Source organism: Chryseobacterium oryctis, assembly GCF_025971925.1.
GTDB classification, from domain to species: domain Bacteria; phylum Bacteroidota; class Bacteroidia; order Flavobacteriales; family Weeksellaceae; genus Chryseobacterium; species Chryseobacterium oryctis.
Window position 1 is genome coordinate 115,343 of record NZ_JAPDHV010000005.1, and the last position, 115,343, is coordinate 230,685.

At 32.4% G+C, this 115,343-nt stretch carries 124 protein-coding genes, 3 tRNA genes, 1 pseudogene and 1 riboswitch (2 of these 129 running past the window's edge); of the genes and pseudogenes, 31 read left to right on the forward strand and 97 right to left on the reverse strand.

What is annotated here, in order from left to right; genetic code table 11:
* A protein-coding gene (locus tag OH806_RS12155) for an alpha/beta fold hydrolase (protein ID WP_264743958.1) crosses the window boundary here: on the reverse strand, positions 1 to 659 show its 5' portion. The gene continues 286 nt to the left of window position 1, outside the view; 659 of the gene's 945 nt are visible here — the first part of the coding sequence; the start codon lies at positions 657 to 659; the stop codon falls past the left edge of the window.
* Between the two features lie 59 nt (positions 660 to 718).
* A riboswitch (SAM riboswitch) is annotated at positions 719 to 825 on the reverse strand.
* A 187-nt stretch (positions 826 to 1,012) separates the two neighbouring features.
* On the opposite strand from OH806_RS12155, the gene OH806_RS12160 reads away from it, so the two are divergent.
* Positions 1,013 to 3,631: an MGH1-like glycoside hydrolase domain-containing protein gene (locus OH806_RS12160; RefSeq protein ID WP_264743959.1), complete on the forward strand. Its 2,619-nt coding sequence runs from the start codon at positions 1,013 to 1,015 to the stop codon at positions 3,629 to 3,631.
* 63 nt (positions 3,632 to 3,694) lie between these two features.
* Here the strand turns inward: OH806_RS12160 and OH806_RS12165 are convergent, their stop codons facing one another.
* The 9 genes from OH806_RS12165 to OH806_RS12205 form a co-directional block, all read right to left on the reverse strand.
* Positions 3,695 to 4,114: an OsmC family protein gene (locus OH806_RS12165; protein WP_264743960.1), complete on the reverse strand. Its 420-nt coding sequence runs from the start codon at positions 4,112 to 4,114 to the stop codon at positions 3,695 to 3,697.
* Positions 4,115 to 4,133: 19 nt separating this feature from the next.
* Positions 4,134 to 4,634, reverse strand: a complete 501-nt coding sequence (locus OH806_RS12170) for a YegJ family protein (RefSeq protein WP_264743961.1) — start codon at positions 4,632 to 4,634, stop codon at positions 4,134 to 4,136.
* Positions 4,635 to 4,642: 8 nt separating this feature from the next.
* Positions 4,643 to 5,965, reverse strand: a complete 1,323-nt coding sequence (locus tag OH806_RS12175) for a DUF58 domain-containing protein (RefSeq protein ID WP_264743962.1) — start codon at positions 5,963 to 5,965, stop codon at positions 4,643 to 4,645.
* Positions 5,966 to 5,998: 33 nt separating this feature from the next.
* The gene (locus OH806_RS12180; protein ID WP_264743963.1) at positions 5,999 to 6,433 is read right to left on the reverse strand and encodes a hypothetical protein; all 435 of its coding nucleotides are present in this window, start codon (positions 6,431 to 6,433) and stop codon (positions 5,999 to 6,001) included.
* Between the two features lie 21 nt (positions 6,434 to 6,454).
* Complete coding sequence (locus OH806_RS12185) at positions 6,455 to 7,486, reverse strand: AAA family ATPase (protein WP_264743964.1); 1,032 nt, start codon at positions 7,484 to 7,486, stop codon at positions 6,455 to 6,457.
* Positions 7,487 to 7,548: 62 nt separating this feature from the next.
* A complete protein-coding gene (locus OH806_RS12190; protein ID WP_264743965.1) occupies positions 7,549 to 8,706 on the reverse strand; it encodes a hypothetical protein in 1,158 nt (385 codons plus the stop codon).
* A 15-nt stretch (positions 8,707 to 8,721) separates the two neighbouring features.
* The gene (locus OH806_RS12195; RefSeq protein ID WP_264743966.1) at positions 8,722 to 9,516 is read right to left on the reverse strand and encodes a DUF4129 domain-containing protein; all 795 of its coding nucleotides are present in this window, start codon (positions 9,514 to 9,516) and stop codon (positions 8,722 to 8,724) included.
* The gene (locus tag OH806_RS12200) at positions 9,509 to 10,345 is read right to left on the reverse strand and encodes a DUF4013 domain-containing protein (protein ID WP_264743967.1); all 837 of its coding nucleotides are present in this window, start codon (positions 10,343 to 10,345) and stop codon (positions 9,509 to 9,511) included. Before OH806_RS12200 ends, OH806_RS12195 begins: the two co-directional genes overlap by 8 nt.
* 109 nt (positions 10,346 to 10,454) lie before the next feature.
* Entirely contained in the window at positions 10,455 to 11,444 is a 990-nt protein-coding gene (locus tag OH806_RS12205; RefSeq protein ID WP_264743968.1) for a stage II sporulation protein M, read from the reverse strand.
* A gap of 27 nt (positions 11,445 to 11,471) precedes the next feature.
* On the opposite strand from OH806_RS12205, the gene OH806_RS12210 reads away from it, so the two are divergent.
* Positions 11,472 to 12,224, forward strand: coding sequence for an RDD family protein (locus tag OH806_RS12210; RefSeq protein WP_264743969.1), 753 nt, complete (start codon positions 11,472 to 11,474; stop codon positions 12,222 to 12,224).
* Positions 12,225 to 12,302: 78 nt separating this feature from the next.
* A complete protein-coding gene (locus OH806_RS12215) occupies positions 12,303 to 12,593 on the forward strand; it encodes a GNAT family N-acetyltransferase (protein ID WP_264743970.1) in 291 nt (96 codons plus the stop codon).
* Here OH806_RS12215 and OH806_RS12220 read toward each other — a convergent pair.
* The 5 genes from OH806_RS12220 to smpB all read right to left on the reverse strand — a co-directional run bounded on the left by OH806_RS12220 (position 12,582) and on the right by smpB (position 17,288).
* The gene (locus OH806_RS12220) at positions 12,582 to 13,553 is read right to left on the reverse strand and encodes a glycosyltransferase family protein (protein WP_264743971.1); all 972 of its coding nucleotides are present in this window, start codon (positions 13,551 to 13,553) and stop codon (positions 12,582 to 12,584) included. The two genes, OH806_RS12215 and OH806_RS12220, sit on opposite strands and share 12 nt — an antisense overlap.
* A complete protein-coding gene (locus OH806_RS12225) occupies positions 13,550 to 14,377 on the reverse strand; it encodes a UDP-2,3-diacylglucosamine diphosphatase (protein ID WP_264743972.1) in 828 nt (275 codons plus the stop codon). The genes OH806_RS12220 and OH806_RS12225 overlap by 4 nt, the downstream gene beginning before the upstream one ends.
* A gap of 56 nt (positions 14,378 to 14,433) precedes the next feature.
* Positions 14,434 to 15,174, reverse strand: coding sequence for a YebC/PmpR family DNA-binding transcriptional regulator (locus OH806_RS12230; protein ID WP_264743973.1), 741 nt, complete (start codon positions 15,172 to 15,174; stop codon positions 14,434 to 14,436).
* A 93-nt stretch (positions 15,175 to 15,267) separates the two neighbouring features.
* Positions 15,268 to 16,752 (reverse strand): OmpA family protein, encoded by a 1,485-nt coding sequence (locus tag OH806_RS12235; protein ID WP_264743974.1) that lies wholly within the window; start codon positions 16,750 to 16,752, stop codon positions 15,268 to 15,270.
* 77 nt (positions 16,753 to 16,829) lie between these two features.
* Positions 16,830 to 17,288: an SsrA-binding protein SmpB gene (smpB, locus tag OH806_RS12240; RefSeq protein WP_264743975.1), complete on the reverse strand. Its 459-nt coding sequence runs from the start codon at positions 17,286 to 17,288 to the stop codon at positions 16,830 to 16,832.
* Between the two features lie 121 nt (positions 17,289 to 17,409).
* Between smpB and OH806_RS12245 the strand changes: the two genes are divergently transcribed.
* The 5 genes from OH806_RS12245 (at position 17,410) to OH806_RS12265 (ending at position 24,416) form a co-directional block, all read left to right on the forward strand.
* Positions 17,410 to 19,032 (forward strand): ABC-F family ATP-binding cassette domain-containing protein, encoded by a 1,623-nt coding sequence (locus OH806_RS12245; protein WP_264743976.1) that lies wholly within the window; start codon positions 17,410 to 17,412, stop codon positions 19,030 to 19,032.
* A 195-nt stretch (positions 19,033 to 19,227) separates the two neighbouring features.
* Positions 19,228 to 20,940, forward strand: a complete 1,713-nt coding sequence (gene recJ, locus OH806_RS12250) for a single-stranded-DNA-specific exonuclease RecJ (protein WP_264743977.1) — start codon at positions 19,228 to 19,230, stop codon at positions 20,938 to 20,940.
* Between the two features lie 3 nt (positions 20,941 to 20,943).
* Positions 20,944 to 21,528, forward strand: coding sequence for a nicotinate (nicotinamide) nucleotide adenylyltransferase (gene nadD / locus OH806_RS12255; protein ID WP_264743978.1), 585 nt, complete (start codon positions 20,944 to 20,946; stop codon positions 21,526 to 21,528).
* A 26-nt stretch (positions 21,529 to 21,554) separates the two neighbouring features.
* Entirely contained in the window at positions 21,555 to 21,893 is a 339-nt protein-coding gene (locus tag OH806_RS12260; RefSeq protein ID WP_264743979.1) for a DUF3817 domain-containing protein, read from the forward strand.
* A gap of 249 nt (positions 21,894 to 22,142) precedes the next feature.
* Positions 22,143 to 24,416: a TonB-dependent receptor domain-containing protein gene (locus tag OH806_RS12265; RefSeq protein WP_264743980.1), complete on the forward strand. Its 2,274-nt coding sequence runs from the start codon at positions 22,143 to 22,145 to the stop codon at positions 24,414 to 24,416.
* A 66-nt stretch (positions 24,417 to 24,482) separates the two neighbouring features.
* Here the strand turns inward: OH806_RS12265 and OH806_RS12270 are convergent, their stop codons facing one another.
* Genes OH806_RS12270 through OH806_RS12320 form a run of 11 tightly spaced genes read right to left on the reverse strand, consistent with a single transcriptional unit; the run spans position 24,483 to position 35,776 of the window.
* On the reverse strand, positions 24,483 to 25,697 hold the full coding sequence (locus tag OH806_RS12270; protein WP_264743981.1) for a serine hydrolase domain-containing protein: 1,215 nt from the start codon (positions 25,695 to 25,697) through the stop codon (positions 24,483 to 24,485).
* A gap of 18 nt (positions 25,698 to 25,715) precedes the next feature.
* A complete protein-coding gene (locus tag OH806_RS12275; protein ID WP_264743982.1) occupies positions 25,716 to 27,470 on the reverse strand; it encodes a discoidin domain-containing protein in 1,755 nt (584 codons plus the stop codon).
* A 27-nt stretch (positions 27,471 to 27,497) separates the two neighbouring features.
* Positions 27,498 to 28,523, reverse strand: a complete 1,026-nt coding sequence (locus OH806_RS12280) for a hypothetical protein (protein WP_264743983.1) — start codon at positions 28,521 to 28,523, stop codon at positions 27,498 to 27,500.
* A gap of 28 nt (positions 28,524 to 28,551) precedes the next feature.
* A complete protein-coding gene (locus OH806_RS12285) occupies positions 28,552 to 30,147 on the reverse strand; it encodes an NAD(P)/FAD-dependent oxidoreductase (protein ID WP_264744078.1) in 1,596 nt (531 codons plus the stop codon).
* Positions 30,122 to 31,636: a polyamine aminopropyltransferase gene (locus OH806_RS12290; protein ID WP_264743984.1), complete on the reverse strand. Its 1,515-nt coding sequence runs from the start codon at positions 31,634 to 31,636 to the stop codon at positions 30,122 to 30,124. The genes OH806_RS12285 and OH806_RS12290 overlap by 26 nt, the downstream gene beginning before the upstream one ends.
* The gene (locus OH806_RS12295; RefSeq protein ID WP_264743985.1) at positions 31,629 to 31,844 is read right to left on the reverse strand and encodes a DUF350 domain-containing protein; all 216 of its coding nucleotides are present in this window, start codon (positions 31,842 to 31,844) and stop codon (positions 31,629 to 31,631) included. Before OH806_RS12295 ends, OH806_RS12290 begins: the two co-directional genes overlap by 8 nt.
* 12 nt (positions 31,845 to 31,856) lie before the next feature.
* Positions 31,857 to 32,054: a hypothetical protein gene (locus OH806_RS12300; RefSeq protein ID WP_264743986.1), complete on the reverse strand. Its 198-nt coding sequence runs from the start codon at positions 32,052 to 32,054 to the stop codon at positions 31,857 to 31,859.
* Entirely contained in the window at positions 32,054 to 33,517 is a 1,464-nt protein-coding gene (locus OH806_RS12305) for a DUF4178 domain-containing protein (protein WP_264743987.1), read from the reverse strand. The genes OH806_RS12300 and OH806_RS12305 overlap by 1 nt, the downstream gene beginning before the upstream one ends.
* Positions 33,518 to 33,519: 2 nt before the next feature.
* A complete protein-coding gene (locus OH806_RS12310) occupies positions 33,520 to 33,879 on the reverse strand; it encodes an S-adenosylmethionine decarboxylase family protein (protein WP_264743988.1) in 360 nt (119 codons plus the stop codon).
* Positions 33,880 to 33,907: 28 nt separating this feature from the next.
* Entirely contained in the window at positions 33,908 to 34,831 is a 924-nt protein-coding gene (gene ctlX / locus OH806_RS12315) for a citrulline utilization hydrolase CtlX (protein WP_264743989.1), read from the reverse strand.
* Positions 34,832 to 34,861: 30 nt separating this feature from the next.
* On the reverse strand, positions 34,862 to 35,776 hold the full coding sequence (locus OH806_RS12320) for a dimethylarginine dimethylaminohydrolase family protein (protein WP_264743990.1): 915 nt from the start codon (positions 35,774 to 35,776) through the stop codon (positions 34,862 to 34,864).
* A 309-nt stretch (positions 35,777 to 36,085) separates the two neighbouring features.
* Here OH806_RS12320 and OH806_RS12325 point away from each other — a divergent pair, with 309 nt between their 5' ends.
* Positions 36,086 to 36,247: a hypothetical protein gene (locus OH806_RS12325; protein WP_264743991.1), complete on the forward strand. Its 162-nt coding sequence runs from the start codon at positions 36,086 to 36,088 to the stop codon at positions 36,245 to 36,247.
* Positions 36,248 to 36,357: 110 nt separating this feature from the next.
* On the opposite strand, the gene OH806_RS12330 is transcribed toward OH806_RS12325, so the two are convergent.
* The 8 genes from OH806_RS12330 to OH806_RS12365 all read right to left on the reverse strand — a co-directional run bounded on the left by OH806_RS12330 (position 36,358) and on the right by OH806_RS12365 (position 45,740).
* Positions 36,358 to 37,644: a citrate synthase gene (locus tag OH806_RS12330; RefSeq protein WP_264743992.1), complete on the reverse strand. Its 1,287-nt coding sequence runs from the start codon at positions 37,642 to 37,644 to the stop codon at positions 36,358 to 36,360.
* Positions 37,645 to 37,745: 101 nt separating this feature from the next.
* A complete protein-coding gene (gene eno, locus OH806_RS12335) occupies positions 37,746 to 39,038 on the reverse strand; it encodes a phosphopyruvate hydratase (RefSeq protein ID WP_264743993.1) in 1,293 nt (430 codons plus the stop codon).
* Between the two features lie 63 nt (positions 39,039 to 39,101).
* Positions 39,102 to 41,018: a SulP family inorganic anion transporter gene (locus tag OH806_RS12340; RefSeq protein ID WP_264743994.1), complete on the reverse strand. Its 1,917-nt coding sequence runs from the start codon at positions 41,016 to 41,018 to the stop codon at positions 39,102 to 39,104.
* Between the two features lie 173 nt (positions 41,019 to 41,191).
* Positions 41,192 to 42,379, reverse strand: coding sequence for a hypothetical protein (locus tag OH806_RS12345; RefSeq protein WP_264743995.1), 1,188 nt, complete (start codon positions 42,377 to 42,379; stop codon positions 41,192 to 41,194).
* Between the two features lie 8 nt (positions 42,380 to 42,387).
* The gene (locus OH806_RS12350; protein WP_264743996.1) at positions 42,388 to 42,762 is read right to left on the reverse strand and encodes a hypothetical protein; all 375 of its coding nucleotides are present in this window, start codon (positions 42,760 to 42,762) and stop codon (positions 42,388 to 42,390) included.
* Between the two features lie 132 nt (positions 42,763 to 42,894).
* A complete protein-coding gene (locus OH806_RS12355; protein ID WP_264743997.1) occupies positions 42,895 to 43,683 on the reverse strand; it encodes a sensor histidine kinase in 789 nt (262 codons plus the stop codon).
* A gap of 641 nt (positions 43,684 to 44,324) precedes the next feature.
* Positions 44,325 to 45,101, reverse strand: a complete 777-nt coding sequence (locus OH806_RS12360) for a hypothetical protein (protein WP_264743998.1) — start codon at positions 45,099 to 45,101, stop codon at positions 44,325 to 44,327.
* A 6-nt stretch (positions 45,102 to 45,107) separates the two neighbouring features.
* Positions 45,108 to 45,740, reverse strand: a complete 633-nt coding sequence (locus OH806_RS12365; protein ID WP_264743999.1) for a response regulator — start codon at positions 45,738 to 45,740, stop codon at positions 45,108 to 45,110.
* Between the two features lie 180 nt (positions 45,741 to 45,920).
* On the opposite strand from OH806_RS12365, the gene OH806_RS12370 reads away from it, so the two are divergent.
* Positions 45,921 to 46,340: a hypothetical protein gene (locus tag OH806_RS12370; protein WP_264744000.1), complete on the forward strand. Its 420-nt coding sequence runs from the start codon at positions 45,921 to 45,923 to the stop codon at positions 46,338 to 46,340.
* Between the two features lie 54 nt (positions 46,341 to 46,394).
* Here OH806_RS12370 and rplQ read toward each other — a convergent pair whose 3' ends face one another.
* From rplQ to OH806_RS12515, 29 genes are all read right to left on the reverse strand, one after another.
* A complete protein-coding gene (gene rplQ / locus OH806_RS12375; RefSeq protein WP_264744001.1) occupies positions 46,395 to 46,919 on the reverse strand; it encodes a 50S ribosomal protein L17 in 525 nt (174 codons plus the stop codon).
* Between the two features lie 6 nt (positions 46,920 to 46,925).
* The gene (locus OH806_RS12380; protein ID WP_076444020.1) at positions 46,926 to 47,921 is read right to left on the reverse strand and encodes a DNA-directed RNA polymerase subunit alpha; all 996 of its coding nucleotides are present in this window, start codon (positions 47,919 to 47,921) and stop codon (positions 46,926 to 46,928) included.
* Positions 47,922 to 47,954: 33 nt separating this feature from the next.
* Positions 47,955 to 48,563, reverse strand: coding sequence for a 30S ribosomal protein S4 (gene rpsD, locus OH806_RS12385; RefSeq protein ID WP_264744002.1), 609 nt, complete (start codon positions 48,561 to 48,563; stop codon positions 47,955 to 47,957).
* Between the two features lie 19 nt (positions 48,564 to 48,582).
* Positions 48,583 to 48,972 carry a 30S ribosomal protein S11 gene (gene rpsK / locus OH806_RS12390; protein WP_002983263.1) on the reverse strand — a complete coding sequence of 130 codons (390 nt, stop codon included), beginning with the start codon at positions 48,970 to 48,972 and terminating at the stop codon, positions 48,583 to 48,585.
* Positions 48,973 to 48,984: 12 nt separating this feature from the next.
* On the reverse strand, positions 48,985 to 49,362 hold the full coding sequence (gene rpsM / locus OH806_RS12395; protein WP_100377192.1) for a 30S ribosomal protein S13: 378 nt from the start codon (positions 49,360 to 49,362) through the stop codon (positions 48,985 to 48,987).
* Between the two features lie 9 nt (positions 49,363 to 49,371).
* Positions 49,372 to 49,488, reverse strand: coding sequence for a 50S ribosomal protein L36 (rpmJ, locus tag OH806_RS12400; protein WP_007839480.1), 117 nt, complete (start codon positions 49,486 to 49,488; stop codon positions 49,372 to 49,374).
* Positions 49,489 to 49,597: 109 nt separating this feature from the next.
* On the reverse strand, positions 49,598 to 49,813 hold the full coding sequence (gene infA, locus OH806_RS12405; RefSeq protein WP_055861802.1) for a translation initiation factor IF-1: 216 nt from the start codon (positions 49,811 to 49,813) through the stop codon (positions 49,598 to 49,600).
* 3 nt (positions 49,814 to 49,816) lie between these two features.
* Positions 49,817 to 51,196, reverse strand: a complete 1,380-nt coding sequence (gene secY, locus OH806_RS12410) for a preprotein translocase subunit SecY (protein WP_264744003.1) — start codon at positions 51,194 to 51,196, stop codon at positions 49,817 to 49,819.
* 9 nt (positions 51,197 to 51,205) lie between these two features.
* A complete protein-coding gene (rplO, locus tag OH806_RS12415) occupies positions 51,206 to 51,655 on the reverse strand; it encodes a 50S ribosomal protein L15 (RefSeq protein WP_264744004.1) in 450 nt (149 codons plus the stop codon).
* Between the two features lie 19 nt (positions 51,656 to 51,674).
* Complete coding sequence (gene rpmD / locus OH806_RS12420; RefSeq protein ID WP_029297759.1) at positions 51,675 to 51,851, reverse strand: 50S ribosomal protein L30; 177 nt, start codon at positions 51,849 to 51,851, stop codon at positions 51,675 to 51,677.
* Positions 51,852 to 51,861: 10 nt separating this feature from the next.
* Entirely contained in the window at positions 51,862 to 52,383 is a 522-nt protein-coding gene (gene rpsE / locus OH806_RS12425; RefSeq protein WP_264744005.1) for a 30S ribosomal protein S5, read from the reverse strand.
* Between the two features lie 19 nt (positions 52,384 to 52,402).
* Positions 52,403 to 52,756, reverse strand: a complete 354-nt coding sequence (gene rplR, locus OH806_RS12430) for a 50S ribosomal protein L18 (protein ID WP_264744006.1) — start codon at positions 52,754 to 52,756, stop codon at positions 52,403 to 52,405.
* Between the two features lie 15 nt (positions 52,757 to 52,771).
* Positions 52,772 to 53,317, reverse strand: a complete 546-nt coding sequence (gene rplF, locus OH806_RS12435) for a 50S ribosomal protein L6 (protein WP_264744007.1) — start codon at positions 53,315 to 53,317, stop codon at positions 52,772 to 52,774.
* Between the two features lie 17 nt (positions 53,318 to 53,334).
* On the reverse strand, positions 53,335 to 53,733 hold the full coding sequence (gene rpsH / locus OH806_RS12440; protein ID WP_089745113.1) for a 30S ribosomal protein S8: 399 nt from the start codon (positions 53,731 to 53,733) through the stop codon (positions 53,335 to 53,337).
* A 146-nt stretch (positions 53,734 to 53,879) separates the two neighbouring features.
* Entirely contained in the window at positions 53,880 to 54,149 is a 270-nt protein-coding gene (gene rpsN, locus OH806_RS12445) for a 30S ribosomal protein S14 (protein ID WP_029297771.1), read from the reverse strand.
* Between the two features lie 3 nt (positions 54,150 to 54,152).
* Positions 54,153 to 54,704 carry a 50S ribosomal protein L5 gene (rplE, locus tag OH806_RS12450; protein ID WP_100377196.1) on the reverse strand — a complete coding sequence of 184 codons (552 nt, stop codon included), beginning with the start codon at positions 54,702 to 54,704 and terminating at the stop codon, positions 54,153 to 54,155.
* A gap of 13 nt (positions 54,705 to 54,717) precedes the next feature.
* Positions 54,718 to 55,044 (reverse strand): 50S ribosomal protein L24, encoded by a 327-nt coding sequence (gene rplX / locus OH806_RS12455; protein ID WP_002983229.1) that lies wholly within the window; start codon positions 55,042 to 55,044, stop codon positions 54,718 to 54,720.
* A gap of 21 nt (positions 55,045 to 55,065) precedes the next feature.
* Entirely contained in the window at positions 55,066 to 55,434 is a 369-nt protein-coding gene (gene rplN / locus OH806_RS12460) for a 50S ribosomal protein L14 (RefSeq protein WP_007839504.1), read from the reverse strand.
* 2 nt (positions 55,435 to 55,436) lie between these two features.
* Positions 55,437 to 55,691, reverse strand: a complete 255-nt coding sequence (gene rpsQ, locus OH806_RS12465; protein ID WP_029297775.1) for a 30S ribosomal protein S17 — start codon at positions 55,689 to 55,691, stop codon at positions 55,437 to 55,439.
* A gap of 12 nt (positions 55,692 to 55,703) precedes the next feature.
* A complete protein-coding gene (gene rpmC / locus OH806_RS12470) occupies positions 55,704 to 55,889 on the reverse strand; it encodes a 50S ribosomal protein L29 (protein ID WP_264744008.1) in 186 nt (61 codons plus the stop codon).
* Between the two features lie 12 nt (positions 55,890 to 55,901).
* Entirely contained in the window at positions 55,902 to 56,327 is a 426-nt protein-coding gene (rplP, locus tag OH806_RS12475) for a 50S ribosomal protein L16 (RefSeq protein ID WP_034713010.1), read from the reverse strand.
* Between the two features lie 91 nt (positions 56,328 to 56,418).
* Positions 56,419 to 57,168 carry a 30S ribosomal protein S3 gene (rpsC, locus tag OH806_RS12480; protein ID WP_264744009.1) on the reverse strand — a complete coding sequence of 250 codons (750 nt, stop codon included), beginning with the start codon at positions 57,166 to 57,168 and terminating at the stop codon, positions 56,419 to 56,421.
* Between the two features lie 7 nt (positions 57,169 to 57,175).
* Positions 57,176 to 57,574, reverse strand: coding sequence for a 50S ribosomal protein L22 (gene rplV, locus OH806_RS12485; RefSeq protein ID WP_089745120.1), 399 nt, complete (start codon positions 57,572 to 57,574; stop codon positions 57,176 to 57,178).
* A gap of 2 nt (positions 57,575 to 57,576) precedes the next feature.
* Positions 57,577 to 57,855, reverse strand: coding sequence for a 30S ribosomal protein S19 (rpsS, locus tag OH806_RS12490; protein WP_002983209.1), 279 nt, complete (start codon positions 57,853 to 57,855; stop codon positions 57,577 to 57,579).
* A 2-nt stretch (positions 57,856 to 57,857) separates the two neighbouring features.
* Positions 57,858 to 58,679 (reverse strand): 50S ribosomal protein L2, encoded by an 822-nt coding sequence (rplB, locus tag OH806_RS12495; protein WP_264744010.1) that lies wholly within the window; start codon positions 58,677 to 58,679, stop codon positions 57,858 to 57,860.
* 22 nt (positions 58,680 to 58,701) lie between these two features.
* Entirely contained in the window at positions 58,702 to 58,992 is a 291-nt protein-coding gene (gene rplW, locus OH806_RS12500) for a 50S ribosomal protein L23 (RefSeq protein ID WP_233112245.1), read from the reverse strand.
* Between the two features lie 3 nt (positions 58,993 to 58,995).
* Complete coding sequence (gene rplD / locus OH806_RS12505) at positions 58,996 to 59,625, reverse strand: 50S ribosomal protein L4 (RefSeq protein WP_264744011.1); 630 nt, start codon at positions 59,623 to 59,625, stop codon at positions 58,996 to 58,998.
* On the reverse strand, positions 59,616 to 60,242 hold the full coding sequence (gene rplC / locus OH806_RS12510) for a 50S ribosomal protein L3 (RefSeq protein WP_264744012.1): 627 nt from the start codon (positions 60,240 to 60,242) through the stop codon (positions 59,616 to 59,618). Before rplC ends, rplD begins: the two co-directional genes overlap by 10 nt.
* Before the next feature lie 251 nt (positions 60,243 to 60,493).
* Entirely contained in the window at positions 60,494 to 61,258 is a 765-nt protein-coding gene (locus OH806_RS12515; RefSeq protein ID WP_264744013.1) for a DeoR/GlpR family DNA-binding transcription regulator, read from the reverse strand.
* Positions 61,259 to 61,372: 114 nt separating this feature from the next.
* Between OH806_RS12515 and OH806_RS12520 the strand changes: the two genes are divergently transcribed.
* The 6 genes and pseudogenes from OH806_RS12520 to OH806_RS12545 all read left to right on the forward strand — a co-directional run bounded on the left by OH806_RS12520 (position 61,373) and on the right by OH806_RS12545 (position 69,950).
* A complete protein-coding gene (locus OH806_RS12520; RefSeq protein WP_264744014.1) occupies positions 61,373 to 62,962 on the forward strand; it encodes a glycerol-3-phosphate dehydrogenase/oxidase in 1,590 nt (529 codons plus the stop codon).
* 15 nt (positions 62,963 to 62,977) lie between these two features.
* Positions 62,978 to 64,474 carry a glycerol kinase GlpK gene (glpK, locus tag OH806_RS12525; RefSeq protein ID WP_264744015.1) on the forward strand — a complete coding sequence of 499 codons (1,497 nt, stop codon included), beginning with the start codon at positions 62,978 to 62,980 and terminating at the stop codon, positions 64,472 to 64,474.
* A gap of 21 nt (positions 64,475 to 64,495) precedes the next feature.
* Positions 64,496 to 65,230: pseudogene (locus OH806_RS12530) on the forward strand (MIP/aquaporin family protein); the annotation flags it as partial.
* Positions 65,231 to 65,244: 14 nt separating this feature from the next.
* Entirely contained in the window at positions 65,245 to 66,045 is an 801-nt protein-coding gene (locus OH806_RS12535; RefSeq protein WP_264744016.1) for a hypothetical protein, read from the forward strand.
* A 177-nt stretch (positions 66,046 to 66,222) separates the two neighbouring features.
* Positions 66,223 to 67,200: a hypothetical protein gene (locus OH806_RS12540; RefSeq protein WP_264744017.1), complete on the forward strand. Its 978-nt coding sequence runs from the start codon at positions 66,223 to 66,225 to the stop codon at positions 67,198 to 67,200.
* A gap of 35 nt (positions 67,201 to 67,235) precedes the next feature.
* Entirely contained in the window at positions 67,236 to 69,950 is a 2,715-nt protein-coding gene (locus OH806_RS12545; protein ID WP_264744018.1) for a hypothetical protein, read from the forward strand.
* Between the two features lie 86 nt (positions 69,951 to 70,036).
* Here OH806_RS12545 and OH806_RS12550 read toward each other — a convergent pair whose 3' ends face one another.
* From OH806_RS12550 to OH806_RS12590, 9 genes are all read right to left on the reverse strand, one after another.
* Positions 70,037 to 71,260, reverse strand: a complete 1,224-nt coding sequence (locus tag OH806_RS12550; protein WP_264744019.1) for a PepSY-associated TM helix domain-containing protein — start codon at positions 71,258 to 71,260, stop codon at positions 70,037 to 70,039.
* Between the two features lie 56 nt (positions 71,261 to 71,316).
* Entirely contained in the window at positions 71,317 to 71,940 is a 624-nt protein-coding gene (locus tag OH806_RS12555; RefSeq protein WP_264744020.1) for a hypothetical protein, read from the reverse strand.
* Positions 71,941 to 71,950: 10 nt separating this feature from the next.
* The gene (locus tag OH806_RS12560) at positions 71,951 to 74,194 is read right to left on the reverse strand and encodes a TonB-dependent siderophore receptor (RefSeq protein WP_264744021.1); all 2,244 of its coding nucleotides are present in this window, start codon (positions 74,192 to 74,194) and stop codon (positions 71,951 to 71,953) included.
* 229 nt (positions 74,195 to 74,423) lie between these two features.
* A complete protein-coding gene (locus OH806_RS12565) occupies positions 74,424 to 75,248 on the reverse strand; it encodes a GLPGLI family protein (RefSeq protein ID WP_264744022.1) in 825 nt (274 codons plus the stop codon).
* Positions 75,249 to 75,390: 142 nt separating this feature from the next.
* On the reverse strand, positions 75,391 to 75,696 hold the full coding sequence (gene rpsJ, locus OH806_RS12570) for a 30S ribosomal protein S10 (protein ID WP_002661363.1): 306 nt from the start codon (positions 75,694 to 75,696) through the stop codon (positions 75,391 to 75,393).
* A 12-nt stretch (positions 75,697 to 75,708) separates the two neighbouring features.
* Entirely contained in the window at positions 75,709 to 77,832 is a 2,124-nt protein-coding gene (gene fusA / locus OH806_RS12575) for an elongation factor G (protein WP_264744023.1), read from the reverse strand.
* A gap of 6 nt (positions 77,833 to 77,838) precedes the next feature.
* Positions 77,839 to 78,315 (reverse strand): 30S ribosomal protein S7, encoded by a 477-nt coding sequence (rpsG, locus tag OH806_RS12580; RefSeq protein WP_002983149.1) that lies wholly within the window; start codon positions 78,313 to 78,315, stop codon positions 77,839 to 77,841.
* Between the two features lie 22 nt (positions 78,316 to 78,337).
* Positions 78,338 to 78,751: a 30S ribosomal protein S12 gene (gene rpsL, locus OH806_RS12585; protein ID WP_002983146.1), complete on the reverse strand. Its 414-nt coding sequence runs from the start codon at positions 78,749 to 78,751 to the stop codon at positions 78,338 to 78,340.
* A 111-nt stretch (positions 78,752 to 78,862) separates the two neighbouring features.
* On the reverse strand, positions 78,863 to 80,443 hold the full coding sequence (locus tag OH806_RS12590) for a hypothetical protein (RefSeq protein ID WP_264744024.1): 1,581 nt from the start codon (positions 80,441 to 80,443) through the stop codon (positions 78,863 to 78,865).
* 127 nt (positions 80,444 to 80,570) lie between these two features.
* Between OH806_RS12590 and OH806_RS12595 the strand changes: the two genes are divergently transcribed.
* The 6 genes from OH806_RS12595 to OH806_RS12620 all read left to right on the forward strand — a co-directional run bounded on the left by OH806_RS12595 (position 80,571) and on the right by OH806_RS12620 (position 86,044).
* On the forward strand, positions 80,571 to 81,047 hold the full coding sequence (locus OH806_RS12595; RefSeq protein WP_264744025.1) for a Dps family protein: 477 nt from the start codon (positions 80,571 to 80,573) through the stop codon (positions 81,045 to 81,047).
* A gap of 92 nt (positions 81,048 to 81,139) precedes the next feature.
* Positions 81,140 to 82,318: a nicotinate phosphoribosyltransferase gene (gene pncB / locus OH806_RS12600; protein WP_264744026.1), complete on the forward strand. Its 1,179-nt coding sequence runs from the start codon at positions 81,140 to 81,142 to the stop codon at positions 82,316 to 82,318.
* A gap of 4 nt (positions 82,319 to 82,322) precedes the next feature.
* Positions 82,323 to 82,790: a YciI family protein gene (locus OH806_RS12605; RefSeq protein WP_264744027.1), complete on the forward strand. Its 468-nt coding sequence runs from the start codon at positions 82,323 to 82,325 to the stop codon at positions 82,788 to 82,790.
* A gap of 55 nt (positions 82,791 to 82,845) precedes the next feature.
* Positions 82,846 to 83,601: a DUF5995 family protein gene (locus tag OH806_RS12610; protein ID WP_264744028.1), complete on the forward strand. Its 756-nt coding sequence runs from the start codon at positions 82,846 to 82,848 to the stop codon at positions 83,599 to 83,601.
* 74 nt (positions 83,602 to 83,675) lie between these two features.
* Positions 83,676 to 85,199: a DNA recombination protein RmuC gene (locus OH806_RS12615; RefSeq protein WP_264744029.1), complete on the forward strand. Its 1,524-nt coding sequence runs from the start codon at positions 83,676 to 83,678 to the stop codon at positions 85,197 to 85,199.
* A gap of 80 nt (positions 85,200 to 85,279) precedes the next feature.
* On the forward strand, positions 85,280 to 86,044 hold the full coding sequence (locus OH806_RS12620) for a TrmH family RNA methyltransferase (RefSeq protein ID WP_264744030.1): 765 nt from the start codon (positions 85,280 to 85,282) through the stop codon (positions 86,042 to 86,044).
* A 77-nt stretch (positions 86,045 to 86,121) separates the two neighbouring features.
* Here OH806_RS12620 and OH806_RS12625 read toward each other — a convergent pair whose 3' ends face one another.
* Positions 86,122 to 86,412 (reverse strand): hypothetical protein, encoded by a 291-nt coding sequence (locus tag OH806_RS12625; protein WP_264744031.1) that lies wholly within the window; start codon positions 86,410 to 86,412, stop codon positions 86,122 to 86,124.
* 182 nt (positions 86,413 to 86,594) lie between these two features.
* Between OH806_RS12625 and OH806_RS12630 the strand changes: the two genes are divergently transcribed.
* Both OH806_RS12630 and OH806_RS12635 read left to right on the forward strand, forming a co-directional pair.
* On the forward strand, positions 86,595 to 87,773 hold the full coding sequence (locus OH806_RS12630) for a hypothetical protein (RefSeq protein ID WP_264744032.1): 1,179 nt from the start codon (positions 86,595 to 86,597) through the stop codon (positions 87,771 to 87,773).
* The gene (locus tag OH806_RS12635; RefSeq protein ID WP_264744033.1) at positions 87,757 to 88,338 is read left to right on the forward strand and encodes a hypothetical protein; all 582 of its coding nucleotides are present in this window, start codon (positions 87,757 to 87,759) and stop codon (positions 88,336 to 88,338) included. Before OH806_RS12630 ends, OH806_RS12635 begins: the two co-directional genes overlap by 17 nt.
* On the opposite strand, the gene OH806_RS12640 is transcribed toward OH806_RS12635, so the two are convergent.
* Genes OH806_RS12640 through OH806_RS12650 form a run of 3 tightly spaced genes read right to left on the reverse strand, consistent with a single transcriptional unit; the run spans position 88,287 to position 90,413 of the window.
* Positions 88,287 to 88,862, reverse strand: a complete 576-nt coding sequence (locus tag OH806_RS12640; RefSeq protein ID WP_264744034.1) for a 5-formyltetrahydrofolate cyclo-ligase — start codon at positions 88,860 to 88,862, stop codon at positions 88,287 to 88,289. The two genes, OH806_RS12635 and OH806_RS12640, sit on opposite strands and share 52 nt — an antisense overlap.
* A gap of 2 nt (positions 88,863 to 88,864) precedes the next feature.
* Entirely contained in the window at positions 88,865 to 89,095 is a 231-nt protein-coding gene (locus tag OH806_RS12645; RefSeq protein WP_264744035.1) for a ferredoxin, read from the reverse strand.
* Positions 89,096 to 89,117: 22 nt separating this feature from the next.
* Positions 89,118 to 90,413, reverse strand: a complete 1,296-nt coding sequence (locus OH806_RS12650) for a peptidase U32 family protein (RefSeq protein WP_264744036.1) — start codon at positions 90,411 to 90,413, stop codon at positions 89,118 to 89,120.
* A gap of 357 nt (positions 90,414 to 90,770) precedes the next feature.
* Between OH806_RS12650 and OH806_RS12655 the strand changes: the two genes are divergently transcribed.
* Entirely contained in the window at positions 90,771 to 92,300 is a 1,530-nt protein-coding gene (locus OH806_RS12655; RefSeq protein WP_264744037.1) for a trypsin-like peptidase domain-containing protein, read from the forward strand.
* A gap of 81 nt (positions 92,301 to 92,381) precedes the next feature.
* Here the strand turns inward: OH806_RS12655 and OH806_RS12660 are convergent, their stop codons facing one another.
* The 3 genes from OH806_RS12660 to OH806_RS12670 form a co-directional block, all read right to left on the reverse strand.
* The gene (locus OH806_RS12660; protein WP_264744038.1) at positions 92,382 to 92,837 is read right to left on the reverse strand and encodes a hypothetical protein; all 456 of its coding nucleotides are present in this window, start codon (positions 92,835 to 92,837) and stop codon (positions 92,382 to 92,384) included.
* Positions 92,837 to 93,217, reverse strand: coding sequence for a RidA family protein (locus OH806_RS12665; protein ID WP_264744039.1), 381 nt, complete (start codon positions 93,215 to 93,217; stop codon positions 92,837 to 92,839). Before OH806_RS12665 ends, OH806_RS12660 begins: the two co-directional genes overlap by 1 nt.
* Positions 93,218 to 93,285: 68 nt before the next feature.
* A complete protein-coding gene (locus tag OH806_RS12670) occupies positions 93,286 to 95,874 on the reverse strand; it encodes a putative LPS assembly protein LptD (RefSeq protein WP_264744040.1) in 2,589 nt (862 codons plus the stop codon).
* A gap of 64 nt (positions 95,875 to 95,938) precedes the next feature.
* Between OH806_RS12670 and OH806_RS12675 the strand changes: the two genes are divergently transcribed.
* On the forward strand, positions 95,939 to 97,228 hold the full coding sequence (locus tag OH806_RS12675; RefSeq protein WP_264744041.1) for an N-acetylmuramoyl-L-alanine amidase family protein: 1,290 nt from the start codon (positions 95,939 to 95,941) through the stop codon (positions 97,226 to 97,228).
* A gap of 59 nt (positions 97,229 to 97,287) precedes the next feature.
* Positions 97,288 to 97,359: transfer RNA gene (locus tag OH806_RS12680), tRNA-Glu, on the forward strand.
* A gap of 150 nt (positions 97,360 to 97,509) precedes the next feature.
* Here OH806_RS12680 and OH806_RS12685 read toward each other — a convergent pair.
* The 3 genes from OH806_RS12685 to OH806_RS12695 all read right to left on the reverse strand — a co-directional run bounded on the left by OH806_RS12685 (position 97,510) and on the right by OH806_RS12695 (position 102,116).
* Positions 97,510 to 100,599, reverse strand: a complete 3,090-nt coding sequence (locus OH806_RS12685) for a lantibiotic dehydratase (RefSeq protein ID WP_264744042.1) — start codon at positions 100,597 to 100,599, stop codon at positions 97,510 to 97,512.
* Positions 100,592 to 101,797, reverse strand: coding sequence for a lanthionine synthetase LanC family protein (locus OH806_RS12690; protein ID WP_264744043.1), 1,206 nt, complete (start codon positions 101,795 to 101,797; stop codon positions 100,592 to 100,594). Before OH806_RS12690 ends, OH806_RS12685 begins: the two co-directional genes overlap by 8 nt.
* Positions 101,798 to 101,864: 67 nt before the next feature.
* Positions 101,865 to 102,116: a class I lanthipeptide gene (locus OH806_RS12695; protein WP_264744044.1), complete on the reverse strand. Its 252-nt coding sequence runs from the start codon at positions 102,114 to 102,116 to the stop codon at positions 101,865 to 101,867.
* 557 nt (positions 102,117 to 102,673) lie between these two features.
* Between OH806_RS12695 and OH806_RS12700 the strand changes: the two genes are divergently transcribed.
* The 4 genes from OH806_RS12700 (at position 102,674) to OH806_RS12715 (ending at position 103,536) form a co-directional block, all read left to right on the forward strand.
* Complete coding sequence (locus tag OH806_RS12700) at positions 102,674 to 102,994, forward strand: hypothetical protein (RefSeq protein WP_264744045.1); 321 nt, start codon at positions 102,674 to 102,676, stop codon at positions 102,992 to 102,994.
* A gap of 67 nt (positions 102,995 to 103,061) precedes the next feature.
* Positions 103,062 to 103,316: a 30S ribosomal protein S20 gene (gene rpsT, locus OH806_RS12705; protein WP_264744046.1), complete on the forward strand. Its 255-nt coding sequence runs from the start codon at positions 103,062 to 103,064 to the stop codon at positions 103,314 to 103,316.
* An 11-nt stretch (positions 103,317 to 103,327) separates the two neighbouring features.
* A tRNA-Glu gene (locus OH806_RS12710) sits at positions 103,328 to 103,399 on the forward strand.
* 65 nt (positions 103,400 to 103,464) lie between these two features.
* Positions 103,465 to 103,536, forward strand: a tRNA-Glu gene (locus OH806_RS12715).
* Here the strand turns inward: OH806_RS12715 and OH806_RS12720 are convergent.
* The 15 genes from OH806_RS12720 to OH806_RS12790 form a co-directional block, all read right to left on the reverse strand.
* Positions 103,534 to 103,737 (reverse strand): hypothetical protein, encoded by a 204-nt coding sequence (locus tag OH806_RS12720; RefSeq protein ID WP_264744047.1) that lies wholly within the window; start codon positions 103,735 to 103,737, stop codon positions 103,534 to 103,536. The two genes, OH806_RS12715 and OH806_RS12720, sit on opposite strands and share 3 nt — an antisense overlap.
* 142 nt (positions 103,738 to 103,879) lie before the next feature.
* Positions 103,880 to 104,713: a hypothetical protein gene (locus tag OH806_RS12725; protein ID WP_264744048.1), complete on the reverse strand. Its 834-nt coding sequence runs from the start codon at positions 104,711 to 104,713 to the stop codon at positions 103,880 to 103,882.
* A gap of 5 nt (positions 104,714 to 104,718) precedes the next feature.
* Positions 104,719 to 105,603 (reverse strand): DUF488 domain-containing protein, encoded by an 885-nt coding sequence (locus OH806_RS12730; protein WP_264744049.1) that lies wholly within the window; start codon positions 105,601 to 105,603, stop codon positions 104,719 to 104,721.
* 161 nt (positions 105,604 to 105,764) lie between these two features.
* Complete coding sequence (locus OH806_RS12735) at positions 105,765 to 106,109, reverse strand: hypothetical protein (RefSeq protein ID WP_264744050.1); 345 nt, start codon at positions 106,107 to 106,109, stop codon at positions 105,765 to 105,767.
* Positions 106,106 to 107,350 (reverse strand): hypothetical protein, encoded by a 1,245-nt coding sequence (locus OH806_RS12740; protein WP_264744051.1) that lies wholly within the window; start codon positions 107,348 to 107,350, stop codon positions 106,106 to 106,108. Before OH806_RS12740 ends, OH806_RS12735 begins: the two co-directional genes overlap by 4 nt.
* A 415-nt stretch (positions 107,351 to 107,765) precedes the next feature.
* Positions 107,766 to 108,752, reverse strand: a complete 987-nt coding sequence (locus OH806_RS12745; protein ID WP_264744052.1) for a phage/plasmid replication domain-containing protein — start codon at positions 108,750 to 108,752, stop codon at positions 107,766 to 107,768.
* Positions 108,753 to 108,934: 182 nt separating this feature from the next.
* Positions 108,935 to 109,219 (reverse strand): helix-turn-helix transcriptional regulator, encoded by a 285-nt coding sequence (locus OH806_RS12750; protein WP_264744053.1) that lies wholly within the window; start codon positions 109,217 to 109,219, stop codon positions 108,935 to 108,937.
* Between the two features lie 3 nt (positions 109,220 to 109,222).
* The gene (locus OH806_RS12755) at positions 109,223 to 110,281 is read right to left on the reverse strand and encodes a site-specific integrase (protein ID WP_264744054.1); all 1,059 of its coding nucleotides are present in this window, start codon (positions 110,279 to 110,281) and stop codon (positions 109,223 to 109,225) included.
* A 340-nt stretch (positions 110,282 to 110,621) separates the two neighbouring features.
* Entirely contained in the window at positions 110,622 to 111,563 is a 942-nt protein-coding gene (locus OH806_RS12760) for a transporter (RefSeq protein WP_264744055.1), read from the reverse strand.
* 12 nt (positions 111,564 to 111,575) lie between these two features.
* Complete coding sequence (locus OH806_RS12765; RefSeq protein ID WP_264744056.1) at positions 111,576 to 112,622, reverse strand: cytochrome-c peroxidase; 1,047 nt, start codon at positions 112,620 to 112,622, stop codon at positions 111,576 to 111,578.
* Positions 112,615 to 113,442 carry an MbnP family protein gene (locus OH806_RS12770; RefSeq protein ID WP_264744057.1) on the reverse strand — a complete coding sequence of 276 codons (828 nt, stop codon included), beginning with the start codon at positions 113,440 to 113,442 and terminating at the stop codon, positions 112,615 to 112,617. Before OH806_RS12770 ends, OH806_RS12765 begins: the two co-directional genes overlap by 8 nt.
* A gap of 116 nt (positions 113,443 to 113,558) precedes the next feature.
* Positions 113,559 to 113,927 (reverse strand): hypothetical protein, encoded by a 369-nt coding sequence (locus OH806_RS12775; RefSeq protein ID WP_264744058.1) that lies wholly within the window; start codon positions 113,925 to 113,927, stop codon positions 113,559 to 113,561.
* A 7-nt stretch (positions 113,928 to 113,934) separates the two neighbouring features.
* Positions 113,935 to 114,609, reverse strand: a complete 675-nt coding sequence (locus OH806_RS12780) for a superoxide dismutase (protein WP_264744059.1) — start codon at positions 114,607 to 114,609, stop codon at positions 113,935 to 113,937.
* Between the two features lie 26 nt (positions 114,610 to 114,635).
* Positions 114,636 to 115,313 (reverse strand): SCO family protein, encoded by a 678-nt coding sequence (locus OH806_RS12785; RefSeq protein WP_406567633.1) that lies wholly within the window; start codon positions 115,311 to 115,313, stop codon positions 114,636 to 114,638.
* Positions 115,300 to 115,343: the end of a YHS domain-containing protein gene (locus tag OH806_RS12790; RefSeq protein ID WP_264744060.1), read on the reverse strand. 232 nt of this gene lie beyond the right edge of the window; 44 of the gene's 276 nt are visible here — the last part of the coding sequence; the start codon falls outside the window, past its right edge — the gene reads right to left on this strand; it ends in the stop codon at positions 115,300 to 115,302. The genes OH806_RS12785 and OH806_RS12790 overlap by 14 nt, the downstream gene beginning before the upstream one ends.

Consider the following 115,343-nt stretch of genomic DNA (forward strand, 5'->3'; position numbering starts at 1 on the left):
AAAGCATTTCCGTGATAAATCAACCAGTCTTCCGATTCTAATCTCTGTTTTTGCTGATTATATTTATTTTGAAATCTATCATTTAATGACTCAGGTGTTCTATAACACAACATTGCATGAATTCGGGCTTTTTGTAGAGGCTCATCATTTTGGTTTAATAAAAATTTCTGAACCAGACATTGTGCATGAAGCCAATCGTGTGTTTTGAAATCACACGCAATAGGAATAAAAACTTCGGCAAGCTGTTGATTTTTCACCAACATTTCCCAAGCGATTCCGCCCCCTAAAGAACCTCCGATAATGGCATATAAATTTTTAATATTTAAAAATTCAAGACCTTTCAGAAATATATTGGCTACATCCGAAGCTGTGAAATCTTCATATTCGTCAATTAAAAAACCATCATAACCGTTTCCGGGAATATTGAAACACAGAACTGTATATTTATCTGTACCAATCACCTGATTTTCTCCGATTAGTTTTTTCCACCAGCCTTTTTCGCCTGAAACATCTGAGTTTCCGGTTAAGGCATGATTAACCAAAATAATAGGAGCAGAAAACAAGTCTTTCCCGAAAAGCTGATAGCTCAACGAGATATGATATTCCTTTTGGGAATGAGTTTGATACGAAAAATTAATATAGTTTAGTTCTGTTTTCAATTCTATTTGCTTTAAATATAATTGAAAATGCCACGAGAAATGGCTGAAAGAACTTCAGTAAGTTATCTGTCCAAAATAAATTGGTAGAACGTAGCACCTTCTTTGTCTGAGCAAAGGGTTGCTAAGGTTTCACAGGGTCTAATCCCTCAACCTTTCTTGATAACATTTTCAATATGTGAATGATCGAATGGTGCAAATATAGAACTTTTCTTTTAAATATTTATAAAAATTTAATTTAATCTCTAAAAGCCTATAAACAGAAAGTTTTCAAAGGATTAATAAAAGCTATCGAGGTGATAAGAATTGGTTTATTTTCCCAAAAAAACTACCTTCGTCATGAAAAATGGTGAAATATGAATGTTGAAAAACAAAGATTACAAGATAATAATTGGAAAAACTGGGGACCCTATGTAAGTAACAGACAATGGGGAAATGTACGTGAAGATTACAGCTCAAATGGAGATGCATGGCAGTTTACCAATCATAATATTGCGGAAAGCTACACCTATCGTTGGGGAGAAGAAGGAATTGCAGGTATTTCCGATTTTAAACAACTTCTCTGTTTTGCTCTTTCTTTTTGGAATAAGAAAGATAAAATGGTAAAAGAGCGTTTTTTCGGGCTGAGTAACCCTCAAGGAAACCACGGAGAAGATATAAAAGAAATTTTTTATTATCTGGATAATACACCAACTCATAGCTATATGAAGATGGTTTATAAATATCCCATCAATGCATTTCCATACGACAATATTCTTGAAGAAAACGGAAAACGCGGCAAAAAAGACCCAGAATACGAAATTATTGATACCGGAATTTTTGGCAATGATGAATACTTCGACATCTTTATCGAATATGCCAAAGCCGACCATAATGATATTTTAGTCAGAGTTACAGTATGCAACAGAAGTGAGACTGACGCTCCAATTGTGGTTGCTCCAACAATTTGGTTCAGAAATAACTGGAAATGGGGCTACAATACCTATAAAGGACAAATAAATGCATCTTCTCACGAAAACTGCATAGATATTAATCACGACAGTATTTCCATTAAAAAACTTTACTCCAGAAATCTTAATGTGGAGAGTGTTTTCTGTGAAAATGAAACCAACATTTCTAAATTATATGGAGCTCCTCACTCTGAAAACACCTACTTTAAAGACGGAATCAATGATTATATCATCCATAAAAGTAACACCGTTAATCCTGAAAAAAGAGGGACAAAAGCCTCTTTCTTAATTGATGAAACTATTGGAGCTAAACAATCAAAAGTTTTTGATTTCAGGTTATCGCCTAATGATTTAGATGAACCCTTCAATCAATTTGACGAAATTTTCAATTCCAGAATTAATGAAGCTAATGAATTTTATAATGAAATTCAAAATGATGTAACAAATGATGATGAAAGAAATGTACAAAGACAGGCTTTTGCAGGACTTCTTTGGAATAAACAATTCTATCATTACAACATCGGAAAATGGCTGAAAGGTGATCCTAATTTTAAAGCTCCACGAGATTTTAACCATTATGTAAGAAATACCGAATGGAATCACCTTCACAATAAAGATATCATTTCAATGCCCGATAAATGGGAATATCCTTGGTATGCGACTTGGGATTTGGCATTTCATTGTGTTCCGTTTGCCATCATTGATGCCGATTTCGCTAAAAACCAGCTTCTTTTATTGACAAAAGAATGGTATATGCATCCTAACGGACAACTTCCTGCGTATGAATGGAATATGAGTGATGTAAATCCACCGGTTCACGCATGGTCTTGTTTCAGGGTTTTTAAAATTGATGAAAAGCAAAACGGAAAACCCGACCTTTTATTTTTAGAAAAAGTTTTCCAAAAGCTGCTTCTCAACTTCACTTGGTGGGTTAACAGAAAAGACAAAAACGGTAATAATATTTTTGGAGGAGGTTTCCTTGGACTAGACAATATCGGAGCATTTGACCGAAATATGGTCTTGAAAGACGGACAATATCTTGAACAAGCAGATGGAACAAGTTGGATGGCAATGTATGCATTAAATATGATGCGAATTGCTATGGAATTAGCTCAATATTATCAGGTTTATGAAGATATGGCCATCAAATTTTTTGAACACTATCTTTATATTGCTGAAGCAATGGAAAATCTGGGAGGAGGGACAAACGGACTTTGGAACGAAGAAGACGGATTCTTCTATGATGTGCTTCAGCTTGGAAATGGAGAAAGTGTTTCATTAAAACTTAGAAGCATTGTGGGACTGATTCCGATGTTTGCAGTGGAAATTATTGACCACCATCTTCTCGATAAAATGCCCAATTTTAAAACAAGAATGGAATGGGTTTTAAAAAACAAACCAGAACTTACCAAACTTGTGTCTCATTGGGAAGAAGAAGGACACAGAAGAAAACATTTGATGAGCATACTTCGTAAAACCAGATTAACGAAAGTCTTGACAAGAATGCTTGATGAAAAGGAGTTTTTAAGCTCTTACGGAATTCGGGCAATGTCTAAAGTCTATGAAGAAAATCCGTTTATATTTTCAGTTCATGGTAATGAGAATGTGGTTCATTATACCCCTGCAGAAAGTGACAGCAGAATGTTTGGAGGCAACAGTAACTGGAGAGGTCCGATTTGGTTTCCTATCAATTTTTTGATTGTTGAAAGTCTGCAACGGTTTCATTTTTATTATGGAAATAGCCTAAAAGTCGAATTACCTACAGGAAGCGGAGACAAAAAAAACCTTGATGAAGTTGCCCAAAATATAAGCAACAGACTTTGTTCGATATTTTTAAAAAATGAAAAAGGTGAAAGAGCCTTTAACGGCGGAAATCACAAATTCAATTTTGATGAAAATTTCAAGGATTATATAACATTCTATGAATATTTTCATGGAGATAACGGACGTGGAGTCGGAGCTTCCCATCAAACCGGCTGGACTGCAACCGTCGCCAAACTGATGAAACCAAGATTGACATTATAATTAAAAAAATCCGTCTCAAAAATTTGAAACGGATTTTTTTTATCATTTAATTAACCGATAAGTTTATATTTTCTCTCCATTTACATAAACTTCATATCCTATTTCTACATTCGGTTCTAATGTTTTAGAAACAGAACAATATTTTTCGAAAGATAGTTGAGCTGCTTTTTGCGCTTTTTTAAGGTCTATATTTCCTTCTAAAAGAAATTTTACATTAATTGTTTTAAAAGGTTTTGCATCATCTACAGGAACTCTTTCACCTTCTACTTCCGCTTTGAAATCGGTAATTTCCTGTCTTTGTTTTTTCAGAATAGAAACCACATCTATCCCGCTGCATCCTGCAACTGCCATCAAAACACTTTCCATCGGAGAAACCCCTTTTGCTCCCGGTTGCGAAGTATTATCTAAAAGAATTGAATTTCCCTGAGCATTGGTACATTCAAACAAAAAATCATCGTTAATTCTATTAAGTGTTATTTTCATTTCTTATTAATATTTTTCTTTATTCATAAATTAATCCTTCTGCATCCATTTCTTTCTTTTCCTCTGGACTCATAAATTTCCTCATTACTTTAATAGTATAAGCTCCCTTTACAACATTTTTATCATAATACATCCAGTCACTAATCCTTTCGACAGGTACTTCAACAGAATCACCTAATTTAATTGTTTTCACATCTACAGGCTCATTTTGAACAATTCCAAAATATTTTCCGTTTTTCAATTGTACTTCTCCGATCCAAATATGCTCTCCCCCACCGTCAGATGTATCAAATCTTTGTTTTAAAGTAAAATTGGAATGATTCGGATTATTGTCTTCCAATGCTTTTTGAAATTCAGACAAAGTCTTCTGTGCTTGTTGTACAGCCGAATTCATTTCAGCATCTGAGTTCTCAAAATATACAACATCTGGTTCGCCCTCTCTCTCAAGTTTTTCATGTTCTTTTTTTTCTTGACAATTTACTAGAAAAGTCAAAAGAAAAATCACTAATATTTTTCTCATTGGTAAAATTATAAAATTCCTCTCGCTTTTATCTCCAAATATTTGTTGATAACATCAATATTTAAGTTTTCAGGAAGTGTATACACCGTATAAATGCCATATTTCCGTAATTCCTGAATGATTAATTTTTTCTCAAATTCAAATTTCTCAGCGATAATTTCATCATAAATTTCCTGCATATTTTCGGGATTTTTATGAATGAGAGTCTGAAGCTCTGAATTTTTAAAGAAAACAACCACCAACAAATGGTTTTTTGCAATTCCTCGGAGGTATTTCAATTGACGATTTAGCGCATCTAAGGTTTCAAAATTAGTAAAAAGTAAAATTAAACTCCTTTGATTAATCGAATATTTTACATCTTGATACAACCTGTTGAAATCGCTCTCAAAAAAATTGGTATTAATATTATAGAGTGCCTCTGAAATTTTTTTCAATTGTCCAGATTTGTTGTCAGCAGCAATTTTATTTTCGGTTTTCTTTGAGAAAGTCATCATTCCTGCCCTATCTCCTTTCTTCAAAATAATATGAGAAAGAGCCATCGTCGCATTAATCGAATAATCTAAGAGACTTAACCCATTGAAAGGCATTTTCATGGTTCGTCCGGTATCTATCAGCATAAAAATACGTTGAGATTTTTCATCCTGAAACTGGTTTACCATCAATCGGTTTGTTTTTGAAGTAGCCTTCCAATTGATTGTTCTGATATCATCACCCGGAACATATTCTTTGATTTGCTCAAATTCCATGGTGTGACCAAGTTTCCTGATTTTCTTGATTCCACCCAACATAAATTCACTCTGAATTGCCATTAGTTCATATTTTCTCAAATGAATAAATGACGGATAAGACGGTAAATTAGCATCTTTCTGAAATTGAAATCTCTTGCTTACAAACCCGATTGGTGATTCTACATAAATATTTAAGTTTCCAAAATAATACTCACCTCTTTCTTTGGGTTCTAAAATGTATTGAAAAAAACTATTTTTCCCTGGCTCAATCTGCTTCTGAATTAAAAAATCCCTTTTTTGAAACTGAAACGGAATCTCATCAATAATTTTAGCGTTAATTTTAAAACTATAATTGTTTTTAATATCAATTTTCACAGGATTTTCATCACCATTTGATAATTTTTCGGGCAAAATTCTTTGAGCCAGAATTCCGTTTTTTTGATTAAAAAGCAGTAAATAATCAACTATCGCCGTAAGAGCACACAACAATAAAACAACGTGTGCAATCACCATAAAGAATGGGAAGAAAAATGCAAAAACATAAAGCACTCCCACGCAAATGAGTGTATAAAAAAAACGATTATTGAGATATAAGTTTTTCATTCTAATTGCTTTTATAACCCTACCTTTTTCAAATTAATTTGATAGAATAAAATATACATTTTTGTCTACTTTATCTCTCAGTATATAAAATCCTTCTTTTTTAATAATCTCAACATTTGATTTGTTAATTTTTCTTAAATCTAAAAACCAATCAGGTCTTAGATTTAAATTTCGCTCAACTTTATCATTCAACAAATCAAAACTTATTTTCTGATTTATTGAGAAAATGGAATCATAAGTTTCCGAATTTGTGTAAGTAAATTTTCCAAATGCACATAAGGGGTCTAAATATGAAATATTCCTCAATTTAGTTGCGTCAGTATCAATAATTTTAGGAAACCATCCTTTATTTCGTTCATTTTCTTCACTGAATTCATTAAATGTATTATACTTTTGCTCATACCCTTTTTGACAACTAAAAATTAAAATTGTCTGGATAAATAATATTAAAACTTTAATTTTATTCATTGAATTTATAGCTGTATTACCTTACCTTGGAATCTCTATTCCTTCCAAAATTTGTCTGATGATTTCATCTGCTGTTAAACCTTCCATTTCTCTTTCAGGCGAAACAATTACTCTATGTCTCAACACTGCATAGCTTGCTTCTTTTATGTCTTCTGGTGTTACAAAATCTCTTCCTCTTAGTGCAGCAAATGCTTTTGAAGCTGTTAACAGTGCTAAACTTGCTCGTGGTGACGCTCCCAGATATAAGAACTGATTTTCCCTTGTATTGATAATGATTTTAGCTATATATTCCATCAATTGAGCTTCAACAATGATTTCTTTTACCAAATTTTGGTAGTTTTTCAGTTGTTGAGCCGTAATTACACGATTTACGACTTCAGTTTTATCTTCTTTTTTACTTTCGTGCTGATTTTTGATGATGGTAATTTCCTGTTCAAGATTAGGATATCCTACATTTATTTTGAATAAAAAACGGTCTAATTGAGCTTCCGGAAGTCTATAAGTTCCTTCATGTTCAATAGGATTTTGCGTTGCGACAACTAAAAATGGTTCTTCCATTGTATAGCGAGTCCCATCCATTGTAATTTGCCTTTCCTCCATCACTTCAAACAATGCAGCTTGTGTTTTGGCAGGCGACCTGTTAATTTCATCAATTAAAATAAAATTAGAGAAAATAGGTCCTTTTTTAAACTCAAACTCAGAGTTTTTCATACTGAAAATCGATGTTCCTAAAATATCGGAAGGCATCAAATCCGGTGTAAACTGAATCCTACTAAACCCAACATCAATTGTTTTTGCCAGTAACTTTGCTGTAATTGTTTTTGCCACTCCTGGAACACCCTCAATCAAAACATGACCGTTTGATAAAAGTGCAGCCAAAAGATGCTCAACCATACTTTCCTGACCTACAATCACTTTTGCAATTTCAGTTTTTACCTTATCTAAACTTGCTCGAAGCTCAATCATATCAATTCTGGATTGAAATTCGTCTTCTCTTTTATTAAGATTTATAGGAGTTTGATTTTCTACGTTTTGATTATCAAAATTTTCCATATGATTTAGTTTATCTGTATGAATGCAGTTTTTAGCTACATTTTTAATTTATTAGGTTTAATTTATTTTAAAATTTCGTCCAAAAGTTTGTTCATTTTCTCCAAATCTTCCTTCATCACACTTGCATAAGGATCTTGTCCTTTTTTAATTAAAGCAATGGCTTCGTGAATCATTTCAATAGGCTTTCCTGTTTTTAGTTGCAGTTTTTTCGAAAATTCTTCATCCAAGTGCTGAGTATCAATTAAAAGATCCATTCTCACTTTATTCAGAAAATATTGGGCTTTTTTCGCCATCATATCATGAAAATCACCTTCTTGAAGATAAAGATTCCCGATACTTTTCACAAAATCTACTGAAGTATTCTTCAATGGTTCTATGACGGGAACAATACGCTGTTTTCTTTTTGCATTGAAGAAAATAAAAAGTAAAAGTCCTCCCAAAAAAACCCACCAAGCATACTTCAGGGCTGGTTTTGAAAGAATAAATCTCATAAAAAACTGTGACTCACTCGTTTTTCCTTCTACAAACCAAAGTGTTTCCTTGTCATCTAGATACGAAAAAACATCTTGTACATATTTTATGTTTCCTGGTTTCAGCAAGTAATAATTTGTAATAAAAAGAGGTTCGCTATGAACATAAAAATTACCTTTCCCGAATTTAGCTTTAATGAAATTAGCCTGTTCAGGATTATTTTTTTCGACTGTTTTCCCAAGAACTTCAACATTAGGTTTAATATAAGTAAAACCTCTTCCTGACGGAAATTTATCTAATTTGATAAAATCATTTTGAAATTTTTTATCTGTAAGTTTCAAAACATTTTGCTCTTCAAAAGAAACCGTAGAATCATAATAACCAATACTATCTGAAATTTCTTTTGGAATATTTGAAACAATCAACATTGCGTCTGAGCCTTTTGAAACCTCATCCATAATTCTATACCAAGATTCGGTGTCGATTTCACTTTCAACAACTAAAATGTTATGTTTTTCTTTTTTATGTTGATTATAAAACTCAAAAGGAGATTGCTCTATTTTTTTTAGATTATTTTTAAAAAGATGCTTTGCTTCTCCATTAAAAATAAACAATCCGAAAGGGGATTTTTGATTAACATCAAAATTTTTACGCCAATCCGTAACTTCTTTTTTGTTAACCTCAAGCAATGCCAATATCACCAAGATAATGATGAAGATTAAAGCATATATTTTGAAAGTTTTGTTCATGATAAAAAAGTATAATTACGGTTTAAATGATTGGAATTGATTTCTAAATTTCAGATAACTTTCTTCATCTATACTAAATTCACCATACCAAACATAATCGAAGATATAAGAAAGGTTATAAAATTCGTTTCTCAGATGAGTTGCCTTTAATTCCGCAACATAATCTTTGTTGGTTTTTTCAGGATTCCAGTTGATGATTTTTTTATCGCTTAATTTTTTAAGTACAAACAAAAACTGATAACGAACTGCCGAACGATAATCTCCCGAACGTTCAAATTGGGAAATACTTTCAGGGAAATTAATTTCGTGTATATTTTCGTGAAGTTCTTCATCATTGATATCGACTTTCTTATTTCTTTTACCGAAAATAAAATTCCCATTTTTTCCTAATAAAGTTTTAATAATAAAATATAGTAAAAAACCAACTAAAAGAATGGCAAAAAGACGTACAATAACCCAAGTTGCTTTGGCAGAAGTATCAAAACTTGTTTCACCAAAAATACTTTGCAAAATCTTTGCTATTTTTCTCTGGAACTTTTCCCAGAAAGATTCTCTTGGTTTTGAAGTGGAATAATCAAACTCCTTGTCTTTATATTTTGAGCTAAAATTTTCTTCAAACTTCTTAGGATAGGTTGAATTATCTGTAACAGGATTTTTAATCAAAACAGAATCTGCACGAAACATATTTCTATAATGTCCCGTACTCAAAGAATCTACATATTCCTCAACCACAGGTTCATCATAATCATCCTGCGCAAATGTAAATTCGAAGGAGAAAAAAATCAGTAAAAAAACAAGGATTTTATTCATTGCTTCCGATTGTATCGATTTCCGCTAATTCTACTTCTTGATGAAGGTCTGTTCTGCTGTCATAATACATCAACCCAATATTTACGTAAAGTACATTGAAAAGTATGAATGACAAAAGCAACGAAACTCCATACATGACAGAAATGAATATTCCCATACTTCCTGCAAACGGATTTTCTTCAAAACCCGCTGAAGACGGGTTTGTAAGCAAAGAGCCATACAAAAACATCATCGGTATGAACGAGAAAATAGTAGTAATTACATAAATCAGTAAAAATATGATTAAAGTTGCTCCCCAATATTTCCAAAAAGGAGATTTTTCTCTTCCGTTAGGATAAGAAAACTGCGCTCTCATCGCATAACTTAAACTTTCAAAAAAACCTCTTTTGGTATTGAAATAATCAAACATTAAAAATGTAGTCACATTAAAAATTGTCGGATAAACAAGCAATATCAACAATAAACCTATAATAATGAGAATCAAAGCATAACAAATCCCTAAAACAATAATCACTAAAGGTGTTACGATAAACATCATTCCCAAGCAAAGAATCCCGATTCTACCTGCATTATTTTTAAAATCTCCTAAAATATCATCTGGTCTTATTTTATTTTCACCACTGGCAAGCCTTCTCATATAAAAAACAGGATAGAGATAGTTCACAATCATTAAAATAAAAAACAAGAAGAATGTGATGACTCCAACCGTAATTAACATTCCTAAATTATCTTCAAAATAGCTTTCAAGATAAGTACTTTGTCCGCTCAGATTTGAGCCGAAAATCTGCATAAAAAGTTCTTTATATCCGAAAACGAATATTGTTACCATTAAAATTAACAGTAACCCGTTTAGAAGAAGAAAATTTTTGAAATAATTTTTACCATATAATTTGAAAAAAGCAAAAGTGTCACTAATGAAAGTTCCAAAATCTCTTTTTTTATAAAACTGCATCATTGATTTGGTTATTTATTTTTTTATTTACGATATATGGATAGACGAAGTAATAAAATCCTATAATTGCCAAGCATCCGAAAATAATAATAAGATTCAGGGCTAACGGCATTTTCAAGGCATATCTTGTAACATATCCTTCGATAATTCCGGCACAAATCGTAAATGGAATTGTACTTAAAAATATTTTAAACGAGTCTCTGAATCCATTTTTAAAAGATTCAAATCTTGAGAAGGTTTTAGGAAATAAAATTGATGCTCCTAAAATTAATCCGCACATCGCTTCCACAACCATTGCAAAAATTTCAAAAACACCGTGAAGCCAAATTCCTCTTGCACTTTCTTTCAAAGCTCCATAATCATAAAAAAAATACTGAAAAGAGCCCAACATTACACTATTTGAAAGTAATGCATAGAGCGTTCCTACTCCTCCGAAAATTCCGTAAGTATAAAGTTTTGCACCTACACCTATATTATTAAAAATAATCCCGATTGCACTTCCCCAAGTTGAACCACTTTGATAAACTCCAACAGCATTTCCTTTTTTTATATTTTCAATGGTTTCATTTACGTATGATTCTCCATTAGGAATTGTTACTGCTAAAAAATCCTTCTCATAAATCGCAGAAAGTACTCCAATACAAATAAAAAGAGTGAAAAACAAAAATGAATACAACAAATACATTCTATACTGAAAAACCAGCATCGGAACTTCTGTAGAAAAAAAATGGAAAAGTCTATTCTGTTCTAGCCTTTTCGTTTTATATATTTTTTGAAAAATTTGGGCAGACAAATGATTTAAGTAAACCGTAGTGTTACTTTTTGGATAATAAGTCTGTGCAAAAGCCAAATCATTGGTAAGGTTGATGTACAATGATGACAGGTCATCTGGATTTTTTTTTATTTTTCCTTGAATAACCTGCTCTATTCCCAACCATTTTTCTTTATTTTGTTTAATGAAATAAACCTCTCTCATAATTGTTAGGCTAAAGTTATAAAAAATATGTCTCAAATTGCGATTAATACCTCACAAAATGTAAACATTAATTTCAATATTTCAAGTGTTGGGGAAAGAATGCTTGCATTCATTATAGACATGCTTATAAAGATTGCTTATGTAATAATCACTCTTTACTTATTTTTCAAATTTTTCAACCTCAGTTATCTGCTTCACGATCTAGATCCTTGGTCCCAGACTGCAATTTATATCGCAATTACCTTACCTGTTCATATTTATACTTTAGTTTTGGAAAGCCTCATGGAAGGGCAAACTCCAGGCAAAAAAGTAATGAAAATACGAGTAGTAAAAATTGATGGCTATCAAGCAAGTTTCGGAGATTATTTGATTCGCTGGGTTGCCAGACTTGTGGATGTATTTGTTTTGAGTGGAGTTGTTGGGCTTATTTCTATGATTGTTTCTAAAAATAATCAACGTTTAGGTGATATCGCTTCAGGAACAGCAGTAATTTCTTTAAAAAACAGCATTAATATTTCTCATACAATTTTGGAAAACATTCGTGAAGATTACGCACCTTCTTTCCCACAGGTTATTGCATTGAGTGATAATGATATGAGAATCATTAAAGACAATTACACCAAGGCTTTAAAAGTCGACGACCGACAAATCATCACCAAACTTTCAGATAAAATTAAAAATATTTTAAAACTGGAAGTTGACCCTACAAAAATGACCGAAAGACAATTCATCGGTATCGTTATCAAAGATTACAATTATTATACAGGAAAAGACAATTAACCCAACAAGATTTCTTGATGTAGGTCAAATCTACACAGATTAGTTTTTTGTAACTTTATTAATACAAAAACATTGTTTATGAGATTTGAAAATAATAAATCAGGAAACGGAGGTGTAATCACTCTTAACAACGAAGTAAAAGAAATAGGAAGGCTTACCTATACTATTTTCCCTGAAGATAATAAATTTATAATTTCCTTTGTTCTGGTTCATACTGAATTTGAAGGAAAGGGAATGGGAAAATTTTTGGTTGAAGAAGCCATCAAATTTGCTCGAGAAAACAATTGGAAAGTATATCCGCATTGTTCTTATGCTCGTTCGGTAATGATGAGAATGAATGATGTTGAAGATGTTTTTTTAAAGAATTAATACCTCGTTCAACAAAATATCTTCAATATCATCAGGGTAGTTTACCTGAATATGTTTTTCAGAAGCTACCCAATTTTGAATTTCGTTTACATCCAGAATTTTAGAATTTGGAATTCCCATTTTATTCAACGCACAAGCATTACATTCTTGTTCATACTGATTATGAATAGGAATCACGAATAATTTTTTATCCATAAAAAGAGCTTCTGCAGGCGTTTCAAAACCAGCACTACATAAAATACCTTCACAATTTTCAAACGATTGTAAATACTGAATTTCATCGATGGGGAAAATTTCAATATTACCTTCTCTAAACTGAAGTTTAGTATATTTTGAAAACACCTTCCATTCAACAGGTATTTGCTTTAAAACTTTAATTATATTTTCATCAGAAAAACTCGGAAGATAAACTACATAAAACCCTTTTTTATCCGGACTCAAGTCTCTTATTTTTCTTCTGATAACGGGCTTTTTGATTTGTGGATGATAATTTTCGAAATGAAATCCTATCTTTCGTTTACTGGGAACATAATATTTTAAAATCAATTCACCAAAAAAGTCTTTTTTTTCGGGTTTAGGTGTTTCTTTAAAACTCATTGAAGCCTGATGACTCAGCTCAATCATTGGTAAGTTTTTCAATTTAGAAGCCCAACCTGTCAATGGTTCATAATCATTAATAATCAAATCATATTTTGACAAGTCTAAATTTTTAATAATTTTAACAGCTTCTAAAAATTTATTTTCGAAAAATGTTTTTCGGTAAGATAAACCACCTGTTTTATCATAAAGTAAAGAAATACCTTTAAATTGATAATCGAGCTCAAAAGTAGCCTTTAATTGTGATTGATGTCCACTAATTAAAGTATCAACAGAGACGTGTTTTTTAAGAATGGGAACAATTTCCTGAGCTCTGGCAATATGACCATTACCTGTCCCCTGAAATGCATATAAAATTTTCATTTAGTAAAGTTAGTTACTATTTTCAAAAGCTCGTAACTATTGATTTCCTGAATTTCTTCTGCATCGTCGTCTTTCAGCAAATGTTTGTGTTCTTCATAATAAAAAATTTTCCATTCTTTATCGTTGTATTCCAAAGCAGAAAGATTTTCAATCCAATCTCCGGAATTCATATAAACGCAAGAACCTTTTTTATTGACTACTTCACGAATTTGGGGTTGATGAATGTGTCCACAAACTACATAGTCATAATGATTATCAATGGCCAGTTCAGAAGCAGTGAGTTCAAAATCACCAATATATTTTACCGCTTTTTTTACGTTGTTCTTAATTTTTTTTGAAAACGAATATTTCTCTCTACCCATTTTCTCCAAAAACCAATTTACAACATTATTGATTACAATTAATAAATCGTAACCTTTTCCTCCCAATTTTGCAATCCATTTCGAATGCTGAACTGAGGCATCAAAAACGTCACCGTGAAAAATCCAGGTTTTTTTGTGATTGATATCTAGACAAATCTTATTACAGACTTTGAGTTTACCCAATTCGAAATCAGTAAACTTTCGGAACATCTCATCATGATTCCCTGTAATATAATAAACATCTGTGTTTTTGGTCGCGAACGAAAGAATTTTTCTAATGACCTTCAAATGAGGTTTAGGGAAGTAAGACTTTTTGAATTGCCAGATATCGATAATATCTCCATTCAAAACCAAAGTTTTAGGCTGAATAGAATTCAGGTATCTTAATAATTCTTTAGCCTTACATCCATAAGTTCCCAAATGAACATCCGAAATTACAACTAACTCAACGTTTCTTTTCATATTTACTGCAAAGAAACTAATTGAAAGTTAATTGTATATGAATGTTATATTATTTTTTATAGAGAGTTCATCATCTCTTCTGAGATTTCCATATTGTGATATACGTTTTGTACATCATCATCTTCCTCAAAACGCTCAAGCATCTTCATATTAGCTTTGAATTGCTCTTCACTTACTTCTTTTGTATTATTTGGAATTCTTTGAAGTTCTGCACTTTTTGCTTCAATACCAAGTTCATCTAATTTATGAGACAAAGAACCAAAGTCTTCAAAAGCAGTTGTAATCATTACTTCTTCATCATCTTTTTCTACATCTTCTGCTCCTCCGTCAATCATTTCCATTTCGAAATCATCCCACTCCATTTTAATTTGAGCTAAATCGATGGTGAAAATCCCTTTTCTATCAAAAATGAAAGCTAACTCTCCATTTTTACCAAGATTCCCATCAAACTTATTAAAAACGGCTCTTACATTAGCTACAGTTCTAGTTGAGTTATTTGTTGTACATTCTACAAAAAATGCAACTCCTCCCTGTCCGTATCCTTCATAAGTAATTTCTTCATAGTTTTCTGCGTCAGCTCCACTTGCCTTTTTGATTGCTCTTTCGACATTATCTTTTGGCATATTTGCCCCTTTCGCATTTTGGATACATCTTCTCAATGCAGGATTAGATTCCGGGTCTGGCCCTCCAGCTTTCACAGCCAATGCAATATCTTTACCTATTTTAGAAAATGTTTTAGCCATTTTATCCCATCTGGCCATTTTAGAAGCTTTTCTATATTCAAACGCTCTTCCCATTTTATTTTTAAATTTTCAACAAAATTAATTAAAAGTCAACGAAAAAAAAATACCTCCAAAAAATTGGAGGTATTTATTATTTAGAAAAATTAATTATTTTTTCTTTTTAACTACTTTTTTCTTAGCTGGAGCTTTTTTAGTAGCTTTTTTTACTGGAGCATCTTCATAATCTCTTTTCTTGATTGCGTTCCACTCAGCATCATTTTCGATAGCAGTTACAACTACTTTTCTGTCAACTTGTCTTTCAGCATCAGAAGCTTTTTCAGAAACTGTAGCTTTAGACTCACCAACACCGATTGATTTAAGAGCGTTAGCATCTACACCTCTTGCATCTAAAGCAGCAACTACAGCAGCAGCTCTTTCTCTAGATAATTTCAAGTTGTAAGCTTCAGCACCTTTAGCATCAGTTCTACCTTCTAATAGATACTTACCTCCTTCTCTCTTAATAAGATCCGCAGCTTTATCTAATGCTGAAGTAGACTCAGCCTTAATTGTAGCTTTATTAAAGTCGAAGTAAATACTATTAACTTGCTCTTGAAGTTCTTTCTCTTTAACTTTAGTTGGCTTAGGACATCCGTTATATTCTGGAAGACCTGGAACAGTAGGACAAGCATCGTCTTTATCTAAGATACCGTCATTATCTGTATCTGGCCAAGGACAACCGTTGTTTTCAGCAGGACCTGCAACTGTAGGACAAGCATCATCTTTATCGATAACACCATCACCATCTGTATCTGGCCAAGGGCAACCGTTGTTTTCAACTGGACCAGCTACGTCTGGACATTGATCGTCTTTATCTGGAACTCCGTCTCCGTCAGTATCAGGACATCCTTGGAATTCTGGTAAACCTGGTGTATCTGGACATAAATCGTCTTTATCTAAGATACCATCTTTATCTCTATCTCTGTTTCCGAATCTAAAGTTCAAAGAAGCAGAAGCTTGCCAGAAGTTAGCAACTGTAGATTTATCACCTGGAGTTGAAACATAATCACCTTGGATACCAAGACCAAAGTTTTTAGTTAACCAGAAGTTAGCACCAGCACCAGTAGCAACAGTAAAGAAGTTAGCTTTACCATTTTCGTTACCATTTTCTCCATTAGCAACAACTGTACCATTAACATCTGTTCTTGGGAAAGTCATTCCTGTATAGTCGTGTCTTAAATAGTTAGCACCAACTCTTAAATATGGGTCGAACCAAGATTCTTCATTCCATAAAAGACCAGCAGCTTTAACTTGTAAACCAAGACCTGTCATTAAGAAGAATTCTTTCCCCATATCAAATCTCTTGTTAGCAACATTACCAACAGTCGTTTGCCAATCTACTACAAAACCTTTAGCTACGTTTCTAGCTACTGTAAGTTTAGATAGTGGAGGTGTAATAGAGAAGTTGTTCGTATTGAACATTGTCTTCGTCAAATTTTTAGCAGAGAACGTATTACTAAAGTTGTTTCTAATAGCTGTATGGTTTTCCGCATGAGCACCAACTCCGATTAACCACGGATTGTTGGTAGTCTGAGCGAATACAGTAGAAGCAACAGTAAGTGCCAATGCTGAAATTCCTAATTTTAGATTTTTCATAGAATTAAATGATTAAATAATTGATAATGCAAAATAAATATAATTTTTCTTTATACACAAAGTTTTTCAGATGATTTTTAACTTTTCTTTAATATTCTATCCAAGTTTCGTTTATTTTCTCTATCTTTTATGCTCTCTCTTTTATCAAAAAGTTTTTTACCTCTTCCTAATGCTATTAAAACTTTAGCTTTACCTCTATCATTGATATATAACTTTAAAGGTATAATAGTATTCCCTGCATCTTTGAGCTTTTTTTCAAACTTGTGCAATTCTTTTTTGTGCAACAGCAATTTCCGTTCCCTTTTTGTCTTATGATTGTAAAAAGTTCCTAATTTATACTCATCAATCATCATATTAATTATATATAATTCCCCATCAATAAACTGACAGAACGACTCTGCAATTGAAGCCTTAGAAGAACGCAAAGATTTTATTTCAGTTCCTGTTAAAACCATTCCAGCTTCAATTTCCTCAAGAATTTCATATTCAAATCGAGCTCTTCTATTTAATATGTTAACTGTTTTTTCGATTTTCATAACTCTACTTAAATTCATTAATGAAAAGTACAAAATACCTTTCATTTAAAAACTTGAATATTACATTATTATAAAATACCCAAATTCTTTTCGTATTTTTGCGCCAAATTTACAAAACTATATGTTAACAGTATCTAACTTATCTTTACAATTCGGGAAAAGAGTTCTTTTTGACGAGGTAAACATTATGTTTACAAAAGGAAACTGCTACGGAATTATCGGAGCAAATGGAGCAGGAAAGTCTACATTCCTTAAAATATTGACAGGAAAACAAGACCCAACAACAGGACATGTATCTCTAGAGCCAGGAAAAAGAATGTCAGTTCTTGAGCAGGATCACTTTGCTTATGATCAATATACTGTTCTTGAGGCTGTTTTAAGAGGAAACAAAAAATTATTCGATATAAAAGAGGAAATGGATGCGCTTTATGCGAAAGAAGATTTCTCTGATGAAGACGGAATCAAAGCTGGAGAACTAAGTGTAATCTATGATGAAATGGGAGGTTGGACAGCTGAATCTGACGCTCAGACAATGCTTTCAAACGTTGGTATTACAGAAGATATGCACTGGCAAATGATGAGTGAACTAGAGAACAAAGATAAAGTAAAAGTTCTTTTAGCTCAGGCACTTTTCGGAAACCCAGATGTACTAATCTTAGACGAACCTACAAACGACCTTGATATTGATACTATTTCTTGGTTGGAAGATTTCCTTGCGGATTATGAAAATACTGTAATCGTTGTATCTCACGACCGTCACTTCTTAGACACGGTTTGTACGCATATTGGTGACTTAGACTACGCCAAACTTAACCTTTATACAGGTAACTACTCTTTCTGGTATCAAGCGTCTCAATTAGCAACAAGACAAAGAGCTCAAGCCAATAAAAAAGCGGAAGAAAAGAAGAAAGAACTTCAAGATTTCATCGCGAGATTCAGCTCAAACGTTGCAAAAGCGAAACAAGCTACTGCAAGAAAGAAAATGATCGATAAATTGAACATCGACGATATTAAACCATCTTCAAGAAGATATCCTGCCATCATTTTCGAAATGGAAAGAGAAGCCGGAGATCAAATTTTAGATGTAAAAGGTTTAGAAAAAACAAAAGATGGAGAATTATTGTTCTCAAATATTGATTTAAACCTTAAAAAAGGAGATAAAGTTGCTGTGCTTTCTAAAAACTCATTGGCAATTACAGAGTTTTTTGAAATTTTAGCTGGAAACACTGAGGCAGACAAAGGAACTTATGCTTGGGGAGTTACTACAACTCAATCTCACATGCCTTTAGACAATACAAATTTCTTCCAAGAAGATGTAAACCTTGTTGATTGGTTGAGACAGTTCACAAAAAATGACGAAGAGCGTCACGAAGAATTTGTAAGAGGATTCTTAGGAAGAATGCTTTTCTCAGGAGATGAAGCTTTAAAATCTTGTAAAGTACTTTCCGGAGGTGAAAAAATGAGATGTATGTTCAGTAGAATGATGCTTCAAAAAGCCAACGTTCTTTTATTGGATGAACCTACAAACCACTTAGACCTTGAAAGTATCACGACTCTGAACAACTCATTATCAAATTTCAAAGGAAACATTTTATTGGCTTCTCATGACCACGAAATGCTTCAAACGGTTTGTAACAGAATCATCGAGTTAACTCCAACAGGAATCATCGACAGAGAAATGACTTATGATGAGTATCTTGCCGATAAAAAAGTTAAGGAATTAAGAGAAAAAATGTATTCTTAATCTTAAACAAAATTTATTATAAAAAAGCCTCAATTAATTTTGAGGCTTTTTTTATTTGATACTCTATTTTGTAAGCTTTGTTTTTGGTAAAAACATGGTTTTAGGATCTTTCCATATCAATTTTCGAATAGTTTTCAAACTGAAACTTCATGATAATTGATCTTTAAATACTATTTTTTTCACTATTTTTGTAAAATGAGTCAAAAATGGATTTACAAGCCCGAACCCGATGAGGAAGTCGTGGATGGACTAAGTTCGTCACTTGGTTTTGGAACTTTTGAATCTAAACTTCTCGTTCTTAGAGGAATTGACAATTATCAAAAGGCTCGAGAGTTCTTCAAACCCAATATTACAGATATACATAGTCCTTTTTTAATGGCAGATATGCAAAAAGCCGTAGAGCGTATCGCCACTGCTATTGAAAATGGTGAAAAAATATTAGTTTATGGTGATTATGATGTAGATGGAACCACGGCTGTTGCCTTAATGTACCTTTACCTCAGCAAAATTGTTGAAAAAAAATATCTAGACTATTACATTCCAGATCGAAATTCTGAAGGATACGGAATTTCTACAGAAGGTATTGATTTTGCTAAAGAAAATGGTTTCTCATTAATTATTGCATTAGATTGTGGAATTAAAGCTACCGATATGATCAATTATGCCCGAAATTTGGGAGTTGATTTTATCATTTGTGATCACCACCTTCCAGGAGATGAAATTCCAAATGCTGTTGCAGTACTAGATCCTAAAAGATCTGATTGTAGATATCCTTTCAAGGAACTTTCAGGATGTGGTGTTGGCTTCAAACTTTGTCAAGGCTTAAATACAATTTATAAAATTCCGGAAGCAGAATTATTTGAACTCACTGATCTTCTGGCGATCTCTATTGCTGCCGATATAGTTTCTATGACCGGAGAAAATCGAGTTTTGGCTAAAATGGGACTTAAAGTTTTAAGAAAAACTAGAAATTTAGGTTTGCGTCTTCTTATCCCGGAAGATAAGCTTTCTCATTTCGAAATTTCAAATATTGTTTTTGAAATTGCTCCCAAAATAAATGCCGCAGGAAGAATTTCTCACGGTAAAGCGGCTGTTGAATTAATGGTTTCTGACAATTTGAAACATGCTCATCAGATTGTAAGTGATATTATGGATCTTAATGATGAAAGACGTGAGCTTGACATGAACTCTACTCTTTCAGCGTTGAATCAAATTATAGAATCTCAGCAAGAAACCAAGTTTACAACAATTGTATACCATCCTGAATGGAACAAAGGAGTAATCGGGATTGTTGCATCAAGACTTATTGAAAAATATTATAAACCTACCCTCGTTTTTACTGACGGAAACAATGGGGAAATGGTAGCTTCTGCAAGATCGGTTTCTGATTTTGATGTACATGAAGCCCTCGACCTTTGTTCAGAATATTTCTTAAAATTTGGAGGACATCATGCAGCGGCAGGACTTTCGATGGAGAAAGATAAATTCCAGGCATTCAAAGAAAAGTTTGAAAAAGTAGTTTCCGAAAAAATTCAGGATCATCAGAAAGAACCTTCCATTACAATAGATTCAGATATTCAGATTGATGAAATAAACCGTGAGTTTATCAATTTCCATAGAAAATTGGCTCCTTTTGGTCCTCATAATATGAAACCTATTTTTGTTTTGAAAGATCAAAAACTTTCGGGATATGTTAAAACAATGGGAAAAGATAATAACCACATTAAATTTTACATCAAACAAGAATCTACCGGAAGAAATATTGAATGTGTCGGTTTTAAACTAGGTCAATTTTCTGAAGATTTTAAAAATAAAAACTTTGATTTGGCTTTCACTTTGGAGGAAAATCACTGGAAAGGAAATGTAACTCATTATCTTAATATTAAAGACGTAAAATTTAGAGATTAGAAATTGAAAAAGGTTGGTTTATTCTTCGGTTCTTTTAATCCGATTCATATCGGACATTTGATTTTGGCAAATTATATCCTTGAAAATTCGGACATGGATGAATTGTGGTTTGTGGTAAGCCCTCAAAACCCTTTCAAGGACAAAAAATCATTATTGAAGGATAGCAACCGTTTGGATATGGTACAACTTGCCATAAAAAACTATCCCAAAATGAGAGCTTCTAATGTAGAATTTTCACTTCCAAAACCTAGTTATACAATTGATACACTTACTTATCTTCACGAAAAACATCCAAACTACTCTTTTAGTTTAATTATGGGTGAGGATAATTTAGAAGGTTTGCATAAATGGAAAAATTATGAGACTTTAATTAAAAACCATCATATCATTGTTTATCCAAGAATGTTTGATGGTGAGAAAAAAGATTCTGAATATTTGCAACATGAAAATATTTCTTTGGTAAAAGCTCCTGTAATAGAACTTTCTGCAACGGAAATCCGCAGTATGATAAAAGAAGGTAAAAATGTACGTCCAATGCTTCCGCCAGAAGTTTTTGATTATTTGGATGGTAGTAGTTTTTACAAATAATATTTCAAAAAATTAGCTCAGTAATTATGAATTTCATCGAAAAATTCTTTTCAAAATATCCTCAGGAAAAAGTCATCAAATGGTTTAAGCAAACTTGTTTAGCAGAAGCACTTTCCTGTATGCTATTATATGGGATTGCAATGATATGGATTCGTTATGATGAAAATTTGTACTCTATCATTTTCATAAGTGTTATTGGTAGTTTGCATGGGCTTTTCTTTACACTTTATCTTTTTCTTTGCCTTCCTGCAAGAAAAATTTATAATTGGGATGATGAAGATTTCGTTTTTGCACTTTTAGCTGCTTTTTTCCCTTTTGCAACCATCTGGGTCGACAAAAAACTGGCTCGTTTCGACAGAGAATAATTACAATTTTCAAAAAAATTTACAACTTGCTGTAACAAAACTAATGTTACAGTTGTCTTATTGTATAGAAAATCAAATTACTTTAAAGTTCCAAAATGATTTTTAACTACTGAAATTCAATTAGTTAAAAACCTAATAAAAATATTTTTAGTACTTTGTATTGCAAGATACTTAAATTATTATATATCTTTGCAATGTTAAATAATAATAAATACAAGCTATTTAATTAAACACTCTAAAAATAAAGTCATGAAAACGCCAATTCTTATTGCAGCCATATTTTTCAGCGGATTAGCTTTCGCGCAAAAAAAATCAGATTCAACACAAACTAAGAATATTGAAGCTGTTACTTTAACAAAAAAAGTTTTTAAAAAACAAAGTGACCGTTTTGTTTATGACGTTGCAGCTTCTCCTGTTGCAAAAGGAAATACCACTTTTGACCTTTTGAAACAAACTCCACTTCTATCAACGACAGATGATAAAACGTTAAAAATTGCAGGAAAAAATAATGCATTAATCTACATCAATGGTAGAAAAACCAATATGGATGCAGAATCTTTAGCTCAATTTTTAAAAAATACACCCGCAGAAAATATTCAAAAAATTGAAGTAATAACAGTTCCGGGAAGTGAATATCAGGTAGAATCATCTGACGGAATCATTAATATTGTTTTGAAGAAAAAAATGAGTGATGGCACTAGTGGAAACATGAGAATGTCTAATACTCAAAACAAATATAACTCTAGTAATGCAAGTTTCTCAGTAAATTACAGAAAAGATAAATTAGGAATCAGTGCTAATCTTAACGGTGGTGAAAATATTCAGCCTCAAACTTACATTCTGAGAAACGGAACCGATTTAGTAAAAAATGAATCTACAGGAGATATCGACGACCCAAATAAAAATATCGGAGGATATCTGAATATTGATTATCAGTTAAATGAGAAAAGCAATCTGGCTCTATCATGGAATTCCTGGGCAAATAAAAGTTACAATTCAACAATTGATTTATTTAATACATTAACAGTATATAATGCGGATGGAACATTAAATACAATTTCTCATACTAAAACAAAAAATAGAGAGGACGCTCGTAATTATAATAATTCGGTTAACCTAAACTATGAAATAAAACTAGATTCATTAGGAAGTAAATTGAATGCCAATGCTGCGTATCTTAACTATAAAAGATTTCAATACTCAGATAACAACACAATGGTTCCTGGGAAACTTCAGGATTACTTGACTCCGGGAAAAAAAATCATCCAGAATATTCCTCAAATAATCAACAACTTCTCCGGAACAGTAGATTATATTCAGAAGTTTAACAATGATTTAACGATATCTGTCGGAGGAAATTACAATAAAACAAAAACCGACAATGATACCAAGAACTTCACCTACTTATATGATGAAGATGGAAATGTAGAAAAAACTGAACAAGATTTCAATCATTTCATTTATGACGAGAATATTTATGGTGCTTATTTAACCGTGGAAAAGAAATTCTCAGATAAATTCTCAGGAAAATTAGGAGCTAGATATGAAATTACCAATAGCTTGGGAACTTCTGACAATGCTTCTCCTGAATATAGAAGAATTGAGAGAAATTATAACAACCTTTTACCTTATTTAAGCGTAAATTATGCTATCAATGACAAAAATAATATATCGTATTCATTTTCAAGCAGAATGAGAAGACCAAGCTTTTGGGAATTAAATCCTGTAAGAAATTATATTTCAGAATTTAATTATACACAAAACAACCCTTTTGTAAAAGCATCATCTACATACAATCAGGAATTGACCTATATGTATAAAAATTCTTATTTCTTGATTTTGAATCATTCATACTTTAAAGACCAAATCACACAGGTTCCTTTACAAGGATATGTAAAATCTCCTGATGGTACAATTGGGAAACAAAATGAACTACGTTACATCAGAACAAATTTTGGAGATAAACAAGAAATGTCTGCAATGGTTGGAGTTCAAAAAAGTTTCTTCAAACAATATTTGACAACCAATTTCAATATTGGGGTACAACATAATAAAAACAACGGAATACTGGCTGTAGACCCAACTTCTGGAGATACATTTGTTGATAAAGACGGAAAAGATTTAGTTTATAGAAATAACATAAGCTCTACAAGTTTTGTAATTCAAACCAATAACACTCTTCGTCTTGACAAAAAGAAAACTTGGTTTTTAGGTGTAAACTTCTTCTATATCGACAAGCAACAAATCGAATTGGGAATGCTAAAAGACTTAATGAGTTTGGATTTGAGCCTAAAGAAAAACTGGAATGACTGGACATTCGCTGTTAATCTAAATGATGTTTTGAGAACAAACATCGTAGAAGTTGAGGATTATCAGGCAAACGGAAACTACAATTTTGTAAGAAATGACCAATACAGAAGAGGCGTAACAGTAAGTCTTACTTATAACTTTGGAAACCAAAAAGTGAAAAAAGTAAGAAATATTGAAAGTGCTTCTGATGAAATCAAAAACAGAACCAGATAAAATTATCTTTCTTCATATTCAATTATTTTGTATTTAAAACTCACTGAAATCAGTGAGTTTTTATTTTTAATATCCTAAAGCTTTTTTAGCTTCTAATCCTGTTGTGTTTAATGTACTAAGACATTTATTAAAATTTTCAGTACTTCTCAAATCCCAAAACGGAAATAAAACAATGATTGAAACATCTGTATCAGGATCATAAGTCATCAATGATAAATATCCTTCTGTTGCACCATTGTGGCCATATCCAATCCCAGGAAACAGAGAGCATCCCAAAGCATAATTATTTGTTGTAGATGCTCCTTTACTTGTTTTCATCTGTTGAATACTTGTAGAATTTAGTACATTTTCTCCTTTCATCAATGTTCTGATATATTCTGTCAGCATTTCCATTGTACCTACCCCATTTCCTTCTCCAATATGCGCACTTGCATTTATTTTATCTGTAATTTCTGAATGATCGGCATATTTGATAAAACCTCTTATATATGAAACAGGCAGTTGCTGATCTGTTCCCAACTCAGGAAACTTAATTCCTAATGGAACCTTTGCACTAGATCCAACAATATGATCATACATATAATTTCCGTATGTTTTAGAAGCATTTGATTTTTGAGAATACACTCTGGAAATAATTTCTCCTAAAATAGAAAACCCCGTATTTGAATAATGATAAACAGTATTAGGTGCTCCGTATGATAAATTATGGTCTGTCAAAAGTTTTATATATTCTCCAGTAGAAAACTGATGATTGGGAGAATTACTAAGCATATAATCTGTATACGTTTCACCTCCTACATTATATTGAGAACTATCATTTGTTATATCATAAATTCCTGCATTATGTTGCAAAAGCTGACGGATTGTGATTTCATTTTTATGAGGAAAATTCCAGTCGGCTGTATTAGGAACATAAGGTGTCGATGTTCCCGGAATATTGGCTGTAATTTTATCATCAATATTAAGCCAACCATCCTGCATCATTTTCAAAATAGCTGTAGAAGTGAAATTTTTTGTATTACTTGCAAAACGAAAATAAGTTTTCTTACTTACCGCAGCTCCATTAGCTCCCAAAACAGAACTAAAAAATGTTCCTTTAGGTGAAACTACGTATACACTTAATGACGGAATATCTGTATTTAATTCTTTCTGAAGATTGTCATGAATGTTTTTGATAGCATTATCTAAATTTGTTTGATAATCATCTGCTTCATTAGTATTTTTACAGCCTAATGAAAGCAGTACAAATGATATTATTGATAAAATTTTGAGTTTTTGCATGGTTAAAGTTTTTTAGTTTTATTCTGATTTAAAGATTTCTGTTCTTTCTGAAATTCCATTAGCATTGAATGCCTCAATTTGGAAATAATATGCATCTGTTCTATCGGCTCCGGTAAAGAAATATTCATTTTTACCATAAACCATAATACTACCATACAATTTCTCCGGTGACTTTCCCCAATAAATTACATATCCATCGGCATCTGAATTCTGTTGCCATTTCATCCAAATGCTTCTTCTTTCACCATATTTTTTGGCATCAGCTCTTAACGGAACAAAGTTCTGAACTTTTGCAGGAACACTTCCATTACCTTTTCCAAATACTCTGAAACCACTTAGTGCAAATTTACCTGTTGGCATTTTCAGATTTTCCATTTTTAGGAATCTTGCTTTTACAGGTTTTTCCAGCTCTACATAATCATGAGGAACATCTTTTGTATTTTTGCTTTTATCTACAATTACGCTCCATTTTTTACCATCATTTGATCCGTAAATTTTGTACTGATGCATTTTGCCTAAAGTTTTTCCTAAAAACTCAACATCCTGATCTGCATAATTTATCTGAATAGCATTAATGGTAGAAATTTCACCTAAATCTGTCTGAAACCACTCTCCCGCATTTCCAGTTTTTGCACTCCAATAGGTTTTGATGTCCTCATCCACCGCATAATTTGAATGATAACCTCCCAAAGTTGAAGATACCTGAACCGGTTTATTATAATTAAGTAACATCCAACCCGCAAAAAGACCTTTGGTAAAATCTTTTCCCTGTGCAAACTGCGGAAGATATGTAGGATAATCACCATAAGCTGTATTACAATACATTACATCATCTTTATCAAAACCTGCAGGCCAGATTCCTAATCTTCTCTCAAAATTATTTTTCGTAGAAATAAAAATAGTAGAAACATGCCACCAATTTTTATAATTGTCCTCAAAGGTTGCTCCATGTCCCGCTCCTCTCGCAAAACCACCTGGTTTATATGAAAACGGATTGTGTTGCTGATATTCAAAACCTTCCAAAGGATTTTTACTCACATATACCCCATCTGAATATCCACTGAATTCTGTTGCAGGAGCTCCGTACTGCATATAATATTTGTCCTTATACTTTGTCATCCAAGCGCCTTCCACAAAGGGTTGTAAAAAAACATTATCATTATATTCTCCGAATCTTTCCCAACCATGATCTTCGGGTTTTAATCTCAAAATAGGTTTTACAAAACCTTCTGACTGTAAAGTTTTCACTTTAACTTCGGTTCCTAACAATGGCCATTCGTTGCTTGAGCCCCAATACAAATAAAGTTTATTTTTATCTTCATCATAATGAAAAGCAGGATCCCAAGCTCCAACTTTTAAAGTATCTACTGCAATATGCCAATCATCTTTGGTAGGATTTGTACTTTTCCATATCGGAAAATCCTGTTCCCAAGTAGAACCAAAAACATATAATGTATCTTTCATTGCCCAGACTGCAGGAGCATTTAAGTCATGGATATATTTGTTATCTCTAAGAAATTTTCTTTTCACAAACTTCCAATCAAGCATATCATCGCTATACCAATATCCTTCCTGATTAGTTGAAAAAAGGAACAATTTGTTTTTAAAATTAACGATTACCGGATCTGCTGTTGCACGGTGTTTACCTTGTTTTGAAAAAGATTCAAATGGAGTATATCCGTAATCAATATTAATCGGGTTGCAGAATGTTTTTTGTTGAGCATTATGATTAATCCCCAATAAAACAATCATCAAAAAAAAGTATTTATACATCTTCATATTTTTACTATAATCACAAATTTAGTTAACTTTTTTCGGTTTTTTCCATATAAAGCCATCTAATAAATAATGAGTCAACTGAGGAACAACCAACAATGGAACTAATACCTGAAACCATTTCTTAGAAAGCACAAAATCAAGCGAAAAATGTTCGCGCCAAATTAACGTTTCCCATAAAAACTCCTCAAAGAAAGCAAATCCGAGAATAACTCCTATAAATAAAAAAATCCCCAAAGATGATTTAAAAATCGAACGCTTTTTAAGTTCCTGCTCCTTTTTATGTTTAATTTCCTGAATATAAATTAATGTAATGTAGGGAATCCCGTGAGAAACAACATTCAGAAATGTGAATACCAGATCCTTATTAAAGTACACAATCCCAAAATACCAAGAAAGATATGTCCCCAGAATTATAAGATTTTTAGGAATATTTATTTCTCTGGTTTTAATAAGAAAATAAATTGTTTTTACCAACCAAACGCTCAGTATTGAAAAATAAATAATGGTAATAAAAGAAATATAATCTGGTAATTTTTGTAGCCAAACAAACTCCTTTTCAACAAACCAGGTAAAAGCTCTGGGCGTTTTAAACCAATACAACATCGGATAAATCGTGGCTGAATATACAGCTATTCCATCTATTGTTTTGCTCCAATTATTAGGTTCAAATCGAGCATAGATTCTCATGAAACCATATTGTTGACGTATGAAATGAAAAACAGCAATCAAAGCTAAAACAGACCAAAAGGTAAGACTTCCAAACTGATACAACACCAATCCTAACACCCAACTTAGTACAGGAATTCCCCAATACAAAAGTTTTCTTTTGCGAACTTCTTCTTTTACGAAATATGTTTTAAACAAAGTAGAATATACATGAGCAACATCTACAAAAACAATCAAAAACAACCATGTGTAAAAAGAATAATGATGTTCTAGACCTTGAATTTGCTTTTGAAAAAGAAAAATTATCAACAAAACCAAAAAAGGTGGTGATAAAATAAACCAACCGTCTGTCTTTGCATTATGTATCCAAGGTTGTTTCATACTATTTTGAAATTGATTTATTTAACACTTAAAGCATCTTTTTTGCAGCTCTCAAACCTTGATAAAATGCTTCTTCAAATATTGAAATTCCTGATAAATCAGAATGAGCAAAGAAAATTTTATTTTCAACCGGCATCCTCACATTTTCTGTTTCAAAACCAAAAATCTGATTCGGAACTGGAGCAATCATCGCATGACCAATTTTATGAAACTGTATTTCTACAATAAAATCTTCAATCAGAGGATGTGCCTTTTTCAAATCCTCCAAAACTAGAGTTTTAAGCTCGCTTTCTTTCAAAGCATACAATTTCTTTCTTGCCTTTTTACAGTCACTGGTAGAAAAACTTCTGTAATACGTAATGACTTTTTCGCCTAAAACCTGTGCCAAACTCTGATGTTGATCATAAATATACCCCAAACCATCCGAACCGTAAATAACATTATCCCAAGCTAATTCTTCATCACCTCCAAACTCATTCTTCAGAGTAATAGTCGTTAAAAGCCATGGTACATAATTAAAATTTTCTGCCCTCCTACTTCCGAAAATACGTTGATTTACAAACTGAGGTGTAGCAAACAACACCTTTTCTGCAATGATTTTCTTTGTCTTTTTCTGAACATTGTCATAACATAAAACCTCAACATTGTTTTCATCAGGAACAACATCAAAAACCAAATGTTCAGTTAAACTTTTTCCTTTTATATATTTTGAAAAATGCTTTGCTAATCTTGCATTTCCTTCCGGCCATGTAAAAACCTGATCCTTATATTTTTTACTCCAATTGTTCTTTCTACCTGCAAAATAATGGATTCCTGCCCAAGCTGAAACATAATCTACTCCCAACCCATAATCATCTCTACAAGAATAATCTAAAAGCCAAAGCAATTCTTCTGATTTAAAACTTTCTTTAGAAAGAAAACTTTTGAATGTCATCTTCTCCAACTGAATAAAATCAGGTTCCTCTAGGCTTGAATCTTCCACAGGAATTGCAAAAAAATAGTTTCCTTTAGAATCTTTCTTTTCACGAAACTCATCCATTCTTTTAAAAAAACGAATAAACTCATCTTGTGTTTCTTTAGAAATTCTTTTTTGTGGAACAATATCATTTTGCCAAGAATTTTTGTAGAAAAGTCTTTCCTGTTGAGGAAAACTCATTTGATATTCATCCAAAATCGGTTCTCCATCTTCATCATCACCCTGATAAATTCCGCATTCTCTTAAAAACTCTATAATTTCAGTATTTTCTTTGTTAGGTAAAGGTAAATAGTGCGCTCCTAAAGGAAATTTCGAAAACTTATTTTGTCCGTTGGATGAGTTTCCTCCCAAATGATTCTCCATTTCCAACAAAAGATAATCATTCTCATTATTCTGACTAAAAAATCTGCATGCGGAAAGCCCTGAAATTCCTCCACCCACTATCAAATATTTAGTATAAATTTCTTCGCTGGGTTTAGGAAAATCTTTTGCCCAAAGTTTATGCCCAAGAATATGATTTGTTCCGGTAATTTTAAGTAATAACGACTTCCCTTTCTTACTGCAATATTGCAAAAAAGGAAGCATTAAACTACCTAAAAATATAGTTTTGATAAAATCTTTTCTATTGTATTTTCCCCCACTCTTCATCAAAATAACGCACTAAAATTTGATTATCCAGCCTATTAACTTCTATATCTTTCGTTTTCATATCTTTAGAAAAATAGGAAAGTTGTGAAAAATTATAATCATAGTATTTCAAATTCGGAATTTTTCTGTAAACCCTGTTGTTAATAGGTTCAAAGGAAGCCATTGAAAAACCCCATTCCCCAAAAGACGGAACATAGGTGTGATATGCTGAAGTAAAAGGGAAAATCTGATTGATTGTTTTCTCAATACACCAGAAAGATTTTGGAGCAAAATAGGGAGATGTTGTTTGTACAACAATTTTTGTATCTAATGTTGTCAATCTTTCTAATTCTTTGTAAAACTGAACTGAATATAGCTTTCCTAAGCTATAATTAGACGGATCCGGAAAATCTATAATAATAACATCAAATTTCTCTTTATTTTCTTTTACCCAAATATAAGCGTCTTTATTAACAATTTTCAACTTACTATTTGATAAAGCGTTATAGTTCAATTGACGCATTGTTTCGTTGGTTTTAAAAAAATTCGTCATTTCTCCATCCAAATCCACCAAAGTAACGTTCTTTACTTCATTATATTTTAAAACCTCACGAGCGGCAAAACCATCTCCTCCTCCCAAAATCAAAACATTATCTACTTTCTTTGCCATTGACATTGCAGGATGAACCAATGCTTCATGATAGCGATATTCGTCTGTAGAAGAAAACTGCAAATTATTATTCAAATATAATCTGAATTCATGATCATTCCTTGTCAGTACAATTCTCTGATAAGGCGAGCTTTTAGTGTAGACTACATTTTCTCCGTACAATTTTTCTTCCGAAAATGATAAAATTTTATCTGAAAAAACGAAAAGTGCAATCAACAAAACAAACGCTCCAATTGATTTCACTTTTAGTGATATTGGTTTTGACAATTCTTTTTTAAGATAAAAACACAAAAATATTGCAATAGAAATATTAATCAAACCAAAAAACAAAGGTGTTTTTACAATCCCAAGTTTCGGAATCAAAACCAAAGGAAAAAGAATTGATGCCAATAATGCTCCAATATAATCGAATGCAAAAACATTGGAAACTAAATCTTTAAATTTAACTCGGTCTTTCAATATGTTCATTAAAAGGGGAATCTCAACCCCGACCAAACATCCCGTGAAGAAGACAAAAAGATATAATACGCTTTCAAAATGTGCCAACGTATTAAATAAAATAAACAGCACAACAGAGCTTATTCCGCCAACGATTCCTACGAGAACTTCAATCTCTATAAACTTATCAATAAGATTACCTTTAATAAATTTCGCAAAATATGAACCTACTCCCATCGAAAAGAGATATACCCCAATAATGAAAGAAAACTGTTTCACAGAATCTCCCAAAAGATAACTCGCCAATGCACCTGCAACCAATTCGTAAATCAATCCGCAGGTTGCGATAACAAATACCGAGAAAAGTAATAATAGCTCAAGAGGAATCCTCTTCTTATCCATGAATTGCGGCGCTTATAATAATAGAAATCCCAATAATAAATGCTCCGAAAATAATAGCAAGAGCTACATTTTTGTTCTGAGCAATCTCATGCCACGTTTTTTCAGGAGTAATTTTTTCAATAATCAAATAACAAACTAATAAAATAGCTATTCCTAAAAATGAATAAAGAATTGAATTGAATATCGGTAATAAATTAATATTGTCCATAGTTTAAAATTTTTATTTGTGATAATATCTGTAAAATCCTCTTCCCGAAGAGTGACTTCTTGTAGTTCCGTCACGATATGTTTCTGTTTTTTCACAATCACAAACCTGATTTCCTTCATAGGTAAGATATACAAACCAACTTAAAAACAGACCTCCTAGTAAACAAAGAAGCCAGTTTTCTCTAATATAATTTAAAATATTTGTCAGCATTATGATACAGAATAAGGTGAGTTAGAACTATTTTTCCATTTATTGACATTAAAATAATATCTTCCTGCATAAATTGCAATAAAGGTAACAACCATTAAGAATAAAATAATCCCGAAGTTCCAAAATGAAACAGGAAGCCAAGTTGCCTTTATTTTCACATATTTGTTATAAGAATCGGGGCTTGATGAAAGATTGTTTGCTTCGGTATTTATCAAAGAATCTATTTTGGAAGTTCCGAAAGATTCTCTCACAAGATTTCCTAAAACTGAAGAATCTTTTTCTAATGTTTTCCCATCCATAAAGGTAGTAAGCTGTCCTGTAGAATTATCAATGACATTCACAAGCCCTGCATTGTCTCTTGAAATAGATACTTTTGCATCTGGAGCCTGAAGGTTCGTTAATGGAATATAAACCCCTTCTTTTTCGGCTGAAATAACAAAATGATATTTCCCAGAGCTTACTCCACAAAGATTAAACTCTTCCGTGGTACTTCCTTCCGACCAACTCTCTCCGTCTTCATATCCATGATACTGCTCTATATCCTTTGAGGCATAAACAACTTCATTGGTACTCTCATTTACAAGGCTAAGCTGAATATTTGCCCAAGAATTATCAACTCCTGAAAAAGCATATATTTTTAATGGAGCCGAACCTCCTGAAAGGGTGAAACTATTGCTTACCAGTTCCTTATTTTTTACATCTTCAAAATTTATTTCTTGTTCGAAAACCGTAAGATTGGTTCTTGAAGTATAGACATACAATTGAAATACACATATCAAAAGTGCAACAATAGAAAAAATATTAATTGTCTGTGTAATATTAAAATAATAAGGCTGTACAATTCCTATCCCTGAATACCCAGGTAAACCAGATAGCTTGAAAGCTCTTTTGATTTTATATTTTGAAATATGTTTTCCAAAAAAGTACTGAACATTATTTTTTGATTTTTCTTCAGAAATCATTTGAGTTCCGTTCACGTATTCTTTGTAAGTGGCAACTCCAAAATCCAATTTATCTTCAAAAAAACCTTTTGCTGCATGAATACTGCATTGCGTTGTTTCATACCTTCGGTAGTTTACAGAATTAAACTCTACATATATTGTATTCCACGATTTTCTTTTTACATCACTTTTGTTAATAGAATTCAGTAAAACCCAATGTCCATCACTTTCACTTAAAAAAGCGTCTTCTCCTTTATTGTTTTTCAAATAATATTCCCTCCAAAAAATACTAGTTCCATACTTGCGGATAACAATCCCAATAACTGTATATTCTACTCCGTCTACTACTCCTTTTTGCCCAACATCCAAAACAACATTTTCTGTTGGAACTTTCAGATGCTTTGTCTGTTTGTTCTTTTCTACATCAATAAGACGAGAGCAGCTTTTACAAACATACTCTTCGATATCGAATGTAAGATCTAATTTATTTTCTGAATTACATGCAGGGCAGATATGATGCATTTTTATCTGTAAATTTTGTGTTTTTGAATGGTTTTAGCTTTAAAATACTGAATAACCTCATCAGCAATTTGTTCTACTTTTGAAGTATTATCCTGAGTATAGTTACAAAGAAAAACATCAAAAGTAAGTTGTTTAAACTCCGGCCAAGTGTGAATACAAAGATGGGATTCTTTAAGACAAACCGCCGAAGTGAAACTCTGATTTTCAAAAATGTGATTGGTAACTCCTACAATTTCTACATTTTTGGTTTCTAAAATATTTTTAACAAATGTGAGAAAACCCTCACTATTTAATAACAAATCTTCTGACTCCGTTTCCAAAGTCAGAAGAATATGTAAACCCTTACTGGTTGATGATTCCAACTGATTTTATATTTTGCGTAAATATAAATTATTTTTTTGGTAAGAACACCTCTGCCAACATACAACGTGCACTACCTCCGCCATTTACTTCAATGGTATTTAAATCTGAATAGATGATTTCACAGTATTTTTTTATAGCAGAAACCTGATTTTCTTGTAAAGACTGATAAGCAGTTTGGCTCATCACCAAAAATTTTTCACCTTCTTTATTTTGAACCTGAAGCATATTTCCTGCGAATTGTTGCATTTGCTCTTCTGAAATTTCGATAATTTCTTTCCCGGAATTTTTTATTGTTTCAACAACCTTGCTTCTTTCCAGCTCATCATCAATACAATCTAAACAAATAACAACAAATTTATCTGCCACACACATCATTACATTGGTATGATAAATAGGCAATCTTTCTTCCCCTACTGTCTGAAAGGAATGAAAAACAACAGGCTGAAACCCGTATTTTTCACAAAAATCTCTGAATAATTTTTCATCAAGCCTTAAAGAAACCGAACCATAAGCAATTTTATTATCATGGTCGAAAATCATACTTCCGGTTCCTTCCAAAAAGTGCCCCTGAATTTCAGAAAAAGACCAATCATCGATTTCAGCAACTTCAAACCCTTGATTTTTAATAGTTTCAATAATATCGTCTCTTCTCTCTACTCTTCTGTTTGATGCAAACATTGGATATAAAACCACTTTTCCGTCTCTATGAAAACTCACCCAATTGTTCGGGAAAATAGAATCCGGGGTATGAGGTTCTAATGTATCTTTTATTGTAATCACATTTATACCCTTACTTCTCAGCTTTTCAACAAAAATATTGAATTCAGCCAAAGCTTTAGATTGAATATCCGCTCCTTTTTGTTCGACCTGAAAGTAGTTATTCTCCGCCGTTTCTGCGTTGTAACCGAATGCTATCGGTTCTATCATTAATACTGTATCTGTTGTCTGCATTGTTTTGATTTAAAATTTAAGAAAGTTGATTTATTCTCTAACTAAAGGCATCGTTGAACATCTCAACAAGCCTCCCATTTTGGAAATTTCACGATATGGTATTTCTTCTACTATCATTCCCCATTCGTTTCTAAGATGATTATTCATTCTTGTAAATGCTTTATCTGAAACCACAATTTCCGGAGAAATTGAAAAAATATTCGGGTTCATTTCAAACATTTCTTCAGAAGTTACATGAAAACAGTTTTCTTCACCGAAAATATCAATGATTAAACGATAATCGCTTTCATCTACAAATCCATCTTTATAAATAATACATTTGTCTTTCCCTACCGGATTGAACGTACAATCTAAATGCAAAATCCCTTCATAAGGAATTTTATCATTTTTCTTTAATTCTAAATCAATGATTCTCTTTTTAGGAAAATATTCTTTTAAGATCTCGATAGCATATTCGTTTGTCCTTGCTGTTTTATAACTTCTGTAGTCTTCACTAAAACAAGTACCTATGAATAGAAAATCATCCCAAACAATCACATCTCCACCTTCAATATGGGCTGTTTCTGGAAGATTAATGATTTTTCGCCATTCTACTTTTTCAAAAATCTTTTTGTAAGCGCCTTGTTCATCTGCTCTGTCAGCAATTACATTAGAGATAATCATTTTATCATCTATTACAAAAGCTACATCTCTTGCAAAAACCTGATTATAATCCTTAATAATATTTGGTCGAAGAACTTCTACATCATATTTTTTCAACACTTCCTCAAAAGCATTCATTTCATTGATAATGTCTTCTTCTTTGGGATAAATATCGTTCTGAATAGAATAATAAGATTTGGCATCATAGCTTTCTTCTAATGTAGGAACACTTCCCATAGAATTCGGCTGACCCAAAACTACCGATTTTAATCTCCCTGTTTCGTTTTTAATGTTTAGTTTCATAAAGATTCATGCAATACTACAAATATAAGTAAAGGTCTGTATGTGGGAAACTTTTAAGGCTGTTTTAGGGTAAAAGCAGTGTATAATTCTATAAAATTCAAAATACACAGTTTTTACTTTAAAACTACTATTTATTATCAAATTTTATAACTGGAAAACCCCGTTTTTAAAGATATTTTTAACATAACAATTATCCACAATTAATTTATATTAAAATTAATATCAACATTTGAAAATAAATTCATAAATTAGTGATATATTTATTACAAATATTAAAACTTTATTGTTAACTAATCAAATCACAAAATCATGAACAAGAACAACTCAGTGCTAAAAAACGCACAAAAATTAGGTAGAGAAGAACAAAAAGCCATCAAAGGAGGCATCGGAAATGCAAACAGAAGATGCTGTGAATGGGATGAAGCAGGTAACTGCTATATCTGGACTTGCGACAGATGCCAATGCCCTTAATAGAAAAATAAAACCCAACAAAATAGTGCGGGTTACGTTTTATCAGTTTAGTTTTTAAAATAAAATCCCAAAGTTTGCTTTGGGATTTTATTGTACATAATAAGTTTCTGTTATCTGTTTAAGATATCAACATAGTCTCTTTTTTGAGCTCCTTGATATACTTGTCTTGGTCTACCGATTGGGTCTCCTTTCAATCTCATTTCTTTCCATTGAGAAATCCATCCCGGAAGTCTTCCTAATGCAAACATTACTGTAAACATTTCTGTAGGAATCCCTAATGCTCTGTAGATAATTCCTGAATAGAAATCTACGTTTGGATATAGTTTTCTTTCTACGAAGTATTCATCTTCAAGAGCTACTTTTTCTAATTGCATTGCAATATCAAGAGCTTTATCATGAATTCCTAATGCATTAAGAATATCATCAGCCGCTTTTTTGATAATTTTCGCTCTTGGGTCGAAGTTTTTGTAAACTCTGTGTCCGAATCCCATCAAACGGAAGCTATCATTCTTATCTTTAGCTTTTGCTACCCACTTGTTAACATCTCCTCCATCTTTTTCAATTAATTCAAGCATTTCGATAACAGCTTGGTTTGCTCCACCGTGAAGTGGACCCCAAAGTGCAGAAACCCCTGCAGAAATAGATGCAAAAAGACCTGTATGAGCAGAACCTACCATTCTTACTGTAGAAGTAGAACAGTTTTGCTCGTGATCAGCGTGAAGAATTAATAATTTATCTAATGCCTGAACAACAACCGGATCAATTTCGAATTCCTGATTTGGCATTCTGAATGTCATTTTGTAGAAGTTTTCTACATAGTTTAGACTATTATCTCCGTGGTTAAGAGGCAATCCCTGAGTTTTTCTATATGTCCAAGCACAAAGATGAGCAAATTTTGCAATCATCAACTCAGCAGCATGATCCATTTCTTCTTTAGAGTTCACATTAACAGCTTTTGGATTGAAAGCCGTTAAAGCAGAAGTTAATGAAGACAAAACTCCCATTGGGTGAGCAGAACGAGGGAAAGCATCGATGATTTTTTTCATCTCCTCTGCTACGAAATTGTAATTTTTAATATTTTGAGTAAAACTACTGAACTGATCTTTATTTGGTAATTCACCATGTAATAAAAGATACATTACTTCTGTGAAGTTAGACTTTTCAGCAATTTGCTCAATAGGATAACCTCTGTAAAATAATTCTCCTTTATCTCCATCTAAGTAAGTGATGTCGCTAAGTGTAGCTCCTGTATTTTTATAACCTAAATCTAGAGTAATTAAACCTGTTTGGTCTCTTAGTTTTGAAATATCGATCCCTCTGTCCCCGATAGTACTGTCTACGATTGGATATTCATAAGAATTACCATCGTAATTCAATATAACTTTGTTGTCTGACATTATAATATTTTATTTAATTTTAATTTTCTCTAAAAATATGCATTTTAAAGAAAAAGCACAACTATTTTTAGTTATGCTTTGCATTTATAATTTCAATCGAATTATCTTTTAATTTTAAAAGCTTCTAGTCCCGGGAAAATTGCTGTTTCACCTAAAGCTTCTTCGATTCTTAATAATTGATTGTATTTTGCCATTCTATCAGATCTTGAAGCAGAACCTGTTTTGATTTGTCCACAATTCATAGCTACTGCTAAATCAGCAATTGTAGAATCTTCAGTTTCACCAGATCTGTGAGACATTACTGAAGTGAATTTGTTGTGCTGAGCCATTTGTACCGCAGCCATTGTTTCAGAAAGAGAACCAATTTGGTTTACTTTTACAAGAATTGAATTAGCAATTCCCTCCTGTACTCCTCTTGACAATCTTTCTACATTTGTTACGAATAAATCATCACCAACCAACTGTACTCTGTCTCCAATTTTATCTGTAAGCATTTTCCAACCTTCCCAGTCATTTTCCTGCATACCATCTTCGATCGAGATAATTGGATATTTCTGAGTTAATTCAGCCAAGTAAGAAACTTGTTCTTCTCTTGTTCTGTGAGCCGCATTCTGACCTTCGAATTTTCTATAATCATAAGTTCCGTCAACATAAAACTCTGATGAAGCGCAGTCTAATGCCAACATAATATCATCTCCTGGTTTGTAACCTGCTTTTTCAATAGCCTGAAGTAATGTATCTAAAGCATCTTCCGTTCCTGCAAAAGTAGGAGCAAAACCACCTTCATCACCTACCGCTGTAGAAAGACCTCTTCCTTTAAGAATTGATTTAAGGTTATGGAAAATTTCAGTTCCTTTCCTCAAAGCATGTGAGAAAGAATCTGCTTTTACAGGCATAATCATAAATTCCTGAAACGCAATAGGTGCATCTGAGTGAGATCCACCGTTGATAACATTCATCATAGGAACAGGAAGTGTGTTTGCATTTACACCACCAATATATTTATACAAAGGCATTTTCAGTTCAGTTGCTGCAGCTCTTGCAGCAGCTAAAGAAACACCAAGAATAGCATTCGCACCAAGATTTCCTTTATTTTTTGTACCATCAAGGTCAATCATGATTTGATCAATAAAATTTTGATCATACACAGGAAGACCAACTAATTCCGGAGCTATAATTTCTCTTACATTTTCAACAGCTTTCAAAACACCTTTTCCTAAATATTCTGAACCTCCATCACGTAATTCTACCGCTTCATGTTCACCTGTTGATGCTCCAGAAGGTACTGCAGCACGTCCCATTGCACCGTTTTCTGTAAATACGTCTACTTCAATTGTAGGATTACCTCTAGAATCCAAAATCTGTCTAGCTTCAATGTAAGAAATATAACTCATTATTTTATTTTTTTAATTATACAAATTTAACCAATTTAAAGAAAGAAATATAAGATGTATGCATTAATTTTCATAACATTTACTAATCTCATCATGTAACCAAATTAAACATTGATCAAACGTTTTAAAGTTTTCATGTTCTGCAACCAGATTCGGAATAATTTCAATTTTCCTAATAAGATAATCCGGTTGTTTTTGTAAACCTACAACAAGAACACATTTACCTTTATTTTCTAAGTCTATAATAATATCTTCTAAGGTATACAATCCACTTTGATCTACGTAAGGAACTTTATCCATTCTTAAAATAATATACTCTGCTTCTTCCGGAATATGAGTATACAACTGCTGCAAATCATTAGTATAACCAAAAAACAGAGGCCCTTCCAGACGTTTTACGAAAACTTTTTTAGAAATATCCTCAGAAATTTCTTTCTCGTCCTCCCAAGGTAGCTCTTGTGTGATATCCAAGGGGGTAACCGTAGAACGTTTAGTATTAATATCTCCCATCTTTTTCATAAAGATTAAAGCAGAAATTACCAATCCTACTCCTACAGCAATGACTAAATCCACAAAAACAGTGAGCAACATTACTACAATCATAACAACTACATCCCAAATCGGCATTTTTTTTATCGCTTTCAATCCTCGGTAATCAAAAATACCAATACCTACTGTAATCAATACCCCCGCAAGAACACCAGCAGGAATTTTAGATGCTATCGGAGCAAAGAAAATTAAAATTACTAATAACAGTAATGAAGCAAAAATACCAGACAATCTTGTTACCCCGCCAGAGTTCATATTCACTAAAGTACGAATCGTTGCAGACGATCCTGGTATACCTCCAAATAATGCTGCCATACTATTTCCGATACCTTGTGAAACCAATTCTTGACTACTATTGTGCTGTGTTTTTTCTTTCGTGTCTACAATCACAGATGTTAATAATGAGTCTATAGAGCCCAACATCGCCAAAGAAACAGCTGCCATTAAAAACGGTTTGATAGCATCAAAACTAAAACCTGAGAAAATTTCGAGATGCATAGTCGGGAAGCCAATAGGGATTTCCTGTATTTTTAATAAATCAAACTCTCCATAAATTGCAATTGTAGACATGATAACTAATGCAATCAATGTTGCAGGAATTGAAGATGCAATCTTCTTTAAGCCATCAAAAAATTTGATTCTGCTTGGTAACCACCTCAGAACATACTTAAAACCATATATTACAATTACCGTACTTACAACAAAAGTAAATTCCAGCCAATTGATGTTTTTCAAACCTCTGTTAATATTTTTAATAATACCAGCTGGTGTTTTGACCTGCATTTTAGAAACAGCTTCTGCTTCCGCTACAATTTCGTCTTTAGATATTTTTTTTATTTCAGCAATATTTTTCTCTATAACTGCGACTTCATCTAAACCAATGGTCTTATCTTTTTTTATGCTCTGAAATTGTTTTGCTATCAAATTAGATTCTGCAACGATACGGTTTTTCTCTACCAGTTCTTGATCTTTATCTGCCACATACCCCATTAGAGGAAAAATCTGTCCCATTAAAATGATTATGGCAATACCATTCATAAATCCTGATATTACCGGATAAGGAATATATTTAATGTACTTTCCTACACCTATAATCCCCAATAATACCTGAAAAACTCCTGCAAGGAAAAATACCATTAATATGGAAGGCATTGCTGTAGCAATATCACCATTAAAACTTTGAATAATCTGGGAAACCACCACAACACTTACCGCCGTCATAGGAGCTGTTGGCCCACTAATCTGCTGTTGTGTAGAACAAAATAATGATGCAAAAAATCCGATAGCTATTGCTCCGAATAAACCAGCTGCAGCTCCTAATCCCGATTGCTCACCAAATGCCATTGCTAATGGCAATGCTACAATCCCCGCAGTAATTCCTCCAAAAAAATCACCTTTAATGTGCTTGAATGTAATGTAATCTTTAAACATATTATAGATAAATTTTATTTTAAGACCTAAATTTATTAATAAAATCTATAAAAAACAAATAAATTATAGATTCTATTAATAATTTAAGCATGAGTTTAATCACGTTTGTATGTATGCAAAAATCTCCTATGAAAAAATCATAGGAGAACAAATTATAAGAATATAAAATGATATTATTTTTTAACAAAAACGCTTTTTTTCTCTGAGTCTAACCCCCAATTGAGTCCCAAAAATGAAATAAGGTTATCTCTATCTCCATAGTTTTTACCAAATGAAGCATTAATATATATTTTATCTGAAACTTTATATGCTAACAACCCACTTGCTCTAAAGGTTTTTTCTAAATCGTTTACCCTATATATGTATTCACAGGAAACTGAAAATCTATTATAAACAAATTCGGCCTTCCCTCCAAAATCAAAACTTTTAGACTTAACAAACATTTGGTAATCATCCATATTGGTTCCATCTTCTAAATATCTAACAATACCATAAAAATTTAGGCTTTTGGTAACATCCGGAAGTTCTTTTTTCGTAAAATCAAACCCAGTATTGAGGGTGATCCAAAAACCAAGTTTCCCGAAATGGTTATTAGAAAACTTATTATCTGAAAAAAAAGTACTGTATCCTCCTGCGAAATCCAATGACAAAAGCGGCGGTGCTTCTAATAAATTTCTATAATAATGTCCGTCACTTTGAGTTATATATTTATTTTTTTTTATAAAAGCGTTCAGTCTATTTTCCAGTATTTTCTCACATGAATCCAGTTCAATATTATTTTTCATACATGAATCTAATATTCTTGTTCTTTCTTTTTTATACTCTTCCGAATTTTTAACGTCCTCAAGAATTTTATCCAATAGTTTTATCACTTTTTTGTTTTGAGCAATTATATCTTCTTTATTCTTTTTTGTTCGGATTTTGATGAGTGTACCTCTTGCACTGAAAGCAAAAGCAGGGTTTTTCATCTCATCATCTGCCCCAAGAGATAAATCTCTTACAAAACCAAGGGATAACGATGCTTTTTTTACTTCACTAAAAATATTTTGCTTATCACCTTTTCCAATTCCTGCAAATTTCAAAGCTGTCATATTTTTGAATGGTAATAGCCAAAAAGGAGTCACTTCAAACGCATAATTTTCAGGAATTCCTTCATTTTTTTTAAATGAATTAATGATATTAAAAACAATTGCTTTTTTCGATTTAGGTGTCTCAAGTTCTGAGGGTGAAATTCCCAATAAAATAACTGAAGGCGCTGTTGAAATCTGTAATTCTTTCAAATCAATTTCCCCACTTATCTTCTCTTGTGCAATAAAATATAGTGGCACAAAGAAAAACATTAATAACAAATATTTTTTCATGATACTATTTATTTAATTCGGATTAGTTTAACGGCTCCTATTCTATCATCTATTAGGTCTGCACTTGTTTTATTCTTAAATGGTTTCGTAGGACCCATCACAGAAATCAAACGATAGGTAATCTGGCTCTGCTGCATTGCATTATCTACATTCGCCTCCGGAATATTTTCAAAAGAAAAAATATGTTCTATCACAACAATCTTATTTTTAAGCTGGTTAAACTTTCCCAACAATACTCTTTCTTCATATTTAAAAGAAGGATTATTATCAATAGTCACTAATGTGCTACAGTTTCCTGTTGATGAAACATGTATTTCAAGATAAACATCATAGTTTGAATCTAAATCTAATTGTAATGTTTTTGATGATTTTAAAGTTTTCATAATTCTTATTTTATAATTTAATTACTCAAATTTCTCATTAAATGGAAAGTATGTCAATTACACAAAAGGGTGATTACAACACGAGCGGCATCATTGAATAATGATGCCGCTCGTGTTTCCGATTTCTATAAATTATATTTCTATCTTAAAATGTAAAGTGGTTCCTATGTCTGAAGAGGAAATTATACATTCTCCGTTTTGTTCCTGCATTCTGCGCTTCATATTACGAAGTCCGTTTCCTTCTGATTGATTATTAATACCTATCCCGTCATCCGAGATTTCCATACTGAATTCTTTCCCGTTACATAAAAACAGAATTTCTATTTTATTTGCTTGGCTGTGTTTATATGCGTTATTTAAAGCTTCTTTCAAGCATAAAAACATATTTCGTCTTAAGTCTGTAGAAATTGGAACATCTGCGTCAATTCCTTCTCCAATTTTAACTAAAAGTTGAATTTTACTTTTCTTTAAAAAACTTTCTGAATAGATTTTAGCATAATCAATAAAGTTTCCTAATGTATCGTTTCCTGAATTTAAGCTCCACAACATTTCACGCATGGAAAGATTCATTTCTTCTGATATTTTCATAAGTTCATCAATATCATTTTTCAAGTCTTTATCTTCGGATTTTTGTTTTAAAAATTCAGCCTGAAGTTTTAATGCAGAAATCCCGGCACCCAAATCATCATGCATATCATGAGATATACGTTCTCTTTCTTTTTCAATCAGTTTTTGTTTTTCAAGCTCTTTTTGGAGAAGCTGATTTTGATATTCAGTTTCTTTAAGCTGTTTTTCTTTTATATAAAGAAGCTGTCTCTTATTATACATTAACACAACAAAAACAATGAAACAGACAAAAAGCATCATTATTGAAATGGCGACTATGTAAGCCAATTTTATGTCATCCTGAATATGAGTCATAATCTTATTTGTTTTTCATGTTTTATTAAAGAGATATAAAACATAACATACATTCCTATATTGATAATATTCTGTCCTACTTTTAAAAATTGGAGAAATTCTTTGTCATTTTTAGCAAAGAAAAACATTGGAGTAACTCTAAAAAGAAAAAAACAACTCCACATCAACAGAGCCGTAGATATCCAAAAAACGGGATCATCAGTGATTTTGTGTTCATCAAAAAAAGATATTTTCTGGTAAAACCAAAGTAATGAGATAATTATATAAAACAGTGTAATTAATATACCTATCCGCTTATCAAAGTTATTATCAAAAAAATTAGTAAAAATAAAAATATATCCTAGCGACAGAATAGCTAAGAATAAAGAAATCTTCCGTAAAAACTTTTTAAAAATTTGGGAATAATATATATATATAAAAACTACACAAAATATGAAATAAATATTGTACTGGAGACCTACTTTCACATCAGGGTTTAACCGATCTCTAACAAATGCGACACATTCGTTTATAAAAGTGATTAGAAGATATATAAATATATAGTTTTGGGCAGAAAAGTAATATCTTCTACCCAAATAAAATGATTTTATTAAAGGAAATAACAATACTATTTTGTAAATGATTCCTATTAACATAAGATTTTATGGTTTTAAATCTCCGGCATCATAGTAAAAATCAACAATATCATTCGGCAGACTTGCTCTTGTTGTTCCTTTATCAAAATTAGTTTTTACCGCAAATGACACTCTTGACTCTCTATTTCTGAGATAATCTATTTTAGTTCCGTCCTTTCTTGTAAAATCTTTAAAACGAATATAATCAAACTGTAAGCTAAGAATTTTATACCCCGTAAAACCTTCGATTGCTTTTGTAACCTTTAAATAATTATTTATATCGTCAACTTTGTAAAGAATCATATCACATGGATCATTTTTACTCACAGTATCAACTAATACACTTTTGAAAGCATCAAATTCTTTCTTTTGATTTTCAAACTCACCAGATTTCAACACAAAACGACCTCCAGACTGAACATAAAGAATATCATTCTCATAGTCTAAATTTTCGTTATCTGACATCGCCAATCCTAAGTTTAAAAACTTGTTATTGTCTAAAAGGAAAAAAAACTTTGCATATTTTTTCTTGTCTATATTCACAATTTTCTCAAAATCATAATAATCTAAGGTAATACCCGGTTCAGCATTAAGCTCAAGCTCTTTAAAACCATTTTGCCCATTTTCAACTTCTTCATCAGTAATTCTATTCAAAAATTCTATATGAAAATTTCCTTTTGTTGTTTCTATTTTACTTTTAGTATAATCTGGCGGAGTTTCTTTATTATTCTTATTACAGCTTATAACTGCTAAAAATAAGATGAGTAGGTACCCTAATGGTTGTTTTTCAAAAATTGTTTTCATGACTGGTTAATTTTTTAAGTGGTTAAATTTATTTATTGCCTCTACTTTATTACTAACTTGAAGCTTTCGGTAGATATTTCCTATATGTTTTTTTACCGTATCAATACTTATGAATTTTTTGTCTGCAATTTCTTTGTACAAGAAACCTTGAGAAAGTAACTCAAGGACTTCTTTCTCTCGCTCTGTTAATTCATTAAGGTCTTTTAATTCTGGTAATTGTCTTTCAAAATGATTCAGAACACGTCTCGCAATAGAAAAACTCATCGGTGCTCCGCCATTATGTGCATCGCGAATTGCTCCTAATATTTTCTCCATACTTTCCCCTTTAATGAGATATCCAATTGCACCTGCTTTTAAAGAATTAAAGATTTTTTCATCGTCTTCAAAACTCGTACACATGACGAATTGGGTATTGGGTATTTCTTTACGCAATCTTTCAATAACTTCAATCCCGAGCATATCCTGCAACTGAATATCCATCATTACAACATCCGGAGAATAATCTGGTAATTTTTCTAAAGCACTATTTCCATCAAAAAACTGAGCAACTACTTTCATATCATCCTGATAATCGATAACCTTCTTCAACGTATTGTTGTAGTTTTTCTCATCTTCTACTATGGCTATGGAAATACTCATGTTTGCATCTTTGTACAGTACAAATTTGGATAGAAAACAAAACAAAATCAATTACACTTTTGTGTAATATTAAAGTTTGAGTTTCCGTATATTAGCTTAGTTTTTTATTGTATTAAAATTAGTTAAAATTTTAATACATCCGAATAATTATTAAAATCGTTACATTAAAAATTAAGCATTATGAAAAAATGTTTCTTCATCGGGTTTTCATTAATTTCATTAGTATTGATAAATTGTAAAAAAAATGAAGGAGGGAATAAAAATATATTGAAATCTGACAGTTCCGGAATAGTATTGGCAGACAACGGAAAAGTAGATTCCACTATTCATTATGAAACGGATGTCAACGGAAAAAAATATATAAAAACCGATTATGTTTATAAAGCTACAGATGGAACTTTGGTAAAAGTAGTTTTCAATTACGAAGAAAAAACAATGAGTGTTAAAAGCAACAACAAAACTTTTATTTTAGATAAAGTAGAATCTAAAGGACATGAAACCATTTATGAAAAAATGGATATGAAAGCAACTGTAAAAGGTGACAGCCTGATTTTAGACCAAGGAAACAATATTATTGAACTTGTAAAAACAAAAATCTAAATAATAAAAAACCGTTCAGAAATCTGAACGGTTTTATTTATATCTGAATGAATGTTATTCTTCAGTTTTTTCCTCTGCAGAATCAGCAGCTTCAGCCTTAGGCTCTTCTACTTTTTCTTCTACTTTTGGAGCTTCAGCAACTACAGCTTCTTTTTTAGCACCTGTAGATCTTCTGCTTCTTCTTGTAGCTTTTTTCTCTTCAGCATTAGGATTGTAAAGCTCGTTGAAATCAACTAGCTCAATAAGAGCAGTATCAGCAGCATCACCTGGTCTGAAACCTGTTTTGATGATTCTTGTATAACCACCGTTTCTTTCAGCGATTTTAGGAGCTACAGTTCTGAATAACTCAGTAACAGCCTCCTTATTTTGAAGATATGAAAAAACAATTCTTCTATTGTGTGTAGTATCTTCTTTTGCTTTTGTTAATAGAGGTTCAACATATACTCTTAAAGCTTTCGCTTTAGCAACAGTAGTGTTGATTCTTTTATGCTCAATTAGAGAACAAGCCATATTAGAAAGTAAAGCACTTCTGTGAGAAGCTGTTCTTCCTAAGTGATTGAATTTTTTACCGTGTCTCATTATTAATTATTTATCAGCGTCTAACTTATATTTTGCAACGTCGAAACCGAAGTTAAGACCTTTTGAATGCACTAATTCTTCTAGTTCTGTCAAAGATTTTTTACCAAAATTTCTGAATTTCATCAAATCAGACTTACTGTAAGAAACCAATTCTCCAAGAGTTTCTACTTCAGCAGCTTTTAGACAGTTAAGGGCTCTTACAGAAAGATCCATATCTGCTAATTTAGACTTAAGAAGTTGTCTTGTATGAAGAGTTTCTTCATCATATTGGATAGACGCTTTTACAGCTTCAGTTTCAAGAGTGATTCTCTCATCAGAGAACAACATGAAGTGATAAATTAATATCTTAGAAGCTTCTGTTAAAGCATTTTGAGGACTGATGGAACCATCAGTTTCTATATCTAATACAAGTTTTTCGTAGTCTGTTTTTTGCTCTACACGATAATTTTCAATGCTATACTGTACTTTCTTGATTGGCGTGAAAATAGAGTCAATAGCAATTGTACCTACAGGTGCATTGTTTGACTTATTTTGTTCTGAAGGAACATATCCTCTACCTTTTTCAATATTGAAAGTAATCTCGAAAGTTACATCACTGTTTAGGTTGCAAATCACTAAATCCGGGTTTAGAACCTCAAATCCGTTGATAGACTTACCTAAATCTCCAGCAGTAATTACCGTTTGACCTGAAACTTTAGCAACTACCTGCTCATTAGCTTGGTTTTCTGCCGTAGCTTTTAATCTCACCTGTTTAAGGTTAAGAATAATTTCGGTAACGTCTTCGATTACACCTGGAATAGTTGAAAATTCGTGCTCTACACCTTCTATTTTGATAGATGAAATAGCGTATCCTTCCAGAGAAGAAAGCAACACTCTTCTCAAAGCATTACCGATTGTAAGCCCGAAACCTGGTTCTAGTGGTCTGAATTCAAATTGACCTCTAAATTCATCAGAGTTAAGTAAAATTACTTTATCGGGTTTTATGAATTGTAAAATTGCCATATTATTGGGTTGAGCAAAAATTTGATTAAAAAATTATTTAGAGTAAAGTTCGACGATAAGCTGTTCCTTGATGTCTTCCGGAATTTGGATTCTCTCAGGAGCAGAAACGAAAGTACCTTCTTTCTTCTCATCGTTGAATTGTAACCACTCATAATTTGACTTAGAAGCTAATGCATTTGTAACAACTTCTAGAGATTTTGACTTTTCTCTTACTGCGATTACATCACCAGCTTTTACCAAATAAGAAGGAATATTAAGAATCTCACCATTCACAGTAATGTGTCTGTGAGAAACTAATTGTCTAGCAGCAGATCTAGTTTTAGCAAAACCTAATCTGTAAACTACGTTATCCAATCTAGATTCGCAAAGTTGTAATAGAACTTCACCAGTTACACCTTTACTTCTGTGTGCTTTATCAAATAAGTTAGCAAATTGTCTTTCTAAAATACCATAAGTATATTTAGCTTTTTGCTTTTCAGCTAACTGAACTGCATATTCAGATTTTTTAGCACCTCTTCTTTTATTAGGACCGTGTTGTCCTGGCGGTTGGTTTTTTCTCTTTTCGAAGTTTTTGTCATCTCCGTAGATTGCAGCACCAAACTTTCTAGCAATCTTAGTTTTAGGTCCAATATATCTTGCCATAATGGGTAAATTCTAAAAATTAAACTCTTCTTCTTTTTGGTGGTCTACATCCATTGTGTGGCATAGGAGTCACATCAATGATTTCGCTAACTTCAATTCCTGAATTGTGAATAGATCTGATTGCAGATTCTCTACCTGCACCAGGTCCTTTTACAAACACCTTTACTCTTCTTAATCCAGCTTCATGAGCTACAGCAGAGCAATTTTCAGCTGCCATCTGAGCAGCAAATGGAGTATTCTTTTTAGAACCTCTGAATCCCATTTTACCGGCAGAAGCCCAAGAGATAACCTCTCCGTTTTTATTTGTTAAAGAAATGATGATGTTATTGAAAGAAGCTTGAATGTGTGCTTCACCAATAGCTTCAACTTTTACTTTTCTTTTTTTAACTACTTTAGTTTGTTTTGCCATAATTCCTAACGATTATTTACTAGCTTTTTTCTTGTTAGCAACAGTTTTTCTCTTTCCTTTACGGGTTCTAGAGTTGTTTTTCGTTCTCTGGCCTCTTAAAGGTAGTCCTAGTCTGTGACGTATTCCTCGTTGGCATCCTATGTCCATTAATCTCTTAATGTTCAATTGCACTTCAGATCTAAGTTCCCCTTCTACTTTTACGTTTTCAGAGATATAAGTTCTGATGGCAGCCAATTCATCGTCATTCCATTCGTTGACTTTCTTGTCTTCGCTGATACCGGCAGCTTTAAGGATTTCTGAAGAAGTACTTCTTCCGATTCCGTAGATGTAAGTTAAACCGATAACGCCTCTTTTGTTTTTTGGTAAATCAATACCTGAAATTCTCGCCATAATTTAATTTTAGCCTTGTCTTTGTTTAAATTTTGGGTTCTTCTTGTTGATTACAAATAGTACACCTTTTCTGCGTACGATTTTGCAATCAGCACTTCTTTTTTTAATTGATGCTCTAACTTTCATTTGAAATATTTATTTTTTTTACTTACAAATGGAATCTTACGATTTCATTTTGATAGTATTTATTTTTCAACAATAGCCAAATGGAACATTTATTCCATTTGGCGTTTGTTTAATATCTAAATGTAATTCTCCCTTTTGTTAAATCATAAGGAGACATTTCTAATTTTACCTTATCTCCAGGTAAAAGTTTAATATAATGCATTCTCATTTTACCAGAAATATGAGCAATAAGTACATGCCCATTTTCTAGCTCTACACGGAACTGGGCGTTCGAAAGAGCTTCCGTTATAACGCCGTCTTGTTCAATATGTTTTTGTTTTGCCATAAATTAATATCCAGTCGTTCTTGATAATTTAGACTGCATTAAGCCATCATAATGATGATTCAGCAGATAAGTATTAATCTGTTGAACAGTATCTAAAATTACTCCAACCATAATCAATAATGATGTTCCCCCGAAAAATAAGGCGAACGCATCTGTCTGAACAAAGCTTCCATGCACAATCGCTGGAAGGACTGCAAAGATAGATAAAAAAATTGCACCTGGCAAGGTAATTTTTGATAAAATATCATCTAAATAATCAGCTGTCTCTTTTCCTGGTCTTACTTTGGGTACTAAACCACCATTTCTCTTCAAATCATCAGCCATTTGGTTTACCGGAATTGTAATTGCAGTATAGAAAAACGAGAAGATAATAATTAATAGCGCAAACAATACATTGTATTGCCAGCTAAAAACATTCTTGAAACCTGCAAGAAAAGTATTAGACTCATCAAATTTAGTTAATAATCCTGGTACGAACATCAATGCCTGAGCAAAGATAATCGGCATTACACCAGCAGCATTAACTTTTAATGGAATCCACTGTCTTGCACCTTGCATAAGATTTCTGTTTACACCTCCTCTTGCCTGAGCTCTGCTTACATACTGAATAGGAATTTTTCTAACAGCAACAGATAACACTACTGCCAATAGAACCACCAACATCCAGAAAATCACTTCAATTAGGATCATGATAGATCCCATTCCTCCTTTACCGTTCTGCACGGCCATTTCCTGTACAAATGCTTCTGGTAATCTAGATAAGATACCAACCATAATAAGGATAGAAATACCATTTCCGATTCCTTTGTCGGTAATCTTTTCACCTAGCCACATTGCAAATACGGAACCAGCAACCAAGATTACAATACTTGGCAACCAGAACATAATAGAATTTGGCTCTACATAATATGCAGATTGGAATTGAGCATATGGTAAGAACAATTGAGTAATAGAAGTTAAATAAGAAGGTGCTTGTACTAGACAAACTCCGATAGTTAACCATCTTGTAATTTGGTTCAATGTATTTCTACCTGACTCTCCATCTTTCTGAAGTTTCTGAAGATAAGGAATAGCCATTCCCATCAACTGAACAATAATAGAAGCAGAAATATAAGGCATGATACCTAACGCCATTACGGAAGCGTGGCTGAAAGCTCCCCCCGTAAACGACGAAAGCAAGCCAAGGAGACCTGCTCCTTGCTTGTTACCGCCTTGATTTTTATAATGCTCTAAGAGATCTCCTACTTCCGCAAGATTAATTGCCGGTAAAGAGATATAAGATGCGAATCTATACACAAGGATAATACTTAAAGTAAATAGAATCTTGTCTCTAAGCTCCTTTAAGCTCCAAATATTTTTAAGTGTTTGTATAAATTCTTTCATTAGTAAGTATTATAAGGTAATTGCTTTTCCACCTGCTTTAGAGATAAGCTCTTCAGCAGATTTAGTGAACTTGTCAGCAGAGATTGAAACCGCAGATTTCAATTCTCCTCTACCCATAATTTTCACTAATTCGTTTTTAGAAGCTAAACCGTTTGCTACCAAAACTTCTTTTGTAATATCTCCAGTGATAGATTTATTCTCGATTAAAGTTTGGATAGAATCTAAATTAATAGCTCTAAACTCTTTTCTGTTTACGTTTTTGAATCCGAATTTCGGTAATCTTCTTTGTAAAGGCATCTGACCTCCTTCAAAACCGATTTTCTGAGAATAACCAGCTCTTGCTTTCTGTCCTTTGTGTCCTTTTGTAGAAGTACCACCTTTTCCGCTACCTTGTCCTCTACCAATTCTTTTTGAATTGAAAGTAGATCCTGCAGCTGGTTGTATGTTGTTTAAATTCATTTTAAAATTATTTTAAAAATTATTTTTGAACTTCAAGTAAATGACTAACTGCAGCTATCATTCCTAAGATAGAAGGAGTAGCTTCGTGTTCTACAACTTGGTGAAGTTTCTTTAATCCTAATGCTTCAAGCGTTCTCTTTTGGGTTTTTGTTCTTCCAATAGCGCTTCTTACTTGTTTTACTTTAATTGTTGCCATTGTTTATATATTAACCGTTAAACACTTTACTTAGTGAAACTCCTCTCATTCTAGCAATTTCTTCAGGTCTTCTGATATCCAATAACGCTTTGAAAGTAGCTTTCACCACGTTGTGTGGGTTAGAAGATCCTTTAGATTTTGAAAGGATATCGTGAATACCAGCAGATTCTAGTACCGCTCTTACCGCACCTCCGGCGATAAGTCCTGTACCATGAGAAGCAGGTCTCAAGAAGATATCTGCACCACCGTATCTAGCAGTAGTTTGGTGAGGAATAGTGCGGTTCATTACAGGAACTTTTACAAGGTTTTTCTTAGCGTCTTCAACTGCTTTAGCAATTGCAGAAGCAACCTCTTTAGATTTTCCTAATCCGTAACCGATAACACCATCTTCGTTACCTACTACAACGATAGCAGAAAATCCGAAAGCTCTACCTCCTTTAGTTACTTTTGTTACTCTATTTACAGCTACGAGACGATCTTTTAATTCTAATCCTCCCGGTTTTACTCTTTCTATATTATCTAGTCCTAACATATTTTCCGAAATTTAATGATTAGAATTTAAGTCCACCTTCTCTCGCACCATCAGCTAGAGCCTTAACTCTTCCGTGATATACGAATCCGTTTCTATCAAATACAATATTTTCGATTCCTGCTGCGATAGCTTTAGTAGCGATAGCTTTACCAACAGCAACAGAAACTTCAGTTTTAGTACCTTTTGCATCAACACCTTTTTCTCTAGAAGAAGCTGATACTAAAGTTTTTCCACTTTTATCGTCGATTAACTGAGCGTAAATTTCCTTATTACTTTTATATACAGATAATCTTGGCAATTCAGAAGAACCAGAGATTTTTCCTCTTACTCTTCTTTTGATTCTTATTCTTTTTTCTAATTTACTTAATGCCATAATACTTATAATTTATTAAGCAGATTTACCAGCTTTACGTCTAACATTTTCACCAACGAATCTTACACCTTTTCCTTTGTATGGCTCAGGCTTTCTGAAAGAACGGATCTTTGCAGTAACCATTCCTAGAAGTTGCTTGTCATGAGACGTTAAAGTAATAATTGGGTTTTTACCTTTTTCAGTCAATGTATCAACTTTTACCTCGCTTGGAAGTTCTAAAACGATACCGTGAGAGAATCCTAAAGCCAACTCAAGTTTTTGACCTGCGTGAGAAGCTCTATATCCTACCCCTACTAATTCTAATTGCTTAGTGAATCCTTCTGAAACACCAACAACCATATTATTGATTAACGCTCTGTATAAACCGTGAAGCGCTTTGTGTTGCTTAGAATCAGATGGTCTGTTTACATTAAGTTCACCATCTTTTTGTTCTAAAGTAATTCCTGCTGTAAGCTCCTGAGATAGTTCTCCTTTAGCTCCTTTTACAGTTACTACACCATCTTTTTCAGTGATAGTAACACCTGCTGGAATTGTTATAATTGATTTACCAATTCTTGACATTTTCCTCTGATTAAAAATTAATAAACATAGCAGATTACTTCACCGCCTACTTTCTCTTCTCTAGCTTTCTTGTCAGTCATTACTCCTTTAGAAGTAGAGATGATAGAAATACCCAAACCGTTTAGTACTCTTGGAAGTTCCGCAGAACCTTTGTACTGTCTCAAACCTGGTCTTGAAGCTCTTTGGATAGACTTAATAGCAGGTTTGTTGGTTTGCTTATCATACTTTAAAGCGATTTTGATCGTACCTTGAACAGCGTTATCTTCAAACTTGTAGTTTAAGATATACCCTTGATCAAATAAGATCTTAGTAATCTCCTTTTTGATTTTCGATGCAGGAATTTCCACCACTTTGTGGCCTGCGCTTTGTGCGTTCCTTACTCTTGTTAGGAAATCTGAAATTGGATCTGTTACCATTTTTCTTTTATAAATTATTGGTTAAAGAACAATCAGTATTGTAAAGACTTGAAGAGTAAAATATCAGACTTCAGAAATCTTCAGTCTGATATTTTTTATCTTTAGTATCTAGACAACTTAATTGTCCCGATTTTAATTAGTAATTATTACCAACTAGCTTTTTTAACTCCCGGGATAAGACCGTTGTTCGCCATTTCTCTGAAAGTTACTCTGGAAATACCAAACGTTCTCATGTATCCTCTTGGTCTACCTGTTAGTTTACATCTGTTGTGTAATCTTACAGGAGAAGCATTTTTAGGCAATTTTTGAAGACCTTCGTAATCACCAGCTTCTTTAAGAGCTTGTCTTTTAGCAGCGTATTTAGCAACTAGTGCTTCTCTTTTGCGCTCACGCGCTTTCATTGATTCTTTAGCCATTTCTTAGTTCTTTTTAAATGGTAAACCGAAGTGAGTTAATAATGCTTTAGCTTCTTTATCTGTTTTCGCAGTAGTAACGAAAGTGATGTCCATCCCTTGGATTTTTTTCACTTTGTCGATTACGATCTCAGGGAAGATGATTTGCTCAGTGATACCTAAGTTATAGTTACCTCTACCATCAAATCCGTCAGCTTTAATACCAGAGAAATCTCTAATACGTGGTAAAGCAGAAGAAGTAAGTCTGTCTAAGAACTCATACATTTTATCAGCTCTTAAAGTTACTTTAGCTCCTACAGGCATTCCTTTTCTTAATTTGAAAGCAGCTTCGTCTTTCTTAGAAATTGTACCTACAGCCTTTTGACCAGTGATGTTCGTTAATTCTTCAACAGCATAATCAATGATTTTTTTGTCTGCAGTAGCATCTCCTAACCCTTGAGAAAGGATGATTTTTTCTAATCTAGGTACTTGCATTACTGATTTGTACCCGAATTCTTCCATCATTGCAGGAACAATCGTTTCTTTATATGCTTTTTTGGGTCTTGCTATATATTCCATGTGTTATTTAAAATTATAAAGTTTCACCCGTTTTTTTGTTGATTCTTACTTTCTTATCTCCTTCGATTTTGTAACCTACTTTGATAGCTTTTCCGTCTTTACCAACTAAAGCTACGTTTGAGATATGAATAGAAGCTTCTCTTTCAACGATTCCTCCTTGAGGATTTGAAGCTGAAGGCTTAACATGTTTTTTGATGATGTTAAGTCCTGCAACAACTACTCTAGGGTCTCTTCCTTCTTTTTTGATCACTTCAATAACTTCACCAGTTTTACCTTTGATATCTTTCTTACCAGTAGTAATGATTACGTTATCTCCTCTTTTTATTTTTAACTTTGACATTTTCTTTAAAAATTTTAAAAATTAAAGTACTTCAGGAGCTAATGAAATGATTTTCATATATTCTTTGTCTCTCAACTCACGAGCAACTGGTCCGAAAACACGAGTTCCTCTCATTTCTCCTGCTGCGTTTAGTAATACACAAGCATTGTCTTCGAATTTGATGTATGAACCATCTTTTCTTCTAACTGCTTTTTTAGTTCTTACCACTACAGCTTTAGATACCTGACCTTTCTTTGCGTTTCCTGATGGTGTAGAATCTTTGATAGTAACAACGATTTTATCACCAACTGAAGCATATCTTCTTCTGGTTCCTCCCAGAACTCTGATAACTAATACTTCTTTAGCACCTGTGTTATCAGCAACTTTTAATCTTGATTCTGTTTGTAACATTATTACTTAGCTTTTTCAATGATTCTTACTAATCTCCATCTCTTGTTTTTGCTCAAAGGTCTAGTTTCTTGGATAAGAACTGTATCACCTTCTGCGCATTCGTTGTTCTCGTCGTGTGCAGTATATTTTTTCGTTTTCAAAACGAATTTACCGTACATCGGGTGTTTTACTCTTGTAGTTTCACTAACAACAATAGTTTTTTCCATTTTATTGCTGGAAACCACTCCGATTCTTTCTTTTCTTAAATTTCTATCCATTGTAAAATGAAATTATTGTTTGTTAGTTAACTCAGTGTTTAGTCTAGCGATTGTTTTTCTCAAATCTCTGATTTGAATCGGGTTTTCAATTGGGCTGATTTTGTGAGCCAATTTCAATTTTGAATATTGAGCTTTAGCTTCAGCTAATTGGTTTTGAATATCTCCCGCGCTTAAATTTTTAATATCAGCTTTTTTCATTGTATTCAAAGATTATAGAGGTTTAACAAAATCGTTAGCAACTACAAATTTAGTAACTACTGGTAATTTTTGAGCTGCAAGTCTAAGTGCTTCTTTCGCTACTTCGTAAGGAACACCACCTACTTCAAACATAATTTTACCAGGTTTTACTACAGCTACCCAATATTCCACAGCACCTTTACCTTTACCCATACGTACTTCCGCTGGTTTTTTAGTAATTGGTTTATCTGGGAAAATTTTGATCCATAACTGACCTTCTCTCTTCATATATCTTGTAGCAGCGATACGTGCAGCCTCAATTTGTCTTGCTGTAATCCAAGCACCTTCTGTAGCCTTGATCCCGAAAGTTCCATAAGCAAGTTGATTACCTCTTTGAGCAATCCCCTTCATTTTCATCTTATGAACTCTACGGAATTTGGTTCTTTTTGGTTGTAACATAATTTCTAAATTTTAGATTTTAGATTTTAGATTTTTTATATTTTAAAAAAGTAACGGTAATTTAAAATTCAAAATTTCTAATCTAAAATTTTTAATTATTACTGTTATTATTGTTGTTTTTTCTAGGTCTTCTGTTGTCTCTGTCTCCTCCTCTGTTTCCTCTGTCTGACTGACCTCCTTTTTTCTGTTGTCCCACTAGAGGAGAAAGTTCTCTTTTACCGTAAACTTCACCTTTCATGATCCAAACTTTTACACCTAGCTTTCCGTACTGAGTTAATGCTTCACCAATGTGATAATCGATATCAGCTCTGAAAGTAGACAATGGAATTCTTCCTTCTTTGAAAGATTCGCTTCTTGCCATTTCAGCACCGTTCAATCTACCAGAGATTTGAACTTTGATACCTTCTGCACCCATTCTCATTGTACCAGCCATAGCCATCTTAACAGCTCTTCTGTAAGAGATTCTGTTTTCGATTTGCTTAGCGATGCTATCTGCAACTAATACTGCGTCTAGCTCAGGTCTTTTGATTTCGAAAATATTGATTTGAATATCCTTTTTAGTAAGTTTCTTCAATTCTTCTTTCAACTTATCAACTTCCTGACCACCTTTACCGATGATAAGTCCTGGTCTAGCTGTAGTAATAGTAACTGTTACTAATTTTAATGTTCTTTCAATATAAATTCTTGAAATTCCACCTTTAGATAATCTAGCTTCAAGGTATCTTCTGATTTTGTAGTCTTCAGCGATTCTGTCTCCATAATCGTTTCCGCCAAACCAGTTAGAATCCCATCCTCTGATGATACCTAATCTGTTACCAATTGGATTTGTCTTCTGTCCCATACCTTGATTAATTTTCTTTATTACCTAAGATTAATGTAACGTGGTTAGATCTTTTTCTGATTCTATACCCTCTACCTTGTGGAGCTGGTCTTAGTCTCTTCAATTGTCTTGCACTATCCACGAATATTTCTTTAACGATAAGGTTTGCTTCTTCAATATCAGCTCCTTCGTTTTTCACCTGCCAGTTTGCCATAGCAGAAAGAAGTAATTTTTCTAACTTGTTAGATGCTTCTTTTTTAGAATATTTTAGGATATAAAGAGCTTTATCTACCTGCTCTCCTCTAATGATATCAGCAACTAATCTCATTTTTCTAGGAGAAGATGGGCAGTTATTTAATGAAGCTTTAACAACATCTTTGTTAGCTTCTTTTCTTGCGATTGCGCTATCTTGTTTTCTTGATCCCATGATTATCTGCTTCCTTTGTTTTTGTTACCACCATGACCTCTGAAAGATCTTGTTGGAGAAAATTCGCCTAACTTGTGACCAACCATGTTTTCTGTAACGTAAACTGGGATAAAAGATTTCCCGTTGTGAACAGCAATAGTTTGTCCTACGAAGTCCGGAGAGATCATAGATGCTCTAGACCAAGTTTTGATAACTGTCTTCTTACCAGACTCTATATTTGCCTGAACCTTCTTATCTAAAGTATGATGAATGAACGGTCCTTTTTTAAGTGATCTTGCCATAATTATTTTCTTTTAGATACGATGTAACGGTTAGACACTTTGTTTTTCTTTCTAGTTTTGTAACCTTTAGCTGGTTTACCATTTCTAGATCTTGGGTGACCTCCTGAAGAACGTCCTTCACCACCACCCATTGGGTGATCAACCGGGTTCATTACAACCGCTCTTGTTCTTGGTCTTCTACCTAACCATCTGCTTCTACCCGCTTTACCTGATACCGTTAATTGGTGATCTGAGTTAGAAACTGAACCAATCATTGCCATACATTCAGTAAGGATCATTCTAGATTCTCCTGAAGGCAATTTAATGATTGCATATTTTCCGTCTCTTGAAGTTAATTGAGCTGAAGAACCAGCACTTCTTGCTAAAATAGCACCTTGACCAGGCTTCATTTCAACACAAGAAATTACAGTACCCAATGGAATATTTTTCAATTTCATTGCGTTACCTACATTAGGTTCTACGTTCTCACCTGAAACTACTTTTTGATCAACTTTGATACCATTTGGAGCGATGATATATCTTTTCTCTCCATCAGCATACTCTAATAAAGCGATAAATGCAGTTCTGTTTGGATCGTATTCTACAGATTTTACAGTTGCTTCAACGTTAGCTTTGTTTCTTTTGAAGTCAATAATTCTGTATTTCTTTTTGTGTCCACCTCCGGTGTAACGCATGGTCATTTTACCTGTGTTGTTACGTCCACCTGACTTTTTAATACCAACTGTAAGAGATTTCTCTGGTTTGTTGGTAGTAATTTCCTCAAAATTGTTTACAATTCTGAATCTCTGTCCCGGGGTGATAGGTTTTAATTTTCTAACAGACATTACTATTATTTATAATTAATAATTAATTTACAGCAAAAATATCGATAACCTCACCTTCAGCAAGTTTGATTACCGCTTTTTTCAATTTGTTTGTCTTTCCTACTTGAAGACCTTTTTTAGTGTATTTCGAAGAAACCTTCGGAGCATAAATCATTGTATTAACGTCTGCTACTTTTACACCATAAGCTTCTTCAACAGCTTTTTTGATTTGGATTTTATTCGCCTTAGTATTCACTAAGAAAGAATAAGAACCTCTTAAGTCTGTAAGGTAATTAGCCTTTTCTGAGATAACTGGTTTAATAATAACTGACATGATTTATTTCTTTAAATTTTCCTGGAATTTTTCAACTGCACCTTCGAAGAATACAATCTCACCTGCATTTACTAAATCGTAAGAGCTTACTTCGTTGAAGTTCATTACTTTAGTTTTAGGTAAGTTTCTTGAAGATAAATACACATTCTTGTTAGCTTCAGGAAGAATAAACAAAGATTTTTTACCATTCAATGTCAATGCATCTAATAAAGTAATGAAATCTTTAGTTTTAGGAGCGTTCAAGCTCATATCTTCTAAAACTCTGATGCTGTTATCTCTCATTTTCTGAGATAAAACAGATTTTTTAGCTAATCTCTTAAGAGCTTTGTTTAATTTGAATCTGTAGTCTCTTGGTTTTGGTCCGAATACTCTACCTCCACCTCTGAAAGTTGGAGATTTAATATCACCATATCTAGCAGAACCAGATCCTTTTTGCTTCTTAAGTTTTTTAGTAGAAGCTGTAATTTCGCTTCTTTCTTTTGATTTATGAGTCCCTTGTCTTTGTGCTGCAAGGTACTGTTTAACTTCTAAGTAAACCGCATGCTGATTTGGCTCAATTCCGAATACTGATTCGTCTAGAGTTACTTTTCTTCCGGTCTCTTTTCCTGATGTATTTAATACTACTAGTTCCATTTTCTGATAATTACATAAGAATTTTTAGCTCCCGGAACAGCACCTTTTACTACTAAAAGATTTTGTTCTTGATCAACTTTTAACACTTGAAGGTTTTGTACAGTTACCTGCTTACCTCCCATTCTTCCAGCCATTCTCATCCCTTTGAATACTCTTGAAGGGTCTGAACCAGCACCGATAGAACCTGGAGCTCTAAGTCTGTTGTGCTGACCATGAGTAGCCTGCATTACACCTCCAAACCCGTGTCTTTTAACAACACCTTGGAATCCTTTACCTTTAGAAGTACCTGTTACGTCAACATATTCACCTTCAACGAATAAGTCAACTTTTACTTCTTCTCCTACTTTTACTTCATCAACGAATTCTCTGTAGAATTCAACCAATTTAGCTTTAGGAGCAGAACCAGCCTTTTTAAAATGACCAGCTAACGCTTTACCAACGTTCTTCTCACTCTTGTCATCGAAACCTAATTGAACTGACTTATACCCGTCTTTTTCAATGGTTCTGACCTGTAAAACCGAGCATGGACCAGCCTGAATAACTGTACAAGGAATGTTTTTTCCTTCTTCGTTAAACAAAGACGTCATACCGATTTTTTTACCAATAATACCTGACATTGTTTATGTTATAATAAAATTTATCCTTTATTTATCATCATTTCAAGGAGGTCTGAAGTAATTTCTACGTTTGATATAGGCATACCACGCCCCTAAAATGAGTGTGCAAATTTATGAATATTTTTCTTACCCACAAATATTTACAGCAAAATATTTTGATTTTTAATCATTTAGATACTTTTGAGAAAAACAAACCAAAATTTCCAGGAAAATATTTTTGAAATGTAGAAAATTTAATAATAGGCTAGTTTTTATTTAACAATAACACTCACTCCCACTTCTTCAAGTTTAGCTTTATCTTCATCCAGAATTTCATTATCCGTGATTAAATAATCAATTTTATCTAAATCAGCAATCTTTCCGAAACCTTTCACATTCAATTTAGATGAATCTGCAAGAATCACCACTTTATCAGAACATTCAATCATCAATTGATTTAAATGAGCTTCCGCAGCATTTGATGTACTGATTCCAAACTCCATATCAATGCCGTCAACTCCAAGAAATAATTTATTACAAGAAAATTGCTTTAAAATACCTTCCGAAATAGAACCCACAATAGAAGTTGAACTTTTCCTCACCTCACCTCCCAGCTGTATAATATTAATATTAGGATTATTACATAGCTCAATGGCAACCCTTAAAGAAGATGTTAAAACCGTGAGCGGACCAAAATTAACCAGCATTCTCGCTAAATAATGCATCGTTGTTCCTGAAGCCAGAATAATACAGTCATTTTCCTGAATCAAAGACAAGGCCGCTTTCGCAATATTTTGTTTTGCCTCAACATTAATATTCTCTTTTTCCCGCACATTTTTTTCATACGCATATCTCACATGTTTACTTGCTCCCCCATGATTTCGGAAAAGCAAACCAAGACTTTCAAGATAATTTAAATCCTTACGAATCGTAACTGATGAAACATTAAACCTTTCACACAAATCCTGCACCAATACATAATCCTTCTCATCTAATTCCTTTAATATATCATTATGTCTTGCTATTAGTTTTTCCATTTTTATTGTTTTGTCAAAAATAAGATTTTCATTTTGATTCGAAAAATTTCATTTAATTTCTTTTTAGTTTCGTTTTTAATTTATATTTTTGAAAACGAAACATAACGAAATATTATGAAACGAAACGAAGAACTCAGCAAATTAACTACCATCAAGGAATGGGACTTTATTGTAATCGGAGGGGGAGCAAGCGGTTTAGGTTCAGCATTAGATGCAGTAAGCAGAGGATTCAAAACATTACTGTTGGAGTCTCACGACTTCGCAAAAGCGACTTCAAGCAGAAGCACCAAATTAGTTCATGGTGGCGTAAGATATTTAGCTCAGGGGGATATCGGATTAGTAAAAGAAGCATTAAAAGAAAGAGGATTACTGGCTAAAAATGCAGCTCATGTTGTGAAAAACCAGTCTTTCATCATTCCAAATTACACATTGTGGGACGGACTATTCTATAAAATAGGTCTTTCTATCTACGATTTTCTTGCAGGAAAATTAAGCTTAGGAAAAACCAAATACATCAGCAAATCAAAAACAATTGCTAAACTTCCCACTATCGAGCAGAAAAACCTTACAAGTGGCGTTGTTTATCAGGACGGACAATTTGACGATGCAAGATTGGCAATCAATTTAACTCAAACAATAATTGAAAAAGGAGGAAGCGCTATTAATTATATAAAAGTAATCAACCTTATTAAAAACGACTCCAATAAAGTTATCGGGGTAATAGCAGAAGACCAATTCACCAAAGAACAAATTGAAATTCATGCCAAAGTTGTCATCAATGCAACAGGAGTCTTCACAAACGATATATTAAATATGAATAACCCAAAACACGGAAAATTCGTAGTTCCAAGTCAGGGAATTCATTTGGTTTTAGACAAATCTTTCTTGAAGAGCGATGACGCGATTATGATTCCTAAAACTTCTGATGGAAGAGTTTTATTTGTTGTTCCTTGGCACGACAGAGCTTTAGTAGGAACTACCGACACTTTACTTGAAAGCGAAAGTTTTGAACCGAGAGCCTTAGAAGAAGAAATCAACTTCGTTCTCAATACTGCAAGACAATATTTATCTAAAAAACCAACTCGTGAAGATGTAAAATCTGTTTTTGCAGGTCTCAGACCTCTTGCTGCACCTAAAGATGGAGGCAAAAGCACTAAAGAAGTTTCAAGAAGTCATAAAGTAATCACCTCGGAAACAGGACTTGTTTCAATCATTGGCGGAAAGTGGACGACTTTCAGAAAAATGGCAGAAGACACTATCGACGAAGCTATGAAAGTTCACAATTTAGGAAGTACAACTTCCAAAACAGAACACCTTTCCATTCACGGAAATGTAAAACCTGAAACTGTTGACAGAAGCAATCATTTATATGTATACGGTTCAGATATTCCGAAAATCAAAAAACTACAACAAAGCAATCCTGAATATTCAGAAAAAATACATCCTGAACATCCATACACTATTGCTGAAGCAGTTTGGGCTATCCGAAACGAAATGGCAGAAACCATTGAAGATATTTTAGCACGAAGAGTTCGTCTTTTATTTTTAGATGCAAGAGCAGCAATTGACAGTGCACACAAAGTCGCATCTATCATAGCAAAAGAAAAAGGATATTCCGTAGAATGGATAACCCAACACGAAAATGAATTTATCGAATTGGCAAAAGGATATTTATTAACCCCTTATTCACCAAAAAACGTCTAACTTTAATCCAAATGTATGAGTGACCAATTAATTCTCGCTCTAGACCAAGGTACAACATCATCAAGAGCAATTTTATTCAATCACAAAGGAGAAATAGAATATATTTCTCAGAAAAGTTTTGAACAAATCTTTCCCACTCCGGGATGGGTAGAACATGACCCCAATGAAATCTGGTCTTCGCAAATCTCCGTTGCAGCGGAAATAATTGCCAAAGCAGGAATTTCAGGAAGAGAAGTTGCCGCCATCGGAATCACCAATCAACGAGAAACCACAATCGTTTGGGATAAAGAAACAGGCGAACCCATTTACAATGCCATTGTTTGGCAAGACAGAAGAACATCAAAGTATTGCGATGAATTAAAAGAACAAGGTCACACCGAAAAAATCAAAGAAAAAACAGGACTTGTTTTAGATGCATATTTTTCTGCAACAAAACTTAAATGGATTTTGGATAATGTAGAAGGAGCAAGAAAAAAAGCAGAAGAGGGAAAACTTTGTTTCGGAACTGTAGACACTTTCCTTGTATGGAAGCTGACTCGTGGAAAAATGTTTATCACAGACGTTTCGAATGCGAGTAGAACAATGCTTTTAAATATCCATACACTAGATTGGGATAATGATTTGCTGGAACTATTCAATATTCCAAGAGCCATTTTACCTGAAGTAAAACAAAGTAGTGAAATCTACGGAGAAACAGCCACCACTCTATTTTCAACAAAAATTCCGATTGCGGGAATTGCAGGAGACCAACAAGCTGCTTTATTCGGGCAAATGTGTACACAACCGGGAATGGTAAAAAACACCTACGGAACAGGATGCTTTCTTTTAATGAATACAGGAAAAGAAGCTGTTTTATCTAAAAACAATCTGCTTACAACTGTTGCCTGGAAAATAAATGGAGAAGTAAATTACGCTCTAGAAGGAAGTGTGTTTGTGGGAGGAGCTGCAATTCAATGGTTAAGAGACGGTCTTAAACTTATCGATTCGGCTGAAGAAATAAATTCATTAGCACAAACTGTTGAAGATAATGGTGGAGTTTATTTTGTTCCCGCTCTTACAGGCTTAGGCGCACCGTATTGGGATCAATATGCACGTGGCACTATTGTAGGAGTTACACGAGGAACAACAAACGGACACATCGCAAGAGCAACTTTGGAAGGCATTGCATTTCAGGTGTATGATATCGTTAAAGCAATGGAAGCAGATTCAGGAACGGAAAGTATGGAGTTAAGAGTTGACGGAGGTGCTTCTGCAAGTGACTTATTGATGCAGATTCAGTCTAATTTATTCGGATTCAAAATCACAAGACCTAAAACTTTAGAAACAACCGCATTAGGCGCAGCTTATCTTGCCGGACTTGCTGTTGGATACTGGAAAAGTATTGACGAAATTCAATCTCAATGGATTGTAGATAAAGATTTCCATCCAGAATTGGAAAAAGAAAAAGTTGATAAAATGGTCTACACCTGGAAGAAAGCAGTTAAAAGCTCTCAAAATTGGATAGAAGATTAATTTTACCATAAATCACATAAAAATATGACTCCATTTATAGCAGAACTAATAGGAACAGCTCTTCTTATTTTATTAGGAAACGGCGTAGTAGCCAATGTTATTTTAAAAGATACAAAAGGTAACAATTCCGGTTGGATTGTAATAACCACAGCTTGGGCATTGGCAGTTTTCGTAGGTGTTACTGTTTCAGAACCAATCAGTGGTGCACATCTGAATCCGGCAGTAACGTTAGGATTAGCCACAGCAGGAAAATTTTCATGGGATTTGGTTCCATCATATATTGCAGCCCAAATGATTGGCGCAATGATTGGTGCTTTTTTAGTATGGCTTTTCCACAAAGACCACTTTGCCATTACAGAAGATGAAGGAGCAAAATTAGCTTGTTTCGGAACTGCACCCGCTATCAGAAAACCAACGTCTAACTTGATAAGCGAAATCATCGGAACTTTCGTTCTTGTATTTGTTATTTTCTATTTTGCTGAACCAGCTCTTACATTGCAATCAGACCCTAATGCAAAAATAGGACTAGGAACAGTAGGAGCTCTACCTGTAACTTTTCTTGTTTGGGTAATCGGTTTGTCTTTAGGAGGAACTACAGGATACGCCATTAATCCCGCTCGTGATTTAGGTCCTAGAATTATACATGCAATTCTTCCGATAAAAGGAAGCAGTGATTGGGGGTACGCCTGGATTCCTGTTATAGGTCCTATATTAGGAGCGATACTTGCAGCTTTGTTATTAGGAGCTTTAAGCTAAAAAACAATTATTCAATGAAAAAAATATTAATTTCTTGTCTGGTTTTTCTAGGCATGGGTAATCTTTTTGCCCAAGAAATCACCGAACTTAATGAAGACAGCAGATTAGATTTCTCTGTAAACATTCAAAACAATCACCTTTGGAGAGGACTAATTATTACAGATAAACCTGTTGTAATGGGAAATCTTTCTTACGCTTTGGATAAAGATAAAAAATGGAAATTGGGAGTTTGGGGAGCATCTTCTTTAGCAGACGATAAAGATGGAACCCATTATAAAGAAATCAATTATTATATTCAATATTCGAACGGAAGATTTTATATCGGATTATGGGATTTGTTCAACTCAAGAAACATCAATACCGAAGTTGCTTCTGAAGATATTTTCCATTATTCAAACCGAAGAACAGCTCACATTATAGATTTAAGAACCAATTATACTTTTGGACCTTCTTTTCCATTAAATATTGAAGCAGATATCTTACTTTACGGAGGTGCAAATGCAGGTGAAGTTGTGTTAGAACCAGACGGCACTTATAAAAAGAACAAATATTCAACGTATCTACAAGCAAGTTATCCTGTCATTAAAGATAAAAAAGTAAACCTTGATGCTTTTGTAGGAGCAGGGTTTGCACTAAATGACAATAACTTTCTTTACGGAAACGAAAAAAACAGTTTTGACATCGTAAACGTGGGATTGAAAGCGAGTAAGTCTATCAAAATCACAGACCACTACAATCTTCCCGTACATATGATGGTAATGTGGAATCCTTCAAACAAATTTGCAAGAATTCAATTAGCAGCGACAGTTTTCTAAATATACATAACCCGTTAAAGCTAATATTTGCCATTCCTGATTAAAGGAGTGGCTTTTTTATTTAAAATTCACACATTTAATAGTGAAAATTATTTATTAAATTCTACCTTTAAACAAAACTAATTACTTCATAAACCATTTTAAAATTTAAAGATATCTGAAATCAATCCAAGCGCAATGAAAATATTTAGGTTTATATTATTTCTGTTTATTATACAATCTTGCACATCAAAGGAAAATCACAACTACACCTTTTATTACTGGAAAACCAAATTAGCTTTGGACAAAACAGAAAAGGAGGCGTTGAATAAAGCCACAACTCCCTATTTATACACCAGATTTTTTGATGTAGATAAAATCGACGGAAAATTCCAACCTGTCGGAGTTATTATCAAAGACAAAAGTTTTGAAACAAACAAACAAATTGTTCCGACTGTTTTCATTACCAACCGAACATTCCTTTATATCACGAAAGAAGAAATCACTTTTCTTGCGGAAAGCATTTATGATTTGATTCAAAAAAAATCCGGAGAATATCAATTGAAAACCAACAACGAAATCCAAATAGATTGCGACTGGACAGCAGGGACTCGTGACGATTATTTTAAATTTTTAAAGGAATTAAAACGAATTTCAGGGAAAGAAATTACCAGTACACTTCGTTTGCATCAGGTAAAAGATAAAAACCAAGCGGGAATTCCTCCGGTAGAAAAAGTATATTTGATGTGCTACTCCACCTCCTCACCTTTGGAAAATTCTGATAAAAATTCAATTCTGGATATTAATATTCTAAAAAATTATCTTTCAAAAATTGAAGATTATCCTATCAAAAAAATTGAAGTTGCCTTACCAATATATTCTTGGGGAATTGTTACGAATCATCTAGGAAAACATCGATTAATAAATGCTTTATCCAAAAAAGATTTAAACAATCCCAATTTTAAAAAAATATCTGAAAACGCAATCGAAATACAAAAAGACGGATTTTATTTCGGAAACTATCTCAATAAAGGATTCAAAATAAAAGTTGAAGAAATTTCTGACGAACAACTTCAAGACGTTATCAATTTTTTAAATAAAAAAATGCTGCGTTACAATATTATTTATTATCAATTAGATAGTAAATTTGTGAATAACCAGAATTTTATTTTTTAAAACATTATTAAAACTCAAAAAAAACATCATATTATATGAAAAAATACATTCTTTCATTTGCTGTTCTATCTCTTTTTTATACACAATCAGAGGCATGTGCTTGGTCTGACCCTGATTATGATTATTTTAATCTCTTCACACAGACTATTATTAAAGACAAATCTTATTTACCATTTCTACATAGCTACTCAACAAGATTTTATGGAGATTACAACCCATCTTTAATTCCTGATGAAAATATAGAAGCATGGAAAAGATATTTTAATAACGAACTGAGCTATTCAGAAACATCATTTTTGGTCAACAAAATGAGTATGAATGATTTGAATAACCTAAAAAAAGGTAGTCCTAATAATCAGTTACTAAAAAAACTTGGTTTTGGTTTTTATCAAAAATATGCAGAAGGAATTGACTATCTTATTGAAGCGAAGTATCTGGAGCCTTTCATGAGAATCAATTATGTCGAAAGTCCCGATTCTTTCTATTACGGAGGTGGAGGAAATGAAAAAAACGCTACTAATCTAGACTACAACAAAACAATCACTGCCCTAACATCATTATACAACGCAGCCAAAAATCCGGAAATAAAACAGCGTTACGGTTATCAATTGGTTCGTTTTAACCATTATACAAGAAATTATGAAGCTGCTACAAAAGCTTTTAACACTTACGTTGCACCTATAAAATCTAAAGGAGCTCCATACATTATGGCTCTTGACCAATTGGCGGGTGCACAAAGAGGACTGGGAATGAACAGTGATGCCAACTGGAATTTCTTTCAGGTTTTCAAAGACAGTAAAAGTCGTAAAGAATCTGCTTTTATTTCAATGAAACTTTCAGACACTGCTTCTTTCAACAACATTTTGAAAAGAGCTGGTACAGATGATGAAAAGAACATGGCTTATTTCCTTTTAGGATATGAAGATTTTACTAATCCTATTCCTTTGATGGAAAAAATGTATGACATTAATCCCGATTCTGAAATTCTGAAAGTAATGGCAGCCAGAAGTATCAATGAATTGGAAAGAAGCTATCTTCCTACCTATTATTACACTTCCGAAGAAAACAACAAACCATCTGTACAGAATGAAAAAACAGGAGAAACAAATTCCGGTTCAACAGTTCCCCCAAAAAAAGAAGAGCTTTCTTTTTGGCAAAAAATTGTAAGATTTTTCAAAAATTTATTCGGAGGTTCAAAATCTGAAAGTGGAGAAATAGAGAACAAAGCCGACCAAAGTGATGACGAATTACTCAACAACCCGAACAGAATACCTACTTATTCTAAAAACAACAATTATTATTGGTATGGAGACGAAAAACAAAAAGATTTCCTAGACGATTTAGAAAAATTTACCGATAAAACAAAAGAAAAATCTAAAGACGAATTTTGGCAAATTGCAGATGCTTACCTGAAGTTTCTTAAAAAAGATTACAACGAAAGTTCGGAGATTTTAGACAATATCAAAACAACCAATTCTGAATATGCTGAAGAAATCAAAAGAATGAAAGTTCTGAATGATATTGTTTCCCAGCCTAAAATCACTGCTGAATATGAAAACCATTTAATGAAAAACTATTCGGAATATTTCATCGAAAAAGAAGTAAAAAAAGATACTGCAACTACTGATTACGATTTTTACGGTTCTGTTCCATCCACAGCAGATTTTCTAAAAGATGTTTTGGCAAACCGTTATTTTTTACAAGGCGAAGACGGAAAGTCGTTCTTAATGAACAATAAACTTTCTGACCTTCAGTACAACCCCAACTCAAGCTTGGTAAAAAGTGTTGAAGATTTTTACAGAAAGCCTAATAAAACCCAGTTTGAGCAACAAATCATTGCTAAAAATATGGATTCGGTCGGAGATATTGATGCGTTCTTCAACGTAATTTATGGTGACAGAGCAATGAGGCTGACTGATTTTGAAAAAGCTAAATCTCACTACGAAAAAGCTCAAAACTTCACAGGAATTCCAAGAGTTGATTATGATTGGAGCGATAACGCCCAAAAAATTACTCCCAGAAAATATGCAGCGACTGAATATAATGGTTTCAATAATATTTCAAGCCTTATTTTCGGGCATAATGTATGGGAAAGTTTCCAAAGTTCACCAGACCAAAGTATGCAAGCGGAAGATTATTCTGCATTTCCGTTCATTAAAAACACTATGAATAAACTTGAATTAGCAAATGTTTTAATTCAACTGAAGAAAATAGGCAACGGAACGGACGAGAAAGCAGCAAAAGCAAACCAACTTATCGGAAATCTTCTTTATAACACATCTATTTTGGGATATTACAGAGAAGTTTTCGTGATGGATATTGATAATAGCAATGGAGGCAAATATGATTTTTGGAATACAGACATAAAGAATCCGTATAAATATTACTACAAAAACTTCCTAAATACAACCTATATAGAACCTGATAATTTTGATTTAGCGATTAATTATTACAAAAAAGCTCTTCAGTATTCGAATAATAAAGAAGAAAAAGCGAGAGTTCTTTTCCAAATGGCGAGTGCCGAACAAGGAAAGTATTATCAATATGAAAGCAAAAACCCTTCTAATATAGATTATTCTGACCCAAAATGGAGCGAAAAAACAGATGCATACCAGAAGCAACTGAATGACATTAAAAACCAAAAATACAGAACTTATTTCGCTCAGTTAAAAACTCAATATGCAGAAACAGAAACAGCAAAAAACTTAATGGGAAGCTGTTCCTATTTTGGATATTTTATGAAGAGATAACTAAACATTTTATATAAAAAAAGGAATCGAATTGATTCCTTTTTTTTGTTTTTGATAGAATATTTTAAAACATTTTAAGATTAAGTTTAACCTTTAATTTTTCTAAACCTGTGAAACCAGAATATAAAACCTGTAATAGGCAACGAAAACCCAATCAAACATACGATAAAATAGAGAATAACACTTTTTAAGCCTAAAATTTCGCCTGTATGAAGTGGTTTTGCCAAAGATGTAAATTGTTTATTTAATGGCTTTTCTGAAAACAATTCTTTTGATTTAAAATTTCCTTTTTTATCAAAGGTAATTTCGTCAGGAAGCATTGCTCCCAACCAATTATCGGTGTTGATTTTAGTTACCACAAAACGCGGATTTTCTTTGTTCGGAAGTTCAAGCGTAGTCACAGCATTGTACGGAAGAATTTTATCTGATTTATCCAAAATTTCCTGTAATGAAACTATTTTTTCTTCCTTCAGTTGAGATTTCTCTTTCTGACGGCTCAACATATCATTGAATATACTGTCAAAAGCATCAGAATCTTCCTTCGAATCTACTCCCGAAATATTGGATATTGAATCTCCTCCCAAAGAAACAATCAGCATATTTTTCACCCAAGGATAGGTAATGTACAATCCTGTAACCGCCATGAAAAACAGAATAAGAAAGGTATAAAACCCCAGTGTATTGTGTAGGTCATAGTTTAATCTCTGGAATTTCCCGCTCCATTTAATTGTAAGCGCCTGTTTAAGCAACTTCAGTTTCTGAGGAATCCAAAGTACAAAACCCGAAAACAGAAGAACACAAAACATAAGTACTGCAACTCCATTTATTTGTCGTCCTACATTTCCCATCATCAAATTTCTGTGAATATCTAAAATCACTTCAAAAAAGCGACTCATACTTACATCTGCTGTTCCAAGGTCTTTTCCTGAATAAGGATTTATATAAACAGCTTTATCTAAACTATTTTGGCTATAGGAGACCACATAACTTCTGGATTTATCAACAGGAATCGTAATACTTGTAAGTGTTTTGACTTCATCATTCAATTTCTTCTGAATGTATTCTGCGGACATCTTTTCACCTTTAGATTCTTTTACAAACACCTTGTCTTTATTAAGTAAATCCGTAATCTGATTTTTGAAAGCATATATACAGCCTGATAAACAAACTACAATAATCACAACTGAAGAAAGTAATCCCAGCCAAAGGTGAATCAATCCCATAATATACTTAAAGCGAGATTCGTTCTTTCTTTTTTTGCGGATGAGCGATTTTTTTAATCCTGAAACTTTCATAACTATACTCAACATAAAAGCATTAAAGCAAATATTGCTTTAATGCTTATTTTAATTAAATTCTATCATTATTATTTTCTACCCTTGAACTGTTGATCTTTTACAAGATCCAAGAATATGGTGTACTGCTCCGGAGTAAGAACCTTTTTCACAGCTTCTTTTCTCTGATTGTCAAATTTTTCCCAATATTCTTTTGCTAGATCATTATTCCCATGATACACATCATGTGCATCGTTAAAAGATTTTTCAAAAGCATCGTTTGCTGCATTCAACATTGCAAATTGATCATCTGAAAGTTGTAATTCTATTTTGATTTTCTCCAGCAACTGATTGTTATATCTTGGTCTTTTTCTAGAGTTTTCATCTACAAATTTGTTGAATTTTTCCATCTGACCTGCATCAAGAATCTGTGTCATTTCCTGAGCTTGTTTATCTCTCAATTCCTCACTTTTAATACTCAAAGCAACGCGATCCATTTTACCTCCTTGCGCTTTTGCTGCTTCAAAGTTTTCTTTTTGAATTTTCTGATATTTTGCAACAATTTCGTCAAACTGTTTTTCTTTATCAGCCGCCAACTGAAGCTCTTTTTTTAATGGAGTGAAATCTATTCCTTTTCCTTTTTTGTCACCTCCTGAACATGCTGTAATCGCAATAGCAAATAACGAGAATAATATAAAATTTTTAATTTGTTTCATTTTGAAAATATTAGAATTTATAATTTAATTGTACGGCAAAATTTCTTGGTTGTATTTGGTCGATATACCCACCTCGGAAATATGAATTATAACCAACAGCATCAAATATATTGTTGAAAAACACTCTTATACCCAATCCTTTTTTAAATGCATAACCAACCTGAGCATCAACTGTTGTATATTCCTTCATCATGAATGGCTTTAAACCGGGAGTTACACTATTTACGTGTGCTGAAGTATATGTAGATTGAGTCCATTCATCAACCGGTCTTTCTCCAACGTAATAAATACCTGCTCCAATATCCAATCCATTTAATAATCCTTGATTGAACTTATAGTTTAACCATCCGTTTGCGGTATGCTTTGGAGCGTTCATTGGTGCTGAACCATTTACATAAGATGGACTATTTTGATATTGAGCATCTAAATAAGCCCAACCTGTCATAATTTGTAAGTTTGGTAAAATTCTACCAATTAATTCAACTTCAACTCCTTTTCTTTTTAAATTTCCAGCTAAGCCATAAAGAGTATTTTTATTCTCATCCACAATAGGTTGATAGTTTGAATCCAATACTTCATAAGAAAGATTATCTGTATTAATATTAAAATACGTTACATTAAATCTTAATTTCTCTCCCAACCAATCTGACTTAATTCCAACTTCCCATTGTTTAGTTTTAGAAGCTCCAACATTTCCTCCGCTCAACAATATATTATTAGCAGAACGAAGAGATGTGGTAGTTGTATATGAACCAAATACATTTAGATTTTCTGTAGGAAATAGCATTAACCCAAAAGACGGATTCCAAGCATCAACATCAACTTTATTTGAAGCATTAAGTCTACTATATCTCAATCCTAAATGCGCTTTTGCATATTTACCAAATGATAAAACATCTTGTGCCATCAAACCAAATGTTGGAGTAATCACAGCGTTGCTTCTTGTTCCATTCCAGATAATATTATATGGTAAATTATTGTCTATATCAGCCAAAACATTCATTCCTTCATTGATATATTTATATTTTTTCGCTTTTGGATCAATCAAGTTTTCCTCAGCAATAAAGTCTTTATAAGCTTTATAAGAAATAGTAGTTACATTCGTTTCTTTCCAATCAAAACCAATCTGAAAAGTATGCTTTATAAATCCTGAATTTATTTCCTGTCCTATAAAGTCAAATTGGAATACCTTATTTAAATCTTCTCTACCACTTCTACCAATACTTCTATTTCTAAATTCATTTGGATTCTTAGAATCTATCGGAGAAAGAGAAGCTCCTATATTATCTTGTGTATAAGAAGAGCTCATGAAAGCTGCTCTTAATTTTAACTTATCTGTTAACTTTCTTGTAGCACTTGTAGAAAAATTAAATGTTTTTGTTTCCGCATTATCTGTAGCAAAACCAAGAAATTTTCCTTTAGGCATTTCATACAATGCATTAATATCACCTGTTGCTAAATTTACCGTTCCTCTGTCTGGCGTAGTATCATTATGCATGTAATCCATCTCTACAACAATTTCTGTTTTGTTATCCGGACGGAATGCAACCGATGGATTCACATAAATTCTTTCTGTAGAAACATAATCTCTGAAAGATTTGTTATTTTGATATGCTGCATTAAACCTTACCGCAACTTGACCTTTCGAATCCAAAACTCTCTGGAAATCTAAAGTAGGTCTGTAAAAATCCCAGCTTCCATATCTAAAGCCAACATTTCCCCTGTTAATAAACTGAGGTGTTTTAGTAACTACATTAATAACTCCACCCGCAGAACCAAGACCATCACCAATTCCCTGTGTAACAGCAGCAGAACCTTTAATCACCTGAATACTTTCTACTCCCTGCATATCAGTCAACATAGAACCCGTTCTAAAATCAGAATCCATCATCACTCCGTTTTTCAAAACGGGAACCCCTCTATACCCACGAATAGACATACTTTCTTTAGTACCACCGTAGCTTCCAAATTGAGTAACTCCAGGAATATTTTTAGCAACATCAGTTACAGTAAGTCCCCCTAAATCTTCAATCACTTTATGAGAAATAACAGATATACTTTGAATTTGTTCTCTAGTTTTTAATGGTAACCTAGTAATCACTTCAAGTCCTTCCGGTTGTTTATTTGTAACACCAAATAATTCAACCTCTTCGATATCCTTATGTTTTAATGAGTCTTGAGTTACTGTTTTTTGCTGCGCCTGCATCACAACAGCTCCTAATGCTATAAGAGAAATTGTTGTTAACTTTTTCATAGATTTAAAATTTCGCTCAAAATTAACTATTTTTATTAATTCTAAATAGCAATAGAAAATGAGAAATATCAGCTTTTATTAAATTTATTCTAAATAAAATCAATTAGAACGAAAAAATTACAGGCCATATTAAAAAATACGACCTGTAATATCTATCCTTGAGAAGTAAACTCCCTCAATGTATGACTCTTAATTATCTAATAGTATGGTACATTAAATTACAACTTTTTTAATAGTGTATTGCCTTATCAATCTCAATTGGATTATTGTTTTCTTTCATATGCTTTCGCAACTTATCTGAAAGTTCCTTGATTTGCTCCGGACTTTTTACTTCAACTCCCATTACCATAAAACGGGCATTAGGGTCTGTATTATTCTTGTAATGAGTCTTAAAATCTCGAAGAGGATCATTATAATTATCAATCATCATTTTTCTAAGCCTTTCCTCAGTAATCTTTACCGGAGTCTGACCAGCAAAATGTTCAAGTATACTTGAAGTATCATAAGTTTTAGAAAGCTTATAACTTTTAATAAGAGAAAATTTAAAATTATCCTTATCATCATAAACCTCCATAATGAGTCCTGGTAATCCTTTAAATTTATAAGGTCCTTCATTAAAGACAATATCTTTACTAAACCATGCTGTCCAAAAACGTCCTCCATATTTTGACGTAGCCTTTTGCAAAGTATATGTATCCACAACTTTTGTTTCATCATGAAGTTTCCAGCTAATAGCATCATTTGTTTCTATTATAAACATATTTTGAAGGTGTATATAATTAGCATTCGTATTGCTATTTCTCTTTCTAATAAGAGCAGGAGTATCATCCCATACTATATTATTGCTTCCGGTTTTTTTATTAACTGAGTCTGTAACTACAAAATCATAATTGTAAAATTTAACATTTTGTGGATTTACATCGAGTACCATATTAACTTTCCGATGTTCCTTCGATGTAGAATCAGTTTTAAACTTATATTCATAAATAAATCGGTGTGTTTGTGCCATCATAGATACTGAATACATCAGCATAATAAGAAGTAGTTTTTTCATAATATTTTTTCACAAATATACAAAACAAAAAGAACCTTGCAATACATAATACTAAAAATAACAAAATACAAATTATTAAAATTAAAAATCCCCTTTCGTATTGAAAGGGGATTCTCTATAATCATAGCAAAGTATGCTAGTATCACACTTTAATTTCTACGTCTACACCGCTTGGCAACTCTAATTTCATTAGAGCATCCACAGTTTTAGAAGAAGAAGAGTAGATATCCATCAATCTCTTATGAGCAGAAAGTTGGAATTGTTCTCTTGCTTTTTTATTAACGTGTGGAGATCTCAATACAGTGAAAATTCTCTTATTTGTTGGTAATGGGATAGGTCCGTTTACAACAGCACCTGTAGCCTTTACCGTTTTTACGATTTTCTCTGCAGATTTATCTACTAGATTGTAATCGTAAGACTTTAGTTTTATTCTGATTCTTTGTGACATTTTAATCTAAATTTAAAGTTGACCTTTTGCTTTAGCGATTACTTGTTCTGCAATATTCTGCGGAGCTTGCTCATATTTTTCGAACTCCATAGAAGAAGTAGCTCTACCAGAAGAGTTAGTTCTAAGGTCAGTTACGTAACCAAACATTTCAGAAAGTGGTACAAAAGCTTTAATAACTTTTGCTCCGTTTCTATCATCCATACCATTTACAGTACCTCTTCTCTTGTTAAGGTCACCTACGATAGTACCCATATATTCTTCAGGAGTAACAACTTCTAGTTTCATAATAGGTTCCATGATAACTGCTTTTGCAGCTCTACCTGATTCTTTGAAACCTAACTTAGCAGCCAATTCGAATGATAACTGATCAGAGTCTACTGCGTGGAAAGATCCATCCTTCAATGTAACTTTCATAGCTTCAACTTCAAACCCAGCTAATGGACCATTCTTCATAGCTTCCTTGAATCCTTTTTCTACTGAAGGAATAAATTCTCTTGGAATATTACCACCTTTAATTTCGTTAATGAATTCAAGACCAGTTTTACCTTCATCAGCAGGACCAATTTCGAATACGATATCCGCAAACTTACCACGACCACCAGACTGTTTCTTGTAAACCTCTCTGTGGTTTGCTACTGCTGTAAGAGCTTCTTTGTATTCTACCTGCGGCTGACCTTGGTTAACTTCTACTTTAAACTCTCTTCTCAAACGATCTACAATGATATCTAAGTGAAGCTCACCCATACCAGAGATGATTGTTTGACCAGAAGCCTCATCAGTTTTAACCTGGAAAGTAGGATCTTCCTCTGCTAATTTAGCAAGAGCATTTCCTAATTTATCTTGATCTGCTTTTGTTTTAGGTTCAACAGCGATACCAATTACGGGATCTGGGAAAATCATAGACTCAAGAACAATTTGTTGTTTTTCGTCACATAACGTATCCCCTGTTTTAATATCTTTAAATCCTACAGCTGCACCAATATCTCCAGCTTCAATATATTCTACTGGATTTTGCTTGTTAGCGTGCATCTGATAAATTCTAGAGATTCTTTCTTTACTACCAGATCTAGTGTTCATTACATAAGAACCCGCATCTAATCTACCTGAATAAGCTCTAAAGAATGCTAATCTACCTACGAATGGGTCTGTAGCAATTTTAAATGCTAATGCAGCAAAAGGTTCATTTACATCTGGCTTTCTGAAAATCTCAGCTTCAGTGTTAGGATCTGTTCCTTTGATATCATCTTTATCCATTGGAGAAGGAAGATATTTACAAACAGCATCTAACATAAACTGAACTCCTTTGTTCTTAAATGAAGAACCACAAGTCATTGGTATAATAGAAAGGTCAATAGTAGCAGCTCTTAATGCAGCATTAATTTCATCTTCTGAAATTGAATCTGGATCTTCGAAGAATTTCTCCATCAAAGTTTCATCGTAAGCCGCAACCGCTTCTACTAATTTTTCTCTGTACTCATACACTTCATCCTTCATATCATCAGGAATAGGAACTACGTCAAAAGTTGCCCCTTGAGTGTCGTCATGCCATACAATAGCTCTATTCTTGATTAAGTCTACTACCCCTTTGAAGTCTTCTTCAGCACCGATTGGCAATACAATTGGAACTGCGTTAGAGCCTAACATATCTTTAACTTGGTTTACAACGTTAAGGAAGTTAGCACCTTGTCTGTCCATTTTGTTTACGAATCCCATTCTCGCAACTTTGTAGTTATCAGCAAGTCTCCAGTTTGTTTCAGACTGAGGCTCTACTCCATCTACTGCAGAGAATAAGAAAACCAATCCATCCAATACTCTCAAAGATCTGTTAACTTCTACTGTAAAGTCAACGTGTCCCGGTGTATCAATGATATTGAAGTGGTAAGGTTTAGTTTCAGGTAATGTTTTACCTTGATCTGTTGGGAAATTCCAGTTACAAGTAGTCGCAGCTGAAGTAATTGTAATACCTCTTTCTGCTTCCTGCTCCATCCAGTCCATTGTAGCGGCACCTTCGTGAACCTCACCAATCTTGTGAGTTTTACCTGTATAGAATAAAATTCTTTCTGTAGTGGTAGTCTTACCTGCATCGATGTGAGCAGCAATACCAATATTTCTTGTATATTTAAGATCTCTTCCCATTTCAGATTAGAATTTGAAGTGTGAGAAAGCTTTGTTAGCTTCCGCCATTTTGTGAGTATCAGTTTTCTTTTTGAAAGCAGCACCTTCTTCTCTTGAAGCCGCTACAACTTCATTAGCTAATTTCAAAGCCATAGACTTATCATTTCTAGCTTTAGAATATTTGATTAACCATTTCATTGCCATAGAAATTTTTCTATCAGCTCTGATTGGCATCGGGATTTGGAAGTTAGCTCCACCTACTCTTCTAGAACGTACTTCTACGTGAGGCATTACATTAGTAAGTGCATCTTTCCAGATTTCAAGTGCAGTTTTTTCGTTATCTCCTTTTTTAGTTTCTACGATATCTAATGCATCATAGAAAATTTTGAATGCGATTGACTTTTTACCATCAAGCATTAGGTTGTTAACAAATCTAGTTACCAATTGATCATTAAATTTCGGATCTGGTAACAACGGTCTTTTTTTCGCTTTCGTCTTTCTCATTGTCTTATTCCTTATTTAATGATTATTTTTTCTTTCCTTTTGCTGGTGCAGCTGCAGCTTGACCTGGTTTAGGTCTCTTCGCTCCATACTTAGATCTTCTCTGTGTCCTTCCATTTACACCTGCAGTGTCTAATGCACCTCTTACGATGTGGTAACGTACTCCCGGTAGGTCTTTCACCCTTCCGCCTCTTACCAATACTATCGAGTGCTCTTGAAGATTATGTCCTTCGCCCGGGATGTAGGCGTTAACTTCTTTACCGTTAGAAAGTCTTACCCTTGCAACTTTTCTTAGTGCAGAGTTAGGTTTCTTCGGTGTAGTAGTATATACTCTCGTACATACACCACGTCTTTGTGGACAAGAATCAAGGGCAGCCGATTTGCTCTTCTTGGCAAGCGTGGCTCTTCCTTTTCTTACTAATTGTTGAATAGTAGGCATTTAATTGCTTTTTATTTTAGGGTGCAAAAATAATAATAATTTTTTAATCTACAAGCAGTTATATAGAAATAATCTTTTCTTTAACAATTTATAATATTAATATTCGCTTTATTAATCAATTATTTCAACTTTTACATTTTTATTCCAATTAAAATTTTTAATATTATTTTTTAGTTGATCATAAATTTTAGGATTAATTGAATAAATAACAACATGATCTTGTGCCACCGAAATAGTGTTGCTAATTTTTAATATTGCAACTTTTTTCCAATTCTTTGGAACACGCCCATTCAGCCACTCTTCATACACAATTACCAATTCATATTTATTATCAATAGTATATTTTGTAAGGAAATTTTCAAAATCCTGACCAAATTCTTTTTCATTTTTATTATATGGAATTGCCTCCACTGAAGCTAAACCCGCAAAATCGAAAAGATGAATATCTGAAAAATAGCAAATAGCCCCAATATCATTGGCAACAACTTTTGAAGTATTATAGTATTTATTCAAAAATTTTCCTGACTGAATCTGTTGCTGATAAATATCATCACTACCACTAATAATCATCCTATGTCCGTATCCTGATTTATAAAACATTAGCATTATATTCCCAAGAATCAAAACAGTCATGATCCAATCACTTTTAAAATATCCAACCGGATTAATAAAAAAGGATATTATTTTGGGAATAAATACCATTGCAAATCCCACCATTAGATAAGCTTCATACCTAAAAAAGCCTCTAAAATTTCCAAATACTCCATGTAAGAGTAATGTGATGGTGAAAACATATAGAAGGAAATTATTTTCAATCATTTGCTTTAAGGAAAAACCTTTCTTATAATCTCTAAAAGTAAAAACGACAACCATAAGCAAAGGAAAAAATCCTATTTTATAAAAAGTTACATTTAGAAATATTTTTGATAAAAAATGGGTAATTTGCAACATATAATTTCCAGAAAAATCAATAGAAGTCCCCTTCACTACTACCGAATTAGGAAAGAAATACCCATCCTCTTGGTAATTAAAAAATCCGAATATCAAAATAGGAATAAAGCCAAACAGAATAACCAATAAGGCATCTTTAAACCTTTTAAGGCATACAAATAAGAAAGCAAATGCAACGAAATAAAACATACTTTCAAATCTTACAAGCCCTAATAAAGCAATTGTAAAATAAAACCAATATGCAGCATTTGAACTTTCAAAATCCTGCCTACTCCATTTTTGAAAAAAGAAAACATTGACAATAATTATCAGACATTGTAAAACATGTTCCATTCCCGATAGAATCTGCAATTGAACAACTGCAAAGAAAAGAGTAAAAAGAGAAGCGATTACTACATTCCTATTTTTATCCAGATATTGAGAATAGTATTTATTTAAATAATAAATGCAAAAGACAGAGCATATCAGATTAAAAACCAAAGGAATCAGTTCATTATTTCCAAAAATATAAATCAACACACTTAAAATAAAAGTAAATATTGGAGACGATGATGATGATGAAAAACGATAAGGAGTCATTCCCCAAACTTTATGTATTGCAAAGTTTTTCGCAATAGCAAGATGAATATATGCATCATCCAATATATAAGTAAAAAAATTTTCGGTTGTAGATAGCATTATCAATATATAGATAAAGCAAATTCCTAAAAAAAGACCTAGAGTTATAAGCAAACTTTTCATACCATCCAAAATATTAGGCAAACTTATTCTAATTATTTTATATAAATCGTATCATAGTTATGATCTATTACAGGTTAAAGGGTTTCGGCACGATATTTCCTACCTTTACTATATAAAAAATAAACTTATGAAAAATGCTGGTATTATCGGTCTAAAAGAAGCCGATTGCAAAAAAATTTCAGAAAAATTAAATATTCTATTAGCTAATTATTCGGTATTTTATCAAAATACAAGAGGTTCTCACTGGAACATTAAAGGTGACCAATTTTTCACTCTTCATCCAAAATTTGAAGAACTTTATAATAACTTAGTCCTAAAAATTGATGAAATTGCTGAAAGAATCTTGACTTTAGGAGCCACACCTGCTCATAATTATTCAGATTATCTGAAAGTTTCTACCATTAAAGAAAGCAAAGAAGTAAGTGACGCTACCAAAAGTGTTGAAAATATTTTGAGCTCCTTCAAAGTTGTTATTGATTTACAGAGAGAGCTTTTAGATATTACAGACAAAGCAGGAGATGAAGGTACAAACTCCCAAATGAGCGACTATATCACAGAACAAGAGAAAGAAGTTTGGATGTACAATTCTTATTTAGGAAAGTAATAATAAAAATTTTACTTAGAAATATAAAAAATCGCCTTACATTTAGGCGATTTTATTTTTAATTATTATATTTGCGTATAAATTACACAATTATGAGCAACGTACGATTAAATTCAATATTAGATAATGATTTCTATAAAATAACTATGCAGAATGCTGTGGTAAAATTATTTCCAGGCACAATAGTAAAATATGAATTCATAAACAGAGGAAAACACCAATTTCCTAAAGGTTTTGATGTTGCTTTAAAAGAAGCCGTAAATAAAATGGCTGAACTTAAATTAACAAAAGAAGAAAAAAGGTTCATGGCAAAAACCTGCCCGTACATAGATTTACCCTATTTAGATTTTCTTGAAGGTTATCATTATGACCCTTCTGAAGTAAAAATTTTTCAAACCGGGAATGATTTGAGTGTAACTGTTGAAGGACTTTGGTACAGAACGATTCTTTGGGAAGTTCCATTATTAGCTTTAATAAGCGAACTTCATTATGAAATGAATCACATGGAAAGAGATTCTAACGAAATCGTAATGAATAAGACCCTTGAAAAAGCAGATTCTTTACAAAAACTGGGAGTGACTTTTGCAGAATTTGGAACAAGAAGAAGACATTCACACAGTGTTCAAAATTTAGTCATGGAAGCTTTAACTCAGAAAAAAGATTCTACGTTTATAGGAACTTCAAATGTTTATTTTGCTATGAAATACGGCGTAAAACCAATCGGAACTCACGCTCACGAATGGTTCATGTTTCATGCAGCAGAATATGGTTTCAAGATGGCAAACGAATTAGCCCTTGAACATTGGGTTGATGTTTACAGAGGAGATTTAGGAGTAGCACTTTCCGACACCTATACTACGGATGTTTTCTTCCAACAATTTGACAAAAAATTTGCAAAACTTTTCGATGGAGTTCGTCATGACAGTGGCGATCCTTTGGAATTTGCTGACAAAACCATTGCCCATTATGTAAAAAACGGGATCAACCCTTTATTCAAATACATCATTTTCTCTGATGGTTTGAATCTTGAAAAAGTGGAAGAAATTACAAATTACTGCAAAGGCAAAATTGGCATATCTTTTGGGATTGGAACAAATCTCACCAATGATGTAGGGCTAAAACCAATGAATATTGTGATGAAATTAATTGGAGTTCAGGCTCCAAACAAAGAATGGATTCCTACTGTAAAACTTTCTGACGAACACGGAAAATATACAGGTGACCCAAAAATGATTGAATTAGCAAAAGAATTTTTAAGAATAAAAGATTAATATAATGACAAAAAAATTTATTGTAACACTTTCTCTTTTTATTGCAATACTTTCATTTGCACAAAAGACAAAAGAAACACCTAAATTTAATCAGGAATTAGCTACAAAATTAGGCGCAGACCAATATGGAATGAAACATTATGTAATTGTAATGTTAACACCCGGAACGACTAAAATTGAAGACAAAGCAAAAAATAGCGAACTAATGAAAGGGCATTTAGCCAACATCGGAAAATTAGCAGATGAAGGCAAAATTGTAGTTGCAGGACCATTTTTTGAAGAGAACAAGCAAAACTTCCGCGGAATGTTTATATTCAATACAAAATCTAAAGAAGAAGCCGAAGAATGGGTAAAAACAGATCCGGCAGTTCAGGCAGGCATTTTTGGATACGAAATTTTCCCTTGGTATGGTTCGGCTGCATTACCGATGTACCTGGAACATCATTCTGAAATAGCAAAAGAAAATCCTTAAAATATAAACCTCGCAAAATTGTGAGGTTTTATTATTTTTATAAAAACAAAACACCATGAAAACAATAGAAGAAGTTTTAAAAAAACTTGATGAAATTATCATTTGGGCAAAAGAAAACAAAAGTCCTGTCGGGTATTTTGCCTGTACTTACAGAATAATGACCGCACAGGTTCTTAAAGGAATTCAGCAGAAAAAATTTGAGGACAATCTCAGAATGACTCAACTTGACATTGCCTTCGCAAAACGTTATCTCGATGCTTGGGATTCTTATTCGAAAGGACAAAAATGTACAAATTCCTGGTATTTAGCCTTCGAAGCGACAAAAAACAAAGACCTTTTAATCTTACAACATATTTTTTTAGGGATGAATGCACATATCAACCTAGATTTAGGAATTTCAGCAGCATCTATAATGCCTTACCGAAAAATCAATCCTTTGAAAAAAGATTTCGAAAATATAAATACCGTCATTGCTTCCATTAACCAAAAAGTTCAGGATTCTTTAAATAAAATTTGTTATCCCATCGACTTGATTGATAAAATTTCCAGTGGAAAAGATAACGCAATTTTAGATTTTGCCATTTCAAAAGCAAGAGAAACTTCATGGACTACGGCAGTTATCGCTTCAAACACACCCAATTTCCTAAGAGAATCTGTCATCAAAATTGTTGATTATGCCACAGCAAAAGTATCTTCTCAAATAATCAGCACAAAAATCCTGACTCCTACTTTACTTAAAGAACTGAAAAAATGTGAAAACAGTGATGTTGTTAAAAATATTGAAATATTGGCATCAACAAAAACAATTTAAAATTTCTTTTAAACTATAAAAACGTTACGGTTTCCCATAACAAAAATGAACTTTTCTTTTTGTAATTTTGGAAGATGGAAATAACTTATTTAATTATCGGATTTATTGTTGGCGGCATTCTTGGAGCTATTCTTATGCATTTTATGCAAAAATCAAGCACTGTTTCAAGAAGTTCTTATGATGAATTAAATAACTTACAAATAAAAGCCAAGTCAGACTTAGAGAATTCAAATCTTAAAATCCAGGAACTTAGCCAGGCTATCAATACAGAGAAAGAACTCAATCAACAGCAATCTGACATTTTAAATGATCTAAAAAATGAATTTGCAAAAATTTCAGCAGAGCACATTTCTTTGAGCATTCAGTTTTCAGAACAAAAGCAAATTAATTCAAAACAAACCAACCAGATTGAAAATTTAATATCAGAGAAACAGCATATTTATGCAAAAAACTCAGAGCTTTCTGCTCAAAATGAAAATCTTCAAAAGTTACTGGAAACACAAAAAGAGGAAATCACCAAAATTCAAGAAGAAGCAAAACTGCAATTTGAAAATCTTGCCAACAAAATTTTAGAAGAAAAATCTGAGAAATTTACAGAACAAAATCAATTAAATATCAGAAACCTTTTAAATCCTTTGCAGGAAAAAATCAACAATTTTGAGAAAAAAGTAGAAACTACCCATAAAGAAAGCATTGATTACCATGCAGCTTTAAGAGAACAAATTATCGGACTTAAAGATTTGAATGCTCAAATGAGCAAGGAAACCATAAACCTGACTAAAGCTCTAAAAGGAGACAGCAAAACACAAGGAAACTGGGGCGAATTAGTTTTAGAAAGAGTTTTAGAAAAATCAGGTCTTGAAAAAGGAAGAGAATACGAAATTCAAAAAAGTCATTTAACAGACGAAGGTAATCGTGTACAGCCGGATGTAATCATCAATCTTCCGGACGGAAAGAAAATGATAATCGACTCCAAAGTTTCTTTAGTAGCTTATGAAAAATTTGTGAATGAAGAAAACGACGAATTAAAAAGTCAATTTTTAAAAGAACATATTTCATCTTTGAAAAGACATATTGAGCAATTGAGTACAAAAAACTATCATACTCTTTATGAAATGGAAAGCCCAGACTTCGTCTTATTATTTATTCCTATTGAACCTGCTTTTGCAATAGCTTTAAATGACGACAATCAGTTATACAACAAAGCCTTTGAAAAAAACATTGTCATTGTGACACCATCCACATTATTAGCAACTCTGAGAACCATTGACAGTATGTGGACAAACCAGAAACAACAAGACAATGCTATTGAAATTGCTCGTCAGGCAGGTGCTTTATACGATAAATTTGACGGATTTGTCACCAACCTACTCAAAGTAGGCAAGAAGATGGAAGAAGCGAAATCTGAATACGAAGGCGCAATGAATAAACTTGTTGACGGAAGAGGAAACCTGGTTACAGCAGTACAACGATTAAAAGTAATGGGAGCAAGAGCAACAAAAGCCTTACCAGAAAATTTAGTTGCACGAGCAAAAGCCAATGAAGAAATTTCCGAATTAAGGTCTATTGATGAATCTCAAGAAACTTCGGAAGAATAAAATAAATTAATGAACCTCAGATTAACCTCTGAGGTTTTTTGTTTAGTCATTTAAAAATAAATTTTCCATAATTTTGCGCTATGTTAATCGAAAGTTTTCAAAACGATAAAATAAAAAACGTCACCAAACTTCTTACAGACAATAGATTTCGTAAAAAATCAAAAGTTTTTGTAGTTGAAGGGCAACAGGAAAATGAAAGAGCTCAAAAATACGGTTTTGAGCCGGTCGAGTTTTTCATTTGTGAAAATATTTTCAAAAATAAAATTCCACAAGCTAAAATCCATTATGTAAGTGAAAAAGTCTATGAAAAAATAGCTTACAGAGGTACCTCCGAAGGAATTATCGGAGTTTACAAAACTAAAGAAACAGATTTATCCTCTTTTAAGCCTAAAGATGACTCAACCATAATTATTGTTGAAGGTGTCGAAAAACCAGGAAATTTAGGAGCAATATTAAGAAGTTGTGAAGCATTTGGAATCGACGCATTAATCATTACCGACACAAAAGCGGATTTTTACAACCCAAATGTTATCAGATCAAGTGTAGGCTGCCTATTCGGAATGGAAGTTTTTCAGGGTGAAAATGAAGAAGTTTTAGATTTTTTAAACAGAAACTCTTTTAACATCTACACAACCATCATGGACGAAAGCTCTGAAAATATCTTCAAAAGAGATTTTAAACAAAAATCTGCTGTTTTATTTGGAACCGAGCATTCGGGTTTAAGTAATTTCTGGTACGGAAAAGGTAAAAATACATTAATACCAATGACAGGAAGCATAGATTCATTAAACCTAAGTAATGCCGTTGCAATTACCTGTTATGAAGCCTTAAGACAAAAATCATAACAATACAATAAATTACTCCATAAAAAAACCGTTTCACTGAGTGAAACGGTTCCTTTATTTTAGTAAGTAGTTACTAATTATTTTTTAGCTTCAGTAGCAGCATCTTTAGCAGCTTCAGCAGCTCCTTTAGCAGCATCAGCAGCACCTTCAGCAGCAGCAGCAGTTGTAGCAGCAGCATCTTTAGCAGCATCTACAGTAGCAGTAGCAGCAGAATCAACTACAGCAGCAGCAGAATCAACTACAGCAGCAGCAGAATCAGTAGTAGCAGCAGCAGAATCAACAGCTCCTTCAGTAGCAGTAGCTTCAGTTTTTTTACAAGCAACTAGAGAGATTGCAGCGATAGCAGCTACGAATAATGACTTTTTCATAATAAATTAAATTTAATTTTGTTAATATTGTTTTATAAAATTATTCTCTGTTCGTTTATTTGAACAAGACAAAGGTATAGCAGATAGAAAATTTGTCTAGGCAAAATAATTGTAATACCTTTGTAAAATAGTTTTACAAAAAAACGTAACTGAAAATCAATAATTTAATTATTTTAAATAGTTTGACTGATTTAGATCTATTACATTTTGAGCAACTAAAAAAAGATGTACAGGCTCAATATTTAAAAGAATACACCCCTTCTTATAATGATATTTCAAAATGGAAGGGAATTGACATCATATACTTTCAAGAAGATCTTCGTAAAAAAGCGAAAGGCAACATCAGCGAAAAATCTTTTTATACTTATTTCAAAAACTCCCCTGTAACAAAATTACCAAGAATTGACATGCTCAATTTATTGAGTATTTATGCGGGTTATGACTCATGGTATGAGTTCAAGAAGCAGCATCTTTTTGCTGGCGAATTGCTACAAGATGAACAAAATATTAGCGAAGAAGAGGAAAAAGAATTGGAAAAAATCATTTCTAACATCACAAATACACCAGAAAACGATTTTTCACCTAAAAAATCAGAGTTCAGCACTCCAGAAAATCCTATTTTACAAAAATCAAATACTGATAATCAGAATATTAGCATAAATTCAAATCCTACTGAAAAGTCTCAAAATTTTGATTCTACAACAAAGAAAAAGAATTATCAAAAGACCGCTTGGTTTGCGATTACTTCCACTTTTGCTGTTTTGTTGGGAGTTTTAGGATTTAAAGATGAACTTTTTTCGAAAAAATATAAATACTGTTTCACTGATGCAGACAGAGGAGCAAATGTCATTAATACTTTAGAAATAAAAGTTGTTAAAGAAAATGAATCTCCAATTCTTTATAAAATAAAACCAGGGGAATGCTTTATATATTCAACCAAGGATAAAAATCTGAAAATGCAGATCACCGCTCCTTTTTATGAATATCTTGAAGTAAACAGAAGCCTTGAAAATGCTCCCGAAGAGGAAATGATTGAATTGAAACCCGATGATTACAAAATGGCGGCTTATTATTTCTCCGTTAAAGATGTTACAGGAGCTCCCAAAGAAGAGCAAATGAATCTTATTAAGCAGAAAAGAAACCAATTAGAAAACTTAATAAGTGACAATGCAATCATTTACCAGGTCTACGACAGTAAAACATACGGTATTGAAAGATTAGACAAACAAAAATATATTACACTGGTAACAACACCAACCACTTCCCTAAAAAACCTTAGTGTAATAGAAATGAAAAAAGAAAAAGGAAAAATTATATCAATCAAATTCAAAATAGCAACCACAGATGAAACAAATAAATAAATTTTTAGCTTTTACAATTTGGGTTCTTCTTTTTGTTTCATGTAATAATAAAAAGACTGAAGTAAGCGATCTGGATAAACTTAGAAACAGCAACAATACGAAAACCTATCCTGCGGTACAAATGGACAGTATGCAGGCTGTAAATTCCATTACTAAGCAAAAAGTACAGGAACTTTTAGACCTGTCTACTTTATATCTTTCCGGGAATAAAAACACAGAAATTGACACTGTAATCTATTCTCAAATGCAAAGCTATTTTCACAAGCCGGATTCTACTACTTTCAAAAATTTATTCCGAGAATTGGATAGTTTAAAGGTAAAAAGCGTGAAAGTAAACAACCTTGAGGTATATAAAGACTATTACAAAAAGGACACTTTAGATTTTGCAAAATTTGTTGTTGAATACTTTGACAGTAAAAACAAATCGCTGGGAACATATAATAAAAACGCACAATATACTTTACTATCAAACCAGAAGGAAAGCAAAGAATTTAAATTTTATTTCATAAATTTTTATTCTAAACCTTTGAAAAAAGACAGTACATCTGCAGGTGTTACCAAATAATCAAGAGGACTATCATTTTCCCAAACATCATCGATAACTTCGGAAGGATTGAAATAATTGACTCCAATTTTTTTGGATTCCAAGGAAATATTTTGAAAAAAAACATCATAAAAGCCTTTTCCGTAGCCTATTCTGTTCCCTTCCTCATCGCAATAAAGCAAGGGCGTAATAACATAATCAAAAAAGGCCTCATTTGAATCTTCATTAGAAACAGGCTCAGGAATTCCCCACTTGCTGGTTTCAAATTGAGTATTTTCAGAAATTTCGATGTTAATCATTCTACCATCAATTACTTTGGGTACAAAAACACGAACTTGATGCTCTAAAAAATATTTAATAAATATCTGAGTATTGATTTCTTTTCGTTCTAAAATAGGAAGAAAAATATGGATCTTCATTCCTTCTTCTAGTTTGAAATAATTAATAAAATTTTCAAAAATTTTTTCGGATAACAAGAAAGCCTCATCAGTAGACAAGGCTTTTCTTTTTAGTATATATTTTTTTCTAAGCTCGGCTTTTAACACAATTAAATCATTTTTACTGTAATAATTTTAACAGGACAAGCTTTCGCTGCTTTATCACAAGGTTCAAGAGCTTCCGCATTCGGAATTTTTAAAGTATAAAATCCTTTTTTATCAATTGTCTTTAACAATACAGATTTTCCATCTTTTTTAGACATTCTAAAATATTCGGGAGCAAATTCTGCACAATAATTACATCCAATACATTTATCCCTTTGAAGCGTAACTACAACCATACTCTAACTTGATAAGCAAATTTTAGTGAGAATAAGCACCTTCCTCCACATTATTTTGCTGAGTTCCCGGCTCTTCTACTTTTACAATTTTATACAATTTATCTGACGGACGCACTCTAAAATCAGTTTTAAATGTAATCACATCAGATTTAGTTGCTTTTGTAGCCCCTTCTTTTTCATCCACCTGCATAGATTCAATCACCATTTCCTGAGAACCTGTGGTAGGACCTTGAATTAAAACTTTATCACCTATCGTTAAATCATAAGCCTCAATTAAAAATTCAGCAATATTTGATTTTGGGTAATAATGTCTTCCTTTTCCTATATAAACTTTTTTCTGAGTAGCACTAGAACCTGAATTTGAAGACCATTCCCCTAATTCCTGACCTAAATAGTAACCACTCCAGAAACCTCTGTTATAAACAGTTTCTAATTGAGTCATCCATTCTGCAACTTTCTCCTGAGAGAATGTTCCATCAGCAATAGAATCAATAGCTTCTCTATAACATTTTGTAACAGTTGCTACATATTCCGGAGCTCTACCTCTACCTTCTATTTTTAAAACTTTAACACCTGCATCTGCAATTTCATCCAAAAAGCCGATAGTACAAAGGTCTTTTGGAGACATCATATATTCGTTATCAAGTTCTATTTCAAAACCTGTTTCCTGATCAATGACCGTATATTTTTTACGGCAATTTTGTTTACAAGCCCCTCTATTTGCAGAAGAATTCGCAGAATGTAAACTCAAATAACATTTACCGGAAACCGCCATACATAGAGCTCCATGCCCGAAAATTTCAACCTCAACCAAATTTCCCGAAGGTCCTTTCACCTGCTCTTTTTCTATTTGAGAACAGATTTTTTTGATTTGGCTGATACTCAATTCACGGCTCATTACCATTGTATCTGCAAAAAGCGCATAGAATTTCACTGTTTCAATATTCGTAATATTGATTTGTGTGGAAATATGAATCTCCATGCCAATTTGTCTTGCATACGCAATAACAGCCTGATCCATTGCAATTACAGCAGTCAGATTAGCTTCTTTTGCTTTATCTAAAAGAGTTTTTATAATGGATAAATCATGATCGTATATAATAGTATTCAGGGTAAGATATGTTCTTACGCCTTTTTCAGAACATCTTCTTGAAATTTCAGGCAAATCATCTATCGTGAAGTTCATTGTAGCTCTCGCACGCATATTCAACTGCTCTACCCCGAAATATACAGAGTCTGCACCATTATCTATAGCTGCCTGTAATGACGTAAAATCGCCAGCAGGAGACATTAATTCTATTTTTCCGCTTTTTGTCATTCCTTTTTAAGAAAATTTTTGCAAAGATAATCATTTTTCAATTGAGTATATTTATTGGATAAAATCACAACCTCTATGATAATGAATATAGCATGACTAATTTTTAGCTATTCTTCAATCAGAATTTAACTTTTAGTACCTTTATAACATCTTATATTATGACATATTGTCTTTAATATAATTTTAATCTTAGTTAATTTCAATCTTAACAATTGTGACATAATGTGCAAATTACCACTATTCCTGTTAAATTTTAGTTAAAATTGAAACATTGCATACTAATTGCACACCTATTTAGCATTAAATTTGTTTACTGTAAAACGAAAATATTAAATTAATAATAAAGAAAGATATACAATGAAGAGTACTTTAAAAAAACTATTACCATTTGCAGTAGTAGGAGTTATCTCAGGAGCTACTACCGTTGGAACGATACAATATTTTGGTCACAATTCTAATAATAATGAAGACCAATCATATTTTACAAAATCTTCAAACGTATCATTCGCAGGGATGAATTCAGCTGCAGTGGGTGATGATTTCGTAAAAGCATCAAAAACGACAGTTCCAGCTGTAGTTACTATTAAAAATTATCAAAACAGGTCTTCAAGCAGAGCCTCAGAACAGGATTTATTTGATTTCTTTTTCGGAGATCCTTTTGGTGGAAGAGGACAGCAAAGACAAAGACAACAGCAAACTCCTGACAATATGCCCTCAGGAATGGGTTCTGGTGTAATCATATCTCCTGACGGATATATCATCTCCAATAACCATGTTGTTGCTGGAGCAAACAAACTAGAAGTTGTATTAAGCAACAAAAAGTCTTATATCGCAACATTAGTAGGAACTGACCCTAATACCGATATTTCTTTACTAAAAATCGAAGAGAAAGGACTTCCTTATTTGAATTTTGCAAATTCAGATAATATTGAAGTAGGACAATGGGTATTGGCTGTCGGTAACCCACTTGGATTAAACTCCACAGTTACTGCAGGTATTGTTTCTGCCAAAGGTAGAGGTATCGGTATTCTAAGCTCTCAAGGAAAAGCAGCAAACCCAATTGAAAGTTTTATTCAGACGGATGCAGCTATTAATCCTGGAAACTCAGGAGGAGCATTGGTGAACACAAATGGAGATCTTATCGGTATCAACTCAGCAATTCAGTCTACAACAGGATATTATCAAGGATACGGTTTTGCTGTTCCTTCAAACTTAGCTAGAAAAATTGTTGAGGACATCAAGAAATTCGGAATTGTACAAAGAGGCTTCTTGGGTGTACAATCTTTAGATTTATCTAATGATATGCAAGTTGCAGCTTACAATCAACAAAAGAAAACAAATATCAAATCTGGTGCAGGAATTTACGTAACAGGCTTCGGAGATAATAGCGGCGCTGAAGATGCAGGATTGAAAGTTGGAGATGTCATCACAAAAATAGATGGTACAGCAATTACTGATTTTGCAGATTTATCAATGGCAATCGGAAGCAAACGTCCTGGAGATAAAGTTCAAGTAGTTTATTTAAGAAACGGTAAAGAAAATACAACAACTGTTACCCTAAAGGATCAAAAAGGAGGTACTTCTACAAGATCTAAATCTGAATTAACTGTAACTGAAAAAATAGGTTCAGATTTCGAACCACTAAGTGACAGGTTTAAAACTGATTACGGACTAAACAGTGGTGTAGTTGCTAAAAACGTTGCAGAAGGCAGCGAAATGGCAAAAATAGGTATTGTAGACAACTACATCGTGATTGAAATAAACGGAAAACCTGTAAACTCTCAAAAAGACGTAGAAAAAATCTTAGAAAAATACCAAGGAAATGTACAAGTGAAGTTTGTAGATGAATATGGTAGAATCTATACAAAAGGATTTAAAATGCCTTAAAATAAACCAGCAAATAAAAATTCATATTAAAAAAAACCGCCGTAAAATTTACGGCGGTTTTTTTTATTTTAAAATAATGTTTTAAGATTTATTATTCATTTTCTCAGCGATTCTTTTTTTCTTGTTCCTTTCGTAAATAACCTCAACTATCTTGCCTCCAAGCCAGGAGAAAGGAAAGAATGTAAGAAAAATGGATATTTTATAAAATGTAGGATGATAAGGAAAAATAATAACATCCAACATTGCTATAAAAAGCATTATAAACCCAATAAGAATAGCATAGGCAACTTTAGCATACTTTACAATAATAGCAGTTGCAATACCTCCTACCGTACTTCCTAAACCAGAAATAAACAACAGGAAGCCAAAGAAAGCCTTATCGTCTTTCATACTAAAAAGAAACCTCTGCCAATGCTCAAACGGAGCAAAAGCCTCGAAAGTAACCCATTGCGGAAACGCTCTTATACCAAGAGTAATAATAAGCCCGGCAATACCAAGCCCTACAATAACCGCTAATGTATTTCTAAAGAAGTTCATTAATCTTGATGTGCAATCATAGAAATTTCTATATCAACGTTTTTCGGCAAACAAGAAACCTGTACAGTTTCACGAGCCGGATAACTATCAGCATCTAAATAAGATGCATAAATATCATTCATTACAGCAAAATCATCCATGCTTTTAAGGAAGATAGTAGCTTTTACAACATTTTTAAATGTCATTCCCGCCTCTGTAAGGATAGCTTCTAGGTTTTTCATTACCTGATGCGTTTCTTTTTCAATTCCTTCTACCAATTTACCAGTTACAGGATCTACAGGAATCTGACCAGAAATATACAAAACACCATTCGCAAGGTTAGCTTGTGAATAAGGCCCTATTGCCTCAGGAGCATTAACTGTGTTAATTATTTTTTTCATTAGAATTTATTTTGGGTGCAAATATAAAATTTATATTCTATTTATCTCCTCAAATATTAACTCCGATATTAGAAAGGTGAATTTGGCTGCGTAAAACTTCTGTCTTTATACTTTAAAGCATCACTTAAAATATTAGCTTTAATTCCGATAAAGAAATCATACACCTTATACTGACCAAACGGAACCCAGTTAAAATTAATTGTAAAACTTCGCTGATCTCTCGCAAAACCAATTCTTGTATAAGCCAATTGTTTCGTAACAATATCATAATGGGTACTTCCGTTGATATTCCAATATGGTGTAAGTTTAATACTTCCATCCAAACCTACAGAAGCAATCTTATTCCCTTCTCTGGTTAAATTTCGGGTATAAGCATAGTTCGCATTGATATTCAATGTCCAAGTCTGACCAAATCTTGAATAATTATCATCATCAAAATAATAATTTTCATTTCTGATTTCTCCTTTTTGCGAATACTTTTTAGCATAATCTGTTTTCTCTCCAAAAATCTCACTACTTAAAGGATAAGACAACTGAACATTAAACCCTTGAACACTAAAATGTCCAAAATCTTCCGTTCTTACTCCACTATCTTGTCCCGGAATAAATACAATTTTGTACGGATCTAATGTTAAACTGGTGTTTACGCTCAATTTATTTTCGAAGAAAGAAGATTGCCCACTAATTGTAAAAATAGACCAAGGATGGGTTTTAGCAGCAAAATTATAGCTTCCTGAAAGGTTCAGTGATTCAAAAATTTTCACTTTTTTTACTCCTGTAGAATCTTTTTTAGATTTTACTTTCATTTCAATATTGTTTCCAATATTAAAACCTAAAGAACCTACCATTCCGCTTGTTGGCTGCCCTACAATTCCTTTTTCAAATATAGAATAGGTAGTCAAAGCTCCGTTTGCGTTATAATAATTTTTAAAATATCCAAAATTAGAACCTCCGAAATCCGGCGAATAAGTAAACCCGATACTAGGCGTCATCATATGTCTTACAGCTTCAACTACAGACCCTTTTTTGAATTTTAACATTCCATAAAGAGTTGTTTGTAAACTTGCTGTAGTAGAAAAAATAGAATATCCTGCTAATTTTTTATTAACAACGTCAATGTCCTTATTTATAACAGGGTCATAATATTTAGTAAGAGTTTTAGTTGTTAAAGCATTATCAATAGTTGCTCCTAAACTGAAGGTAAAAAATTTAGCAATTGTGGTATTTGTACCCAACGAAATATTATTTTTTAAACCGGTTTGCAATTTATCCCACATTGCAGCCGTAAAAAGCTCTCCTTCTGTCGTCGTTACATAATTTGACAAGTTAAGACCTGTATTTACGGTAATATTTTCTAGCAAACCTTGTCTTACACCTGTTTTCGATTTAAATAAATAAAACTGATTAATTGCTACATTCATCTGGGGTAAACGTAAATCTGAATTTCCTGTTGCAAAGTTTTGAGAGTACGAAGCCGTTCCGGTAATTGTAACAGGCAGTTTCAAGAACCTCTTAGTCACCGTAACCGTTGAGTTTTGCTGAGTATTTAATACATTTTGATTGAAAATATAATTATTATTAATGGTATTATTATAGAATCTGTTGCTTACTATATCAACTGAAGCCGAGAATGTAAGAAAAGGATTCGCTTTTGTATCCTGTGTATGCCTCCAGGCAATTCTATAGGTACTTGTCTTTCCATAATCGTCAAGACCTTTAATTCCTCTTACTGTAGTTCCTATATCCGCTGAAAAATTACCACTATATCGATATTTTTTCACATAATTCATTTCTGGTCTGAGATTCCAGCTGCCTTTAGTATAGATATCTGCAAGAATTTTCACATCAAAATGTTCTCCGATTGGCTGATAATATCCAATACTATTTAAAAAGAAACCAACATCTTGTCTTTCCCCAAAACTCGGAATAAGAATTCCAGCGGATCTTTTATCAGAAAAAGGCAACACAGCAAACGGCATCACCAAAGGAGTGGGAACATCTTCTATATACATTTGAATAGGCCCCGTAACAATTTGAGATTTATTCTTAGTTTTTACTAATTTAATATGTGGAGCCAATAAATAATAGTCAGCAACTGTATCTTTTTTCTTTAAGAAATATTCATCCGTAGTATACTTACCACGCCTCATAAAGAAAACAGAATCATTGTATTTTTTAGTTTTCTGAGCCACAATCACTCCCTCACTTTCTTCCGTTCTTGCGTTGTAAGCAATTGCCTGTTTTGTTTTGTAATTATAACTAAACTCAGTTGTTTCATATTTTTTACCTGCCTGAGTAGTGATTACAGGTTCTATAATCTTCTTTCCTAAAGAATCCTGCTTTCCACGTGCAAACATGATACTTTTCTCTTCATCGATAGAAATATAATCTGCATCAATCTGCATATCCTGATATTTCACCTGAGCATTTTTATTCAGATAAGTCATCTTTTTTGGGACATCTCTACGCATATCATCAGCTTTTGTCTGAAGAATATCATCCAAAGATTCCTTTTTTACAACAATGGTATCTTTTTTGGAAATAGTATCATTAACCGCATTTTTAGGCAATTTTTCAGGAGTTTCCTGTGCTAAAAAATTGTTAAAAATTAGGATAATTAAAATTTGTAGTATATTTTTGAAGACGGTTTTGACCAATTTTTATTTATATTTATTGTATCTAATTAAGGCTCAAAATTAATATAATTTTTAAAACTGTAAGATGCACAAACAAAATTTTAAAATAATTTTATCATTTCTTCTTATACTGGTTTCCAATTTTATTCTCGCTCAAAAAAAATTCACGGTAGTTTTAGATGCCGGTCACGGAGGTAGCGATCATGGAGCCTATAGAAACTATGCAGACATAGGAAGAGTTGCCGAAAAAGACGTCACGCTTGCCATAACATTAAAAGTTGGAGCAATGCTTGAAAAAAATAAAGATTTCAAAGTAATTTACACTCGTAAAATTGATGAATACCCTTCTCTTTCTGACAGAACCAACCTAGCAAATAGAAGCAAGGCAGATCTTTTCGTATCAATTCACTGTAATTCATCACAGAGACCAACAGCATACGGAACAGAAACTTATGTGCAAGGCCCCAACCAGAATGACACTAACTTAGAAGTTGCTAAGAGAGAGAATGATGTAATTTATCTTGATGAAAAAGATAAACAGATATTCGGTTCTTACGACCCAACTTCTCCTGAATCTTTAATAGCCTTAAAACTTCAACAAAGTAAATATTTAGAATCAAGTCTTCTTTTGGGTGGTTTGGTAGAAGGCAACTTTGTAAACAGAGACAAAAGGTTTTCAAGAGGGGTATTCCAGAAGAACCTTCACGTTCTTCGTATGAATGCAATGCCTTCCGTTCTTATCGAAACAGGATTCATCAATCATCCGGAAGAAAGTCATTATTTAGCATCAGAAAAAGGTCAGGACGAAATTTCTCAAAGTATTTACCTAGCTATCATTGACTATAAAAAAGCTATTGACCGAAAATCAGGAGGTAATTCTTATGCAACAAAAAAAGTTGAACCAGAAAAACTAGCAGAAGTTCCATTAAAAAATGATTTCAGAATTTTACTTATGAGCTCTCCTACTAAATATAATGATGGAGATCCCGCTCTTAAAGGTCTAAACTACATTCTTACTATCAAGGAAAACGGACAATACAAATATTATTACAGTGTAACCAATATGGCATCTGTAAAAGATATTAATCTAAAAACAGCTAAAGATGCAGGTTTCAGAAATGCTTACGCTGTAGGTTTTATGCCTAATCAAAAATTGAGTTCAGGATATTATACTTTAGAAGTATATACCGGTGATAAATTAAACGCAAATTCTTTTATTATCCAGACATTAAAAGATGTTGAAAGGAATAAAGAAAATGGAGTATTTTATTACACTTACGGAAAGGTCTACACCTTAGAGGACGCTGTAAAACTTCAAAAAGAAATTGAAGCAAAAGGAATTAAAAATACAGTAATTCAGAAGGTTTACAAATAACTCTAAAAAATAATTTTGAAGTTAGAAAGTTAATTATTACTTTTGCAACCTCAAAATTCGGCCTATTCGTCTAGTGGTTAGGACTCAAGATTTTCATTCTTGCAACAGGGGTTCGATTCCCCTATAGGCTACTAAACTACACACTCAATCCCGACCAATAAAAGGTTCCGGGATTTTTTTATTCCAAAAGTATCAACGGAACCATAATATCACGGATATAAAATCTCATACAAGGTTAAAATCTTAAATACACTTATCCTTTAACACATTTTTAACAAAAGCTATTTCATTTCACCTGTTTGACTACTCCCTTTAGCAATTTGAGTTTTGATTATTTTCAATAAAAAGCAATAAATTATATATTCATAAATTCTATTATTTGCTCTAACAACTCTTATAATATGCATATGAAATACACTTCCTAAGTATGAAAAAAGCTCCTTTTTAGAAGAATAATGAACTTTTCTTAAAAGGTCAAGAATCTCGAATTGTATGTTTTTCGACTCTTTTAATAGACTCTTCCTATTAACAAATATTTCTTGTAAAATATTTTTATTATTATTATACTTCAAATTAATAGACCTGGTGGTATGTTTGTTTGATTTAAATTCGACATCATAGCTAATTTTCATAAACTCGATGAATTCTAGAGCTACATTTTCATCATTGAAATATTCAATAATAATATTAAAAATATACTCTGCACAAAATAACCAAGATTGAATCCCTATTTTTTTAGAATTTTTAATAAATTTCAAAGATAGTAAACTGTCTTTGAAAAATATTTTTTCAAAATTTTCAATTTGAGAATATCCATACCGATCTAACTCTCTTTCATATGTTTCAAGAGAGTATTTATGAACGATCCTACTTTTTTTCCATTTTTCTAGAAAGGTCGAAACTTTGCTAAAAACTATCGCAAAATTTTCAACATGAGTTAATTTTAATCTTAACCTTAACTGAAAAGAATCTTCCACATATTTAATATAAAAAAAGGAATTAATTAACCCTTTGCCAATCATTTCATGAATTACTTTATCTATTTTAACAAGTAAATCATCAATAGCTTTATTCCCTATATAAACTTTAAAATACACCCATTCGGAACCTGGGGAAAAAGATTGCTGAATATTATTTTTTTTAGGGATAACAAGAGAATTTTCGTTACAATCAATTAGATTTTTCTTGCAGAAAATAACCTCATTATTTAAATTTTGATTACCTACTCTAACAGCAGAATTAAATTCAGATAAAAGATACTCTCTTAAGATTATACTCTTTTTCTTTTCCAGCTCCTTTAGCAATATCTCCAAAGTATACTCATTATCAACATCAATTAATAATTCATTATCTCCCTCTCCAAATGTTACATATCTTTTAACTTTATAATCAGATAGCATTTTTGCTAATTCTTTAATATCTGTATTTTTTAATTCGGAAAATTTAATTATCCAACTCGACCTTCTAACAATAACATCTTTATATTCAATCCTCGGAATATAGTCTATAAATTGATGATATTTATCAATGTTAAAATTTTTTGAGTTTGTATAATCATATTGATATTTAATATCTGTTAATAATTCAAAGAAAGGTAAATTTTTAGGATGATTAACATTAAATGCATTAGAATAAAATGGCATAATATTTCTGTTATTAGTATCTGTTAAGATAACTTTCCCATTTCTTATAGATACATATATATCTTGGATATTAATATTGTTTTTAAAAATAGAATTAGCTAGGTATGAAATATGATTTTTTCTAAATTGTTTTCTTAAAATAACATTACCAAGAGTTGACTCAGGTATATAATCTATTTCCGCACATATAAAATCCTTAAAATACTGTTCTTCAAAAGCCGCTATCTCTTCTACAAGATCATTAATTTTTTCATTACTATTAGTAAATCTACCTAACAAATTAATTGGAGAGCTTCCTATTCCTTTAATATGAAAAACATTTTTATTTTTTTCTGCATTTTTATATAATTCCCCCAAAAAAACAAAAGTGGCTCCTTTTTTCAAATTTTCAGGCACTATTTTTTTTAAATCTTCATATTCTAGCCTAATAGAAGTATCGTTATTTTTAAGACCACTCTTAATTAGAGAAATTAAATAATTATCTTTTGAAAATATTTCTATATTATTTTTATATTCAAATACTGAGTTTTGGAGATTAAATATTAAAGGATTGTCATCTATTCCTCCACTATTTAAAAATTCGCCATACCCTATTCCTGATTCCGCGTCTAATACATTTGTTAATTTTTGAATGGAATCACCATATTTTTCTAAAAAAAGCTTTTTAAACTTAGTAATCCGTAATTCTTCAACACTGTTTTTATCACCAATCCTATCTAATACAAACAAAGCATCTTCCATGAACTTATTGTAAGATACAGGAATACTATTTTTTGTATTATAATTAATCTCTTTATGTAAAAAAATATTGTTTCTTTTATTAGGAAATTTGTTTTTTAATAAAATCTCTAATTCACTTGTTGTTTTAAGGGATAAAAATTGATTATGACTATCAATACTTTTTCCTTGAGAAATAATACTACTCAAGAAGTCAATCTTTTCTTTAATTAGTTGAATTTTATTTTTTTCATAAATCTTTTTTAATTTATTTAAAAATTCTAATTCTGGAGGAGAGCCTATAGAAGATTGACTCAATTCTGAAACAATTATTTGAGAAGAAATTAGCTCATTTATATATTCTACTGCTTCAATTTTTTCATATCCAAAATTCACAATATATTCTATCAAGTAGCTGTACTCTATTCCTTGAAAACATTTATCAATAATTTTCTTTAAAATAAAATCCTTTTTTACTTGTGTTAATGCATATTTTCTTCCACTTTTTTCATCATAGCTAAATTCAACATACCTATAAGAATTATTATGAGCATATAAACTTGTATTAGTATAATATTTAAGAGACGGAAGAAATCTTATGTCTTTTTCAACCTCATCATATAACATTTGATAGAGATTTGAATCCAAACGAGTATGGATCTCAAAATCTAAGCTTCTATCTATAGTAAAATCAGATATATTTTGCTCATTCCTATTTTCAACAACTAAATTACCTGAAAAAAGCCCAAAAGGAGTACAACGTGTAGATAATCTCGTAAGATACTTAATACAAGTTAAAACCATTTTCTGATTCTTGGAAAAACTAGTTTCATCTAGTTTAATAAATTCAGAATATAAGATTGGAGAAGCTGTATTTAATGCATTTAAAAAATAATCATCATGTATTAAAGCCTTAAAAAGTTCCTCTTTTTTTAAATTAATTATTTTTTTATAATACTCATACGTTCTTACAGGTGTCCTAATGACACTTTTAGAAAATAAATCACTCATATAAAAACAACTTTAACCATTTATTATTATTTTTATTTCTTTGATAAAGTAAATTTAAGGCTATTCCTGCCACACCGGTTAATACTCCCCAATCCTTTTTATATAATAGGTCATTCCCTGTACATTTTTTAAATCCAGCAATATTATCATTTCCCTGTATTTGTGTCACAATCAATTCCATAAAATAATTATAATTTTCTAAAAATTGAGAATCACCTGTAATATCATACCATTTTTTATTAAAAAAAGCAACACTTGAAACTCCATGACAAAAAGAAAAATCATAATAAAGAGGATTACCAAGAGCTTTAAATATATTGTTTCTTAATTTCCAATGGTTGGAAATTTCATAGGCATGGTTTAATAATTTTTCAGAATTCAAAAATACACCCAATTTATATAACGACATCGAAATAGTTTGGTCTCCATAACACCATCCTAACGGGTGAAAAGATGATGCTTTTCTTTCAAAATCTCTTTCATTACTTATACTTGGATAAAGAGAAAGATTAGAAAAATTAACATCCGCATCTAAATATATTTCTTCTATTAGCTTTAAAAGCATTAAAGAACTAGTCTTACTTGAAAACGCATCAATTCCTTTAATAATTACATGTATATAGGAACACATACCATGCGCTAAACCATAATTAATCGAAACATTTTCATTTCTGGCTATTTGTAATTTTTTTAATAAAGATAAAACAATATTATCATAAAACCCTTCTGAAAAGGCAGGCCTCACATTAAAGGTCATTAAGTAATGTAAGACTCCTAATTTCCCATGCAAAAAGTCCAAAGAATTAAAATCATACAAAACATCAGAATAATTATTATTAGATTCAAGAATAACATTATCAATATCTATCAATAATTGCTCTACGTCATAGTCATTATCTGACAGATAATCCTTACAAACTCTTATAAGAAAAGCTACACCAACAAGACCATCACAATAGGTTAGAGTGTAATCATCTTCATTCAATTTATCATAAATAACATCAAAAAGTTCAAAAAAGAATTCTTTATCTTTTCCAGAACATAAGTCTGAGTGTATTTTTTCATAGAAAAATAATGCCACCCCCCCTAAACCCTCAAACAAAGATAAATCATGCTCTGAAGGAGCAAAATTCTCGATATAGCATTTTGAAATTTCATGAATTTTCTCATCAATTCTACAAGTTAAATCCATTTTCATTTTATTCCATAAAACAACAATGCTCTGCACACCCGCAAAGCATTGTCTAATTTGTAAATCACATAAATTATCTTGTTGGAAACGGCGAATTAGTTGTATACGTTGGCTGTGTAGTCAAATTAGGATCATACGTAACAGTACCTCCGCCTCCGCCTCCGCCTGTACACCAACAGCAAGTGAAGTCATGATTAGAACTACCAGCGCTACCAGCAGCTAAATCATTCTCTAACTGTGCAACTCCGCCTTTAATAGAGTCCATGTCTGATTTTGTCAATGATGTAATTTTTTCTTTCTTCAATGATAATTTTTTTTTGCTCATAAGTTAAAATATTATAAAGTTAAAAACCATTTATTTCTCAAATGCAAGAAATATTTCATTCCTCAAATATAAAAATATTTTAATAAAAAAATACATTTAATTTATTTATTTATAAATTATTTTAATATTTTTTCTCAACCTTCAAAACCACCCCTATAAATCACTACAAAAAAATACACCATGAAAGTTTGTTCTTAATATATTAAAAAAACAAAACTCTTATGCAAAACTAATAAGTTTCTATCCTCCCTGAGAAACATAAAATTACGTTGACAATAACACAACTTTTACAACGCATTTCTTAAGATTTCAACATCATATTGTTCTGATTTACATAATTTTCATAACCTCCTCACCATTCAACCTTATAAGACACTGCAATTTTTCATGAAAAATAAATTACACAGGGTAGGAATTTCATAAAAAAATAACTATTTTTGCATCCGAATTCTTCTGGAAAACGTTAAGAAATCTGACAAAGCTTTCTTAATAGAAGAATCAAATGATTGAATATTAATTTATTACGTTTATTTGGGTAATAATCCAAATTATATATCATGCCGGATTTAAAAATACAAGAAGCTAAATTGCTTTTTAAGAAAATCCACTCTAACCCAAAAAGTTATGATTTAAAGATCAATGAAGATGGGATTACAGGCAGAGATGATAAAATAAGTTTCAGACTTTATAGGAAAGGAGAAAGGTTCGCTTTTGAAGTAACGATTGATGAACTCACCTTCACCAACACTACTGGAGAATGGAACAACGCTATGGTTATGCTTACAAGCACAATCAAAAAAATAGAAAGAGAAGACGAGAATATTAAAATAGAACAAGCAATCGATAAACTACGAAAATATTTATCAGAAGAAAATTAAAAAAACTTAAAAATAAATTTGGTAGATAAAAAAAAAGGTTATACTTTTGCACTCACATTTGAACGATATGGCAAATCATAAATCAGCATTAAAAAGAATTAGACAAAACGAAGTAAGAAAACTTCGTAACAGATACTACCACAAGACTGCTAGAACAGCTATGAAGGTATTAAGAAATGAAGAAGATAAATCTGCTGCTGCAGAACAATTGCCAAAAGTTATCTCTTTGTTGGATAAATTAGCTAAGAAAAACATTATCCACAAAAACAAAGCTGCTAACTTAAAAAGCAAATTAACTAAGCACGTTAACAAACTAGCTTAATAAGTATAGTAGGCCCGTTCGTCTATCGGTTAGGACCTCAGATTTTCATTCTGGTAAGAGGGGTTCGATTCCCCTACGGGCTACAAAACTAAGAGTTGATAAACTTATAAAAACAAAACTAACACACTTTTATTAGTGGAAGATAGAGGGCCCGTTCGTCTATCGGTTAGGACCTCAGATTTTCATTCTGGTAAGAGGGGTTCGATTCCCCTACGGGCTACTTAACAACAATTAAAAAACTCTGATAAATACAAGTATCAGAGTTTTTTTGTTTTGAATGTTTACGAAATTCTTCCGATTTTCCGAAATCTCCCTTACACAATCTTGTACAAAGCGAATTTCCAAAATCTTTTTTGATTTCTAAAATTTCTTCTTTCCTTTCTTTTCTTTTTGTTATATATTCAACTCGGAAATCTTTCATATAATTTAGATCAGGAACTGATATATCGTCCTATTTTCGGAAGGATTTTCACATTGGATTTCTTTGTCTTTATTAGTTTTTTGGTCATTTTAAATAAAAAACTTACACGTATATATTACCATATAATGTACTCTATCTAATATTAATCAAAAAACTGAAAACTCAATTGTTGTTCTTTCAATGGGTGAAATGTTCCAATAATCATAAATGGATTTTTTCCTGTAAAGTGAAAAAGTTGTGATGTTCCAAGGAATAAATGCAAATCTTTTGTTTTAGCAAAATTGTCTAGGTATTGTTTTTTAACGTCTTGAACCGCTTTGTTTTCATTGCCTTCATGTTTTTTTAAACAATTCCAATATAGCTGTCCAATTTCCCAGTCTTCAATCATCATTTTACTTTGTTTTCCATTACTGTCTTTAATGATATAAGAAAACTTATATGGTAATTTTTTGACAACTTCAAAAAGATCTTCATCTTCCTGAGCAAATAAGTTGCTACTCCTGTCTTGTTTTAGTTTAGCCAATTTATTTTTATCCCATTCTCTTTCCACACTCTCTATTGTAAAATCAACAATTTCAGTTGGAAAAAACACAGCCAAAGAAGTCATAATTTCTTTATTTTTTGCTTCTTTGATTAGCTCATCAAGATCAGTGTAAATTTTATTCTTAAACACAATTTCTTTCCTTAGCAACCAGTTGCTTTTGGTATCTAAATGGTCTAAAATTTTTATCTCAGTATCATAAGAAACTGGTCTGTAGCTTTCTTTCCTAAAATCAGAAGCATTTTTTACCAAATCAATCTCAATCCAATCATATTTCTTATATTGTTCACCAAAAGATTTCTTCCGAAATTGAATAGGATATATCCTTATCCAAGAACCATCCTCCAAAAATCCCGCAGTACAAACAAGTTCATCATATTTTTCTGAAATTGCTGGATAAGTTTTAACGGTTATTAGTACTTTTGTTTTAGCCATATTATTTAGATATGCTTAATCTCATAGATAAATTCAGGATTATCAGAAATTGCTTCAGCTAAGTGTTTTCGATGACATTGACAAACGTCTGCTTCAAAGCAAGTCAAAGCAATTCTTTTTTTTGTTTTCAACAGAACAAAGATTTTGTTTTGATCATTCACTGTATGAGGCAAATTATTCTTTCTATAATTATCAAATAACTTATCATAATCCTCTTGTGAATTTAATTCTTGCCTTTCTTCAGATTGAATCCCAACCTCAGGGTAATGGATATATTCAATACCCATTGCATTGCAATATTTTATCAAAGAAGACTTACTAAATCCAAATTTCATGCTTAATGGGTTTCTTCTAACATCAACCAAGACTTTAACATCATTTTTCAATAGTTTGAGTAGATATTCTTCCAAAGATATTCCTTCATAACCTATTGTATATAAAATAGTACGATCAATATTTGGAACTGAATTTAAAACTTTTTGATATTGAACTTCATCAAGAAGCTCTTTTGCCTTCAAACTTTTTGTTGCCCAAAATGGATAATTAATATATGTATGCTTCATCAATGAATTAGCATTCATTCTTCCATATAAGGCTTTTAGTTCTACAATTTTATTTTTATCATTACTTTTTAATAACTTCAAATAATCTGTAGCATCATTTTTTTTGAAATGAGAATTTGTCTCAATTAAAATTCCTTTGTTAACCATTGCTATTAAATCAGCATTAGCAGAAAAAGAATAACAACCGTATTTATATGGAACAAAATCGTATTCAGATGTTAGCTTGTGCATACTAAGCAAAAACAATAGCTTTTGAAGTCGAATTTTATCTAATTCATTTTCAAAAACTTGTAAAAGTGCTAATATAATTTTTCTTCTGTAAAACATTCTGCAAAATTACAAATTTGATTTCAGACTATTCATTTATATTTCCATATTCCTTTTTGTAGAATCTATTAACATTAATTTTTGTCATTTGATTTGTAAATGTATTCTGGATACATGGACAAACGTATTTAGAGGTCACGTCAAAACTTGACGTATTATTTTTATTTGTCAATCTGATTTGTTCTTCCAAATTTCAATGCTACCAATCTGTTTACTTTATCATAAATAAACACATTGTTTTGAGCAGATACATTCATACCCTTGTTGAATTTGAAATCTTCGGTAAACAAATCATCAATAAACAAAAGATCACAATCAAAATAAACACTGTCTAATTCCTGACCGTTTTCAGAAAAGGGAGTGATTTTTTTGATTTCAAGATTCTGAACCTCTACCTTGTTTTCAAGCATTCCTTTCAAATCATAATCTACCTGCTGAATTGTTGTTCTTTTGGAGCAGGAAAACAGGAAGAGAACAATTGTTGATATTATAGTGATCTTTTTCATTCCTCTTCAAAATTTATTCTGACGACTTTCTGTGATTTCACATTTTCCTCACTGGTTTTGTTGACTACCAAATAAATTCCTTGCTTCTGCATTTTTGGGCTTAGTTCTTTGTACAAGTCTGAGGATTTATCAAGCGGTTCTTTCATGACAAAGTCTTTTGAGGTTGATGTATCGTTGAGTTTGTAGTCAATATCAACGTAGAATTTTGGATTGGTAACTTTTCTCAAATTTCCCTCTCCATCTGAATAATACAACTGCTGAACAAATGAAAAGGGTTGTTTGAAATAGGAAATACTCACTACTTTTGCATCAATCATCCAATCACCATGAGGTATTCTATTCCCGTCATAGTAAACTCCCTGCTCTCCTTTGAAATACTTTGGTGCTGGTATTCCTGCCACTCCTCGCTTGTTTTTGATGATGAGTGTATCTTTGACAGTGTAAGGAAGACCTTTGTCTAAAAACACTTGTACTACATATTCTTTCGGGATTGTTCCGTCTGGATATGATATGTTGTTTTGAGGTTGATTAGTGGTGTTTGATTGTTCTTTTGTCTGGGATGACTTGTCTTTTTCGATTGGTTCTAAAGAATCAAACAAAGGAAAATCCTGAATATTCGTCTGAGAATCAAATCCTGATTCTTCAACAGCATAGGATTCTGAAATTTTGCCAGTTTTTATGTTGATATTTTCCTGTTTTATCAATCCCCTGACCTTAGAATAGTATTCAACTGTTTTTTCAGGGAATTGCTGCCTTCCTGACATTTGTCGTTCAATGACAAGAAATTTTTCTTTGTTGTTGTTTTCCTTCCAATAACACAGACCATAATAGATGGTTCCGCTATCATCTGCATAGCTCCATTTGGTTGTTCCGATTGGAGCAGGGAGCTTGAAATAAATGTTATTTTTCCCAAAATCATGTTCTTCTCCACCCGAATCAATTGAAGCTCCGTCTTTTGTCCTAATCAATGAAATCTCATCATTCCCGATCTCAAAGAGTTTCGCACTCGGAATTGAGTTCATAAACCCAATTTCAAGGGTTGTTCCGACAAGCTTGTCTGAAATTTTGAAGTAATTGATCCTGAAAGAATCTTCTGAATTTGTTTTGGATTTCAGTCTCAGGAAATTGTTGTTGGCTGGAAAAATCCATTGTTCCAATTTTTCTGTTTCTTGTCCTTTTACCCTTTGACAAAAAACCGTCAAACTCAATAAAAGGAAGAAAAAACCATAATTGTTTTTCATATTGTTACTGTTTTAATCTTCAATGATGTGATGAAGTCTATCGTAAAACAGCTTTTCTGAAAAAAAGAAAAGCAAGTGGTTCTCACATGCTTTTAGTCTTGAAGGCTCTGCAAAGCCCATGTTACATAAAAACAGGATAAGCCACTTGCCCTATGGGGACAAGCGTACTCAAACTGTTTGCATTTTGTAACATTTAAGAGTTTGTTATACAATCTCTCCGAATTTTGCAGATTCTCAAGACAAAAGCAAAAGTTTTACACTTTTATTTTCCGATAAAATTTGAACTGCAAAGATAGAAATTTTTCTAATTTCTTTCTCTGTTTCGCTTCAATAAAAAGATTTTCAAGGATTTTGACATTTTTTCTTTGATCTTCCTTGTTTCCTTTTAAAAAACACAAAGTAGGTCAACAATGACCTACTTGACTAATTTTTGAGCTGTTTCTGGCATTTTGAAAATTTGTTTCAAACCCTCAACATACATTCTTCTCACTTTATGAGTGAATTCAATCGTATTTTTATCAAATTCGAATCCCAGATCAGAGCTCAAAGCAGAATCAAATTGTTTAAGCTTTTTTGACTTATCACTCGATGTCAATAAACCTTTATCAACTCCTTTCTTTAACAAAAACTCAATCCTATCTCTACCAAACTCATAAATAAGATACCTCTTCATAAAAACTTCAAAGCCTTTCAATCCTTTTAGATCAGGATATTCTAACAATGATTTTTTATGAATTTTATTATACATATCAAACCATAATTTAAGAGCCTTTTTACAGTTCTCCGCTTCAAATAAATCTTTGACTCTTAAATCCGGAATCTTCAGAATTTTTGAAGGGTTTGATTGTATCATAAATTCATATCGAACCAAATTATGAAAAGTATCAATGAATGATGTGTCATCTTGAATCAGTTTTTTATTTTTTGCAGCAAACTCTTTTTTCTTATCATAAAAAACTAAGTTTCTTCTTCCACTATTTGAATAAAACCTCAAGGTAGTTTTTTTCGAGGCATCTCTCTGAAAATATTTCAAATAATATAGTCCAAGGAAGTAATTTGAAACTTCATTTTCCAATTCAAAATTTGCAGCAATATCAAGTCTTCTTACCCTAGCATTTCTTAAATCAACTCCTAGCTCATCACTTAATAACATAATAGCAATTGGAAAAGACCTAAAATCAAAGTTTTCAATATTGTTATTATTCAAATATTTTGGTATGCTTCCGTCAATTCTGATCATTTCATCATTAACAAATACCGCCATATTTCTAATCATTCCTGTTGGTTTAAAATTCCCTCTGACATATTTATCAGCAGGCATCAAGTTATTTTTAATTTCATCTGTATTCCAAGGTACTTCAACGTCTTTCGGATATAGTGCTAAAACATTAGTATCAAACATAACTTTATTTTGTTTTTAAGGTGAACAAAAATCAAACGGCAAAATTGCTTTGTATTAATACTCTTCTTCTTTCTTTTTTCGGAATATTAATACGCTTTTTATTTAAAATCAGATAATTTTACCGATACTTTTGATAATGTAATTTTCAATTTCTGAAAAGAGAAATTATTTTTTCCGTTTGACTAAATTTTCTTTGGATTTTGATTACTTGCTTCGGATTTAATCTCTTCAAGGGTTTTGACTTTTATTGCCGTTAACCATTCGTCAATCTCAGATTTTCTGAAGAAAATACTATTTCCTCCAGGTGTTTTGTAGTGAGGAATTTTCCTTTTGCTTGTCAATTTGTAGATATATGATTTTTCATAACCTGTGTAACTGCAAAGCTCGTTGAGATTCAGGATTTCTTTTTGATTTCTCAATAGCTCTCTAACTTCTAAGAGAATATCAATGAAAGTTTCTTTTTTCATAATTTAATCCGCTAATATGTTTGGTAATTTATTGATGGCTTTGGTTTTTGAAAGCTCAGCCGTTCTGACATAGATTTGAGTTTGCCTCAAATCTTTATGACCTAAAAGCGATGAAACCATATTGATTCCAACATCTGCAAAAATCAAAGACGTAGCAAAAGTGTGTCTGGCACAATGCCAAGTGATATGTTTATCAATTTCAGCTTTTTCAACCCATTTCTTCAAAATACCCAAACAACCTGTATGAGAGGGCAAATCAAAAACAAGAGACTTCCCATGACCTTTTTCTCCCAAAAGTTTAATAGCATTTTCATGAAGCGGCATAACCACCTTTTCCTTTGTTTTGACCTGAACAATTGAAAGAATATTTTCATTATTGATATTGCTCCACTTAAGTATCTTGACATCACAAAAACGCAAACCTGTCAAGCAACTGAAAAGAAAGGCTCTTTTGACATTTGAGTTTGAACACTCTGTCATAGACAACAAAAAAGCCTCTTCAGAAGTGAGAATATCTTTTTCAGCGGAAACTCCCTTTGAATTTTTGATATTTAGAGCAGGATTTGTTTTGAAATATTTGGAAATTGTAGCCTCCTTTATAATCCTCTTTAGCTTTTTGAAATAGTTGAACGGAGTACTGCCATTCAATGTTGAATCCAAATAATCTTTGAAAGAAATCAAAAATTCCTCATCAATTTCAGAGCATGGTAACTTTTTCTTTTTTCTGAAAGCTTTAAGCTTTGTAAGCATTGATTTGAATGTACGCATTTCACTATGCTGAGCTTTTCTTTCAATAAATTCATCACAGTATTCAAAAAAATCCTTTTCTGTTTGATAGCCTTTTTCATACAAATCATCAATTCCTTTCAGTTCAATGTTTGCTACGATTTTTTTGACTGCTTCTTTCCTTTCCTTATTGATTTCCCTTTCAAGAGGCGTTTTGGGATATTTATAGTATCGAATATCCAACATTTTCTTTTTTCTTGTACCATTGTTGTGGATGTCCAATTGAATTCCAATCAGATTATTTTTCAGTTCCACTTCACGCACTTTAATTGTCATACTTATAAATTTTTATATCAGCTTATAACAGATGTCTAAAAAAAGAATCGGAATTTTAACAGATTTTAACAAATATTATAAAATATTTACGAAAATCTTCCGAATACAAGTATGAGGAGGAGGTCAAACAAAGAAAATCAGAGTCAAGAAATCTTTGGTTTTTCTAAATATCTCTGAAAATTTATACTCAATTTTTTGAAAAAGTGTTTCCCCTACGGGCTACAAGAGACTTTTTTAAAGTCTCTTTTTTTTGTTTAATATCTTTTCTTCTCATCAATTATATAAAAAAACAACTCATTCCATTCAAAAAATTTAATGGAATGAGTTATTTTAAATTTTACTAGATTCCAAAATTTAGAAAGATACTAAAGCGTGATTTTGCTTCAATATCTCCTCCAGCTAAATTAGAATAAGTAGGAAGCATAATTTCACTTCCTAAACTGATTTTTTTGAAAGAAGTTTCAAAACCAACCTTTCCGTACAAAGCACTTCCTGCAGTATTTTGTAAAACCTCATCAAATTGTTTATTACTTCCATACACTTCACCCTGAAAACCAATCTTACCTGAAAAATTGAATTTTTCGTTACCTGCAATCTGATAAAAACCCGTTACAGAATAGTTCCATTGATTTCCAAAGCGGTAATGTTTTTTATTCTCTGTTTTCAAGGTGTAATCTGTATTTACAATAACCGCAATTTTATCCTTTTGGAATTTGTAATTCAAAACCATCTGATAATCCCAGCTTCCTGTACCTAATTGAAAACTCGGGTTAACTCCCGACGCTCCTTTCTCATCAAATTTTCCTATCGGAACTTTAACTCCAACTCCACCATTCAATTGATGAATACTATCTTTAGAATCCATCAGCTGATAAATCCCCAACAAGTTTAAATCTCCGATTCCATTGATTTTAATATCCCCCTGTAATGTTTTCTTTTCATGAAAGTGAAACGGAAGACTTGCGTAGACGCTTAATTTTTTAGTAAGGGGAATTTTTCCCCAAAGCTGAATAGTATTAAAATATTGGTCTTGAGTTAAATCTTTTACAAATAAATTCTCTTTCGCTTTGTAATGCTGTGCAAAGTATTTTACACCAATAAATTGAGGATTCAACAAAGATTCGAAACCTGAAGAACCATTTCCTGCAGCACATCCACAAGCATCACAATCATCAAAAACAATTGATTTAAAATCATTTGAAATATAAAGACTGTCATTGACTGTTTTTGCCTGATTCATATTAAATAAAACCAGGCCTATCATAAAAAATACCTTTCTCATGTTTATATAAATTTATTCCGCGAATTTTGGATTAGTAATAAAGCCTTTATCAGACAATGTTCTTAAAAAAGCTATAATAAATTGCTTCTCTTGGGAAGTCATAGCAATTCCAATATGTTCGTTTTGTTTAAGCTGAGAATCTAAATTGGGATTATCTTCAACATTATCAGAATAAAAATTTAGGACAGCCTCCAAAGTATAAAATCTTCCGTCATGCATATAAGGTGCAGTAAACTCAACATTTCGCAAACTTGGCACACGAAACTTCATCCAATCCTTTTGCTCAAGCGTTACACGATGTAGTCCGGCATCTTTAAACTGAGTATTATAATACATTCCGGTATTTCTAAAGCTTTCATCAGTAAACAATTCTCCACTATGGCATGAAGCACATTTCTGTTGAAATAAATTCATTCCTTGTGATTCTTCAGAGGTAAACTTTTCTTTCCCTTGCCTGAATCTGTCATATTTAGAATCTGCGGAAACCAATGTTGCCATAAATTGCGAAATCGCTTTTAAAACTCTTTCACCAGTAATATTTTCATCTCCGTAAGCGGCTTTAAATAATTTTTTATATTTCGCATCTGAATTCAGCTTTGAAATGACTTCAGGCATTGAACTATCCATTTCATTTTCATCGGTAATAGGAATTATTGCCTGCTCGTTTAAATTATGAATTACCCCATCCCACATATATCTCTTTAAAAAAGCCATATTCTGTACAGGAGGAGCATTTCTTATCCCGATTCTGTCATCAACACCATGACTTACCGTATGACCATGATGTGTAAATGCATTTTCCTGAATATGACAAAAACCACAAGAAATAGTATTATTTCGGGATAGTCTTCCTTCATAAAATAGTTTTCGACCCAGCTCTACCCCATTTTTTGTAATAGGATTAGCTGATACATCAAATGTCATCTCGGGAAAATAACTTGGAACCTGAATATTATAGGCTTCATCTTTTTCTAAAGGCTGAATCACCTCATCGGAACATGAAACAAGATTGAAAAGAAAAACTGAAATAAATCCTAATTTAAAAATACGCTTAATCATTGTGAACATGGTCTACTTTAAACATTTTTGTAAGATTATCCGTTACATCAACCAAATGTTGACTTGATCCCATCATCATATCATTAGAAGAATCTAATGAAAGAGGGTTTTCTCCGCTTAAAAACTGATTTAAATCTGCTAAAATGTGAATAGAAGGTTGAATTTGACCTGTAACTCTTGCTGTGGTAGGAAGATTGAGAGTAATTTCACGATAAAGGTCAGGAGTTCCGTTTGCTACAACATCCCCCATATTTCCTGTATGATTCATAAATTCTGTATTGGGAGAATTTATCCCGTATTTCCCCTCCAACTTCACGAAAACATAACCTGCTGCCCAAGACCATGACATTCCTTTTTCTTTGGCTTTGCTCCAAAATTCAGCTTGTCCGTCTTGTCCAAATAAATAAGCTTTTTGACTTATTCCTAACCCGAACTTCAATTTCTTGTAATTACCTTTCGGGATATCCTTAAGATTCATATATACAATTCCGGCAACGGCATCCGCCTGGTCTATAATAAAAGCTCCTTTATCCGGATTATTCTCATTGAACTTAAACTCTTTTCCGTTTTCATCTATTAAACTGATGTTACTGATAACATATTTTAAAGTAGAAAACTGATGTTTTTGCCCTTGAGCAGAAGTTTGTGTTGTTTGATTTAAAACGATATTTCCAAGATTATTAAATCCGTTTTCAAATTTTATCTGAAGATTTCTGGGTGTATCGACACCAGAGTCATCATCGTCATTGCTTTGGCAAGAAGTGAAAGTAAAAAAAGTAAACGCAAGAAAGAATAATGATAAAAATTTATAAATTTTCATTGTTGATTTTTTAAGTTGTTTTTGAATTTCGATAATAGAAATGCTGTTGAATGTGAATTGCATCCAATATTTCAAACTATAAAACATACTTTGTTTCAGTAGTTAATAAAATGAACTTAAAAAATAGGAGGATGGAAAATATGTTTTAAAAACATAAAAGAATACTTAGATTCATACAGAAAAGTAAAATTTGAAGTGATTCTTTTTACTGTTTCCTGTATTTCTGTGATTTCAGGAAGAATATAGATATCTAAAACTTTCTGTCCAGAATTTTGTGATTTATGTAAAGGAGAAGAATCTGTATCATTAGAGACTGCAAGTTCTTTGCTAAGATAACATTTTCCTTTACAATGTACTTGTGGTACATTTTTATTGATACATAAAACTTCCGAGATATATGTATAATTTACAGCATAATCCACCCATGGTACCAAAGGTCTGAATACCACAAATAAGGTTAGAAATATGCTGCAAACTACATTCATTGATAAATTATTTTTTACTTAAAGCCTCATCATATCTTTTGCTAATTTCCTTCCAGTTGGTAACGTTCCAGATTGCAGTAAGATAATCTGCTCTTTTGTTCTGATATTTTAAGTAATAAGCATGTTCCCATACATCAATTCCGAAAATCGGAGTTCCTTTTTCCTCTACTACATCCATCAACGGATTATCCTGATTCGGTGTTGAAGAAACAAATAATTTCCCGTTATTGTCAACTGAAAGCCAAGCCCATCCAGAGCCAAAACGGTCTGCTCCGGCTTTACTCATTTTTTCTTTAAAAGCTTCCATACTTCCAAAAGCATCGTTAATGGCTTTTGCTAATTTTGCAGATGGCTGTGTATTTTTTTCAGGTGTAAGAACTGTCCAAAATAATTCATGATTGTAATGCCCTCCTGCATTATTTCTTACAGCGGGACTTAGTTTGGAAACATTCGACAATATTTGAAATAATGTTTCTTTTTCCTGTGGAGTTCCTGCAATTGCCTTATTCAGATTATTCACGTATGCTGCTGCGTGCTTAGAATAATGAATTTCCATTGTTTGGGCATCAATATTTCCTTCTAATGCATTATAAGCGTATGGCAAAGGAGTTTGTTTAAATTGTGCAAAAGCAAACTGTGCTGCAAATACTGCACTCAAAGCTGCTATCTTTAAAATTTTCATACCTTTTATTTTATGTTAAACAATATTTATTTTAATAATTTCCTGATATCTTCAATAAGTATTTCTCTATCAGGATGGTATTTTCCTGTAAGTTTTGGAGTTTTCCCTTCAGGATCTTCATAGTTTAATCCCGAATAATAAAGAATAGGCATATTATCTTTATTATAACGACAACGAATATTTCCTTCTTTATCAACCAACGCAATCATTCCGCTATGATTAAGGCTTTCACCTTCATCTTCTTTATCTCCGACATATATATCAAACTGGTCTGCAATTTCACCAACATATCCTCTGTCACCCGTTAAAAAATGCCAGTTTGGAGATTTTGCACCAATTCTTTTTGCATGTTCTTTCAACGATTCGGGAGTGTCATTTTCAGGATCAATACTTATGGAGATTATTCCAAAATCAGGATTATTGATTTCATCCTCAATATGCCTCATATTAGTATTCATTACTGGACAAATCGTAGGACAGCGACTGAAGAAAAACTCTACAAGATACACTTTGCCGAGCATATCTTTATTGGTGATTTTTTTATTATTCTGATCCGTAAGCTCAAAATTCGGAACCTTCATTACAGTATAAAGGCTTTTTTTGAAATATGCCATTCCCACGCCAATGCTCAGAAAAAGTAAAGCAATAATCACAACAGGAGTAATCACTTTACTTTTTGAGCTTTGTTTTTTATTTTTTGGCATATTTTTCAGGATTTTTTTTGAACTCATCCT

Bases quoted from the DNA above. Each gene is read 5' to 3' on its own strand.
- OH806_RS12160 (WP_264743959.1), top strand. From the start codon at position 1,013: ATGAATGTTGAAAAACAAAGATTACAAGATAATAATTGGAAAAACTGG.
- OH806_RS12165 (WP_264743960.1), bottom strand. From the start codon at position 4,114: ATGAAAATAACACTTAATAGAATTAACGATGATTTTTTGTTTGAATGT.
- OH806_RS12170 (WP_264743961.1), bottom strand. From the start codon at position 4,634: ATGAGAAAAATATTAGTGATTTTTCTTTTGACTTTTCTAGTAAATTGT.
- OH806_RS12175 (WP_264743962.1), bottom strand. From the start codon at position 5,965: ATGAAAAACTTATATCTCAATAATCGTTTTTTTTATACACTCATTTGC.
- OH806_RS12180 (WP_264743963.1), bottom strand. From the start codon at position 6,433: ATGAATAAAATTAAAGTTTTAATATTATTTATCCAGACAATTTTAATT.
- OH806_RS12185 (WP_264743964.1), bottom strand. From the start codon at position 7,486: ATGGAAAATTTTGATAATCAAAACGTAGAAAATCAAACTCCTATAAAT.
- OH806_RS12190 (WP_264743965.1), bottom strand. From the start codon at position 8,706: ATGAACAAAACTTTCAAAATATATGCTTTAATCTTCATCATTATCTTG.
- OH806_RS12195 (WP_264743966.1), bottom strand. From the start codon at position 9,516: ATGAATAAAATCCTTGTTTTTTTACTGATTTTTTTCTCCTTCGAATTT.
- OH806_RS12200 (WP_264743967.1), bottom strand. From the start codon at position 10,345: ATGGTAACAATATTCGTTTTCGGATATAAAGAACTTTTTATGCAGATT.
- OH806_RS12205 (WP_264743968.1), bottom strand. From the start codon at position 11,444: ATGAGAGAGGTTTATTTCATTAAACAAAATAAAGAAAAATGGTTGGGA.
- OH806_RS12210 (WP_264743969.1), top strand. From the start codon at position 11,472: ATGTCTCAAATTGCGATTAATACCTCACAAAATGTAAACATTAATTTC.
- OH806_RS12215 (WP_264743970.1), top strand. From the start codon at position 12,303: ATGAGATTTGAAAATAATAAATCAGGAAACGGAGGTGTAATCACTCTT.
- OH806_RS12220 (WP_264743971.1), bottom strand. From the start codon at position 13,553: ATGAAAATTTTATATGCATTTCAGGGGACAGGTAATGGTCATATTGCC.
- OH806_RS12225 (WP_264743972.1), bottom strand. From the start codon at position 14,377: ATGAAAAGAAACGTTGAGTTAGTTGTAATTTCGGATGTTCATTTGGGA.
- OH806_RS12230 (WP_264743973.1), bottom strand. From the start codon at position 15,174: ATGGGAAGAGCGTTTGAATATAGAAAAGCTTCTAAAATGGCCAGATGG.
- OH806_RS12235 (WP_264743974.1), bottom strand. From the start codon at position 16,752: ATGAAAAATCTAAAATTAGGAATTTCAGCATTGGCACTTACTGTTGCT.
- smpB (WP_264743975.1), bottom strand. From the start codon at position 17,288: ATGAAAATCGAAAAAACAGTTAACATATTAAATAGAAGAGCTCGATTT.
- OH806_RS12245 (WP_264743976.1), top strand. From the start codon at position 17,410: ATGTTAACAGTATCTAACTTATCTTTACAATTCGGGAAAAGAGTTCTT.
- recJ (WP_264743977.1), top strand. From the start codon at position 19,228: ATGAGTCAAAAATGGATTTACAAGCCCGAACCCGATGAGGAAGTCGTG.
- OH806_RS12260 (WP_264743979.1), top strand. From the start codon at position 21,555: ATGAATTTCATCGAAAAATTCTTTTCAAAATATCCTCAGGAAAAAGTC.
- OH806_RS12265 (WP_264743980.1), top strand. From the start codon at position 22,143: ATGAAAACGCCAATTCTTATTGCAGCCATATTTTTCAGCGGATTAGCT.
- OH806_RS12270 (WP_264743981.1), bottom strand. From the start codon at position 25,697: ATGCAAAAACTCAAAATTTTATCAATAATATCATTTGTACTGCTTTCA.
- OH806_RS12275 (WP_264743982.1), bottom strand. From the start codon at position 27,470: ATGTATAAATACTTTTTTTTGATGATTGTTTTATTGGGGATTAATCAT.
- OH806_RS12280 (WP_264743983.1), bottom strand. From the start codon at position 28,523: ATGAAACAACCTTGGATACATAATGCAAAGACAGACGGTTGGTTTATT.
- OH806_RS12285 (WP_264744078.1), bottom strand. From the start codon at position 30,147: ATGAAGAGTGGGGGAAAATACAATAGAAAAGATTTTATCAAAACTATA.
- OH806_RS12290 (WP_264743984.1), bottom strand. From the start codon at position 31,636: ATGGATAAGAAGAGGATTCCTCTTGAGCTATTATTACTTTTCTCGGTA.
- OH806_RS12295 (WP_264743985.1), bottom strand. From the start codon at position 31,844: ATGGACAATATTAATTTATTACCGATATTCAATTCAATTCTTTATTCA.
- OH806_RS12300 (WP_264743986.1), bottom strand. From the start codon at position 32,054: ATGCTGACAAATATTTTAAATTATATTAGAGAAAACTGGCTTCTTTGT.
- OH806_RS12305 (WP_264743987.1), bottom strand. From the start codon at position 33,517: ATGCATCATATCTGCCCTGCATGTAATTCAGAAAATAAATTAGATCTT.
- ctlX (WP_264743989.1), bottom strand. From the start codon at position 34,831: ATGCAGACAACAGATACAGTATTAATGATAGAACCGATAGCATTCGGT.
- OH806_RS12320 (WP_264743990.1), bottom strand. From the start codon at position 35,776: ATGAAACTAAACATTAAAAACGAAACAGGGAGATTAAAATCGGTAGTT.
- OH806_RS12325 (WP_264743991.1), top strand. From the start codon at position 36,086: ATGAACAAGAACAACTCAGTGCTAAAAAACGCACAAAAATTAGGTAGA.
- OH806_RS12330 (WP_264743992.1), bottom strand. From the start codon at position 37,644: ATGTCAGACAACAAAGTTATATTGAATTACGATGGTAATTCTTATGAA.
- eno (WP_264743993.1), bottom strand. From the start codon at position 39,038: ATGAGTTATATTTCTTACATTGAAGCTAGACAGATTTTGGATTCTAGA.
- OH806_RS12340 (WP_264743994.1), bottom strand. From the start codon at position 41,018: ATGTTTAAAGATTACATTACATTCAAGCACATTAAAGGTGATTTTTTT.
- OH806_RS12345 (WP_264743995.1), bottom strand. From the start codon at position 42,379: ATGAAAAAATATTTGTTATTAATGTTTTTCTTTGTGCCACTATATTTT.
- OH806_RS12350 (WP_264743996.1), bottom strand. From the start codon at position 42,762: ATGAAAACTTTAAAATCATCAAAAACATTACAATTAGATTTAGATTCA.
- OH806_RS12355 (WP_264743997.1), bottom strand. From the start codon at position 43,683: ATGACTCATATTCAGGATGACATAAAATTGGCTTACATAGTCGCCATT.
- OH806_RS12360 (WP_264743998.1), bottom strand. From the start codon at position 45,101: ATGAAAACAATTTTTGAAAAACAACCATTAGGGTACCTACTCATCTTA.
- OH806_RS12365 (WP_264743999.1), bottom strand. From the start codon at position 45,740: ATGAGTATTTCCATAGCCATAGTAGAAGATGAGAAAAACTACAACAAT.
- OH806_RS12370 (WP_264744000.1), top strand. From the start codon at position 45,921: ATGAAAAAATGTTTCTTCATCGGGTTTTCATTAATTTCATTAGTATTG.
- rplQ (WP_264744001.1), bottom strand. From the start codon at position 46,919: ATGAGACACGGTAAAAAATTCAATCACTTAGGAAGAACAGCTTCTCAC.
- OH806_RS12380 (WP_076444020.1), bottom strand. From the start codon at position 47,921: ATGGCAATTTTACAATTCATAAAACCCGATAAAGTAATTTTACTTAAC.
- rpsD (WP_264744002.1), bottom strand. From the start codon at position 48,563: ATGGCAAGATATATTGGACCTAAAACTAAGATTGCTAGAAAGTTTGGT.
- rpsK (WP_002983263.1), bottom strand. From the start codon at position 48,972: ATGGCAAAACAAACTAAAGTAGTTAAAAAAAGAAAAGTAAAAGTTGAA.
- rpsM (WP_100377192.1), bottom strand. From the start codon at position 49,362: ATGGCGAGAATTTCAGGTATTGATTTACCAAAAAACAAAAGAGGCGTT.
- rpmJ (WP_007839480.1), bottom strand. From the start codon at position 49,488: ATGAAAGTTAGAGCATCAATTAAAAAAAGAAGTGCTGATTGCAAAATC.
- infA (WP_055861802.1), bottom strand. From the start codon at position 49,813: ATGGCAAAACAAAAACATATTGAACAAGACGGCGTTATAACGGAAGCT.
- secY (WP_264744003.1), bottom strand. From the start codon at position 51,196: ATGAAAGAATTTATACAAACACTTAAAAATATTTGGAGCTTAAAGGAG.
- rplO (WP_264744004.1), bottom strand. From the start codon at position 51,655: ATGAATTTAAACAACATACAACCAGCTGCAGGATCTACTTTCAATTCA.
- rpmD (WP_029297759.1), bottom strand. From the start codon at position 51,851: ATGGCAACAATTAAAGTAAAACAAGTAAGAAGCGCTATTGGAAGAACA.
- rpsE (WP_264744005.1), bottom strand. From the start codon at position 52,383: ATGTTAGGACTAGATAATATAGAAAGAGTAAAACCGGGAGGATTAGAA.
- rplR (WP_264744006.1), bottom strand. From the start codon at position 52,756: ATGGCATTAAGTAAATTAGAAAAAAGAATAAGAATCAAAAGAAGAGTA.
- rplF (WP_264744007.1), bottom strand. From the start codon at position 53,317: ATGTCAAGAATTGGTAAATCAATTATAACAATTCCAGCAGGTGTTACT.
- rpsH (WP_089745113.1), bottom strand. From the start codon at position 53,733: ATGGTAACAGATCCAATTTCAGATTTCCTAACAAGAGTAAGGAACGCA.
- rpsN (WP_029297771.1), bottom strand. From the start codon at position 54,149: ATGGCTAAAGAATCAATGAAAGCGCGTGAGCGCAAAAGAGAAGCACTA.
- rplE (WP_100377196.1), bottom strand. From the start codon at position 54,704: ATGGAATATATAGCAAGACCCAAAAAAGCATATAAAGAAACGATTGTT.
- rplX (WP_002983229.1), bottom strand. From the start codon at position 55,044: ATGTCAAAGTTAAAAATAAAAAGAGGAGATAACGTAATCATTACTACT.
- rplN (WP_007839504.1), bottom strand. From the start codon at position 55,434: ATGTTACAAACAGAATCAAGATTAAAAGTTGCTGATAACACAGGTGCT.
- rpsQ (WP_029297775.1), bottom strand. From the start codon at position 55,691: ATGGATAGAAATTTAAGAAAAGAAAGAATCGGAGTGGTTTCCAGCAAT.
- rpmC (WP_264744008.1), bottom strand. From the start codon at position 55,889: ATGAAAAAAGCTGATATTAAAAATTTAAGCGCGGGAGATATTCAAAAC.
- rplP (WP_034713010.1), bottom strand. From the start codon at position 56,327: ATGTTACAACCAAAAAGAACCAAATTCCGTAGAGTTCATAAGATGAAA.
- rpsC (WP_264744009.1), bottom strand. From the start codon at position 57,168: ATGGGACAGAAGACAAATCCAATTGGTAACAGATTAGGTATCATCAGA.
- rplV (WP_089745120.1), bottom strand. From the start codon at position 57,574: ATGGGATCAAGAAAACAAGATAGCGCAATCGCAAGAAAAGAAGCTAAC.
- rpsS (WP_002983209.1), bottom strand. From the start codon at position 57,855: ATGGCAAGATCACTTAAAAAAGGACCGTTCATTCATCATACTTTAGAT.
- rplB (WP_264744010.1), bottom strand. From the start codon at position 58,679: ATGTCTGTTAGAAAATTAAAACCTATCACCCCGGGACAGAGATTCAGA.
- rplW (WP_233112245.1), bottom strand. From the start codon at position 58,992: ATGTCAGTTATTATTAAACCAGTTATCTCAGAAAAGGCTAATTACCTT.
- rplD (WP_264744011.1), bottom strand. From the start codon at position 59,625: ATGGAACTAGTAGTATTAAATACATCAGGAAAAGAGACCGGAAGAAAA.
- rplC (WP_264744012.1), bottom strand. From the start codon at position 60,242: ATGTCAGGTATTATTGGTAAAAAAATCGGTATGACGTCTTTGTTTAAC.
- OH806_RS12515 (WP_264744013.1), bottom strand. From the start codon at position 61,258: ATGGAAAAACTAATAGCAAGACATAATGATATATTAAAGGAATTAGAT.
- OH806_RS12520 (WP_264744014.1), top strand. From the start codon at position 61,373: ATGAAACGAAACGAAGAACTCAGCAAATTAACTACCATCAAGGAATGG.
- glpK (WP_264744015.1), top strand. From the start codon at position 62,978: ATGAGTGACCAATTAATTCTCGCTCTAGACCAAGGTACAACATCATCA.
- OH806_RS12535 (WP_264744016.1), top strand. From the start codon at position 65,245: ATGAAAAAAATATTAATTTCTTGTCTGGTTTTTCTAGGCATGGGTAAT.
- OH806_RS12540 (WP_264744017.1), top strand. From the start codon at position 66,223: ATGAAAATATTTAGGTTTATATTATTTCTGTTTATTATACAATCTTGC.
- OH806_RS12545 (WP_264744018.1), top strand. From the start codon at position 67,236: ATGAAAAAATACATTCTTTCATTTGCTGTTCTATCTCTTTTTTATACA.
- OH806_RS12550 (WP_264744019.1), bottom strand. From the start codon at position 71,260: ATGTTGAGTATAGTTATGAAAGTTTCAGGATTAAAAAAATCGCTCATC.
- OH806_RS12555 (WP_264744020.1), bottom strand. From the start codon at position 71,940: ATGAAACAAATTAAAAATTTTATATTATTCTCGTTATTTGCTATTGCG.
- OH806_RS12560 (WP_264744021.1), bottom strand. From the start codon at position 74,194: ATGAAAAAGTTAACAACAATTTCTCTTATAGCATTAGGAGCTGTTGTG.
- OH806_RS12565 (WP_264744022.1), bottom strand. From the start codon at position 75,248: ATGAAAAAACTACTTCTTATTATGCTGATGTATTCAGTATCTATGATG.
- rpsJ (WP_002661363.1), bottom strand. From the start codon at position 75,696: ATGTCACAAAGAATCAGAATAAAACTAAAGTCTTACGATTACAATCTA.
- fusA (WP_264744023.1), bottom strand. From the start codon at position 77,832: ATGGGAAGAGATCTTAAATATACAAGAAATATTGGTATTGCTGCTCAC.
- rpsG (WP_002983149.1), bottom strand. From the start codon at position 78,315: ATGAGAAAGACGAAAGCGAAAAAAAGACCGTTGTTACCAGATCCGAAA.
- rpsL (WP_002983146.1), bottom strand. From the start codon at position 78,751: ATGCCTACTATTCAACAATTAGTAAGAAAAGGAAGAGCCACGCTTGCC.
- OH806_RS12590 (WP_264744024.1), bottom strand. From the start codon at position 80,443: ATGAAAAGTTTGCTTATAACTCTAGGTCTTTTTTTAGGAATTTGCTTT.
- OH806_RS12595 (WP_264744025.1), top strand. From the start codon at position 80,571: ATGAAAAATGCTGGTATTATCGGTCTAAAAGAAGCCGATTGCAAAAAA.
- pncB (WP_264744026.1), top strand. From the start codon at position 81,140: ATGAGCAACGTACGATTAAATTCAATATTAGATAATGATTTCTATAAA.
- OH806_RS12605 (WP_264744027.1), top strand. From the start codon at position 82,323: ATGACAAAAAAATTTATTGTAACACTTTCTCTTTTTATTGCAATACTT.
- OH806_RS12610 (WP_264744028.1), top strand. From the start codon at position 82,846: ATGAAAACAATAGAAGAAGTTTTAAAAAAACTTGATGAAATTATCATT.
- OH806_RS12615 (WP_264744029.1), top strand. From the start codon at position 83,676: ATGGAAATAACTTATTTAATTATCGGATTTATTGTTGGCGGCATTCTT.
- OH806_RS12620 (WP_264744030.1), top strand. From the start codon at position 85,280: ATGTTAATCGAAAGTTTTCAAAACGATAAAATAAAAAACGTCACCAAA.
- OH806_RS12625 (WP_264744031.1), bottom strand. From the start codon at position 86,412: ATGAAAAAGTCATTATTCGTAGCTGCTATCGCTGCAATCTCTCTAGTT.
- OH806_RS12635 (WP_264744033.1), top strand. From the start codon at position 87,757: ATGAAACAAATAAATAAATTTTTAGCTTTTACAATTTGGGTTCTTCTT.
- OH806_RS12645 (WP_264744035.1), bottom strand. From the start codon at position 89,095: ATGGTTGTAGTTACGCTTCAAAGGGATAAATGTATTGGATGTAATTAT.
- OH806_RS12650 (WP_264744036.1), bottom strand. From the start codon at position 90,413: ATGACAAAAAGCGGAAAAATAGAATTAATGTCTCCTGCTGGCGATTTT.
- OH806_RS12655 (WP_264744037.1), top strand. From the start codon at position 90,771: ATGAAGAGTACTTTAAAAAAACTATTACCATTTGCAGTAGTAGGAGTT.
- OH806_RS12660 (WP_264744038.1), bottom strand. From the start codon at position 92,837: ATGAACTTCTTTAGAAATACATTAGCGGTTATTGTAGGGCTTGGTATT.
- OH806_RS12665 (WP_264744039.1), bottom strand. From the start codon at position 93,217: ATGAAAAAAATAATTAACACAGTTAATGCTCCTGAGGCAATAGGGCCT.
- OH806_RS12675 (WP_264744041.1), top strand. From the start codon at position 95,939: ATGCACAAACAAAATTTTAAAATAATTTTATCATTTCTTCTTATACTG.
- OH806_RS12685 (WP_264744042.1), bottom strand. From the start codon at position 100,599: ATGAGTGATTTATTTTCTAAAAGTGTCATTAGGACACCTGTAAGAACG.
- OH806_RS12690 (WP_264744043.1), bottom strand. From the start codon at position 101,797: ATGAAAATGGATTTAACTTGTAGAATTGATGAGAAAATTCATGAAATT.
- OH806_RS12695 (WP_264744044.1), bottom strand. From the start codon at position 102,116: ATGAGCAAAAAAAAATTATCATTGAAGAAAGAAAAAATTACATCATTG.
- OH806_RS12700 (WP_264744045.1), top strand. From the start codon at position 102,674: ATGCCGGATTTAAAAATACAAGAAGCTAAATTGCTTTTTAAGAAAATC.
- rpsT (WP_264744046.1), top strand. From the start codon at position 103,062: ATGGCAAATCATAAATCAGCATTAAAAAGAATTAGACAAAACGAAGTA.
- OH806_RS12720 (WP_264744047.1), bottom strand. From the start codon at position 103,737: ATGAAAGATTTCCGAGTTGAATATATAACAAAAAGAAAAGAAAGGAAA.
- OH806_RS12725 (WP_264744048.1), bottom strand. From the start codon at position 104,713: ATGGCTAAAACAAAAGTACTAATAACCGTTAAAACTTATCCAGCAATT.
- OH806_RS12730 (WP_264744049.1), bottom strand. From the start codon at position 105,603: ATGTTTTACAGAAGAAAAATTATATTAGCACTTTTACAAGTTTTTGAA.
- OH806_RS12735 (WP_264744050.1), bottom strand. From the start codon at position 106,109: ATGAAAAAGATCACTATAATATCAACAATTGTTCTCTTCCTGTTTTCC.
- OH806_RS12740 (WP_264744051.1), bottom strand. From the start codon at position 107,350: ATGAAAAACAATTATGGTTTTTTCTTCCTTTTATTGAGTTTGACGGTT.
- OH806_RS12745 (WP_264744052.1), bottom strand. From the start codon at position 108,752: ATGTTTGATACTAATGTTTTAGCACTATATCCGAAAGACGTTGAAGTA.
- OH806_RS12750 (WP_264744053.1), bottom strand. From the start codon at position 109,219: ATGAAAAAAGAAACTTTCATTGATATTCTCTTAGAAGTTAGAGAGCTA.
- OH806_RS12755 (WP_264744054.1), bottom strand. From the start codon at position 110,281: ATGACAATTAAAGTGCGTGAAGTGGAACTGAAAAATAATCTGATTGGA.
- OH806_RS12760 (WP_264744055.1), bottom strand. From the start codon at position 111,563: ATGAGAAAGGTATTTTTTATGATAGGCCTGGTTTTATTTAATATGAAT.
- OH806_RS12765 (WP_264744056.1), bottom strand. From the start codon at position 112,622: ATGATTAAGCGTATTTTTAAATTAGGATTTATTTCAGTTTTTCTTTTC.
- OH806_RS12770 (WP_264744057.1), bottom strand. From the start codon at position 113,442: ATGAAAATTTATAAATTTTTATCATTATTCTTTCTTGCGTTTACTTTT.
- OH806_RS12775 (WP_264744058.1), bottom strand. From the start codon at position 113,927: ATGAATGTAGTTTGCAGCATATTTCTAACCTTATTTGTGGTATTCAGA.
- OH806_RS12780 (WP_264744059.1), bottom strand. From the start codon at position 114,609: ATGAAAATTTTAAAGATAGCAGCTTTGAGTGCAGTATTTGCAGCACAG.
- OH806_RS12785 (WP_406567633.1), bottom strand. From the start codon at position 115,313: ATGCCAAAAAATAAAAAACAAAGCTCAAAAAGTAAAGTGATTACTCCT.